Here is a 110,921-nt window from a genome sequence, read left to right as displayed (position 1 = left end):
GGCCGTCTGCCTCGCGGCGCTCGGTGCCTGCGCGGTGGGGGCGCTCGCCTTTGCCCCCGTCGACTGGCAGGCGGTCGCGGACGAGCGCGCCGTGGCGCTGCGGCCCGAGCTGGCCCCCTCGCCGGGCGCGGCGGGGACGGGGACGCCGGTCGTGACGGACGCCGAGGGGGGCGCCGGCGACGAGGGGGACACCGACGAGCCGGCGGGGCCCGTCGCCGAGAAGGTGCCCGACAACCTCCCCTGGGAGTCGTGGAGCTACGACGAGGCGACGGGCTCCTGCGACGCGCGCGTCCTCGTCATCGGCGACTCCGTGACCGCAGGCGCCACGCCCGCCCTCGAGGCCGCGCTGCCCGAGGCGCTCGTCGACGGCGCCGTGAGCCGCCAGCTCTACGAGGGGCAGGACGTCTACGCGGCGGACGTCGCGGGCGGCTTTGACCCCGAGGCCGTAGTCTTTGCGCTGGGCGGCAACAGCCTCATCCGCGACGAGTCGACGGTGCAGGCGCTGATCGACGCCGTGGGCGGCAAGCCCGTGTACTTTGTCACGATCCGAAGCCCCTACCCGCTGCAGGACGCGAACAACGAGGTCCTGCGCCGCTTTGCCGCCGAGAACGACAACGTGGGCATCATCGACTGGTGCGGCGCCAGCGAGGGGCACAGCGAGTACCTGGTCGATGACGGCATCCACCTCACGGACGCGGGCGCGGCGGCCTTTGCGCAGCTCATCCGCCAGGCGCTCTGCGGGCGCTAGACCGCCCCGTCTCGACGTATCATGATGGGGTCCAACCTTCGTCCGACTGGAGGGCCATGTCTCTCACCCGCAGGTCCGCCCTGACCGTCGGCCTCCTCGCGCCGCTCGCCCTGGCCGGCTGCTCGACCGAGGAGGACACCTCCTCGGGCCTTGACGCGCTCGGCGACGCCACGCCCGTCGCGCTGACCCACGCCACGCAGTTCTCGCTCGACGCCTACGACGGCGGCTTCCGGCTCGCGACCCTCGCGAGCGGCGACCGCCTGCTCGTGGTGCCCGAGGACGCGGAGCCCCCAGCGGGCCTGCCCGGGGACGTGGGCGTGATCCGGCAGCCGCTCGCGAACGTCTACCTGGTCTCCACCGGCATGATCTGCCTCGTGGACGCGATCGGCGCGTTGGACGCGGTCTCCGTCTCCTCGGTCAAGGCCGAGGACTCCCCCGTTCCCGCCTTCACCGAGCGCCTGGAGGACGGGTCGATCGCCTACGGCGGCCTCTACCGCGAGCCCGACTACGAGCTCATCACCGCCACCGGCTGCCCGCTCGCCATCGAGAACACCAACATCGACCACGTCCCCGAAGTCCGCGCCAAGCTCGAGGAGCTCGGCGTGACCGTCCTCATGGAGCAGTCCAGCCGCGAGGACGACATGCTCGGCCGCCTGGAGTGGATCAAGCTCATAGGCGCCGTCTTCGGGCGCGAGGACGCGGCGACGGAGGTCTTCGACGACGTGGCCGCCCGCGTGGAGGCCGCCTCGCAGGGCGCGCCGACGGGCAGGACCGTCGCCTTCTTCTACATCAACGAGGACGGCGCCGCCGTGACCCGCCGCGACGGCGACTACTTCTGCCAGATGATCGAGGCTGCGGGCGGCGAGTACGTGAGCTTCTCCGAGGAGGGCGCCACCGACTCCTCTCCCACCACGGTCACCGTGGAGATGGAGCGCTTCTACGAGGGAGCGCGGGACGCGGACGTCATCATCTACAACGGCACAATCGACGACGGCGTGACCAGCCTCGAGGCCCTGTGCGAGAAGAACGCGCTGCTCGCGGACTTCCGCGCCGTCCAGACGGGCGAGGTCTGGACCTGCGACGCCAACCTCTACCAGCAGATTACCAGCATGGCGGACATCATCGAGGACCTGCGCACGGCCTTCACCGGCGCCTCTGAGCCCACGACCTACGTCTGGAAGCTGGGCTAGCGTGCGGGCGGCGGGCGACAAGAGCGGGCGGGCGCGCCGGGCGATCGCCTTCGACCTCGCCGTTCTTCTCGGCCTTGTAGCGCTCTTCGTGGCGAACCTCTGCCTCGGCAGCGTGGAGACCGCGCCGGCGGAGGTGGCGCGCATCCTTGCCGGCGGGCCCGGCGACGCCTCCACCGCCGCGCAGGTCATCTGGCAGATCCGCCTGCCGCGCGCCGTCGAGGCGGTGCTTCTGGGCGGGGCGCTCTCGCTCTCCGGGTTCCTGCTGCAGACGTTCTTTGCCAACCCCATCGCCGACCCCTTCGTGCTGGGCATCTCCTCGGGCGCCAAGCTCGTGGTTGCGGTGGTGATGATCGTGGTGCTGGGCGCGGGGCAGGTCATGAGCCCAGCGGCGTCCGTGGCGTCGGCCTTTGCGGGGTCGCTGCTCACGATGGGCCTCGTGCTGCTCATCTCGCGGCGCGTGCGCTCCCAGAGCATGCTCATCGTGGCCGGCGTGATGGTGGGCTACATCTGCTCCGCCGTGACCAACTTCCTCGTGGCCTTCGCCGATGACCAGTCCATCGTGAACCTGGACAACTGGTCGCGCGGGAGCTTCTCGGGCGCCACGTGGTCTGACGTGGGGATCGTCGCCGTCGTCGTGCTCGTCATGGGGGCGGCGGTCTTCGCGCTCTCCAAGCCGCTCGGTGCCTACCAGCTCGGCGAGCCCTACGCCAGGAGCGTGGGCGTCAACGTGGGCGCGCTGCGGCTGCTCATCGTGGCCGTGTCCAGCCTGCTCTCCGCCTGCGTGGCCGCCTTCGCGGGGCCAGTGTCGTTCGTGGGCATCGCGGCGCCACACCTGGCCAAGCGCGGCGTGGGCTCGTCGAGGCCGCTGCTGGTCACGCCGGCGTGCCTGCTCACGGGCGCGGCCTTCTGCTGCGGGTGCGACCTCATCGCGCGGACGCTCTTCTCGCCCGTCGAGCTCTCCGTGAGCGCCGTCACCGCCGTCTTTGGCGCGCCGATCGTGATCGCCCTCATGCTCCGCCGGAGCTCCCGATGATGTGGAAGGGGGACAGTCCCCTTTCCACGTTCGCGCTGGAGCTGCGGGGGCTCGAGGTGGGGCACGGCGAGCGGGCGCTCGTGCGCGACGTCTGCCTCGCCGTGCGGCCCGGGCAGGTGGTGGCGCTGATCGGCCCCAACGGCTCCGGCAAGACCACGATCCTGCGCACCGTGGCCGGGCAGCTCCGCGCGCTCGGCGGCGTCGTGGAGCTCTTCGGTCGCCCGCTCGCCGACGTCCCCGCGGCGGAGCGCGCCCGCACCCTCTCCGTCATGCTCACCGGCCGGCCGCAGACCGAGCTTCTCACCTGCCGCGACGTGGCGGAGGCGGGGCGCTACCCGTTCACCGGGCGCCTCGGCGTGCTGGGCGAGAAGGACGAGGAGGCCGTCGCCGCCGCGATGGAGGCGACGGGCGTGGCGGGGCTCGCGGAGCGCGACTTTGCCCACGTGAGCGACGGGCAGCGGCAGCGCGTCCTTCTCGCCCGGGCGCTCTGCCAGGAGCCGCGCGTGCTGCTGCTCGACGAGCCCACGTCCTACCTGGACGTCCGCTCGCAGCTCGACGTGCTCCAGCTGCTGCGTCGGGAGGCGCGCGAGCGCGACGTCGCCGTCGTGGCCTCGCTCCATGAGATCGACCTCGCGCAGAAGGCGGCCGACCACGTGATCTGCATCAAGGACGGTTGCGTCATGTGCCAGGGGACGCCCGACGAGGTCTTCACCGCCGAGCGCGTGGCCGAGCTCTACGACCTGGCCCTGGGCGCCTATGACCCCGCCTTCGGCAGCGTGGAGCTCGCGCGACCGGCCGGCGAGCCCGAGGTCTTCGTCATCGCCGGCGGCGGGTCGGGCGCGGCGTGCTTCCGGCGGCTCGCGCGCGCCGGCACGCCATTTGCCACGGGCGTCCTGCACGAGCACGACGCCGACGGCCTACTCGCGCGCAGCCTGGCCACGCGGGCGGTCTTCGAGCGCGACTTCGAGCCCGTGAGCGCCGAGTCCGTCGCCCGCGCCCGTGAGGTCCTTCTCGCCTGCCGCGAGGTCATCTGCTGCGTGAGCGCGTTCGGAACCGGCAACGCCCGCAACGCCGAGCTCCTCGCCGCCGCCCGCGCCGCCGACCTCCCCGTGCGCCGCGAGGGCTCCTGCCGCAATTAACGCGCACAGATTGCCGTGTGCGTTATTTTTAACTGCAGATATACGCTATCGAAGCAAACTGTGCGCGTTATCTGACGCCGCCGGACCGCCCGCCCGTCACAAACGCATCGATGAGGACTCGGTTGCGGGCAAGCAGAGCCTCCAGCGCGGCGCGCGCCTCGTTGGAGAGCCCCAGGTCCAGAAGGTCGCGCGCCATCTCCACGTTGACGCGGGCGTCGCAGACGTCACCGAGCTCGTCCTGGACGCCTTTCATCCGGGCCCCCTCGGCGACCGCCCGCTCGCCCAGGAGCGCGCAGAAGGCCTCCGCGACGTAGCGCACGCGCTTGGCCCGCTTGCGCAGGGTGTGCACGGCGTCGGCGTCCGTGCGGTCAACGGCGGCGTATCCCTCGTCCACGGTGCGCACCAGCTCGTCAAAGACTGCGAGCACGTCAGCGCGCGTCACGCCGCGCCTGCACACGGAGTCCTTCCAGGGGAGCGCCTTCACGCGCCTGCGGACGCGCCTCAGCGCCCGACGGGTGTGACGCCCGTCCATGACGCCCACCACGCGATTGCGCTCGAGCTCGCGGAGCTCGCCGATCCTCGCGACGAGCTCGCCGCTCGGGGAGCCCAGCGCCCGGACGTCGCGTAGCATCACGTCGTACTCGCGCAGGCGCGAGGTCTCTATCACCACCGAGCGCAGGTCGTCCTGCAGCAGCCGATGACGGCGGCGCTTGAGCAGCGGAGAGACAAACGCCAGCAGGCTCCTCAGCGTGCGGATGGAGATGCGCAGCTTGTGAATGGTCTCCACATCGTCCGGCTTGGCGAGAAACGCGCCCAGCCGTCGGTCGACCTCTTCGCAGGCGTCCTCGAGAACCCTCGTGAGCTCCTTGCGAACGTCACCCATCGCAGCCTCCCTTGCCGTGGCGGAGCCGGTCTTGAGGGAAGTCTACCCAAGCGCGTCGAGCGACTGCATCCAGGCGATGTAGACGCTCGGGTAGTGGCCGTAGAGAACCTGCATGGGATTCACGTCGGCGAGAAGGTCCTTCACGACGCTGGCGCCGCCGCCAAGCGTCGCGAGGTCGTCGGCCGTGGGGATCTCGCGCCCCAGGTCTTCGACCAGCTTGTCCACGTGCTCGCGGTCCTCGGGGACGTAGGGGCTCTCCACGCCCGTGTTGGCCTCGAAGACCTCGCACATGGCCTCGTGCGCCTCGTCGAAGCCCTCGTCTCCGTAGCCGGGCAGCCACAGGTCATTTCCGTAGCGCTCGTAGCCCCAGGAGTTGAGCGGCAGGCGCGGCACCATGTCGCTTGGGTTCATGACGTTGAAGATGTTGTCGTAGAGCGCGTCGCCCGCGTTGTCGAAGGTCGTGACCGTGGGCGTGGCGAAGGTGTAGCAGTAGATGCTCGAGAGCGGCGCCAGCACCCGCAGGCCCTGGCTCATCTCGTCGGCGTACGCGGCGGCGATGTTGGCTGTCGCGGCGCCGCGCGAATGCCCGGTGAAGAGCAGGCAGATGTCGTCGGTGCCGTCGAGGCCGGCCTCCTCGGTGATGCGCGCCGCGAGCTCGTCCACGATCTCGCGCGCGGCCTCCGAGAAGCCCTCGTGCGTGATCTCCTCCATGCCGTAGGCGGCGCTGCCCATGTTGAGGTCGCTCAGCCACTCGGACCCGTAGCTGCCGCGAATCGACACCAGAAAGAGGGTCTTCTCGGCCCCATCCGCGCTGGTCACGCGCTTGGTGGCCACCGAGTAGGCAACGACGTCGTCCGTGCCGGTGATGAAGTCCACGACCTCGTCGAAGATTTCGCTCCGGTACTGGTAGGAGGCCGTGGAGATCTCCTCGAAGCCCAGCTCGGCCAGTGCCTGCTCCATGTAGGCCGGCGAGTTCGAGCCCGCCTGGTAGTACGCGGACTCCGAGTTGGCCACGGCGGAGAGCACCGAGCACGTGGTGGCGAGCTCGTGGTTGTAGATGGTGGGGTCCTGGAAGAACCACTCGTCGTCCCAGGCGACCTCGGTGGAGATGGTCTCGGCGCCCGTGGCCATGCTCGTGAAGTCGATGCTCGCGGTGAAGGCGCCGGTGCGCCCGGTCGAGCCCTCGAGCGCCGCGAACTCGCTCGGGGCCTGGACCACGCCCTCGCCGCGGCTGCGCTGGTCGAGGCGGTGCCACACGGCAATCGCCAGCGCGATGCCGGCCACGACCACAACGATCAGCAGGCCGAGAAGAACGCGCAGCCCCCGGCGCGGCCGACGGGGGCGCGTCATGCGGCATCCTCGAACGTGTCCTGCGCGGCGTCCTCGAGATACGTCTCGTCGACCTCCACGGACGCGGCGAGCTTGGAGCCGTCCACGCGCGCCGAGTCGTCAGGAGTGATCGTCATGGACTCGAAGCGGTGCGCCATGTAGGCGTCGTCATAGTGCTCGGCGTAGAACCGCTCGACGGGCGTGGTCTGCGGGATGCCGGAGAGCCGCTCGAACCAGCAGTCCAGCGCCTCGAGCGTCATGACGCCGTTCACCAGCATGAGGACGGCGCAGAGCGCGGTGAACGAGTAGCGGATCTTCCACGGGATCAGGTTGATCAGGCGCAGCATCCACGGCAGGCAGAGCTTGATCCAGACAAAGCCGAGGACGCCCCACATGCACATGAAGAGCGTGGAGGTGCGGCCGCCAAAGATAACCGCGATCGGGTCGGGGAAGAGCCCGAAGATCGTGGAGCCCGAGTAGTCCCAGGCCACGGCGCCAAAGCCGAACTCCATGAAGAGCGACGTCGCCGCCTCGAAGAGCCCACCGATCACGGCGGAGACCACAAAGATGATCGCAGGGTTGGCCTTGTAGAAGCGGTTGAGCGCGACGGTCATGAGCACCGCACCAAAGCCGTAGATCGGCGAGAACGGGCCAAAGAGCAGGCCCGCGCGATCCTGGATCTCCCCGGGGACCACCACCACGAAGTGATAGACGGTCTCGATCACGAGGCCCAGCACGCAGCAGATCACGAAGACCCAGAACAGGTTGAAGAAGTTGAGCTCGATGTAGCCCTTGCCCTCCACGTCGCGACCGAGCAGGCCCTCCTCGGCCGCCTCGCGCTCCACCATGTCGCGCACGTGGCGCCTGAGGGCGCGCTCCTCGCGCAGGGACGGGTCCACGGTAACAGAGACCGCAATCAGCAGGAGGAGCTGGACGGCGTCGGGGACGAGGGTCGTGTCCACGCCCTGCACCATGATTTTGAGCAAGATCTGGACGACGGACGTCGCGATGAGGACGTGCGACCAGCGCGCCGCGTTACGGCGCCGGCTCTTGCGCAGCGAGCGCCCAAAGACGATCAGCGCGACGCCGTCGACGAAGGTGAGCGCGCAGGAGAGGGCGAGAAGGACCACGGGCAGCGTGGGGTCGGTGCCCACGATGATGAGCGACGGGTCGGTCTGGAGCGCCCACAGCATCAGGGCGCCAAAGATGACGACCGCAAAGAGCGTGTACGCGCCGAGAAGGGCGCAGAAGAGGCCGTAGAGGCGATAGGCGAGCGACACGTTCTTCTCGCCCGACGCATCCGTCGGGGTCTCGGCGGACCGGGTCTTCTTCTCGGCTGTCATAGGGGCTCCTCGAAAGATCGAGACATGGTCGGACAGGCAGCACGATTCTACCGGCCGAAGCCTGCGCCCGAGGCCGCACGGCCCCCTGCCCCCCATGCTCAATCTTTGGTTGAAAGTCGCGCCCGGCAGCGGGCATGCGTTTGACGCCTCGCAGGTCACGTGCCTATACTTCCCCGGTTTTGTCCAGAGAACAAGCGGAAGGACCCCACATGTCCAAGGAGTGCGCCATCGTCAAGGGCACCGGCATCTTCCTCGCCGTCATCGGCCTCGCCTCGCTGGCAATGGCCGCCATCGCCTGGTTCTTCGGCCCCACCGTCGATCTTGGCATCGAGGACGAGGCGGCCATGATCGCCGCGTCGGCCGCCATCCTGTGCGCCATCGGCACGCTCGAGCTGGTCTGTGGCATCCTCGGCGTCGCCCTCGCCGGGCGTCCCAAGCGCCTCATGCCCTTCATCGTCGCCGCGACCATCCTCACCCTCGTCAACCTCTTCGAGGTCTACCTCAAGATCGGCGACGGCACCGGCGGGCCGATCTGGGTCAACCTCCTCTACGTCGCCGTGGCCTTCACCGCGATCGTCAGCGCGTCCCGCGCCATGAAGCAGGCGCAGGACGCGTAGGCGCGCCCTTCGGGAACCCGGGAGGACCGCCATGAACATCCGCCAGCTCACGTTCTTCTACCGTTCCGCGAGCATGGGAAGCTTCTCCGCGGCGGCACGCGAGGAGGGCGTGACGGTCCAGGCGGTCTCCAAGTCCATCCACGAGCTCGAGGAGGAGCTCGGCGGGGAGCTCTTCGTGCGCGACGGTCGGGGCATCCATCTCACGCCCCTCGGCGAGCGTCTGCTCGGGCCGGCGAGCGAGACGGTTGCGAGCTTCGAGTCGTTCCGTCTGCTCGCCGCGTCCCCGCAGGAGAAGCCCCCGGCGCGCGACGACCTCAGGGTCGCCCTCGTGGCGCCACCCTTCTCCAAGCACGGATTCATCTGCGGGGTCGTCTCCCGCCTCATGACGCACGCGCTCAAGGTGAACACGCGCCTCTCCCTCGAGCTGGGAGACCGGGCGCTCGCCGACCTCCGGACGGGGCGCATCGACGCCCTGTTCACGATCGGGCGGCTCGACGCGCCCGGCTGCGTCTGCGCCCCGATCGGCACCGTGACCCCGGGCGTCTTCATGGGGCGCCACCATCCCCTGCGCGACAGACGGCGACTCTCCTTCGACGACCTTGCCCCCTACCCCGTGCTCTGGTCCGACGCAATCGACGGCTTCAACGACACGATCCTCGTCACCTGTCGCCGGCGCGGGCTGGCGTCGCCGCTCGCCCGAGTCGAGACGAACGAGGGAGTCGTCGACTTCCTGGAGAATCGGGACGGGTTCATCATGGGCGTCAACCTCAAGGCGCTCAGCATCAAGCCCTTCGCCATGATGCACGACCTCGACCCCGACGACGCCCCGCCGATCCCCGTGTGCCTGGTGATGCCCGAGGGGGCGCGCCGACCGGAGGCGGAGCGGCTCGACCAGTTCTGCCGCAACGAGTTCTCGCGCATGAAGCACATCCTGAGCTCCGAGGACGCCGCCTGAGACGGAGGCGGCACGAGGGCGGACCCGTTTGTCCCGCCGCACGTCACGGGCACGTGCGACAATGGTCCCCGACGGCCGGTCGTGGGGAGGGTGCCGTGGGAGAGAGGGTCGTGCGCTGGGGAATCGTCGGGGCGGGCAGGATCGCGCAGCGCTTCGCGCGCAGTCTCGCGCGCGAGCCGCGCTCCGAGCTCGTGGCGATCAGCTGCCGGAGCGCCGCCAAGGCGGAGGCGTTCGCGGCCGCGCACGGCGTGGAAGAGGACGGCACTCTCTCCGACGAGGCGCTCGGCGGCGTGGCCGGCTCCGCGCACGCCGCGCTTCTCGCCCGGCCGGACGTGGACGCGGTCTACGTGGCGCTGCCGCCGGCCCTGCACCTCGAGTGGTCCGTCGCGGCCCTGCGCGCCGGCAGGGCCGTGCTCTGCGAGAAGCCCCTGTGCACAAACGTGACGGAGACGGAGCGGCTGGTCCGCGTTGCCGCCGAGACGGGGTCGCTCCTCATGGAGGGGACCAAGACGCGCTTTGAGCCGCTTTACCGGCGCGTCCGCGAGCTGGTGGACGCCAGCGCGATCGGGCGTCTGACGCGCGTGGAGACCCGGCTCTGCAGCGACATGGGGGACCGCGTGGCGAGCGGCGTGGACTATATGTCCGACCCCGTGGGCGGCGGCAACCTGCTCGACTCGGGCATCTACGGCGCCGCATGGCTGGACGACTATCTGACGAGCCCCATCGAGGTTGTGGTCGCGCGGGCGCGCTGGTCGCACGGCGTGGACACGTTCGCGGACGCCGAGCTGCGCGCGGGCGACGTGACCGCGCGGCTGCTCACCGCCTGCGACCAGGGCAGCCCGAGGGACACCGTCCTCGTGGGCACGGAGGGCCGCATCGTCGTGGACGAGATGCACCGGCCCCAGCACGCGCGGCTCGAGCGCGCGGGCGAGAAGCCCGTCGAGCTGGACCTCCCCTATCCCGTGGACGACCTCTACGGCGAGCTCGAGCACTTCGTGGGACTCGTGCTCGCGGGCGCGGCCGAGTCCCCCGTCATGCCGCACGCGACCTCGCTGCGCTGCGCGAGGCTCCTCGCCGACATCCGGGCGCGGATGGCCTGACGGGCGCGCGCCCGGGCGTCGCGTCCCGGCTACCTCAGGACGTAGGCGCTCACGATCTCCGCGTAGTAGGCGGTGTGCGGGGCGTCGTCGGCGTAGTAGCGGTCGCACAGGTCGTCCCGCAGCAGGGCCGGTTCCTGCTCCCGCTCGTAGAGCACGCGGCACTCCAGGGTGAGCGGCAGCTCCGCGACGGCAGGCGCACCGACCTTCTCGCCCTCCACGAGCGTGAGGCCGAGCTCGGCCACCTTGTCCAGGTCGCGGCCGCTCTTGGACCCGCACACGGCGAGGATCTGGCGGACACGCTGGTCGTGGTCCTTCTCGCCCGTGAACAGGGGCACGCTGACCGTGAACTCGCCGGAGCGCTCCAGCAGGCCGTAGGTGAAGCGGCTGCTGCGGACGTACGCCACGAAGAGCTGCGTGCCCCACTCGACGCCCAGCGTGCCCCAGCCTATGGTCATCGGGTTGGCACGGCCGTCCGCCCGGGCGGTGAGCAGCACGCCGCGCGGCAGCTCGCGCAGGATGGTGGGCGCGTACTCGGTGACGTCGATCTTCTCGCGCATGATGGCCTCCGGCTCAACGTAGAATCTGGTTGACCCGATTATAGGAGGGGAGCCGCCATGAAGAGCCTCGAGAACGTCCGCGTGTTCACCCAGAGCGCCGTCCGGATCGTCGGCGCGGCGGGCACCGTTGCCTACTTCGACCCGTTTGCGCTCACCGACGCCGAGGCCGCGCACGACGCGGACTACGTGCTGATCACCCACGCCCACTACGACCACCTCTCGCCCGAGGACTACGCGCGCGTGGCGGGCGAGAAGACCGTGGTCGTGGCACCGGCGAGCATGGCGGGCGAGGTCGCGGGGCTGGGCGCCGCCGCGACGCACCTCCTGCGCGCGGGCGAGAAGCTCGAGCTGCCGGGACTTACCGTGGAGGCCGTGCCCGCCTACAACGTGGAGCCCGAGCGCCTGGGCATGCACCCGCAGGCCAACGGCTGGCTGGGCTACGTGGTCACGCTCGACGGCGAGCCCACGCGCTACTACGTCTCCGGCGACACGGACCAGAACGCCGACAACGAGGCCGTGAGCTGCGACGTCGCGCTCGTGCCGATCGGCGGGACGTACACGATGGACGCGCGCCAGGCGGCGGCCTTCGTGAACGCGCTGCGCCCGCGCGCCGTGGTGCCCACCCACTACGGCAGCATCGTCGGCACCTACGCCGACTTCGACGCCTTTGCCGCCGCCGTTGACCCCGCGATCGCGGTCGTCAGGAAGCTCGAGCGCTAGCCTGCGACGGGACGTTCTTCTCGCCCGCCGCCCGGGCCGCCCGGCTCAAGTGGAGCGAACCGACGTTTTTGGCCTGCCGCGGGCCTCAAAACGTCTGTCTGCTCCACCTGAGCGAGCCAGCCAGCCGAGAAGAGCGGTCCTACAGCGCGTAGAACTCCGCAAGGTCGGCGCCCATGGCCTCGAGCGTGGGCACGTCGACGTAGGCCATGTGTCCGCAGCCATAGAGCTTGTAGCTCACGCGCTCCTTGAGGGCGGGCGGCAGGAACAGGCAGGACATGTCGTGCACCACGTTCCAGTAGGTGGTCGCCGCGTCGTAGCGGCCGCCGAGGATGAGCAGGCGCATCGTGGGGTTGCGCTTCATGGCCACGGCGATGTCGTAGGTGACGTTGGGCGCGGTGGCGGGCTCCTCCGTGCCGGGCTCCTCGTGCGTCCAGTTCCAGGCCACACCCACCTTGCCGTAGTTGCTCACGAGGTAGGTGGGCGCACCGGCAAAGCCGATCTCGTCGAGGTGCGCGCGGAAGGCGGCGTGCCAGACACTCTCCACCGCGTCGTCGGCCGGGTCCTCCGCGGCGAAGAAGGCCGTGGAGCCCTGGACCGGCAGCGGCGCGGCCGAGGTGAAGCGCATGTCCAGGCGCCCCGTGACCAGGCCCTCGTCCGCGAGCAGGCTCCGGCGGAAGGTGTCCAGGTCAATGCGCAGGTTGGCGCGCTCGATCTGCTCGGCGGGAAGACCGATCAGCTTGGAGATGCGCCGCGCCACGGAGGCCTTCTCGCGCGCGGGCAGGCGGTCGCCGCGCAGGAGGGCCGGGGCGTAGACGCGCTCGGTGAAGTCCATCGCGTCCTCGAACCACTGGACCTCGGCCGTGCCCGTGCCGGCACGGCCGAAGTAGCGGGCCGTCGCCGCAAAGGTGGGCAGCATGCCCAGGTAGTAGAGGTCCTCGCCGGGGAGGGTCTGCACCCAGTCGAAAATCGCGGAGAGCATGATGACGCCGCGCACGGGCACGCTCTTCTCGCCCAGGACGCGCATGAGAACGGCGTTGCGGATGGTGCCGTAGGACTCGCCAAAGAGGTAGACCGGCGAGCCCCAGCGGTGGTTGGCCGTGAGCCACGCCACGATCGCGCGGGCAAAGGCGTCCGCGTCGCCGTCCACGCCCCAGACGGTCTTGGGGTCCACGCCCTCGGCGATGGCGGAGTAGCCGGTGCCGAGCGCGTCCAGGAAGACGAGGTCGCTCTGGCGCAGGAGCGTGTGGGGGCTGTCCTCCACGTGCGCGGGCAGGCCGAGGTGCGCGGTGCCGTCCGTGGCCACGCGGCGCGGGCCGATTCCACCCAGGTTCACGGGCACGGACGAGCTGCCCGGCCCACCGTTGTAGCAGAAGGTCACGGGGCGGGCGGCGGCTTCGGTGGCGTTCTCGCCCTCGGACTTGGCCACGTAGGAGAGGCTGAACATCTTACCGATGAGCGAGCCGGTGTCCGTGCGGACGTCGAGGTAGGCGGCCGTGGCCGTGTAGTCGATGCGCTGGCCGGCTGCCTTCCAGGTGAGGTCCTTGCTGGCAGACGCCGGGAGGTCCGGGCGCCCCTCGGCCGGGACGGTGATCACCTCGTCCGCCGTCTTGGCTGCCTGCTGCTGGACGTTCTGCTCGTCTGCCATACTGTCTCCTGACGTCGTTTGCCTGGCCACATGGTAGCGCTGCGGGAGGACACTATGTACGGGAAGGTCGAGACGCTGGAGCTGCTGGACCGCGCGGGGATTGCCTACGAGCTCTACGAGCACGAGGCGGTCTTCACCGTGGCGGAGGCCGTGGCCGCGGGCATCCCCCACCGCGAACTGGGCGCCAAGAACCTCTTCCTGCGGGACGACAAGCACCGTGCGTACTACCTCGTGTGCCTTCCGGACGAGAAGAACGTCCCGCTGCGGGAGATCCAGGAGCGGCTGGGTTCGCGGCGGCTCTCGTTTGCGAGCGAGCAGGACCTGCGGGCGATGCTCGGCCTGGTGCCGGGCTCCGTCACGCCACTCGGCGCGCTGAACGACGCCGAGGGGCGCGTGGAGTTCGTGCTGGACCAGGCGCTCGTTGACGCGGGACGACTGACCGTGCACCCCTGCGACAACACCGCGACGGTCCTTCTGGCCACGGCTGACCTAATCGGGCTTCTGCACGGGCACGGCCACGATGTCCGCGTGGTGGACCTGTAGTCCCCCTCACTCCTCTCGCTCCGCGCGGGCCTCCGCGATCGCACGGCGCGTTGGCTCGAGGGCGTCGGTCAGCTCCTCCTCGGTGGGCAGGCACGTGACGTAGCTCGACGCGAAGAGCCCCTTGCCATCCGCAAGCGCGGAGTACTTGGCCACCGTCCGGTCGGAGCTCGAGCAGAGTATGAGACCGATGGTCGGGTTATCGTCAGTACCCGCGTACTTCTCGTTGAACAGCCGGACGTAGAAGTCCATCTGGCCCACGTCCTTGGAATTGAGCGGGCGAGTCTTGAGCTCGATGAGCACGTAGCACTTGAGCTTGATGTTATAGAAGACAAGCTCAACGTAGTAGCTCGCCTGCTCGCCGTCGAGCCGGTACTGGCGGCCAACGAAGGCGAACCCGCGCCCCAACTCAAGCATGAACTCCTGAAGCCGCGTCATGAGCGCCTGCTCAAGCTGATGCTCGTCAAAATCTGTCCGACCGCCCAAATCAAGGAAGTCCAGGACGTATGGGTCCTTGATGAAGTCGTCCGCTGCCGTCACCGGCTCTGTGCGCTGAATCTCGGAGCGGATAAGCTCGCGCTTCTCGCCCTGCGAGGAGAGCAGGCGCTCGCGGTAGAACGTCGCAATCTGATGGTCGAGCTGACGAGAAGTCCAGTGCTCGTCAGCCGCAGCGTTCATGTAGAACTCACGCTGCTCCTGGTTAGGAATGCGCATCAACCTGCGGTAATGCGTCCAGCTCAATCGTGCACGCAGTGCGTGCACTTTTGGAAACGTCAGATAGAACTGCTGCATCTGGTAAAGGTTCCTTTGAGTAAACCCCTTCCCATACTCTGCTGTCAGTCTCTCCGCCAGATACTGCACCAAGTGCTTCCCGTACTCAGCGCGCCCGCCCGTTGCCTCCACGATCTGGCGACCAATCTCCCAGTACGCCTCGACCATAGCGCTGTTGACAGCACGCTCCACCTTCCCGCGCGCAGACTCCAGCGTCTCGCGAACAGATACGTAGACCTGCTCGTCGTTCTTCTCATCAAACTGCTCAATAGACTTCTTGTCCATAGCTGAACCCCCGTCTCACCCACGGCAAATCAACCTGCACAGACTGTGAGCTCCGGACTTTGCGGGTGCCGGAAGACGGGGGCGCGTGCCCGCCCGGGAGCTCCAAGTGTGACCAGTCCCCGTTGCCCCTGGTCACCCGCCGGCACGTACCATCGGGGGCCTCCGTGCCGCTCTTGTCGCCCTCGTACCTTGGTGAGAGTATAGCACAGTTTAGAACGTTTGTTCGCCAGAATCGAATTTATTTTAGTGTGGCAAAACTAACCCATCCAAGTTCGTATAACAGCCATATCCAGCATGAACAGACAGGAACAACCATGAAGACCATCGACAGCGCCGCGCTCGCCAAGATTCTCAACACGTGCATGCCATCGGAGGACATGGCTCGCTTCCTTACAGACAATCCCCCGTCGCCGCAGGCACTCGTCGAGCTTATTCGAGACGCTCCCGTCCCGCTGCGCACCAAAGTCGAAGCCTTCGAGGCACTAGGCCCCTACGATCCAAGCCTGCCAGGAGACGTTCGCTCGGCCGCCCATCAACTAGCGGAGCACCGTCGCGCCCTCGAAGAGGCAACCACAATCGGCGACGACGAGTTCCTCTGCCTGCTCGACTGCGGCGAGCTCACCCCCGACGACGAGTGGGACGAGGACTTCTCGGGCGTGTTCGCCTCGATCAATGACGCCCTCGCCTGGATCTCCGCATACTACAACCAGCCAGACGACCTCGACCCCAGCATCCCCCACTGGTTCGTCCTCGAGAAGTGGCGTCAGGAGCGCAGCAACAACAACGGGCGCAGCTTCTCCAACCCCTACACGTTCTACCTCATAGACGGCGAGGTCTGCTACTTCGAGAAGAACCACTTTGACGACGCCTGCCACTGCTGGCGACGCGAGCACGAGCCATTCGGTGACCTCAACCTTCGCACCCCGTACGCGGCAGGCGACATCGTTGTCTTCCACTGCAGGCCCTTCACCGAGGAGTACGTCGCCGTGGTCGTGGAGCCGGAGCGAGGGGACGTCACAGACTGCTGCTGGCCCCAGGTTCTCTACCGTAACGCCAAGGGTCACTTCGATCTATGCGCCCTCAAGCACCTGGCCAGAGGCGAGGCCGCGCTCCACCGCTACTCCCCGCTATACAACATCAGAAGGCTCGAGGCTCCAGCCAACGAAGCCGAGGCCAAGGTCGATCCCGCGCTTCTCGAGACTGCGGCCCTTCTCAACGGAAGCGCCGAGAGGGGCCGCGAGCTCTGGAACGCACTCAACGACGTGCAGACGCGTGAGGATGGCCGCATCAGTGCCGAGGCACTGCGCCAGACGCTCAGCTTTTGCCGCAGAGCCGAATGAACCCCTGCTAGACAACCCCAATGTACTCCGTCTCCATCTCCGAGCGAAGCCTTGCCGCCCTGACCTCAGCGTCAACCAGGGCTGCGTTGCCAATCGCAAAGTCGAGGTCCATCTCGCCACGTGCCCACCGGGATGCGACCTCAAGCAGGCGCAGCTTGCCCTCGAGCGGCTCACGGTAATACTCAAGATCCAGATAGTTGTGGCAGGCTCCAAAGGGGTCGTAGGCCAGAAGGGCAGGGTCCTCTGCAGCAAGCAGAGAGCCGGGCGCCAGCGACCAGCCCATCGCCGGCATGTACGAATCGTCCTTGGACCCCTCCGCGCGCCAGTTGGCAACGTACCTGTCGATCTTCTCGGCACGCTCTGCGCTGAGCACATGGCCATGCTCAGCAAGCGTCGCAGAGTCCCAGAACTTCAGGTAGTCGAACACAAACGGCCGCGGGTCGCGCGCCGTGCGGTCGATGACGATGTCCCCGCGCTTGAACGGAATGGGAAGCTCGAGAAACGCACAGCATAGATGCATGTCAACGTCATCGTAATCGGAGGGGCCGTGGTTGGCCCACGTGACGTCTAGCACGCGGAACCGCTCGTCAAGGGTGACATATCCCGAATCCCCTCCGTCAATTGCGCGCTTCGCGATGCAATAGCGATCAAACTCTGGCGCCCCCTCGTCATCATGTCGCAGGCTGTCAACGCACTTGTCGAAACTCGAGAACGGGTCAGGCATCTCCTGAATCCAAAGCGAGTGCTCGTCCCTCCCATATCGAATAGCCGTCTCAGGGGTGAACCGGAATTCATGCGGCATGTAGACGCAACCCTCGCCGTCCATGAACTTCCTCAGAATGAGCTTCATGGTGAAGATGTACTCCCTCAGAAACTGATGCTCGCTCTTGTAGTCCCTTTTGAAGTAGGGATCCAATGCGGAGTGGCACACCGGACAGTCGGGCATCGTGTCCACGATCTCCTGCCAGGCCACAAGCTTCTCGTCGAGGGTCGCCGTATCCGAGAGATAGACGATGTACGCCGCCTCGGCAGCGGTAAACTCGTGCTTCTCGCCACGCAGATAATCGGCGACGTCACGCGAGTTGAAGAACGAATAGATATCCATGGGGCTCCTTCCCTCACGCCTTGCTTGCACTCAGCCTATCGCCCGACATGGGTCGAAATTGACGCACATAGCCCTCTATCCTGCAGGCTAAGTGCAGGCATCGAAGGAAAGCGAGAAGGACATGTGCGATGAGAAGCAGACACCGGACCAGCACACGGAAGACAACGAGGACCACGACATCACCCTCAGTGTCCTCGTCCTGATGCCCGGCCGCTACGAAGAAGAGGCGGATAGGCATGGCTGGTGGAACTACTGGCGCTTGATGGTCGACTCCCTGCGCCGCGGCGGCTTTGACTCCTCGCTCTTTGAGGACATGGCCCTCTTTGCCATCGATGAGCTCATCGAACACGCAGAAGAGGAGAGCCTCCCCAAGAGGAGCGCCCATCTCGTGGCCGTGATGAGGGAGTTTGCCGACGCCCCGCTCGACGAGTTCTCCGGAAGGGTCTCCGAGTACATCCGCGCCGCGCAGCTCCTCACGGAGGCAATTTGCATGCAGGCCGTCACGAACTGGGTTCCGGTTGACGGCGAGATCTCCGACAAGAAGATCGTTGTGCTCGACCAGGACAACAACGAGGTCACGATTGACCTCTACGACCCTGACGACATGCTCATGCCACTGCTTCCAGCCGATTGGAGCCTCGACTGAGGCCGCTCAGGAACGGCGCCCCCTCCCCCAATGGCCGCTTCCTATACTTGTGGAAAGCAGGCCTCTCGGAGAGTGGGGACGCCATGAACCCAAAGCAGCCAAAGAAGATGCTCATCATGGACATCCTCGAGATCTTGCGGAAGTACTCTGACGCGGACCACCGGCTTAGCCAGAAGGACATCATCGACCTGCTGGAGAGCAAGTTCGGCATGAAAGCTGACCGCAAGGCCATTGCCCGCAACATCGCCGACCTCATCGACGAGGGCTTCGCGATTGGTTACCGCGAGGTTCCGCGCACGACACGCGACCCCAGGACCGGCGAGGAGCGCTCGGCGAACATCGTCACCGACTACTACCTCGAGCGCGAATTCACGGATGCTGAGCTGCGCCTGCTCATCGACGGTCTGCTGTTCTCCCGTCACATCTCTCCCTCGCAGCGCAAGGCCCTGATTGGCAAGCTCGAGAATCTTTCAAGCGTGTACTTCAAGTCGCACATGACGCACGTGAACGCCATGCCCAAGGACCGCACGGACAACAAGCAGCTCTTCTACACCATCGAGCTGCTCGACGAGGCCATCAGCCGCAAGCGGAAGGTCTCCTTCAAGTACCTCTCCATCGGAACGGACAAGAAGGCTCACCCGCGCTGCCGCCCCGACGGCACCGAGCGCGTCTACGTGTGCACGCCCTACCAGATGGCCGTCAACGAGGGGAAGTACTACCTCATCTGCAACTACGACAAGTACGACGACATCACCAACTACCGAATCGACCGCATCATGGACCTGGAGATCCTTGACGAGCGTGGCAAGCCGTTCAGCTCCCTCGGCAAGGCAGGCGACAAGAACCTCGACCTCGGCAAGTACATGCGCGAGCACATCCACATGTACGCCGGCGGCACCGTGCGCGTGACGTTTAGGATCGTGCGGCGCATGGCCGGCGACATCGTCGACATCTTCGGTGACGGCGTGCGCTTCTTCAACGAGACGGATGACCACGTGGATGTTGAGGCCTACGTGAACGAGAGCGCCATGATTCGCTTTGGCCGCAGCAACGCCCCGGACGTGGTTGTGCTGTCGCCGCAGCACCTGGCGGACGAGATCGGCCGACAGCTGCATGCGGCCACAGAGGCGTACGAATAGGAATGGCTGCCCGCGCGAAAACAATCAATCCAAATGGGAAAGGTCAGCACAATGGGAAAGAACGTGCTCAACGAAATAGATGAGTATCTGAAACGGAATAGCTCTTGGAATGGAAATGACCTTCTGTATCTTTTCTGTAAGAAGAATCCCTTCCCAAACATAGAGGTAATTGAGCGACAGAAAAAGGACCTCAAGGATCCAAAGTATCTGACGTCCGCAGAGTCAATCTTTGCGAATCAGATGTGGCTCATTGGGCGCGCCTATGCAGCGTCTCCCGAACGATACTCGTACACTTTGCACGAAGATAAGCAAAGGGATTATAAGGACCATCATCCCGGCAAGCCAGGGGAGAGCTTCCTTGGAACAGAAGGTTACGAGAGCTTTTTCCAGGACATCGCGCGAATGCTGTTTCGGCCGGAAAGACCTGGGGGCGCAACGACCTATTTAAGGGGTGAAGCCGTAAACCTTGACAATGAGATTAACTTTCTCAGAAAAAAGGATGCGGCGAGCACGAAAGCGTTAATCGAAAACCTCAACGAGCAGATTGAGAACCACAGCAAAAAAGCGAAGAAGAAGGTTGTGCTTAGCGATGTAAACCTTTGTCCCAAAGATTTCGTCAAAGACATCGAACGACTGGAGAAAGAGGTCATAAACTCCGCGCGTAACCAGCTGCGCTTCTTTCATGAGAGCCTTTTCCGTGACGATAGCTGGTTCTTTGCAAAGCTCACAACCCTCTCCGACAGGGCAGATCAGGTCACCTTCGGACAACGATTCGAGGGGGACTCGGATTATATTCGCGATTTGACAGCTTGCGTCATCCACTTCGCCAAAGCGCTTAACGCGGCACGTGTGCTCAGGGACGCCTCGGTCACCGTCCGCACGATACGTCGGCTTCAAGAACAGGCCAGCTCCTCCGAGAAAGCTCTGAAAAAGAGCGAGCTCAAACAATGGGCGGCGTTCTCAAAGGGCGCTAAGCTCCTCATCGAGGGGGCTCCAAGCGTGAACGTTTCCTTCTCAAGCAAGCTCCTCCACTTCTACTATCCGAAGGCCTTCTTCATCTATGACTCCATCTCCGCAAGCAGAACTCCCAAGCTCTCGACCACTTTTGAAGGGTTTTCCGAATCGGCCTATCTAGCAGCAAGCGTCATGACAAAAGCAGGCCTCAAGGACGTTTTATGCACCTACAAGCGGAACACCTACGAGCAGAAAGATGTCTACCCAACCGAAAAGGAAGAAAACGGATTCAAGAACTACTACCAACATGCCGCCCGAGAGCTAGCGTTTAGTCGTTTTATCGTCAAGCGACTGCGAGATGCAAACTGCCAGCAATATGCCAATCTTCTCAGGCAGCTCAATAGCATCGAGCCGCGACCGATGGAATCCAATCCTTTCCCCCACTGCCTGACCATCACACGACTCGTTGACGACCTCATTATGAATGGTGGCACGGCATATCAGAGCAAGGATGACGAACAGGCAGGTTCCCAGTGAGACCGATAAGCGCAGAGGAACAACCTAGAACAACTCGTCATGTGAGCCTGTCCGGGTAAGGACGAGCTGAAGCTCATCCTCGTTGATGCGGTAGACCAAAAGCCAATCGCCCGAGATGTGTAACTCTCGATACCCGCCCCACTCTCCCTTGAGCGCGTGATCGCGATATCGGGTTATCAACACATCCGCATCTTGGGCGACAAGCGTCCTTACCGCCGCCTCAAAGAGGCTCATGTTGTAGTGCTTCTTGACCAGCGCCTTGTAGTCGCGTTTGAAGCGCGGAGTACGGAGGATGGACTTAATCATTGAGATCCGCCATGAGGTCTTCGACACTCTCGAACTTCTCGCCTATCCCATGTTCCGCCTCATAGCGCGCCTCAAGGTTCGCCAGACGCTTCTCCGCCTCGCAGAACTCGCGGTAATCGTGAACGCTGATGATGAAGTACGTCGGCTCACTGTTCTTCAGCACGGTGACGGGAACGCCGTCGGCGACCTTTGCAAACTCGGCGCTGGCACCTCCCCTGCTGAACTTGCTGATGGGAACCATGGTGTCGAGGGGAACGGTGATCTGACTCATTTGATGCCTCCTATACACATGTATATTTTCATGTGTATAGTATCACATCAATTGCCACAGCTCTACCCCGCCTCCGGCCTCCCGACCAGCGTGAATACGTACACCTCGAGGCTCGGGTTGAGCTTGCCAAGCATGCGGAGAATCTCGTTCAGCGTCGAGCCGGATGTGTTGACGTCATCGACCACCAACACGTTGGCCCCATGCGCGTCGCGCAGCCTCTCATACTGTTTGACCTGCTCTTTATTGAACTCGAGGAAGTTCATGATGTACGGTCGGTACCTCATCTTGACCGCCTTTGACAGCGAGAAATACTTCCCCGCACGAATCGACGGGAGAAGCTCGTTCTCAACGTAGGTCCTCATCTGGTGGTACCGGTTGTCATAGCCGCGATTGCTCGTGGGCGCGTAGCGCCGGTCGAACTTCTCCCAGTCAAAGCCAATCTCCGAGGGAGGTCGCTTCACAAGCTCCAGCGAAACGCCCTCGACCTCATGAGAGGTCCACTCGTCAATCTGCTCGATCATCCTGTTGACGAGCGGACTCCGCCCCGAGACGGGGTACACAAAGAAGCCGATCGTTGCCAGGTTTACCTGCTTGTTCAGCAGTACAAGCGGCGCATTGATGAACTTCCTGAGATAGCCCTCCGGAATGACGTTTTGCCCTAGCCCTTTTATGTCCTCGAGAAATGCCCGGCGGTCGAGGGGATGGGAGTCTGGCCTGAACTCATAGCCAAACCAGTAGGCCCTTCCCTTGAACACGTCCTGCACCAGCGTCGGCGCGCAAAGGTCAACGACGCTCATGAGGCTCTCGGTGTCCCAGTGGTACTGTTTGACGCCGTTTTCCACCGTCACGCGAGCAGCGATGCGATAGTTGTTCCCCTGAGCAGCCATGAGCTCACCTTTCACCCGTCTCTTGCTGTACAAAACCGAGGAGCTCCCGATAGCTCTTCGACCCAGCGGCGACGCCCATGATGACGTTGAGAAGGTCGCTCGCAGTGGGCCTGAACACGTAACCCTCCCTGCGGAGAAGCACACCGAGAAGAAGCGCTCCGGCACGCTTGTTTCCGTCAACGAACGGGTGCTGGGTCACGACCTCAAAGCACAGGCGCGCCACCTTCTCCTCTGGGGTCGGATAAAGCTCGACCCCGCCGAAGGTTTGCCAGGGTTGTGCGAGCGCGGCGTCGAGCAGACCCGCATCGCGTACGCCCCGCGCGCCGCCAAACCGCTCGACGGCGCGCCCGTGCAGTGCCAAGGCAACGTCTCTGGAGAGCGGCCCCGTCATCCGGCGAGCTCCTCAAAGACGTCCGCGTACTCGTCCATGAACTCGTCTGCGGCCTCGATGTAATCGAAGTCCTTCTCAGCGTCTGCGTCGCCCATCGCCCGTCCTTCTCACCAGCTCAATGAAGTCCAAAAGAAAGCTACTAAGGGCCATGGGACAGAAACGACTCATATAGCCCCATATCCTGAGCTGTAGATAGCAAGCCTCTGCACAAAGGAGCAGACATGGACTCGTTCAGCCCGGCAGCTTTTGCGGAGAGCGAGCAGCCCCTCGACGTCCTCGACTTTGTCGACTCCCTCGCCGTTCGCGCTCACTGGGAGAAGATTGGCTGGAACCCGCCTCCCATCGAAGCGTCCTTCATCATCTGGAACAGTCACAAGCGCACGATTGCCGAGAAGCACGCCGCATGGCGCAACCTCATCGAGACCACGCCGGACGCCATCTTTCCCAAGCACATGTCGTATCTCGCAGGCAGGAGCCTCCATGCGTTCCTTGAGGCATACATGAGAATCCAGGAGCAGCTCCTGGATGACCTCCGCTCGTCGAAACCCGGAGAGGCCTGTTGCTGGATCGTCCAGAAGCGCGAGGTCAGCTATAGAGGTGACGCGTACGTGCGTCCGTCGTTCGAGCGCGCGGTCCGTAAGCTGCGCGACTGCATCGACGAGGAGGACTGGGGGCTCAAAGATGACCGGTTCATCCTCACCAAGCGCTACTTTGCCGACGACTCCGACGAAGAGGACTACGACAGCGACGTGAGCGTGCTGGTCTCGCCGGGCCTGGAGCCCGTTGCCTTTGTCGATGACCGATCGCCCCGTCTGACCCAAGAGGAGAAGGACGTACTCTGGCCGGGCTTTGAGGATATGTGGTTCAACTTCCCGCTTCCGTTCAAGCGGGGCGACATCCTTGTGCACCATCCTGGCATCTACGGTGACGAGAGCCGCTTTGTCCTCGATCACGATGCGACGCTCGACCCGGCGCGGGATGACGACGCGAGGACCCTCCGGCTCCGGGAGGAGCACGGCGACTACACGGACATGTTGGTCTACGGGCACACGGTTGACGAGGAGAGCGGCGTCGTGTGGTTCCGCAGCGACTTTCACGACCTTCTCTCGCTGGAGCCGTATGACGGGGATCTCAGGGGCTTTGAGCGAAAGCTCAAGCCGCTGAGCCGCTTCTCCCGCGGGGAGATCGGCCTCAGGCGCTGCCTGCGGGAGTGCGAGGTGCTGGACGCTCAGGCGCGCGAGGAGCTCGAAGCCGAGCGCAGGAAGGCCCAGCTCGAGGAGGTTCGATGCATGTACGGGACGTGGTCGCCCGAGCTGCGCGATGCCGTGCTGCCGCCCGAGCTTCTCGACCTTCTCAGGTAATTGCCCAGACGCAGCTGGTCAGGAGGCGGACTGGACCAGCCACGCCTCGTACGCCCGCTGCATGACGCGAGCCTTGTCCGCCTTGGAGCGCTCGCTCTCCTGCTGGGTCAACGCACGCTCGTAGAGCTCGCTTTGCTCGAAGGCACTCGTGTCCCACTGCCCCGCCTGGATACGCGCCCACACGACGTCAGCGAGCCTTTCAAGAGAGCGAACCTCCTCGTCTGATGCCGTAACGGAGAGCGGAGGGTGAAGCTCGCCGCTATCCTTCTCAGGCTCCACGTAGAAGTCGCCCATGGAGACGACCTCGTAGCCCTCGAACTGGGGCGAGGATTCCACGAGCAGCTTGTAGAACCTCAGCTGGCGCTCATAGTCATCGGAGACCTTGTAGCTAAAGCCGGTCTTGTAGTCGACGATGCGCACGGTCCTTGCGGCATCATCAATGAGCAGCAGGTCAAGGTAGCCAAAGAGCGGGGTTCCCGCAGCGGTTGAGGCGGATAGCTTAGCCTCCGTGACCCTTCTGTAGCCCCTTGCGCTCTCAAGGAGCCACGGCACAAAGCTCGTGCAGATTCGCTCGAAGCGCTGCTCGTAGCGAGAGACGTCCGCGACGGGGAAGTCCATCCAGCGGACCCTCTGGCGATGGGCCGCCATGACCTCATCCAGCGAGGCTCCCTCTGGCCCCATGACCCGATTCGCTATGTCCTCCAACATCGCGTGCACAATGCTGCCAAACTCAAGCTGAATCTGGGGAGCCTCGGGCAGTCGCAGAACCTGGCGCTCAGGGAACGAGAGGCTGTTCGTGCAGCCCTCCTTGTAGCAGACAAAGGCATTGAGGGCAGAGGCCGAGAGGTGCCTCACGTCCTTGTTGGCGTCGAGCAGGGCAACGAGCTCAGGTGTGTCCAGCCGGTAGCTGTCGTGCCACTCGGTTGCGACGGCCGCGTCAAGGGCGATCGGGTCTGGGTCGACCTCGCGGGTCTCGACCACGCCCGAGAGCTCGCGCACGGTTGACCCGGCGGCGCGGTAGAGTTCCAGATGGCGCTTTGCGCGCGTCAGGGCAACGAAGAGAAGGCGCCGTGCGTCATCCTCGTCCTTCTCGTCACCAATGAGCAGGTTGGAGGGGTAGAGGCTGCCTCCGTTGGCTCCTTTGTGCCAGGTGGCGTCGTCGGCGTCGACAAGATAGACGCAATCGAACTCAAGACCCTTGGAGCTGTGGGCAGACGTCAGCCGCACGGCCCCGGGGGCACCGAGGCTGACGCTTGCCTCGATGGCCACGCCATACTTTTGAGCCGATTCGAGCAGATCCTCAACGTCGGGCAGGCGAAGCGCTCGGCCGAGACCGCCTGCCTGCGCGAGCTCTCCCTCCACAAAGTTGAGCAGGGCTCGCATGCCGGCGTTGAACTCCGCCGCCGCAAGCGGGTCCTTCTCGCCCTGGTGACGGTAGTGCGTCATCGAACGCGCCGCCATCTTGAAGAGCAGCTCGCGCACCGGCGAGCTTGGCGCCTCCGCGGCCCAGGTCATGAGACTGTCGAGTATGCCACGGATGCGCTCGTTTTGCGTGTGCTCCATGGCGAGCAGCCAGTCTCCATGGAACTCCCTGTGCGCGGCGAGGGCAAAGCGCACTGAGCTTGGATGGTCGCCACCCAGCTCGGGCGCGCACACGATCTGAGGCAGACAGCTCGAGGCAACCTGCGCCCGCCCCTGCGAGAGCGCACAGACGCAGCAAATCAGCGCAAGCATGGTCTGCATGCGCTCGGATGCAAAGAGATCCTGAGTCTGGCGGTACGAGAAGGGAACGCCCTCCGCAACGAGATGCGGGATGAGCGCCTTCAGAACGGTGTGTTTGGGTGAGATAACCGCGATTGCCTCGTCAGGATCCTTGCAGGTATTGAGGTAGCCACCATCGATGCGCTCACGGATGTCACGCGCCAGGGCGGCATACTCCTCCGCCTTGCCCTGAAAGACGGTCTCGGAGAACTCGGTCTGGTCTCCTCGGGGGCAGTTGGCCCGGATCGCCTTGTCGTCGCATGCGGCGAGGCGGCGCTCGACCTGCGCCGACACCCGCTGACCAAGCTCGACGATGCCCGGAGTGGAGCGGTAGTTGGTCATGAGCACGACGCTCTGCGGGTGGTAGCGGTCGACGAACTGGTTGATGCACTCGATGGTCGCGCCCTGGAAGCGCATGATGGCCTGGTCGTCATCGCCCACCGCCATGACGTTGGGGCGCTCGAGTCCCTCGCAGAGGAGCTCGACGATCCTCATCTGAGCGCCGTTGGTGTCCTGGAACTCGTCGACCTGAATGTAGGTGTAGGTGTCCTGGAGCTCCTGGCGCAGTTCGTCGTCCTCCTCGACCGACCTTACGAAGTCGGCGATCATGTCGTCGTAGTCGTAGAGGTGCTGGTTGTCGAGGTTTTCCTGGTAGCGCTGGGCAACCGAGCAGGCGGCAAGAAGCCGCTCGCCTTCCTTTCGGGTTCGGAGGCGCCTGCCCTCCTTGTTGCTTCCCTCGAAGAACGCGTCTCGGATGTTTCTGTAGCCTGCAGTCTTTCCGTTCTCGTCCACGAGCTCGGTGCGTCGGACGGTATCGCGAAGGCTTGTGATAAAGGGTACGTAGATTCCCGGAGTGGAGACCACGGGAAGCTTGAGCTCGTCAGGGGCGTTCGCGCTGGCCCGCTCGACCTCGGTCTCAAAGCGTTCCACGACGCGCGAGCTCGCCGTCATGGCAGCGATGTCGCAAAGCGAGGTGTTTTGCTCAAGCCAGTCCGCGGCATGGATGTTCTGCTCGGCGATCTTTGAAAGCGCCTCGTAGGAGATGCCGCTGCGCTTGACATTTGAGACAAAGGCGAGCATCTCCCGCGAGAAGCGCGCGACGTCTCCCCTGCCAATGCTTGAGAGCGGAGAGCCAAACGGCAGCGTCTTGAGCAGCTCATCCATGATCTTTGCCTGTCGCAGGCTCGTGACAAGCTGGTCGGAGGCAGGACGGGGAAAGCTTTCCGGATGAGCCGCGCGAACGCTACTGGCAAACCCGTGGAAGGTGCTCACCTGGATGCCGTACGCCTCTCTGCCGATGAGCTCGATCAGGCGAGAACGCATGGCCTCGGCACCGGCCTCGGTATACGTGAGGCAGAGGATGTTCTTGGGGGCGGCGTCGCGCTTGATGAGGATGTTGGCTGCCCTCAGGCTCAGAAGCTGAGTCTTGCCCGTGCCGGGGCCGGCAATCACCATCAGCGGGCCGTCCAGGCACTCCACGGCACGGCGCTGCTCGGGGTTGAGCTTCTCCAACGCAGTCTGGAGCTCATCGGTCATCTTCATTCCTTGGACTCCCGTTCGTCGTACGCCTGACAAGTGTTTCTCTCAGTCTACAAGCGAGAAGTACAAAAAGATATGGCGAGAAAACTACCCATCACCATCAATATGATGATTCAAAAGGGGTCTGTCCCCTTTTGAATCACTCGTAGTGGTGGACGTCCTTCTCGAGGTAGCGGCGCTTTTCGATCGTGGGGCCCAGGGCGTTTATCGCGGCGTAGCGCGGGCAGTCGCGACCGTGGTCGTTGATGATGCCGCAGGCTTGGAGGTGTGAATAGACCGTCGTGGGACCCAGGTACTTGAAGCCGCGCTTTCGCAGGTCCGCCGCCACGCGCGCCGAGAGGCCGTTGCTCACGGGGATCCACCCGTCGGCGTGCTTGTTGTAGAGGATCGTCTTGCCGTCCGAGAAGCCCCAGAGGTACGCGTCAAAGCTGCCAGACTCCTCGCGCACCCGCTGGAAGCAGCGCGCGTTGTTGATGATTGCCTCGACCTTGCGGCGGGAGTGGATCATACCCGGAGTCTCCAGAATGCGTTCGACGTCATCCGGGCCAAACGCCGCCACGGCATCGAAGTCGAAGCCCGCGAAGCACGCGCGGAACACCTCACGCCTGTGCAGCATCATGGTCCAGTTGAGCCCGCACTGCATGACCTCGAGCGAGAGGAACTCGAACTGCCCGCGGTTGTCGTGCAGCGGCACGCCCCACTCCTCGTCGTGGTAGCGCAGGCAGAGCTCATCGGTGATATCCCAGTCGCAGTACGACATGCAGGCCTCCGCGCTTCTCGACTTGACGGGTCTATTATCTGACAAAAGGGAGGAGCATCACATGACCGCGAGCTTTGACATCGAGCGCTTCGTCCGAGCGCAGGACGGCAACGTCTACGAACGGGCGCTCGCCGAGATTCGCACGGGGCGCAAGCGGAGCCACTGGATCTGGTTCGTCTTCCCGCAGGCGCACGGGCTCGGCCACAGCCCCATGGCGGAGCGCTACGGCATCGGCAGCCGCGAGGAGCTGGACGCATACGTCAACCATCCCCTGCTCGGGGCGCGACTGATTGAGATTTCGCACGCGCTTCTCGCCCTGCCGGGGAGCGACCCCGTGGCCGTGCTGGGGGACATCGACGCGCTCAAGGTCCGCTCGTCGATGACGCTCTTCGAGCTCACGGGGGCGGACCCCGTCTTCGGCGCCGTGCTGGACAAGTATTACGCCGGCAGCCGCGACGAGCTCACGCTGCGAATCGTGAGCGAGGTCTGGGGTTGTGGCCATAAGTGACGAATCCTTTGCGAGCCGCAGCGCACCGCTGCCAACGCAAGCAATCGCGAGTGACCCGGCTGCGCTCAGCGGCTCCGCGACGCCATCGTCGCCCGCGCGTAACGCAAGAGGTCGGATAGCGGCTGCGCGCGCCCCATGTTCATCGAGTCTGTAGTTTTTCGCGTCTGACACGAATACAGACTCAACGGGCAAACGCTCTACCTGCGAATTCACGAGCGTTCACCGAGTCTGTACTTCCTGGGTATCGAAAAAAGTACAGACTCGGTGAACGCGACGTCATGAGGGGTTACCGCTCCACGTTTCGGATGGCGGGAATCGCCCAGGTCACGCAGGCGAGAATGACCATCGCGACGCCCGCGCCGAAGAACCACGCCGGCGCGCCCACGGCATCCGCGAAGAGCGACGAGAACGCCAGCCCAAGCGGCATCGCCCAAGACATGATTGCCCCGTAGAGGCCGAAGACGCGCCCCAGGTACTCGGGCGGGATCTTCTCCTGCATGAGGGCTGTCTGCGGACCGGAATAGAACGGCGAGCTCAGACCCATGAGGAAGCTCATCACAAAGAAGAGCTGCATGCCGCCGGCGTTCGGCCCTGCGCAACCCGCAACCAGCGTCGCAAAGCCGTAGAGCGCCGTGGCAAAGCAGACGGTGTACGCACGGTTCTTGAAGCCGCCCGTCGCCGTGAGCAGCGCCGAGCCCACGATCATACCCACCGAGAACACGATCTCCGCCGTGGCCGCGTCACCCGTGGTGCCGCTGAAGTGATCGAGCGTCATGAGCGGGAAGAGCGCCGAGATGGGCGAGAAGACCAGCGTAAAGACGAAGCCGCACCACAGGAGCGCAAAGAGGCCCCGATAGCCGCGCAGGACGCGGTAGCCGTCGGCGGTCTCTGCGGCGAGGGCGCGCGCCTGGGCCGCGATGCCGAGGCCCCGCTCGCCCGACGTACCGCGCGAGCCGCCCACGTCGAGCCGCGCCGCCAGCACCGCCACCGAGGCCACAAGCGCCCCGACCACGTCGAGCGCGATCATCGCCGTGAGCCCCCAGAGCGGGTAGATCACCGCCGCGATCGCCGTGCCGAGGATGTAGCCGCCGGACTGGACGGCCTGCGTCACGCCCGCGAGACGCGTGAGGTGCTCGGCCGGCGCCAGGTGCGGCGTGAGCGCCTGGAAGGCGGGCGTGTGCAGGGAGCTGCCGATGGCCCGCACGAAGAGCGCGACCATGACCACCCATACGGGAAGCGCGCCCATGAGCGAGACCGCCGCCACGACGGCGCTCACCGCCGCGATGAAGAGGTCCGCGCCGACGAGCGAGACCTTGAGCGGCAGGCGGTCAACGATGGTTCCCGCGAAGGTGCCAAAGAGCGCCAGCGGCAGGAAGCCAGCGAGCGAGGCCAGCGAGAGCATGCTCGCCGAGTTTGTCGTGAGCGTGATGTGCCAGACAAAGCCCATCTGCAGGATGGAGCTCGTGAGCACGGAGATGAGCTCGCCGCCCCACACGCAGGCGAGCTTGAGCTTCCAGTGGTTCTCGTCGTTCATCTGAGCGCCCTCCAGTAGGCGACGGCGATCTGGGTGCGGTTGCGCAGGCCCAGCTTGGCCAGAATCGAGCTGATGTGGTTGCGGACGGTGCCCTCGCCCATGTAGGCTGCTGCGGCGACCTCGCGGTTGTCGAGGCCCTCGGCGATGAGCGCCACGACCTCGCGCTCGCGGTCCGTGAGCTGCGGGAAGAGCGTCGCGAGGTCCGGCTTCTCGGCCGGGGCCGACGCCCCGCTCGCACCAAGCGCGACCGCACGCTCGAGCACCTCGCCCTCCAGCACGCTCCGCCCCGCCATGACCGCGCGCAGCGCCGGCGCCACGCCCGCCACGTCCTGCTTGATGAGGTAGCCGGCCGCGCCCAGCGCGAGCGCCCGCACGATGTACTCGTCATCGGAGAACGTGGTGAGAAAGACCACGCGCGGCGGCTGCGGCGCGGCAAGGATCCTCTCGGCAGCGGCCAGGCCGTCCATGCCGGGCATCTGAATGTCGAGAAGGACCACGTCGGGCGCAACCTGTCCCGCCAGGCGCACAGCCTCGGCCCCGTCCGTCCCGCAGCCCACGACCTCGATGTCCGGCTGCGCGTCCAGCACGATCCTGAGCGACTCCACCACCACGGCGTCGTCGTCCGCGATGATCACCCTCATGCGCTCCCCTCTCCGCCGGCGCGCGGCACGCTCGCAAAGACCGTCCATCCGCCCTGCTCGCCGGGGCCGGCGCGAAACGTCCCGCCGAGCGCCCGCACGCGCTCCTCCATCGAGGCGAGCCCCATGCCGGAGCCGTCTCCGGGCCCGGCCGCCGTCCCGTCATCAACCACCGTGAGTCGCCAGAGTCCCGGGTGCTCCACCAGTTCCACGCTCACGTGGCGCGCGTCCGAGTGGCGCAGCACGTTGGAGACGGCCTCGCGCACGACCGCCGTGAGGCAGCTCGCCACGGCGGCCGGCGCCTCACCTGCCTCCACGCGCACCGCAGGCGCGAGCTCCGTCCCCTCGCAGGCGCGCTCCACGACGGCGCGCACCTGCACCGAGAGGTCCGCCGCGTCGTCCCGCAGGTCGTGGACGCTCGCGCGCACCTCGTCCAGCGCCTCGCGCACGGTGCCCGCCACGGCGGCGAGGTCCCGGGCGACCGGCTCGCCGTCGTGCGCCACGCGGTACGCCTCCGCCTGCACGACGGCGCGCGTGAGCAGGTGACCCACGTTGTCGTGAATCTCGCGGGCGATGCGCGCTCGCTCGGAGAGTGTGGCCAGACGCACCTCGTAGTCCTGGGCGTCCAGGAGCTCACGGTTCTTCTGGGCCAGGGCGAGGCGCGCGGCCGCGAGGTCGTCCCGTATGCGGAGGGCGTCACGGCGCCGCAGCTCGGATGCCCCGACGCGCAGGCCGAGCCAGCCTCCCACGACGACCCCCATCACGGCGAGAAGAACCGCGAGCCCGTCCGGCACGCCCCGCGCCGCGCCCCAGGCGATCGGCACGAGCACGGCGGCGGGCACGGCTCGCGCGCACCCTCGCTCCCCAACGGCAACGCGGCACAGGTCGTAGGTGGCCACGCCGAGCAGGGCCACTGCCTCGGGCAGGACGCACGCGAGGGCGCAGAGGGCAAGCGGCGGCACGAGGACCGCCCGGTCGCGGGCGAGCTCGCAGAGGGCCGCCAGGGCCACCGCCGCCAACAGCGCCACCACCAGACCGGCGCCGGCCGTCCCGCCCGACGCCGCGACGAGCGCGGGCAGGCAGACGACGAACACCACGAGCTTGTCGGCAAGTCTCTTCATGGGGCGATTCTAGCAGCGCGGCTGGACAACAACGCGCGGAACGTCACTCACGCCGCGCCGGCAGCGCGACGCCGGGCGCGGCCGAGCGCGAGTCCCAGGGCAAAGAGCGTCACCGCGAAGAGCAGGACAATCCCCAGGCAGGTCCCCAGCTCGGCAGCCAAATCGGGCGTGAGCGCCTCGGCGTGCAGCGCCGACGAGACCGCCTGGCTCACCCAATACGAGGGCGAGAGGCGCGCCGCCGCCTGCACGGCGTCGGGCAGCATGGAGAGCGGCACCCACGCCCCGCCGAGAAACGAGAGCACCATGGCGCCGATGTTGCCGCACGCGTTGACCGCGTCCTCGCTGAGGCCCAGCTGCGCGAGCAGGAACGCCAGCGCGAGCGGCACCAGGGCGAAGGGCAGCACGCTCCCGAGCGCGCAGGCCACGAGCGCCGGGTCCGTCCCCGCAAGGGCACCCCCGCAGGCCGCGAGGGCCACGGCGCAGGTCCACGCCCACACCCCCACCACGAGCACGAGGCACGCCGCGACCTGTCCCGCCGAGAGTCGAGCGGGCGAGACGGGCCCCGCCGCCAGGCGGCGTCGGCGCTCCGGCTGCTGGAACGCCGAGAGCGAGACCCCGGCCACCACCACGATGGAGCTCATGACGGAATACGTCGAGAAGTTCAGGTACGTGGCAAGCCGGTCCGCGCCACCGAGCGCGCCCTCGGACGCGCGCACGCTCACCTCGGCCCGCCGCGTCGCGCCGACCTGCACGAGACCCGCGACCTCGGCCGCCGACGCCTGTGGCTCGAGGGCCGCCGCGCTCGCCGCGAGCGAGACCCAGCGCGACGTCGCCTGTGCCGCGAGGGCGCCCGCCTGCACGTCCTGCCCGTAGGCCACCTCGAGCGCCGGCACCTCGTCGCCCGATCGCGCAGCGGCAAGCAGCTCCCGCTCGAAGCCCTCCGGCAGCACCACCAGGCAGTCCACCCGGCCCGTGGCCACCGCGTCCTGCAGCGCGAGCGGCTCGTCCGCAACCTCCACGAGCTCGAAGGCCTCGCCCGCCCATGCCGCAAGCGCGCCCGAGAGCGCCGTGCCGTCCCGATCGACCACGGCGACGCGCGCCTCGTAGGCGGCGTAGCCGTCCTTCTCGCCTGCGGTGGCCACGCCCATGTCGCCCACCACGAGCACGCCCATGAGGGAGAGAAACGCCACGTAGAGCGCGAGGTAGATGGGATGCCCGGCAACCACGCGCAGGGCGGTCCTAAAGGTGCTCATAGCGCTGCCTCCTAAAGATGGCGCCAGCCACGGCGAGAAGGGCGAGCGCGCCCGCCATGCAGGCGGCGATGCGCGCGGCAAACGGCGCGAGCGAGGTGTAGTAGTAGAGCGCATAGAACGTGTCGCACACGAGCTTGGTCGGGTTCACCCAGCTCGTCCACGGCAGCGCGCGGGCGAGGTTGTCCGCGAGCTCCATCGCCGACGAGCCGTAGAGGCCCGCGAAGAGCGAGAGCACGCAGGTCAGCGCCGTGAGGATGCCCGAGCGCGCGGAGATGCCGGCAGAGATCGGCAGCGCGCCCACGCACGCACCGAGCGCCGTGGCGAGCAGCGCGCAGGCGGCGACGGCCACGAGGGCAAGTCCTTCTCGGCCGCCAAAGTCCACGCCCACCACGAGGCGCAGGAACGCAAAGGCCAGCGTCAGCGCCACGGTCGAGACCGCCCACGCGCCGAGCACGCAGCCGGCGAGCTGCCGCAGGCGCGAGGTGCCCGAGACCGCCCGGCGTGCCCCGAGCGCGGAGACGCCGGGCTGGGCCTGTGCCACGGCGAGCATGCCCGCCTGCGTCGCCATGAGCGCGGACATGCCGAGCAGGGCGTAGTAGTAGCGCACGAGCTCCTCCGGCCGGGCGTGCGTGATCTGCGTCTGCTCCACGGCAGTCTGGATGCCCAGGGCGTCCGCGACGGCGGCGGGCTCCGCGAGCGCCGCCGGGTCGCGCCGCGCCACCTCCTCCAAGAGAGCGCGCGACTGCACGTAGGAGCTGGCGACGGTCTCCAGGATCGTGCGGTTGACGGCCGTCGCGCCGTCCGCGCTGGAAAGCGTGTAGGCCGAGCCCACCGTGAGCGCGGGCGTGCCGTCGGGCGCGAGCTCAAAGTAGCCGTCAACCTCGCCGCTGGCGAGAAGGTCCGCGGCCTCGGCGGCGGTCCCGACGCGCCGCAGGTCGAGCAGCTGGTCCTCCCCCGGCTCCGCAAGGGTGGCCGTGACCTGCTCGAAGGAGCCCGCAGGCGCGTCGTTCTTCTCGCCCGCCGGCGCCACGAGCGCAACCGGGACCGGATCAACCGCGCCGTCCGTGCGCATGCCGGAGAACATGAAGAGGAAGACGGCCGACATGATGAGGGGAAACGCCAGCACCCACACGATCACCGAGGGCGTGCGCACGAGGCTCTTGATGCTCACCAGAAACGAGGTTCCCATGTCGTCGCCCCTTAGTCGCGCAGCTCACGGCCGCAGAGCTCGAGGAAGACGTCGTTCAGGGTGGGCGGCTCGGACCACACGCGGCCCAGACGCACGCCGGCGGCGGTGAGGACGGAGAGCGCGTCGGTGAGGTTGTGCGCGCTCGCCTCGCAGGTCAGACGCAGCGTGCCGTCCGCGTAGTCCGCCGAGAGCACGTGCGAGAGGCCGCGCAGGCGCTCGAGCGTGCCCTCGGGCAGCGCGTCCGTCTCGACCGTGATCTTCTCGCCGAGGCTGATCATGCGCTTGAGCTCGTCCGCGGTACCCTGCGCCACGGCGCGGCCGCGGTCGCAGATCATGATGCGACCGCAGATCTGCTCGACCTCCTCCATGTAGTGGCTCGTGTAGACCACCGTGGCGCCCTCGTCGCGCAGGCGGCAGATGCCGTCCAGGATGCTCGCGCGGCTCTGCGGGTCCACGGCGACGGTGGGCTCGTCGAAGAAGATGAGCTCGGGGTGGTGCGCGATGCCGCAGGCGATGTTGAGCCGCCGCGCCAGGCCGCCGGAGAGCTTGGCCGGGCGGAAGCGGACGTAGTCGCCGAGGCCCACGAAGTCGATCGCCTCGTCCACGAGCTGGCGGCGCCGACGACGGTCGCGCACGTAGAGCGCACAGAAGGCGTCCACGTTCTCGCGCACGGTGAGCTCGTCGAAGACGGCCACCTGCTGCGGGACCACGCCCACGCGCGCCTTGAGGTCGTAGCGGCTCGGCGCCATCGGCTCGCCGAAGAGCTCGATGGTGCCGCGGTCGTAGGAGAGCAGCTGGAGGATGCAGTTGATGGCTGTGGTCTTGCCCGACCCGTTGGGGCCCAGCAGGCCGAAAATCTCACCCTTGAGCACGGCGAGGTCCAGGTGGTCGAGCGCGACGAGCTCGTGATAGCGCTTGACGAGCCCGGTGACGCGGACGACGTCTTGTGATGGTGCGGTCTGCGTGTGCGACATGGCGTGCGGCGCGTTTGGTGACATGGCGGCCCCTTTCTCTTGGCGCCATTGTCACAGGCCGCCCGCAGCGGCGGAAGTGAGTTTTGTCACGAGTGCGGGCGGCACGAACGCAGACACGAGTTGGCCCCGTGCTGGGCCACGGGCCTACCCAAACAGCTCCAGGTACTCCGCGCAGGTCATGGCACGGACCTTGGAGCGCTTGAAGACGCCCGCGTCGCGCGTGAGGATGACGTCGACGTCGTTGAGCTCGGCGCAGGCGCGGATGAGCCCGTCCTCGAAGTCCGGCTCCCCGGAGGCCAGCGAGAGCTCGCACTCCTCTGCCCCGAGCGGCGCTATCACGAGCAGCTCGCGCAGCCACTCAATCGCCCTTCTCGCCTGAGCCTCGCCATATTGCCGCTGCAACACGTAACACGCATCCTTGAGCGACCCAACGACAACGAGCCCCAGGTCTCCCCCACCGTTGCACCGGCGAAGCACCTCGCACGCCTCCGCCGACTGCGGTCGCCCTCTGCAAACCGCGTCGAGAAGAACGTTGGTGTCAAAGAGCAGTCTCCTGCTGTTGAAGTCACGCATAGCGGCTCGCAATCATGTCGCGCATCTGCTTCTTGGTGAGGTTCACCAGCCACGGCTCGGCCTCGGGAAGCCTCTCCCTGAACTCCATGAAGCGCTCCCAGGCGTCACGTGGCTCTGCCGCCGGCGCCTCCTCCGGCACCTCGCCCGTGCGCGCGATGTTCTCCCAGACCACCTTGATGACCTCGGCCGGCGTGGACCCCGCCGCGCGGATGTAGGCGTCCGCGCGCTGACGGACCTTCTCGTCCACGCGCCCAGAGACGACCGCCGTTGCCATGCTGCCTCCTTCGTAGACCTGTCTACATACTAACAGAGATGAGATGCCAGACAACAACACGGACGGCGTTCGGAAAGAGTCCGCCGAACTCGATGAGGTGCGGCGAGAGCGGAACATGATGCGACAGCGGAACAGCCGTCTGTACAAAAAGTACGGGCTCAAGGCACGACGAGAGCGGACGGGCTGATGGTATGATGGCAGCCCGGTGAACCCCTTGTTATATCCCGCGAAAGCGGGTACGATACATATCGATGGGCCCGGGAATGACCTCTGATTCAAGTCACCGGGCCTCAATCATGTCTGTAGGAGGTGTTCGATGGCAACAACGCCCGAGCAGTCTCTTCCCCAAAGCGTCAACAACGAACGAAGCGGCTCCGCGAGGGAGTGGGCCGAGCGCTGGCTCTCGCCCGAGCGCCTCGCACCCTACCTCGCCGCGTGCGGCGGCGACATCGAGCGGGCGCTCGAGCTCTACGAGTGGAACATATCGCTCGGCCAGGTGCTCATGCGCGACATATCCCATTTCGAGGTGGCGCTTCGAAACTCCTACGACCGTGCGCTGCGCGAATACTGGGACGGCGGCGCGCACTGGCTCCTAGACGACGCCTCGCCCGTCCGCAAACCGGTCATGAGGAGGGCGGGGCGCGGCGAGCTCGACGTCAACCGCATCAACCGCAGGACGATCGACGCGGTGGTTCGCCAGCTCCCCGAGGGCTCCGCGCCCGGCTCCATCATCGCAAACCTCACGCTGGGCTTCTGGGTCCACCTCTCCGACCGCTCCCGCGAGGCGACGATCTGGCGTACCGCGCTCTACCGGGCGTGGCCGAGGGGCACGAGCCGTCGAGAGTTGCAATCCCAGCTGACGACGATTCTCCGCGTCCGCAACCGAGTGGCGCACGCGGAGCGCCTGTTCGACCCGGGCCAGGCCGACCGCTCTCCGCTCCGGGCCGACGGCGACGCCGTTCGCCTGCTGCGCAACCTGTGTCCCGAGGCCGCCGAGCGGCTTTACGGTGACGGCGAGAGGACGCCTATCGAGCTGTTCTGCGAGGAGTATCCCGCACCGGCGGACGTGAGGCTGTAAGGGATTCGGAGACGGGATGTCTTCGGGCGCCCTTTCCCTGCCTTTTATGATGCGACCGGACAATCCACCGTGATGAGATCTATTGACTATCACGGGGGTGATGCGCATGGCGAGTCTTCCGAAGCTGACGCAGGAAATGGTAGACGAGGCAATCGAGCTCATCGACACTTTGACGATTTTTGCTCTATGCTCGAGCAGTCGACGGTACCAATGAGAAAGAAATCGCCTCACTCACGACTTGCGGCGCACGGGCACCCAAATCTCGCTGTAGGCGGTACCGTTGTCGCGGACGTCACTGAACGACAGCATGCGGAACCCATCAAGCTCGTAGGGCGCCTCGGCAAGCCACTCGGCATAGATGCGGGCAGTCGTCTGCTGCATGGTCTCTGGATGGGGGCCGTCATTGGGGAAGACCGCCCAGGTGAGCGTCGGCACTTCCACGAGTGCGAGGTTCTCCCCCGCCTCATGTGCCATGGTCGGCACGCCGATGAGGTGCGTAAGCTCGCCCGCTTCCTCCTGGAAGTTGGTGTCCGAGTTCCAAGAGGCGTTCACCACGCGACGTGGCTCCGTGTTCATCAGACGGTGCATCTCGGCGCGCTGCGCCTCCGTGATGCTGCGCGCGAGCTCCGCAATCGCGGGGTTCTCGCCCTCGAACTGCATGGGGACACGAGCGATGACGCCGGCAAGGCGGAACTCGCCCTTCTCGACGATTCGATACTCCATGAGATGACCTCCCTTTACGTCAACCGCAATATGTAGAGGTGAGCGCATGTGCGAACCAAGCTGTGCGACGTCCGAAGGAAGTGTGCCGCACCAAGAGCGAAACGCTCGAGAGAAGCCCTCGACCGAATCGTAGCCATAGCGAAACGCGACCTCGGTGACGGAGCCACCGGCCATGAGATCGGACGCCGCCGCGGAGAGGCGCCGCTCGCGGATGTAGCGCGATGGCGTCATGCCGGCAATCAGCAGAAATGCCGCGCGAAGCTGCTCGGCGGTGACACCGGTCGCCCGGGCGACCTCCTCAGTCGTTGGTGTCTCGGCAAGATGGCGCTCAATGTAGTCGAGCGCGTGCTCAAGATACGAACCCGGCATCCCCTCACCCCCTCCTGCGAAATTGTACGTTGCAGCACCCAGCTGCACCCGACGGTTTGTCGGGAACTTTGTCGGCTGCCCTGAGACGGACTACTTTTTTCTCCTGGGTAGACTGACGGTAACGGCACGACCGAGGAGGTACCCCATGGAGAAGCGTCTCACCAGGGCCGTAATCGTCTACGGCGCAGTCTGGCTCGCCTGCCTTGTCCTCTACTGGGGGTGCCTCGCGACGGGCGCCCTCGGCGGGGGCGGCATCATGGGCTACGTGATCCTGGCGCTCGGCATTGCCCTGCCGATCACCGGTATCGTGGCGGCGCTCCTGGTCGGCCGCACGGCTGAACTGGGCCGGTGGCGCCTCGCCGCGCCGGTCGCGATCGCCGCGCTCTACGTGCTCCACACCGTGGCGACGTTCAGCCTCTCAAACGCCCTCGGTCTCACCAACATCGCGGCTGCCGACCTGGTCACCTTCGTGTACGGCCTCGTCCCTGCCGCGATCGGCCTTGCCGTCGGCTGGGCCACGTCGCTACGCAACCGCTGATCCGGAACCCACGCGTTCTTCTCGCCAAAACCGCCGAAACAGAGAAACGGCACAGAATAGCCCCTCCGAGAGGCCGATTCTGTGCCGTTTCTCTGTCTCGGCGAGGTTGGCCGCAGCGGGCGGGCGAGAAGAACACGCTAGAACGTGACGTTGCCAAACTCGGAGAGCCGCAGGTCGGGGTTGCGCTCCGTGGCCCAGTCCAGGTTCCACGGGCTCGTGAACAAAAGCAGGCGCCCACCGCGCATGTCCTCGACGCGCAGCGTGTCGCGCGTGAGGTTGAGCGAGCGAACGTCCAGCTCGTCGGGCGAGTTGTCAATCCAGCGGACCTCGGTGTAGGGCAGGGCCTGGCGGTAGACGTCCACGTGGTACTCGCTCTTGAGGCGCTGCTCCAGCACCTCGAACTGCAGCACACCCACCACGCCCACGATCACGCTCTCCATGCCGGCGCCCAGCTCGCGGAAGATCTGGATGGCGCCCTCCTGGGCGAGCTCCTCCATGCCCTTCACGAACTGCTTGCGCTTGAGCGTGTCAACCTGCGAGACGCGCGCAAAGTGCTCCGGCGCGAAGGTGGGGATGCCGGCGTAGCGGACGCGGCGTCCGGGCACGCACAGCGTGTCGCCGATCGAGAAGATCCCCGGGTCGAAGAGGCCCACGATGTCGCCCGCGCACGCCTCGTCCACCGTGGCGCGGTCGTCCGCCATCATCGCCGTGCCCGTGGCCAGCTTGAGCTTGCGCTCGCCCTGCACGTGCCAGGCGTCCATGCCGCGCTCGAAGCGCCCCGAGCACACGCGCAGAAACGCCACGCGGTCGCGGTGGTTCTTGTCCATGTTGGCCTGGATCTTGAAGACGAAGCCCGAGAAGGACGGGTCGGTCGCAGGGACCTCCTCGCCCGTGAGGGCGTCCGTGTGCGGCCCCGGCGCGGGCGCCAGGCGCAGGAAGTCGCGCAGGAACGGCTCCACGCCAAAGTTGGTGAGCGCCGAGCCAAAGAAGACCGGCGTGAGCTTGCCCGTGCGCACGGCCTCGAGGTCAAACTCGTGGTCCGCGCCGTCCAGGAGCTCGATGTCGTCCATGAGGGTGCGGTGGTTCTCCTCGCCGATGAGCTCGTCGAGGGCGGCGTCGCCGAGCTCCGCCTCCACCTCGGCCACCTTCTTGGTGGCGTTGGCTCGGCCGTCGCCCTCGAAGGCGAGCACGTGGCGGCTCGCGCGGTCAAAGACGCCACGGAACGTGCGCCCGTTGCCGATCGGCCAGTTCATGGGGTAGGTGCCGATGCCCAGGACGCTCTCGATCTCCTCCATGAGATCGAAGGGATCGCGCGTCTCGTGGTCGAGCTTGTTCACGAAGGTGAAGATCGGGATGCCACGCAGCGCGCACACCTTGAAGAGCTTGACGGTCTGGGCCTCCACGCCCTTGGCGCCGTCAATCACCATGACGGCGGAGTCCGCGGCCATGAGCGTGCGGTAGGTGTCCTCGGAGAAGTCCTGGTGGCCGGGGGTGTCAAGGATGTTCACGCAGTGACCCTCGTAGGTGAACTGCAGGACGGAGGAGGTGACGGAGATGCCGCGCGCCTTCTCGATGTCCATCCAGTCAGAGACCGCGTGCTTGGCGCTGGCCTTGCCCTTGACCGAGCCGGCGCTCTGGATGGTGCCGGTGTAGAGCAGCAGCTTCTCCGTGAGCGTGGTCTTGCCCGCGTCCGGGTGCGAGATGATGGCAAAGGTGCGGCGAGAAGAGATCTCCTCTTCGAGGCTTGGCATGGGTCCTCCTGTGCGGCGATGGTGTAGCCCACGTATTGTAGCGGATGCCTCTCTCCGGTGTGCACGCCCCGGGCGCGGGTGCCCTTCCGGGGCGTGGATGCCCCCTCTGGATGTGAGCGCCCCCTCCCCCTCCGGATGTGTACGAAGTTGCAAGTCTGATGTTCTTCTCGGCAAGGCGTCTACCTGCGGATCTTTGATCGCTAGGTACCGTATTAATTTTGCAACTTCGTACACACCCGGAAGGGAGGGGCGGACGCGGGAGCTGGGCACGGGCGAGAAGGACGGCGCGGCCGGACGACGGCGGGGATGCGTCAGGTCTCGTAGAGCCGCCGGTAGAGCTCGGCCGAATCGCCGTGGCCCAGGAGCAGGCGACGGTCCTTGATGAAGATCACCTCGTCGGCCACCTCGTCCACGTTGGCCAGGATGTGCGAGCTCAGCACCGCGCCGCGACCCGCGCGCGCAAGCTCGCGCAGGAGCCGCGTATTGATGCCCACGTTCGTGGGGTCGAGCGCGTTCATGGGCTCGTCCAGCAGCAGGTAGCGCGCGCCCGTGAGATAGGCTACGGCCAGCGTGACCTGCTGCTTCATGCCCTGCGAGAGCGCCCGCACGCGCTTTCCCGCAAAGCCGTCCACGCCGCAGCGGCGCGCCAGGGCGTCCACGTCCATCCCCGAGCCCCAGAGGTCGGCGGCGGCGCGGAGGTGCTCGCGCACCGTGAGCGAGGGATACAGCAGCGAGGCGTCGCCGGGCGCGTAGAAGACCACACGGCGTAGCGCCGGGGTGTCGCGCGGCGCGATGCCGTCCACGCGCACCGTGCCGCGCACGCGGCCCGTACCCAGACCCGCAAGGGCGCGCAGCAGCGTGGTCTTGCCGTACCCGTTGGGCGCAATGAGGCCCGTGATCACGCCAGGGCGCACCTCCAGGGACACGTGGTCGAGTAGAACGCGGCTTCCGTAGCCGAGGGTGAGGCTCTCAGCGCTGAGCATGACGGGGCTCCTTTCCAAGGACGCCGCGGACGCGGGCAGGACGGGTGTCGCGGCAGAGAAATACGGCGAGAAGTGCGCAGACGAGCGAGCAGACCAGGCAGAGGGCGAGGCTCCAGAGCACGTAGGCACAGGCGGCATCGAATGAACTCGTGACCACGAGCGCGCCGCCGCGAACGAAGAGGCAGGGGTAGGCCGGGTCACCCGTGCCGTTGCGGACGAACGCCGCAAGCACGGCGGCAGCCCAGGCGCCGCCGCAGACAGCCGCGCCCGGGAGTGCCACGGCGGCCGCGACCGCGTAGAAGCGGCGGCGCCCGGACGCCGGCACCTGCGCGAGCAGCCCGCGGCAGACGCGCCGGACGAGCACCGCACCCGCGGCGACGGTCGGCGCGGCCATGACGGCGGGAGGCGCCAGGACCGAGACAAATCCCAGGTACGAGAGCGGCGCCAGCTCGGCCGCACTCAGCAGCACGCGCGGGTCGCCCGAGGACGCCAGGGCCGAGAAGTACGCAGCGCGCGCCTCGGCCTCCCCCTCTTCACGGGGGCCACCGTCCCCCAGCTCCCCCGCCCGGACGCGCTCGGCCCGCCATGCCTCGAAGGCGGCCGCCGCCCAGGCGAACGCGGCGTCGTCGGGCGCAAAGGCCACCTCCCGCAGCCACGCGAGCTCTTCCTCCTCGGCGGCGGTGAGGACCGCGCCGTCCGCGCCCAGCGCTCGGCTGCGCTGCTGGTAGCGGGTCCCGTACGCCTCTCGCGTGAAGGAGTCCGTCCCGGTCCTGAAGCCCAGCGCGCCCGGCGCGAGGCACGCCGCCAGCGTCAGCGCCGCAAGGCACGGCAGAAGCGGCCCGCGCCGCAGGACGAGCAGGCAGACGCCGAGAAGCCCGGTGCCCTTGTGCTCCGCCGCGCGGCTGCGGCCACCTGCGAAGTGGGCGCCGCGGGCGCGGGGCCCCGGGTGCGCGTTCTTCTCGCCAGGCGCTCCCCCGCCGTGTGGGCCAGCGCTCCGGTTACGGACGAGAAGGGCCACGGCCAGCACCGTCACGAGCGCCGCCGCGCACGCCCCGAGCACCGCGGCGCCCGTGGCGGGGTTGACGCGTGCGTCCGGGACGGGGCTGTTCAGCATGTTCACCTGGTAGCCCCAACCTCCCACGACGCGCGGGACGTCGAGGTAGGTGCTCGGCAGCCAGGGCAGCAGGTCGCCCAGCGGCGAGAGACTTCCGTAATGGCCCGGCACGAGCGGCACGAGGGCGAGCAGCGCGCACGCGGCCACACCGGGAGCCAGGCGGCGGGTCAGCACGAGGCCGAGCTCCGCCACCAGCGCGAGGAAGAGCGCCACGAGCAGGTAGAACGCCGCCATGGACGCGAGCGCGGCGCCGGCGGTGGTGAGCACCGGTTCCCCCTCGCGAAAGAAGGCCACCGGATAGGACGGGTCGCCCACGCCGTTGCGCACCGCGGCCACGAGGGCGAGCGGCAGCTGCGTCAGCGCCACCGCGAGCCAGCCAGCGACGGTGGACGCGCCCACGCCGAGCGCCGAGGCAAGGCCGCGGGCCACGGGAACGACTCCGAGCAGGCGCTCGCCCGCACGCCAGCGCGCCGCGCACGCAATGGCCGTGATCATGGGGGCGAGGGCGAGCACGTAGGCCTCGCGCCCGGTGTCGCCGCCGGTCGTGGCGCCCGCAGGCGGCGCGAGGGCGGCCAGCGTGTCGCTCAGGAGCGGGACGTACAGGTGGTCCTGCCAGCGGCTGGCCAGCAGCACGAGCGCCGGCATCTCGCCCAGGCTCCCGTAGAGGCGCGGGTCGTCCGTCTCAAGCAGCCGCCGGTAGAACGCGAGCTCGAGCTCCGCCTCGGCGCGCACCTGCCCTACCGGCGGATTGGCGAGCGAGAGCTCCATCAGCCTGATCGCCGCCCCTATGCGACCACGGTCGTCCGCGGCGGCGAGGTAGTCCGCATACGCCGCCGCCCGCAGCCGCGCGTCCTCCTTCGCGCGCTCCTCCGCGGCGCTCTGCGAGGGCGCGTCCAGCCACTCCTGGGACACCTGGCCGGCGACCTCCGCGTTCATCGCCATGGTGTCCGGGTGGTACGTACCGCCCACGAGCGTGGAGAAGCCCGGTGCCTCGAGCGACGCCGCAAGGCACGCCGCAACCGCGGCCACGAGCAGCCCCAGCCACCGCGTGCGCACCGTCCAGCGCGCGATCCGCGCGGCGAACACGAGCTCCGCCGGACGCATCCCTCCCCTGTTTGCCTGCATGTTCGACTCCCTTCACACAGCTGCGTCCCCGTCCTTCTCGGCCTATGCCAAGGCGGGCGGGAGGTCCGCGGATGCGCGAGGGGAGTCGAGCACCTGGGGCGCGTCGGTGGGCGCCGGCGCACGGGGTCGTTGCGGTGATCGGCGGCGGGCCGTGGGCCAGGTGGTCGCCGGCGAGCAGGGCGGGCACGCTGCGGGAGAGCCCTGCGGCAAGGCGGTGCCACACGGCGCGGAGGAGGTCGGGCGGACGCGACGCCAGAGCACGCTGGGCCGCCACGCGCCAGCGGCAGGTCGCGGAGGCGAGAAGGGCGACCAGCTGCGGGGTCGCCGCGACCAGGGCGGCCGAGAGCGCGAGCACGAGCGCGCCGATTGCCGCGTCCGCCCCCGGGACCAGCGAGGCCGGGGTGGAGACCAGGCTCGGGGCTCCCCCACCCGTGGTCCGGAGCGGGTCAAGGTACGTCACGGGGATGAGGCGCGCCGCGTCCAGGAGGGGGTTGCCCCGCAAGAACCACCACGGCTGCGCGGCAAGGGCGACGGCCCCAGCTGCCACGATGCCGCCCGGGGCGGCACGGCCGGACAGCTGCAGCGAGAGATGAGCCAGGGCCGAGAAGAACAGCGCGCTCGCAACGAGCATCAGGGCGCGCTGGGCGAGCAGGACGCCCGCGGCGGAGACGACGTAGCCGCCCGCTCCGTCCAGGTAGGCGAGCGGATAGGCGAGGTCGCCCACTCCATTGCGCAGGATGGCGACGAGCGCAGCGGGCAGGGTGACGGCGGACGCGGCGACACATCCGCACGCGACCCCGACCGCGACGGCGCGGCCCGGGCGGCGGCGCCCCGGAGCAGCGACGCGCGTCAGCTGGTACACGCCCGCAAAGCTCGTCGCGGCGAGCGGCACCGCCCACAGGAGGAACTCGAGCGAGCCGTCGTAGGTCGCGGCGGATGCAAGACCCAGTGCCTCCGACGCAGCAACGACGACGGGCGCGAGGGCGAACTGGTTGGTCGCCAGGTAGACGACGGCGGGCATCTCCCCGGGCGCCTCGATCACGCGGGGCTCGTCGAGCTCCGCGAGGGCGCGGTAGAGGGTAGCCTCGGCGGTGAGATAGGCGCCGTTGTGAGCGGTCTGGCCCCGGTGCGCGAGCCGCTCGTCGTAGGCCGCCACGGTGCGGAGGAGCTCCCGGGCGTCCTTGGCCTCGCAGGTGCGACCGAGCAGGGCGGCGTCCTCCGCGAGCAGGTCGCGCTGGCGCTCGAGCACCGGATCTCCGCCGGAGCGCCCGACCTGAGCATCGAGGAGGGCAAGCGCGGAGCGTTGGCTCTCGTAGACGCGCGCGAGGGCCTCGTACTGGCCGGCAGGCAGGACCGCTGCAAGCACGTCCGCGCGCGGGGCCGCACCGCTGAGTGCGGGGCGCGCATAGAGAAGGGCCGCCGTGAGAACGAGCAGCATAACGAGCGGTCGCGTGAGCACCGTGAGCGCCGTCCTTCTTGCCCGCCCTGCCATGTCATCCTCCCGATCTGAGAGAGCTTTGGATGATGATAGGCCGAGCGCGCCGCGCGCCCGGCCGATACGTCGGCAGACGGCAGCGACGCCCCCTTCCGGGTGTGTACGCCCCACCCCCGAGCGTGCACCCCGTCTCCGGGTGTGTACCCCTCTTTCCGGATGTGTACGAAGTTGCAAAATTAATACGGTACCGAGAAATCAAAGACCCGCAGGTAGAAGGCTTGGCGAGGAGAATATCGATCTAGAAACTACGTACACACCAGGATGGGGTTACGCACCAGGATGGGACGGGTAGGACGGATCGGGCGCCTAGCACCGCCCAGCCGTCGCCTAACCGCCGCAAGCCGAGCACCAATCGATACTTTAGAGAGCACCTGCCTTCAAAACCGACTTGTGAACAGTTTTCTAGTGCATGGGGAGCCAAGGGCTGATTCTCTGGCCATAAAACCCCAGTTGCCGATCGCCGTGAGCCGGCCATTTGGGACGTGAGACGTGCATTTATGTTCACAAGTCGGTTTTGAGGGCAGGTTCCTCGCGAACAAGCCCCTCGAGAACACGTCCGAACCGAACGAAGCCCGTGCAACGACGAGGGTCTTCGGCGGCGGCACAACCTAACCCGTGGAAACGTTCATCGGATGGGCGCACCATCCGCCATCGCAGCACGTTCTCTCCATACGCGAGGAGGCTTGCCTGTAAAGTCGGAAAAGGCATGGCAGAAGGCTGAGGGACTCGGGTATCCAAGAAGGTCGGCAACCTCGGCGACGGTGAGATCGCCGGCCACCAGAAGCCGGCACGCGCGCTCCAGTCGCAACCGCCGCGCGTACGCGCCCACGCTCTGCCCCGTCTCGCGCTTGAAGGCATCGCATAGTCGTGACCGGCTCACATAGAGCTTGCGCGCGAGGTCGTCTACGGAAGGTGGCGCGCCACCCTCCTCTACGGCAGCCGACAAGAGCTTCCTCGCATGGCTCACCAGCGCGCCCTCATCTTTGTCAACGCCCCTCCCGTCCGCCGCCAGAGACGCCATGAGGGAGGTGACGGTCGAGAGAAGCCCGAGTGAACCGCCGGGACCGAGCGGCGGGCCCGCGGGTATGTTGCCGAGCGCATGGCGAATCGCCCCCTTGGCCTCGGGACCCCAGGAGCCGTCAAACGCCGAGAAGAGCCCGCTGAACTCCCCCGGATAGCTACGGTCCAGCTCGTCGAAGAAGTCGGGCAGACAGATGACTGAGCGAGAGCGGTAGACGTGGCCGGCGAGCAGGCGACTTGAGAGCGAGCGGGGGCCGCGCTCGACGAACGTGGCCACTTCGTCATGCGGACGGCGCGCGCCGCCCCCGGCGCCGACGAACCTGATCGGAAGTCCGCAGTCCCGCGAGCACGAAACCGCATCGTCCCCCATCGTGCAGGCGCAGGCATACGGCCCGAGCGACCCCTCGAAGAGCGGCATGTCCTCAAGCGAAGTGACGTCGTGACAGAGCACGAGGCAGTACGGCATAGGCGCACAAAGCCACATCGAGCCTGTCGCCACGGAGCCGCGCGTCTCGCCCACCCAGATGCCGCCCCGACGCTCGAGGCGCACGCCAAGCTGCTCGACCTGCGGCTCGAAGAGCGCAACGAGCTCGCGGGGAATGTCACCCATGCCCGTCATTTTGAGGGTTCGTCCATCTCCCTTGAGGAATCGTCCAAGGTTAGTTAACCATAGCTAACAAGTAACAGTTCCCATGATACGGTGCGGCGGAATGCCAATCAAGACACGAGGGCAAGGAGGCTTCGATGTCTGACTCTCAAGCAAACAAGGCGAGAGGCGCGCGCGTCAAGGGCGCCGTGAGCCGACTGCTCGCCTTCGCCGGTCCGCGCAAGGCGCTCACGTACCTGGGCTGCGTGCTCTCGGCCGTCTCGATGTTCGTGAGCTTTGGTCCGTACGTCTGCGTCTGGCTCGTTGCGCGCGACCTCATCGCCGTGGCGCCCGCCTGGGGTGCCGCCACCGGAATCGCCACGTACGGCTGGTGGGCGTTCGGCCTTGCGGCCACGAGCATCCTGCTCTACTTCGCAGGCCTCATGTGCACGCACCTCGCGGCCTTCCGCTGCGCGTCCAACATGCGTAAGCGCACCACGGACCACCTCATGCACGCGAGCCTGGGCTACTTCGACACGCACGCGAGCGGCGCGCTTCGCCGCGTGGTGGACGGCTGCGCCGCCGAGACCGAGGGGCTTCTCGCCCACAAGCTCCCGGACACCGCAGGCAGCATCGCCATGATCGTTGGCATGCTCGTCCTGTTCTTCGTCTTTGACTGGCGACTCGGGCTCGCGTGTCTTGTCGCGGTGATCATCTCGCTCGGCTGCATGTTCTACATGATGGGCGGGCGTGGCATGGACTTCATGACGCGCTACATGGAGTCGCTCGTCAAGATGAACAAGACCGGCACCGAGTACGTGCGCGGCATTCCCGTGGTCAAGGTGTTCCAGCAGACGGTCTACAGCTTCCGTGCGTTCCACGACGCCATCGAGGAGTTCACACGGCTCGCGCAGGACTACGCCGTCACGTGGTGCCAGACGCCGCAGTCGCTCTCGCTCACCATCATCAACGGCGTCGCGATCTTCCTCGTGCCGGTGGCCATCCTCGTTGCACCCGGCGAGGGCGACTTCGCGCGCTTTCTGGCCAACTTCGCGTTCTACGCGATCTTCTCGGCCGTGATTCCCACCGCCATGACGCGCGTGATGTTCATGTCCGAGGCGTTCCAGTCCGCCGCAGATGCGGTCTCGCGCGTCGAGGAGGTGCTGGCCGCGCCCGTGATCTCCGCCCCCGTCGCGCCCCGCATGCCCGCGGGCAACGCCATCCGCTTCGAGGACGTGACCTTTACCTACGAGGGCGCGGACGCTCCGGCGCTCGACCACGTGAGCTTTGAGGTGCCGGCCGGCGCGACGGTGGCGCTCGTGGGCCCCTCCGGCGGCGGCAAGACCACGGCGGCGAGCCTCGTGCCGCGCTTCTGGGACGTGGACGCCGGGCGCGTGACGCTCGGCGGCGTGGACGTGCGCGAGATGGACCCGCACGACCTCATGGACCGCGTGGCCTTTGTCTTCCAGGCCAACCGGCCCTTCCGCCAGACGATCCTGGAGAACGTGCGCGCCGCGCGCCCCGAGGCCACCCGCGAGGAGGCGCTCGCCGCGCTTGAGGCCGCCCAGTGCGCGGACATCCTGGAGAAGCTCCCCCAGGGTGCCGACACGCTCGTGGGGACGGGCGGCACCCACCTCTCCGGCGGTGAGGTGCAGCGCCTCATGATCGCCCGCGCCATCTTGAAGGATGCCCCGGTGGTGGTGCTCGACGAGGCGACGGCCTTCGCCGACCCCGAGAACGAGGTCAAGATCCAGGCCGCCTTCAAGCGCCTCGCCCGAGGGCGCGACGGCTCGCCGCGCACCGTCCTCATGATCGCGCACCGCCTCTCCACGGTGCGGAGCGCCGACAAGATCGTGGTGCTTGACGCCGGTCGCGTGGCCGAGCAGGGCACGCACGACGAGCTGCTGGGGGCGGGCGGCCTCTACGCCCGCATGTGGGCCGACTACGAGAAGTCCGTGAGCTGGCGCATCACGAGCGCCGCGGAGGTGGAGTAGATGAGCATCCAGGAGAAGTACGCCCTCACCGACGAGGGTCTGAAGAACGTAAAGCTCGGCGCCGTGTGGACGGCTGCGGCAAACCTCGTGGTCTTTGGCGGCGTGGGCGCCCTCTACTTGCTCATGAGCGAGCTCGTGGCGCACCTCACCGAGGGCGCGCCGTTGCCTGACCTCCTCCCGTACGCAGCTGGCCTCGTCGCCTTTGCCGTCGCGCTCTTTGTGGCTGAGTACTGGGCCTACTACTACCAGTACGGCGTCATCTACAAGGAGAGCGGCAGGCAGCGCATCGGTCTCGCCGAGCGCCTGCGCAAGCTGCCCCTGGGCTTCTTCGGCCGTCGCGACCTGGCCGACCTCACCGAGACCCTCATGACCGACGTCAAGACCACCGAGCACGCCTACAGCCACGTGCTGCCCGAGCTCTACGGCGCCTACATCACGCTCGCCGTGGCGGCCGTCTGCCTGTTCTCCTTTGACTGGCGGCTCGCGCTCGCGTCGCTCTGGAGCTGCCCGGTGGGGCTCGCCATCCTCTTCGGCGCGCGGCGTGCGCTCCAGCCCATGATGGAGGCCACGCGCATGCGCGGCCTTGCCACCTCGGAGGACATCCAGGAGGCACTCGAGTGCGTGCGCGAGGTGCGCGCGACCAACCAGGAGGAGCGCTACCTCGAGCACATCCATGCGGACGTCGACGCCGCGGAGCGCCAGGCCGCCCGCTCGGAGATCGCGTGCGGCATCGCCGTGAACGGGGCCCAGATCGTGCTGCGCCTGGGCCTCGCCACCACGGTGCTCGTGGGCGCGGCGCTCATCCTGGAGGGCTCCTGCTCGTTCATGACGCTCTTCGCCTTCCTTGTGGTGGTGAGCCGCATCTACGCGCCCTTCGACCAGTGCCTCATGCTCATCGCCGAGCTCTTCTCGGCCAAGACCGCTGCGGCGCGCATGAAGGGCTTCTACGAGGAGCCGCTCGCGCAGGGCGGCGAGACGTACGAGCCTGCCGGGCACGACGTTACCTTTGAGGACGTGTCCTTCTCCTACGATCGTGGCGAGAAGGTCCTGGACGGCGTGACGTTCACGGCACGCGAGGGCGAAGTCACGGCGCTCGTGGGACCGTCCGGCTCCGGCAAGTCCACCTGCGCCCGCCTGGCTGCGCGCCTGTGGGATGCCGACACGGGCCGCGTAACCGTGGGCGGCGTGGACGTGGCAGCCGTGGACCCCGAGGTCCTTCTCGGTGACTTCTCCGTGGTCTTCCAGGACGTGCTGCTCTTTGACGACACGGTGATGGGCAACATCCGACTGGGTCGGCGCGGCGCCACCGACGAGGAGGTGCTCGCTGCGGCGCAGGCGGCTAACTGCGACGAGTTCGTGAGCCGACTTCCCCAGGGCTACGACACGATGATCGGCGAGAACGGCGCGCGCCTCTCCGGCGGAGAGCGCCAGCGCATCTCCATCGCGCGGGCGCTCCTCAAGGACGCGCCGGTCGTGCTTCTGGACGAGGCAACGGCGTCGCTCGACGTGGAGAACGAGACGCAGGTCCAGGGCGCGCTCTCGCGCCTGCTCGCCGGCAAGACCGTCATCGTGATCGCCCACCGCATGCGCACCGTCCTGAGTGCGGACAAGGTCGTGGTGCTCGAGGACGGCCGCGTGGCCGAGCAGGGCTCGCCGGAGGAGCTGCTCGCAGCGGGCGGCCTCTTCGCCCGCATGGTGCGCCTGCAGGGCGAGAGCGCGGACTGGGCGCTGTAGCCGCCCGGCGCGACGGTTGTGCAGAGGGGCCGCCCGCGGCACCCCGTGGGCGGCCCCTCCTCATGCGCGCGGCCAGCCGGCCGCCTCTACCCCGCCACGCGATAGCCCGCCGCCTCGACCGCCGCGGCCAGCGCCGCAGGGTCGATCGGGTCCTTGGAGAGCACGCGCACGCGGTCGGGCAGGCTCGCGCGCGCCCACACGCCGCCGATGCCGTCAAGCGCAGTCTCCACGGCGGCAAGGCAGTGCTCGCAGTGCATCCCCCCGACGGTGAGCTCGGCCGAGTAGGGATAGTGCGCCTCGTTGGTGTCGGCGACCGTCGGGCGCGCGACGTGGGACTCTCCCCCGCCGGAGCACCCGCAGCCGCAGCCGCCCCGGCGCAGCGTCCGCAGGTAGCGGCGGGCGGCGAGAAGGACGACCGCCACCACGGCCAGAACGATAATGACGTTGATCATGGCAACCTCCTTACGAGCCCACGTTCTTCTCGCCCGTCGCTCACGCCTCGGCGGGGACGCGGCGGGTCTTCACGCCGAAGCAGAAGTACAGGATGTGGAACACCCACACGCACGCGAGGACGATCCGGCCCACGCGCACCGCGTGCATCATGACAAAGCCGATGGACATGAGCACGGTCACCGTGACCATCACGCGGATCTTGGTGGCCCAGTCCATGCCCTGGCCCCTCACGTAGCTCTCGAGGTTCTTCTTGTAGAGCTTGGTGTTCGTGAACCACGTGTGCAGCCGCTCCGAGCTCTTGGCAAAGCAGAACGCCGCGAGCATGAGAAACGGAAACGCCGGCAGCAGCGGAACCACCGCTCCGATGGCCCCCAGCGCAAGTCCCACACAGCCCAGCGCAACAAGCAACACCTTCTTCACCTTCATGCGTCCTCCTTACGATGTGGAAAAGGGACTGTCCCTTTTCCACAGTCGCCTCTTCTCGGCCTTGGTCTCGATGACGTGACGTACGGCCGCCACGGGGTGGTGGAAGATCATGCGCGGCCCCGAGAAGCGCATGACCTCGCGGATCTTCTCGCGCATCTCCGCCTTGTAGCAGTGCACGCGGCAGTTTGAGCAGAAGGTCTTGGTCTCCATGAAGGGGCAGCGGTCGCTGCGCTGCCGCGCGTACTCCGCGAGCTCGGCGCACTCCGGGCAGAGCTCGCCGCCGCGCGTGCCGTGGCGCTTGCGGCAGTAGAGCGCAATCATCTCGGACACCATGCGCTTCTCGCGCTTGGCCGCCACGCGCGCGGTGTCGGGCGTGCGCGCCATCAGCTGACCCTCCCGTTCTCAACGCAGACCACGGTGTCGGCGATGCGCATCGTGGACGGCCGGTGGGAAACGAGAAGGACCGTCCGCCCGGCGCGCTCCTCGGCAATGGAGCGCAGGATGACGGCCTCGTTCAGGCTGTCGAGGTTGCTCGTGGGCTCGTCGAGCAGCATGAACGGGGCATCGTGCAGGAAGGCGCGCGCAAGCCCCAGGCGCTGCCGCTCGCCGCCGGAGAGCGTGTCGCCGAGCTCGCCGACCGGCATGTCGTAGCCCGCCGGCAGGCTCATCACGAAGTCATGGACCGATGCCTTGCGGCAGGCCGCCTCGATCTCTTCGTCCGTGGCGTCGAGGCGCGCGATGCGCAGGTTGTTGCGGATGCTGTCGTGGAAGAGGTGCGTCTCCTGCGTGACGAGGGACTCCAGCTCGCGCAGGTTGGCCGTGTCCACGTGTCGCACGTCGCGCCCGGAGACGGATACGCTCCCCTCATCTACGTCCCAGAACCGCATGAAGAGGCGCAGCAGCGTGGACTTGCCGGAGCCGGAGCGCCCGGTGATGCCCACGATTCTGCCGGCCGGCGCCTCGAGCGAGACGTCCGTGAGCACGCGCTCGTCTCCGTAGGAGAAGCCCACATGGCTCGCGGCGGCGCCGTCAAAGCCCACCTGCTCCTGGCCCATGACCTCCGGCGTGACCGGCTCCTCGTCCAGGATGGCGAGCACGCGCTCCCCCGCCGCGAGGGTAGGCTGCAGCGTGGAGCCCAGGTTCGCGAGCGCCACCACCGGGCCGAACGAGCTCATGAGCGCGAGCACGGGGATGAGCACCCCGTCAAAGCTCACGACACCGGCGCGGTGAAGCGCCGCCGCAACGAGCAGCATGACCAGATCGCAGGCGAGAATGACCGTGTTGGTGAGCGCCGTCGCGCGACCGGTGGCGCGCTTCATGCGCTCCTCGTCCGCGGCGAGCGCGCAGGACCGCTCGTCCATCTGAGCCAGGCGCTCCGCGCCCGCGCCGTACTGCAGAATCTCGTCCAGGCCGCGCAGGCTCTCCAGCACGAAGCTCGAGAGCTCGCCCGCACCAGCGCGGAAGCGCGCACCGGCGTCCCCGGCCAGGCGCGCCGCGACGAAGGGGCACGCCACGCCCACGGCGAGGTACGACGCCGCGGCCACGACGGCGAGCAGCGGGTGGAAGCTCCCGATGAAGGCACAGGCGCCCGCACAGAAGAGAAGCGCAATCGCGGCGGGCGAGATGGTGTGTGCGTAGAAGACCTCGAGGAGCTCGATGTCCGAGGTGATGAGCGAGATGAGGTCGCCGCGGTCGCGCCCCTCGAGCTTGGCCGGGGTCAGGCGACGAAGCGCCCGGAACACCCGGTCGCGGACAAGCGCGAGCAGCTTGAACGCGATGAAGTGGTTGCACGCCTGCTCGCCGTAGCGGAGCAGGCCGCGCGCCACGGCGCAGACCACCATCGCCACGATGAGGCCCGCGAGCGGGGCCGCCGCGCCCGCGTCCAGCACCGCGAGCACGCCGTAGCCACCGAGCACCGTGATCGCCGCCGCGCAGACGTGGCCGAGAAGCCCCATGAGGACGGCCAGCGCCATGAATCCCATGAGCGGCCGCACCAGCCCCACGAGCCGCAGCATCACCCTCATGCGACCATCCCCCTCGTCTCGCCGTATTCCTCGAGCTCGCGCTGGGCGCGCCAGAGCGTCGCGTAGCGGCCATCCGCGGCAACGAGCTCGTCGTGACGCCCATACTCCACCACGCGACCGCCGTCGAGCACGAAGATCTCGTCCGCCCCCACCACGTTGGCCAGGCGGTGCGAGATGAGGACCACCGTCGCACGCCCGGCCAGCCCGCGGACAGCCGCCATGATGGCATCCTCGCTCTCCGCATCCACGTTGGAGGTGGCCTCGTCAAAGACGTAGACCGGTGTCTCGTGCAAGAGCGCGCGGGCGATGGCCAAGCGCTGGCGCTGACCGCCGGAGAGGTTGGAGCCGCGTTCGGCAAGCACCGTGTCCAGCCCGGCCTCGCCGCGCAGGAAGGACGCCAGCCGCGTGTCCTCAAGCGCGGCCCAGAGCGCGTCATCGTTCGCCCCCGGCGCCGCGACCAGCAGGTTCTCTCGCACCGTCCCCTTGAAGAGGTAGCTCTCGTGCCCCACGTACGTCACGTGGGCAAGCAGATCGGCCGCGTCGAGCGCGCCCACCTCCACGCCGCCCACCGTAAGCGAGCCGCGATACCCGCGCAGCCGCCCCAGCAGGAGCGTCGCGAGCGTGGACTTGCCACAGCCGGACTCGCCCACCACGGCCACGAAGCCGCCCGCCGGCACGTCGAGGCTCACGCCGGAGAGCACCTCGCGTTCGCCGTCGTAGGAGAAGCGCAGGTCACGGACACGCACGTCGCACCGCGCAGGAAACGCCTCCCCACCCGCCGGCGGCTCCAGCAGACCCAGCAGCCGAAAGATCTTCTCGCTCGCTGCCATGCCGTTCATGGCCACGTGGAAGAACGACCCCAGCTGGCGCATGGGAATGAAGTAGTCCGCCGCCAGCAGGATGATGGCGAGGCACCCGCCCAGGTCAACGGCACCCGCCGTCATCTGCGTGAGCGCCACCGCCACGCCGGCGGCCGCCCCGCCGTATGCCACGAGGTCCATGATCGTGATGGAGTTGAGCTGCATCGTGAGCACGCGCATGGTAATGCGCCGGAACTTCTCGGCCTGCTCGTTCATCTCGGCCTGTTTGAACTCGTCAGCCTGATAGACCTTGAGGGTGGTGAGGCCCTGGAGGTTCTCCAGGAACGTGTCGCCGAGCTCGGTGTACTGGCCCCAGTAGCGGCCGAGCAGCTTCTTTGCCCAGGTCTGCACCACGGCGATGGCCACCGGGATGAGCGGCACGCACACGAGCAGCACCACGGCCGCCGGCACGTTCACAAAGGCCAGGGCCACAAAGAGCGTGAGCGGCGCGAGCAAGGCGTAGAAGAACTGCGGCAGGTATGCGCCGAAGTAGGTCTCCAGCTGGTCGCAGCCCTCCACCGCCACCTGCACGACCTCGGAGGTACGCACGCTCTCGCGGTAGCTTGGCCCCAGGCGCAGGAGCTTCTCGTAGATGCGGTGGCGCAGCGTGCGCTTGACCTCACGGCTGGCGAGAAACCCCATGCGCACGGAGCCTGCGGCGGCGAGGCCGCGCACGACGGCCGTCACAATCACGCTGGCGGCGAGAAGTACGAGGTCCTTCTCGCCCGCCACGCCCGCCCAGAGCAGGGACAGCGTCCGGCAGATAACGAGCACCATGCCCATGTTGGCCACGAGCGACGCCCACTGGAGGACCACGCTCGCACACACGTACTTCATGCTCCCCGGCACGACGCCGACAAGCCTCCGGTCAATCATCACGCGCTGCTCCCTCTCCTGCTGCGGTCCACTCTGTTAGACAGCGTAAACTATTCTGAAGAGGTTGTTAACCGAGAATAACTTTTGGCGCGGAGCGGGGCGGCCGCGCGCGACAGAGGGGCACATCAGGGCAGTGGCCGACGCCATTCGGGAGCTGGCCCGCTAGCCCCCTACCCTGCCCAGCAGCGCGCCGGGCCGCCTGTCAAACGTCACGATTTCGCGACCACTCTCGTCGGCGACCCGGCGGGTCACGGGCTTCCCGGCACATTTCCATGCTGCCGACCGGGCGTATAAAACGGCCGACCATACATACCTGTCAGTTTTGGCCTTATTTGAGGGTAAAAGTGACAGGTATGTATGGTCGGCGAAAGATCAACGCGTCTGAACCGCCTCACTCGGTCACCGCTGACGGCGCCAATGGAGCCTCCGGCGCCTCGGGAGCCGCGATGTCAATCTGGCCCAGATCGAAGATTCGGTCGAGGTTGTACATGCCAATGGGGCCTTCCACCTCAACTCCTCCGAGAACGATCTCCCCGCTGCGGGCGTCAAGCTGCGTCGTGAATACGGCCGGGTTGCAGCCCGAGGCAACATATCCGATGCCCGCGAGGACAAGGCCCGCAGCCACAAGACCGCCCGCCACAGCAAGATAGATCCTCTTTGCACTGGTCATAATGCTCGCCCCTTCCTACGCCATGAGGTGCGCAGCGGACGCACCGTTCTTCTCGCCCCGGCTCTTCCAGAAGGGCGAGACGGCCTTTTTCGCCCAGAGCGCCGAGAGGCGCGCGATCTGCTTGGAGACCGCCCAGGCGCCCGCGCCAACGAGAAGCGCCACGCCGAGAAGCGCGATGCCGCATCCCAGCGTCACGAGTGCGTACGGAATGAGGCCGACCTTAACGCCCACGGTCATGAGCGCGAGGTTTGTGACCCCCACGGCACCGAAGCACGCGGCGATGATCCATACGCAGAGCGCCAGCACCCAGATGCAGACGTAGATCGTGACGGCCACGGCGGCAAAGGCCAGCAACAGCGGCACCCACACGGGCGGCCCCACGATGGTGAGCACCCACAGCAGCGCGGTGCTGCGCCGGCGCGTCCGGGCAATCGCGCGCGGCACGGCGGGCAGGTCGTCGAGCGTGGCCTCCGCCACCTCGCCGGGCGCGCCCATGGCGGCCACGGCCTCCTCCTCGGACATCCCGTCCTCCATGCGGTCGGCGATGGCCTCCGCGTAGAACTGCTTGGTCTCCTCCACCTGATCCGCCGGCAGGCAGGCGAGCAGCTCGCCCAGCCGGCCCAGGAACTCATCGCGCGTCATGGTGCGCCCCCTCCACGTAACGATAGATCTCCTGCACGGACGGCCATTCGGCCAGGAACTCCTCGATGCGCTCGCGGCCGGCGTCCGTGATGCGGTAGTACCGGCGTAGCCGCCCGTTGTGCTCGGCGGAGCGCGCCGTGATGCAGCCGGCCTTCTCCAGGCGCTTGAGCAGCGGGTAAAGCGTGGACTCCGTGAGCCCCATGCTGGCGGGCACGTCCTTGACGATCTGGTAGCCGTAGGACTCCTCGCCGCATAAGGCCGCGAGCACGCAGGCCTCCAGGAAACCGCGCTTCATCTGAGCCTCCATCCGCACACCTCCTCTCGTCATATACTGTGTGAAACACACTATATGACGCATAGTATCCAGTGTCAACACTCATTCAGCAGATTACTGTAGGTCCCTGCCCTATACTGGATACTGGACGCAGTCCGTTCCAACGGAGGCGCAGATGGACATCCCGCACTGGCCCTACTGGAAGAAGAACTCCCTCGGCGGCACGCAAATCTGGTACACGGACCTGCCCGACTGCCCCTTTGACGTGCCCAGCATGGGCGAGAAGGACGAGCGGGCCGTAGACGAGCTCAAGCAGCTGGCCGAGAAGTACGGCGCGAACGCCAAGACGGGTCGAAGCGGCAAGCGGGACGGCGGCGCTCGCCGGCCGCGCTACTGAGGCCGTCGCATCTCCAGCACCGAGGGCAGGAAGCCGTGGCGCTCGTAGAGGCGTCGCGCGCCCTCGTTGCCCACGATGACCCTGAGCTCGACCTGGCGCACGTCGCGCGCCCGAAAGACGCCGTCCGCCCAGTCCATGAGCCGCGAGCCAAGGCCCTGCCCGCGATGTCCGGGCATGACGACCAGCTCGTCGAGATAGCCGCGGTTGCCGACAACGTCTACCTTGCAGAGGGCGATCAGCTCGCCGCACTTCTCGATAACCGCCACCTCCGCCTTGCCCGCAGCGAGGTCTTCGGCGCACTCGCGCAGCTGGCCCTCGATCGGCACGCTGGGATAGCTGCCGCCAAAGTGCGCGGAGACCTCGTTATGGTGCCGCGCGAGCTCGCGATAGAGCGGCTCGAGCCGCGCCACCTCGGGCGTCTTGATGGTTCTGAGCTGGTATCCCATGGCACCTCCTCGCGGCGCATAAAGCATAGCCTAGGTCGCCCCCTCTTCCTCCCGTCCTTCCGGCTATGTACGGAGTTGCAGAGTTGATGTTCTTCTCGTTACGTCGTTTACCTGCGGAAATGTTGCTGCTAGGTACCGTATTAATTCTGCAACTTCGTACACACCCGGAAAGGGACGGGCTGATGGCGAGAAGGACGCCCGGCTCTCAGCGTCAGGACGTGACAGACCCGTTGTAGCGTCTGATGGCGAGCAAGATGATCAGGGCAGGAAGCGCTATGCCCACAATCCCGATGAGCGTCTGCGCACCACTGGCCGCATCCCCCACGAAGAGGGCAAGATACGCCGACACGGCAAACGAGGCCCCGACGACCAGGAGCGCCGGTCCGCACACGAGGGAGAGCCGCCGCTCGCCCTCCGGCGTGAGATTGCTCCGGTGGACGGCCTTGAGCGGAGAGCACGTTCTTCTCGCAACCATCTTGATACCCGCTAGAAGCGATATAACGCTTGCGACGGCAAGCACGACCCCGGAAATCACGGCCTTTCCTTTCCCTTGGAAGGCATATCGTTTGCGGCGCCCCCGCCCGCAAGTCGCCTCAGATCGGCAATGGCTTTGCCCATGTCGACGTCCAGCGTGTCAAAGCCGCCCTCGCTCTCCGGGCTGTTCGTGAACCACACCTCGGAGCCACCGTAGCTGTGCCGCCGCAGGCACGGGCGGTGCGGCTCGCTCCTGCTGTATCCCATGGCACCTCCCCGGGCGACGACGTATGAGCAGTATAGTCTCGGCTCGCCGGAAATGCCGCCGCTCAGCCCAACATTTCGACGAACATCGAACTATACGGCATCCATCGAACCAACGAGGGTATACTCCACCGCAGGAGGTCCGCAGCGAGAGGAGGCGAGATGGTCGGCGACGGGTTCAAGGCGCTCTCTGACCCCACGCGCCGCATCCTCGAGCTTCTCGGCGAGCGGGACATGACGGCGGGAGAGATCGGCGAGCACTTCCCCCAGAACAAGGCGACGCTCTCGCACCACCTCGAGGTCCTGCGCGAGGCGGGCCTTGTGGAGGCGGAGCGCCGGGGCAGGAACGTCCTCTACCGGCTGGACACCACCGTCCTGCAGGGCCTCATCTCATGGTTCCTCGGGCTCACGGAAACGGAGGCTTCGGATGAAGGTTGAGCTTGGGCGCGGCGAGCGCGTCTTCTGGGTCGTCCTGTTCGCGGCGGTGGTCGTCCATCTGGCGGCGTATGCGCTGCTGGCCTACCCCGCCATGCCCCAGACGGTGCCCACGCACTGGGGCGCCGACGGCGCGGTCGACGGCTGGGGCGACAAGGCGGGCACGCTCGCCATGGCGGCCATGCCGCTCGTCGTCGCGCTCGTCATGCTCGCCGTCCCGCGCCTCGACCCCAAGGGGCGCAACTTCGAGCGCTTCCGCGGCGTCTACCTGGGCATGAGCGCCGCGATCACCCTCTTCATGGTTGCCGTCTCGTGGATGACGCCGCTCACCGCCTCTGGCCTCGTGCCCGAGGGAGGCTCGCTCGTCTCGACGGTAATCCTCCTCGCGCTCGGCGCCCTCATGGTCGCGCTCGGCAACTACCTGCCGCGCGTCAAGCCCAACTACACCTTCGGCATCCGCACGCCCTGGACGCTCGCGAGCGAGGACAACTGGCACCGCACGCACCGCTTCGCCGGCCCCGTCTTCGTGGTCGCGGGCGTGGCGATGCTCGTCGCCGCCCTGCTCTCGTCCGTGGCGCCCGAGGCGTCGTTCTGGGTCGGCATGGTGGCGGTCCTGCTCGCGACCCTCGTCGTGGGCGTCTACAGCTTCCTTGTCTGGCGGCGCGAGGGCCGCTAGGGAGGGCGTCGGGAGGGAGGCTGCGATGAGCGAGAAGAACGAGCGGCCGGAGCGGGTGCTCCCCGGCAGGACCGACCCGTGGTTCGTGGCGGTCATGGCAATCGTCGCGGGCGGACTCTCCCTCGGGTGCGTGGCGTGCTTCGCGGGCGCGGGCCCCTCGTCCCCGTGGGGCTGGCTCGCGCTCCTGCCCGTCTCCGCCTTCGCGGCCCTGGCCGCCCTGCCCGTCCGCAGCAACCGCGTCGAGCTCTACGGCGACCGCCTCGTCGTCGTGTACGCCGGGACGCGCACGGCGATCCCCTACGCCCACGTGAGGAGCGTCCGGCGCACCAGGACGCTCTGGGCGGGGACGGCCAACTCGCTCGACCGCGTCTACATCGAGGCGCCCCAAGACGGCGACGCCATCGTCTCGGTGAAGGACAACGACGCCCTCGTGGCGGAGCTCGAGCGCAGGTGCGGCCTGCGGTCCAGCGCGTAACTCACGCCAGGAAAAGAGCGACAAGAGGGGCGAGCCGCTCGGACGGCTCGCCCCTCCCGCAGCACGCTGTTGTTGTGGATCTACGCGGCGTTCACGGGAATCTCCACGTCGCCCACCGTCACGCTCACGATGTCGTGCGCGTCCACAATGCGGTCGTAGGTCGTCGCCTTGGAGACGGTGCTCCTGCCGTCGCCCTGCTTCGTGGAGCCACCGTTGGCGTCCGTGGCGTCGAACGTCGTGCCGTCCGCAAAGGTCACGACGACGGGGAGGCCTATCACGGCCGCCTGCTCAGCCAGGGCCTCGTCGCTCATCTTGCCCGAGGGGCCGAGGTCGCCCATCTGCCGGTCAATCGTGTAGTCCACCGTGACGCCGAGGGAGGACACCGCCACGGCGTCGATCGTGACGGCCGACCCCTGCCACGTCGTTGTCTGGCCCGCCGGCAGGTCGACGGTCGTGTCCACGTAGTTCATCTCGAACTTGAGGTTCCAGTCGCCGGCCGCCAGGGTCTCAATCTCCCCCTCGTCGGTGAAGATCTCGAGCTTGCTCATCGAGAAGCGCGCCGTGCGGCCCACAATGCCCGCGTCGTTCCACGTCTGCACCCCCATGACCTGCACGAGCTGCAGCGTGTTGTCACCGGGGTCGGCGTCGTAGAGTCGGACGAAGCCGCCGCCACTCATCGCGCCGTCCACGCGCAGGAACGCATTCCCCACGTAGGTCAGGGTGCCGCCCTCGTGACGCTCGACCCCCTCGAGCACGGAGGGGTCCTCAAACTCGATGGAGTACGCGACGGCGTAATTGAACCGGTCGCCCACCACGGCCTCGGCCGTCACGGTGACGCCGTTCGAGGTCGCGCTCGCGCCGATCGGACGACCCACGTCGTTCAGGAGCTCGGTCTGGGCCGGCGCGCCGCCGAAGACGTCCGAGAGCACGTCAGCCGGGTTGGGCAGCACGCCCGCCGCCACGGCGACGGTGGCGCCCCCGCCCAGCGTGAGCGCCAGCACGAGCCCGGCGGCGACGCGCGCCCAGCGACGCGGGTGCCGAGCAGGGCGGCGCGCTGGCATGGTCAGGATCTCGGCAGGGGCTTCGAGCTGAGCGTTCTTCTCGGCGTCTCCTGCGGCCGCAGCCGCGCGCAGACTCTCGACCATTCGGGCCTTGGCCTCGTCGGAGAAGCGCAGCCCGTCCAACGAGGCGGTGTAGCTATCAAGCGGGGAAGTCATCGTAGTCTCCCTTCAGGTCGTCTCTCAGCCGGGCGCGGGCGCGGCTCAGGCGCTGGCGCACGGCGGCGTCCGTGGCGCCCACGATCCGCGCGACCTCGCGCGTGGGGTAGCCTTCGTAGTAGTGCAGGTAGACCGCCTCGCGCTGCGGGAGCGGGAGCGCCATCACCGCCGCGAGCACGCGGTCGTCGCGCTGCCGGAGCGCGTCCTCCCCCGGCACCGGCGGTGCTGCCGGCTCCGGCACTGCGTCGAGGTCCGCCTCGGGATGGGCGCCGCGATCGCGCAGCAGGTTCTTGCAGGCGTTCACCGCCACGCGGACGACCCACGCGCGCTCGTGGCCGGGGTCACGGAACGGCTCCTCACGCAGGAGCAGCTTCACGAGGGTGTCCTGGCAGACGTCCTCGGCATCGGCCGTCGAGCGCAGGTAGGTGTAGCACACGCGCAGGACCAGGTCGGCGTAGGCGCGCACGAGCCGCTCGGGGTCCCGGTCCAGCGCGCTCCGGGGGACTTGCGTCTGCATCGAACCCGCCTCCTCTCACGTCCGTCATAGTGCCGCCGGGGCGCGGCCGCCACCCCGTCATCTAATACACACGGGCGCACGCCAGATGTGACGGTGTTTTTGGCCCCCCTCTCCGGTTGTGTACGAAGTTTAGTTTCTGATTCACGGTCCTTCTCGGCGTTTCCGCAGCTCAGCACGCTGGCGAGAAGAACATCAACTCCGCAACTTCGTACACACCCGAAGGGGTAACACGCGTGCCGCGCCGTCATCTCCGATACCGGCACGTTATCCGTCGAAGAAGCAGGCTTGGAGCGAACTTGGTCTGCCGCAAGATTTCTCTAAGACGCCACAGGGTACATCTACCGCACTTGGAAAGGAGATGCAGTGAGCGGAACAAATGTGACGTATTGGGTACAATTCATAACAAATCTAAACAAAATGTTGGAGGCTGTTACGAGTTCACAACTTGCCACCCGTGTAGAAGATGCCGAGGCAGCTCGCTTCCGCGAGACAACCCGCCTGCTGGGCATCACGCCGGCGAATGCGATGCGCATCTTCGTCTCCGCGTTCAATGCCCATCGCGGCTTCCCGTTTGAGGTGCGCCTCCCTGAGCCCAAAATCGAGGCCTTCGCCTCCGAGCAGGAGGCGGCGGAGTTTTCCGATCGACTCGCGCTAAGGATGATGGACGATGCGCGGTGAAATCTGGACGATGAAGGACGACCTCTACGCGAGCAAAGCACGACCGGTTGTCATCGTGCAGAGCGACAAGATAAGAGGCTTCGATTCCGTCGTGCTCTGCTTGATGACAACGTTCGAGAGCTCTGGCATACCAACCCGCGTTCGAGTCGAGCCTTCCACGGATAGCGGGCTCGATCGAACGAGCTTCGTGATGACGGACGCACAGGGGCGCATGGACTTCGCGGAGCTCGCGGCGAGGCTGAGACCGTCGGCGTAAGCGCCCTGGCGGAGCGGGGCCATGCCTCGGCTCACACCTTGAGCGACTGCAGGTACGCCTTCTGCTCCGGCGTGACGCGACGGCTCTCGCGCGCCTTCTGGAGCGCCTTGTTGTGCGTCCAGGCGTCGAGGGCACAGGGCCGCCGCTCAAAGAGAGGCAGCGTTGCCGCAGGCTGCTTGATCAGGGCAAACGAGAAGTACCAGGCACGTGCCATGTTGACGTAGTACTCCGGACGGTCGATGGCGGCCACGAGGTCAAGGTGCCCGGGCTCGAAGGCGTCATCCAGGAAGAGCGTCATGAGCTGGACCACGCCAAAGCGCACCACGTACTCCGGCTCCGCGGCGACCCAGCCGCAGATGCGCCCGAACACTGCCGGCAGGTCGCGCTTGAAGGCGGGGACGCGGATGAGGTCGCAGGTCGCCCAGTTGTCGACGTGCGGGAGAAAGGCGTCGAGAAGGCCAAACGCCTCCGCTGGCGTCTTCGCGAGCAGCCCGATGAGCTCGCCGTGCAGGTTGTTCTCGTCGTAGGTCTCGTGCGGGAGCGCGGCGAGAAAGGCACGCGCGTCGGACGCTCGCTCGCGGGCAAGCTGCTTGGCGTAGCTGCGCAGCGCCGGCGTGCGCACGCCGAGGATGCGCGCGGGGTCGACGGTCGGCACGAGCCCCGCCTGGAAGTCCCGGTACTCAGGGTCGACAAGCGCCTCGAGCTCACGCCGGATGCGCGCGATCGCGTTGTCCATAGCTGCCCCTTCCCGCGCTGTCCATCTCGCCTGGCGCATCTAGTCTGTACACCACGTTATACCGCAGCTCAACCATCGAACGCCGGTTGACGGCACGCGCAAAACGTCAACCAGCACTCCTTTGATTCAACCTCTACTCGACCGCATACTGGAGACGGCAGCCGGCCGCCGCCCATCCACCGCATCGAGGGAGTGCATCATGAACGCAACCGTCAACATCGGCCGCACAATCGCGCGGGAGCGCCGTCACAAAGGCATAACGCAGGAGGAGCTGGCCGCCCACCTGGGCGTCTCCAAGGCGGCCGTGTCCAAGTGGGAACTCGCACAGAGTCTGCCGGACGTGAGCCTGCTGCCGCGCATCGCCGCATACTTCTCGCTCACCCTGGACGAGCTCTTCGACTGGCACGACGAGCTCACGGAGGCGGAGTCCGCCGCGCTCTACGCCGAGGTCTACGCGCTGGGCGAGAAGGACCTCCACGCCGCGCACGACCGACTGCACGCACTCGCCGCCGAGCACTACTCGGACGCGAACTTGCTGCTCATGCTGGCCTCGCTCCTCACGGTGTGGGCAGTCGGCATGGCGACGCCGTTTGCGCCGGCGGGCGAGAAGGACGACGCGCCCGACGCCGTCACACTCATCGACGAGGCGCTCGCCCTGATCGACCGCGTGCTCGAGGTGGCCACGGATCCGGCGACCCTCTACCTCGCGCAGCAGCAAAAGGCCACGACGCTCTTCCAGGCCGGACGCTACGACGAAGCGGCGACGCTGCTGGAGCCGCTCGTGCGCCGGCAGGACGCGGGTGCCCCGACGACGCTCCTCGCCTCAGCCTACCGCAGGCTCGACCGCAACGACGAGGCGCTCGACCTGCTGCAGGCCGAGCGCCTGCGCGCGGCGAGCTTCGTGCTCTCGTCGCTCATGCAGGAGGTTGGGATGCGGGGCGAGGCCGCATTCGCGCGGACGGCCGGCGATGCCGCGGAGGCGGTCTACGCCGCACTCGACATGCGCGCAGTGAACCCGTTCTTCTCGGCAACGATGTCCCTCGAGGTGGCGGAGGTGCTGCGCAAGGCTGGCGAGAAGGACGCTGCGCTCGAGGCGCTTGCGCGAGCAATCGACGCTGCGACCCTGGGGCATCAGGACGCGGCAGACTCTCCGCTCTGGGACCGCATGGACGACCGTTTCGAACCTGCCCGTGCCGGCGAGGCATGGGCAGCTCACAAGTCTCGCCAAGCGGACGAGGCAGGATTGCTCATTCGACAGGGTCTTGCCGAGCGCACGTCGTCTCCTGAGTGGCAGAGGATTGTGAGCGACGATCCTCGTTACCGCGACATTCTTGCGAAGACTCCGCGCTGATGCTCCGCGTGACGATCTCATCCTCGTCGCGCCCGGTCGCCATGCAGTAGACGAGGAAGACGAGACGTACGCCGAGGTTCAGGAACAGCAGGGCGAAGATGAATCCGAGGCCGCCCAGGACAACCTGCCGGATGATCGACGTTGGCCCGACGATGAGAACGAATTTCACAGTGTCGAGCACCCTGAGCGCGAAGGCTGCCACCGCGACCGCAACGATGACGCGCGCGGGCAGCCAGACGCGGCAGACCGCCTGGAGCGACCTGATGGAGCTCATGATGAGTATCGCGAAGACGAAGAACGCCACGCCAAAGCCCGCGGCGCAGCCGAGCGTGAAGCCAAGGTCGACGGGCTGATCGTTCGCCCGTGTCCCCGCGAAGCCGACCGCCGCGCCGAACGCCGCGCCCAGCAGCGCGAATATGACGTACACCACGACGTCGAGACGCCTCTTGCCGTGGATGACGTCACCTGCGTACTGCATCTCGTCGGACGTGGGCAGCCTTACGAACACAGCCATGCGGAGCATCCTTTCCTAAGGGTGCGCCTAGGGTAGTCGCGCGCCACGTGCCGTGCGTAACGAGCCGGTAAGCGCTCTGACAGGGTTTGTGGCGCGGTCCCGTGGGGAAAGGACGGTATCGTAGCCATAGGACAGGCTGCTTTGAATCGGGGAGGCGTTTGCGCGTGCTGTCCGGTCGAACAGGACGAAGCGTTGCCTTCGCGCTCGCCGCGGCGGCGCTCTATGCGCTGAGCACGCCGTTTTCCAAGGTGTTGCTTGCCGATGTCGCGCCAAACATGATGGCGGCGCTGCTGTATCTCGGCGCGGGCGCCGGCATGACGGCGCTTTCGCTCGCGAGCGGCGCACGCGGAGATGCGGGCGAGGTTCGCGGACGGCCCCTCGAGCGCGCGGACGCCCCCTACGTGGCCTCGATGGTCGTGCTCGATGTGGCGGCGCCCCTGCTGCTCATGGCAGGGCTCTTCCTCTCGTCGGCAGAGAGCGTGTCGCTGCTGAACAACTTTGAGATCGTGGCGACCGCCCTTATCGCCCGCCTCGCGTTTGGGGAGCGGGTGGGGGCGCGTACGGCGACGGGCATCGGCGTTATCTCTCTGGCGTGCGTTCTCCTGTCTTGGGACGCGGGCGTGCGTGGGTTCTCCGCTGGTTCGCTTCTCACGCTTGCAGCATGCCTGTGCTGGGGCATCGAGAACAACTGCACGAACAGGCTGTCGGACTGCGATCCGGTTCACGTTGTCGTCATCAAGGGGTGGGGCTCGGGCACCGGCGCGCTTGTCGTGGCGCTCTGCGCGGGCGACGCCCTGCCGACGCTCGTTGACGCGGGGCTTGCGCTCCTGCTCGGGTTCGTCTCATACGGGCTGTCTATCGCCTGCTATGTGCGCGCCCAGCGCGACCTGGGGGCGGCACGAACGAGCGCGTTCTACGCGGTGAACCCCTTCATTGGCAGTGCGCTGGCGTTCGCTCTGTTCCGCACGCCGCTTGCGCCGACGTTTGTCCTCGCGCTCGTCCTTATGGTTGTTGGCACATGGCTTGTGGCGCCGCGTGATCCTAGTGCGCCTCGCCCACCAGCTTGAGGCCGACGACGCATGCCACGAGGCCCGCTATGAGCAGGGCCTTTGCCCACGAGAACGACTCCGCGCCGGAGACGACGCCCCACGCCACCGTGAGCGCGGCGCCGATGCCCACCCAGACGGCGTAGGCGGTGCCCAGCGGAATCGTGCGGACGGCGTGGCTCAGTCCGAGCATGCTCGCGGCAAGCGCGACGACAAACACGATAGAGGGGACGGGCTGCGTGAAGCCCTGGGAGCGGTCGAGGGCCTGGGCCCACACGGCCTCCATCGCGCCCGACACGACCAAAATGACCCAATCCATGACAACCTCCCAGATTATGCGCCGTCTTTGCGATTCTGGTACGGCTGCCCTCGTCAGAGACCCGTTGGGTCGAGGGAATCGTAGCACAGGCGCGCGAGGTTATGTGGTGTGCGTCCCTTGACTGATGGTTCTTCTCGCGTTCTCGCAGTTCAGAGTTGTGGGCGAGAAGAACGGGCCGCTCGGAAAGAGACGCGGACTTCTGCAAGTTCTGCTACGACCACGGTGACTTCACCGCCAAGGGCATGACGATGGACGAGTTCATCGAGGCGACGGCTCCCATGGAGGCCAAGGCGCTTGGCGTCTCCCTCGACGAGGCGGTCTCGCTCATGGCCACGCTGCTGCCGCACCTCAAGCGCTGGCGCGAGGTCGCCGAGAACGAGGAGGCCTACGGCGAGGAGGTCCGTGCCGCCTACGGCGACGAGGTGATGGATGCCGCTAACGAGAAGTACGTGGCGATGGGCGAGGCGGCGCACCTGCAGGCCGAGGAGCTGGCGCTCGCCATCAACGAGCAGCTGCGCCGCGCGATGGAGGCGGGAGACCCTGCCGGCCCGGAGGCGCGCAAGCTCGTCGCGATGCACGGTCACTGGCTGCGCATGTACTGGCCGGACGGGCTCTACACGCCCGAGGCCCACAAGAGCCTGGCCGACGGTTACGTCTCCGACGAGCGGTTCCGCGCCTATTACGAAAAGGTGGCCCCGGGTGCTGCGCAGTTCCTGCGCGACGCGATTCACGCGTGCGTGTGATCTGCCTGAGGGTCGCGTTCTGGTCCTAATAGGACGTGTTCCCTTCCTATCCGGTTATCGGCCCTTGTTCGCCTTAAGCTAGCAAATTGCAAACCATTTACTTTTGCTAGGATATCCTAGCAAAACGAGCTATATGAGAAAATGCTAGGATATTTACCGCGTCATGAGTTACGAAGCGTGACCGGATAAGGGGGCCTTATGTACGAACGAGCTTGTGTGGGCCTGCTGGCGGAGCGCCTCAGCGAGCCACGGCGCTTCATTCAGATCGTGGTCGGCTCGCGACAGACGGGCAAGAGCACCGCTGTGAGCCAGGCGCTCTCTCATGTGGAGACTCCCCGCGTCGAGTTTGCCTTCGACCGCCCGCGGGATCGGCGCGCTCGCAAGCTGGAGGAGGTCTGGGAGTCCGCACGCGAGGCCGCCGTGGACGGGAATGATGTCATTCTCTCCCTCGATGAGGTGCAGAAGGTCCCCGACTGGGCTTCGACGGTGAAGTACCTCTGGGACGAGGACACGAGGTCCGGACGCGGCGTCAAGGTCGTCCTTACGGGATCCTCCACACTCACCCTGCAGCGAGGCATGTCCGAGTCCCTCAAGGGGCGCTACGAGCTCATTCCCTCGACCCAGTGGACCTACGGCGAGTGTCGAGAGGCCTTTGGGTGCACGCTGGATGAGTATCTCTACTTTGGTGGATACCCCGGCGCGGTTCAGCTCCGCGACGACGAGCCCCGATGGGGCGCGTATGTGCGCGATGCCATCATCGAGCCCACGCTGACGCAGGACATCCTCGAGATGGAGACGGTTCGCAAGCCGGCGCTGCTCCGCGCGCTGTTTGAGGTGGGCGCCGCTTATTCTGCCCAGGAGATTTCCTACCGCAAGCTCCTTGGCCAGCTCGACGACCGAGGCAATACGGACACCATCGCCCACTACCTGGAGCTGCTCTCGCATGCGGGGCTCATGAGCGGCCTCAGGAAGTACGACGAGAAGATCATCAAGGAGCGCGGCAGCTCGCCGAGGCTGCTCGTACACGACACCTCGCTCATGGTGGTCGCCTCCGGTGAGAGCAGAGCAAGGCTGCTCGAGGACAGCGATCGCCGCGGTCACCTTGTGGAGACGGCGGTTGGCACCTACCTCCTCGCACGATCGAAGATGGGGCACTTCTCGGTCAACTGGTGGAGGGACGGCTCGGCAGAGGTGGACTTCGTGGTGACGCAAGGCAGGAAGAGGACGGCAATCGAGGTCAAGAGCGGCCGCGTCAAGAGCCTCAAGGGGCTTGGCGAGTTCGTCCAGAGGTTCCCGGGGACCTATGCCCTTGTTATCGGCTCGGACGAGTTCCCCGTGGAGGACTTCCTTCTGGGAAGGGTCCCGCTCTTCCAGTAGCGGTTCTTCTCGCCGTGCTTTGTTGCACCTTGGCCTTGCCCTTCCCTTCTCGGGTGTGTACGAAGTTGCAAAACTAATACGGTACCTTGCGATTACGTTTCCGCAGGTAGACGAGTTGGCGAGAAGAACATCAACGTTGCAACTTCGTACACACCCGGAGGGGGCTAGCGGGGCTCACGCACGACGGCGGCGAAAGCCGAGCGCGGCGATGCCGGCGGCGAGCGCGGCGAGGACCGGCCACGCACCGGCCAGCGCGAACGCACCCACGACCGGGCCGCTCACCGCCGTCGCCGCCATGCCGCCAGCGCGCAGCGCGATCGACTGCACGGAGGCCATCCCGGAGCGCTCCTCGGAGGGCACCGCGTTGTGGAGCACGGTCTGCTCGACCACGCTGCGCGCCCCCAGCGCAACATAGAGCGCCGCGTAGACGACCACGAACGCGACCGCGCTCCCCGCCGCCGAGAAGAGCGCCAGGCAGACGATCGCCGCCCCCTGCAGCGCCAGGTACAGCGCGCGCCGCCCGCCCGCGCCGAGCCGCGCGGACGCCTCGCTCCCCCACCGCATGGCCGCCGCGCTGCCGACCGCCGCCGCAACCATGCCCGCGCAGTTCACAAAGCCGAGCAGCCACGCGCCCTCCGGCCCCACGAAGCCCTCGAAGGCCAGCTGCCAGTACGTCTCCACCATCAGCATGACCACGCCCGCCGAGGCGGACGCCACGAGCACCGTCCGCACGTCGCCCGGCCGCGCAATCGCCGAGCGCATCTCCGCGAGCACGCCCCGCAGCCGCCCGCGCGCCGAGCCCTCCCCGCGAGCGTCTGCCGGGAAGAGCGCCAGGCCGCCGACCAGCGCCGCCGCACCCACGCCCATCACGCACAGAATGAGCAGCGTGTAGCTGGGGTCGAACGCCGCCAGCGCCCCGCCGGCGAGTGCGCCCGCCCCCACGCCCGCGGACTCCAGCAGCGCGAACCGTCCGTTGAGCGCGTCGAGCGCGGCCAGGCGCTCTGCCGCATCCGGGTGCTCCGCCACCACACGGTCCAGCTCGATCGCCTCGAGCGTCCCCGTACGCGCCGCGAGGGCGAGCCCCCGCAGGACGCCGGAGACCGCCACCGCAACGGGGCTCGGGCCCGCCAGCAGCACCGCGTACGTCGCCACCTGCAGCGCCATGGAACACACGAAGACCCGGCGCCGCCCCAGGACGTCCGCCGCGATGCCGCTCGGCACCTCGCAGGCCACCGTGATGACAAGCGTCACGCCGATCGCGAGCGGCAGCGTCTCCAGCGTGGCCCCGCGAGCCAGAAGCAGCAGCGAGAGCACCGGGTTGGCCAGGCCGACCCCCAGGTTGACCAGCAGGAACACGAGCGCGTGCGAGACGGGCAGAACACGGTTCTTCTCCATGACGGACCCTCCCCCTGTCAGGCGGACAACATGCAGATTGGGTTGTGACCAGAGGCGGCAGAGCCGCGGGCGCCTACGCCGTGAGGTCCCTGTGCGGGTAGCAGGCCACGCTGACCTCCCACGGCACCGTGTCCGCGCGCGGCTCGTCGTGCTTCTCGACAAACTCGCTCACCAGGCGCTGGAACTCCCGTGCCTCGTCCTCCGTGAGGTACATCACGCCGCTGCGCAGGTCGCCGTGGGCGAGGCCCAGCTTCTTCTCGCGCTCCACCGCGCCGGAAGCGGTGTAGGCGTGCAGCCCCGCCATGACCTGCTGGCTGAGGTAGTCCACCAGGAGCATCTTCTCCTCCTGGAGGTCGCCCTGCTCGGAGGCGCGCAGGGCCACATCCGTGGGCACCGCCCGCCAGTAGCGCGCGGTGATGCCGCGCACGACCTCCGTGTGGTCCACCTCCACCAGGCCCAGGGTCTCCAGCTTCTTCATGTGGTGCGTGACCGACGAGGCGGAGATCCCCATGACGTCCGCCAGCTGCTTGCACGTGGCCGGCCGCGCGAGGACCTGCATCTCGTGCAGCAGGCGCTGGCGCTGCGGGTTCATGTAGATGTCCAGCTGCTTGCGCGTGGTGATGTCCAGGGTCCGCTTGGGCATGGTGCCTCCTCCGTTGACGTTGCATGTCATGGTACGTTACACGCTTTGTAATGTCAACAGGTGCCGAACAAACTCCCCGATTCTTAGACGTCTATCTACCTGCGTAAACACGAGAAATACCAGGTAGATGGCCCAGTTTCGGCGTCCGAAAAATCGGGAGGTTGCCCGCCCGTCAACGCGCCGCCCCGAGTGAGCCGAACCAAAAACCCCAGCTCAACACCACTGTCAAGCACATTTGACAGCCCTGGACTGCCGCCCGCGCCGCGATGTCCCCCACCTTTGATGGTAGGATTTCGCCGGAAGCGTCACGTTCTTCTCGACAGGGTCGCGCCGTAGCCGGAGGGAGGCAGGCATGGAGCTGGGAAGCCGCATCAGGGAGCACCGCGCACAGCTCGGCATCTCGCAGGACGAGCTGGCGGGCCGCATCTACGTGAGCCGCCAGACGATCAGTTCCTGGGAGAACGACAAGACGTACCCGGACGTCCAGAGCCTGCTGCTCCTCGCCAACGTCTTTGGCACGACCATCGACGAGCTCGTGAGAGGAGACGTGGACGTCATGAAGGAAACCGTCGAGAGGGACATGCGGCTGCTCAAGAGGTTGAGCTGCGCGATGATCGGGTTCATCGCGCTGATGGTGCTCGTCATGGTCTGGTGGGTGGTCCAGATGACCGCCTGGGACCTCTCGCTGCTGCAGACGCTGCCCACCCTGACGCTGGCGCTCGTGCTGTGGGGGATCGCCCTGTTTGCCGCCGCGTGGGCCGGGCGCATCAAGAAGGAGCACGACCTCGTCACCTACCGGGAGGTCCTCTCCTTCTGGAACGGCGAGCCCGTGGACCGCGACACCGAGCGCGGCCGGCGCGAGCGGATCATGCCCCTCTGGATGAAGGGGGTCCGCAACGTGGGCTGGGTGCTCATCGGGTGCGCCGTGGGATGGCTCCTCGGCTACGCTGGCAGCTGGCTCATCGACACGCTGCTCGGGTAGGGCGGACGAGAAGAACGTCGCGCTCAGCGAGCGTGACGGGACTAGAGGCCGAGGCCGCCCTCCCCCCACAGGTACCAGGAGCCGTCGATGTTGATGGCGTACAGGCCGGACTCCTCCATGTCCTGAGAGTCCGACTGCCCGAGGGCGCTGATCTCCATCGAGTAGGAGATGTGGTTGCCGTCGGTCACGTTGGCGCTCATGCCGGCCTCGGCCAGCTCCTCGTTGACGTCCGCGAGCTCGTCGGCGTCGAGCGGCGCGCCGACGGTGGCGGAGAACTCGATGTCGGCCAGGCTCGCGACGGAGCTCAGCTCGTCGGGGTCTCCAAGCGCCGACGACATCTCGTCTCTGAGGTCATCGCGCGTCATGCCCTGCTCGGCGAGCTCATGGTCGACGGCCTCCTGCGGCATGAGGTCGACGAGGTCATCCATTCCCCTCTGCGTGGCATCGGCGGAGAAGTCCCCGTCGATGATGGTGTCCATGGCGGAGTCGACGCCGTCGGCGACCTTCTGCGCGGAGCTGTGCGGGCCGTCGGGGACCATCTGCGCAGAACCGAGCGAGCCCTCTGCGACCGTCTGGCTGGAGTTTTGAGTGCCAACTAGGCTCACGATGCCCCAGACAGCGAGCCCAACGACAACAACTACCGCCACCGCAACGATCGCAACGATGAGACCGGTCTTGCTCTTGGGCTTCTGCGGGGGCACGGCGGGGGTGACCGGCGCGGCGCCGTAGCTGGGCGGGGTCTGCGGCGGCGTCTGGGGCACCTGCGGCTGCACCGGGGCGGAGCCGAGCTGGGCGCCGCACTTCCAGCAGAACCTGCTGCCGTCCGGCAGCTGGGTGCCACAGTTGGAACAGAACATAACGGGCCTCCCCTCGCCGGCGTCCCACGTCACGGGGCGCACAAGTCTTCTGCGACATCATAGCCAATCTCGAAACGCCAATAACGCCTGTCACCGAGACAGAGCTGCGGCACAAAGCAGGCCTCCCGGAGGTCCGATTTTGTGCCGCAGCTCTGTCTCGGTGGCCATGTGTGCCGTTTCTCTGTTTCGGCGAGAAGGGCCGGCGAGAAGAACGGCCGCCCCGGAATCACCGGGACGGCCGTCTGATCGGGTGACGCGCGGAGCTCTGGCGTCAGCGGTACTAGAAGAGGCTGCCGCCCCACAGGTACCAGGAGCCGTCGATGTTGATGGCGTACAGGCCGGACTCGTCCATGTCCTGGGACTGCGTCTGCCCGAGCGCGGAGGCCTCGATCGAGAAGGAGATGTGGTTGCCCTCGGTCACGTTGGCGCTCATGCCGGCCTCGGCCAGGTCCTCGTTGACGCTCGCGAGCTCGTCGGAATCGAGCGGCGCGCCGACCGAGGTGGAGAACTTGATGTCGGCCAGGCTCGCGACGGCGCTCAGCTGATCGGCGCTTCCGAGCATCGTCGACATCTCGTCGTCAAGGTCCTCGCGCGTCATGCCCTGCTGGGCGAGCGAGTTCTCAACGGCCTCCTGCGGCATGAGGTCGATGAGGCCGTTCATGCCCTTCTGGATGGCATCGGCGGAGAAGTCTCCGTCGATGACGGTGTTCACGGCGGAGTTGACGCCGTCGGCGACCGCCTGCGCGGAACCGTGCCCGCCGCCACCGACGCAGCTCACGATGCCCCAGATGGCGAGCGCGACGACTGCCACCGCCGCGACGAGCGCGACGATGAGGCCGGTCTTGCCCTTGGACTTCTGGGGGGGCACGCCGGGGGTGACCGGCGCGCCGCCGTAGCTGGGCGGGGTCTGCGGCGGCGTCTGGGGCGCCGGGGCGGAGCCGAGCTGGGCGCCGCACTTCCCGCAGAATTTGCTGCCGTCCGGCAGCTGGTTACCACAGTTGGGACAGAACATAACGAGCCTCCCCTCGTCGGCGCCCCGCGCACGGGGCGCACAAACCTTCTGCGACATAATAGCCAAACCTCAAAGCACTCTGAAAGCCTCAGCCCCCAACGGCAGGCTGAGACGCGTTAGAGGTGCCGCCGAGTGGGTACGATGCCGCTACCGACCCCGAACCGAGGAGCCCCATGAGCACAGCAGCCGCCCCCGTCCCCTCCGAGAGCCGCAAGATCTCGGTCCTTCTCAAGGTCTACGGCGTCTACTGCCTCGTGACCGCCGCCGCGGTCCTCGCGCTGATCGCGCTCATCGCGGTCCCGCTCGCGCAGTACGGCGCCCAGCTCTTCCGCGAGCGCCATGACGTCACGCTCACGACAACGCTCTACCTCGTGCAGATCGTGACGCTGGCGCTCGGCGCGGCCGGCTACGTCGCCTTTGGCGTGCTCGTGCTCAAGAACCGCCGCCGGCACGTGGCGCAGATCGCCTACGCGCTCATCGGCGTGGGCATCGCCAACCTCGTGCTGGAGATCATGCTCAACGGCTTTGGCGACAACCTCGTCTACGACGGGGTGCGGCTGCTCATCCTCGTCGTGATCTCAGCCACCATCGACCCCACGCTCATCTCCGAGCGCCAGCTCCAGCGCAAGCTGCGCGACATGGAGACCGAGGAGGCCGCCGAGGCCGGCACGCTCGGGCGCGCCAAGGGCGACCGCGGCTTCATCGAGCTGGACTTCTTCAACCTGTTCTGGGTCTTCGTGGTCTGCAGCGTGCTGGGGCTCGTGCTGGAGGTCGTCTGGCACATGGTCGTGGTGGACCCGGGCGTCTACCAGGACCGCGCGGGGCTGCTCTACGGGCCCTTCTCGCCCATCTACGGCGTGGGCGCGGTGCTCATGACCGTGGCGCTTAACCGCTTCTGGCGCGCCAACCCGGTGGTGATCTTTGTGGTGTCCGCCGTGATCGGCGGGCTCTTCGAGGCGGCGGTCTCCTGGTTCATGCAGGTCGGCTTTGGCGCCGTGGCCTGGGACTACTCGGGCTCCACGATCTTTGGCCTCTTCCCGGACCCGGTGGCCGCGCTCATGGGCGGGCGCACCTCCACGCTCTTCATGTGCATGTGGGGCGCGCTGGGCTTTGTCTGGATCAAGTTCTGCCTGCCGTGGCTGCTCAAGCTGATCAACCTCATCCCCTGGCAGGCGCGCTACTCCGTGACCGCCGTCTGCGCCGCGCTCATGCTCGTGAACGCCGTCATGACGCTGCAGTCCCTCGAATGCTGGTACCAGCGCGAGTGCGGCCTGGCGCCGACGTCGCCGGTGGAGGAGTTCTACGCGGAGCACTATGATGACGCCTACATGGCCAACCGCTTCCAGTCCATGACGATCACGCCGGAGGACGCCGCCCGCGCATAGGGCCCGGGCGACACGTTCTTCTGCCCGGCGCGGCGCCCTTCTCGTCCTATCCCGCACTCACGCGCCGAGACGGAGCAACTACGGAAAAGGGACCCGATTTCTAGACGCATTTCCGCGGATGCTCCGCCTCGGCGAAAGCGGGCAGGAGTGGCGGCGAGGTATGGGCAACGAGAAGAGTCGCCCGCTCGTCAGACGGCGGTGAGGACGCGCTCCCGGGCGCGGGCGAGAAGGGCCGTCACGTCGCGCGGGGTCTCGCCCAGCACCTCGGCGACGCGCGCCACGAGCCAGAGGTGCCGCTCGTGCATGAACGCGATCGACGCGCGCCGCTTGGCCTCGGTGGAGGCGCTCGAGCGCGCGAGCATGCCCACCGTGCCGCCCACCGCATACTCCAGCTGCGCCTCCACCGCGTCCGGCAGCGCGCCGCCGTCCGGGCAGAGCGCCGCCGTCCAGAGGGCCAGCATCGCCTCGAGCGCCACGTCAAAGACCGCGCTCATGCCGCCCCGGTCCAGAAGCAGGCACACGCGGCAGAGGCTCCGCGACACCACCGGCGTCTCGGCGGGCGGCTCCTCGCACGCCGCGATCGCCGCGAACGAGTGCCCCTCGCGGTCCGAGTTCAGCAGTTCCTGGGAGATCGCCCACGCCACCAGGTGGTCCAGGTCGGAGAAGTGGTAGTAGAACGACCCCCTGCTCACGCCCGCCGCCTCGATGACGTCGCCCACGACGATCTCCGTGAGCCGCCGCGTCTCCAAAAGCTCCCAGAGCGCGTCCGCGAGGCGCCCCCGCATCCGGTCCGCCGCGCGCGTGCTCATCGCTCCCCCTCCGGCGCCACGTCCGGCCGCGCGTCCATGACGAGCATCTGCAGGCGGTTCTCGATGTTGGCCTGGCTCACGTCCGGGTCGTAATCCAGCGGCAGCACCTGCGCGTCCGGGTAGAGTTCCTTCACGCGCTTGATGATGCCGCGGCCCACCACGTGGTTGGGAAGGCACCCAAACGGCTGCAGGATCACGAAGTTGCGCACGCCGCGCTCGGCCTGCTCCAGGATCTCCGCCGGGATGAGGATGCCCTCGCCCGCGTCAAAGGTGTGCGGGATGATCGGGTCGCTCTTCTCGGCCAGCTGGGCCATGCTCGCGGGGCGCTCGTATAGCGGAAAGTCGCGCGCCACGCGGTCGACCAGGGCAAGGGCGGTCGAGAAGAGCCCGTCGGCCAGGGCGTTCCACGCGCGCTCGCGCGCCGGGATGCTCGCGTGGTACTCGCGGGCCTGCGCGTGCTTGTAGGAGTAGCTCTTGCGGATGACGTCGGCCATGCGCGCCTCCACGATCTCGAGGCCGTTGGCCTCCAGGTAGCGCTCGATCTCGTGGTTGGCGCCGGGGTGGAAGTTGAGGAGGTACTCGCCGACGATAAGGACGCGCGGCCGCAGGTGGGAGCGGTCGTACGGCACCGCCGAGAGCTCCTCGAGGCCGCGCGCGAACGCGTCGAGCGCGCCCCGAGCCCCGCGTGCGACGACGCCGTCGATCAGGCCGTCCATCGCGCGCTCGAAGGCGGCGTCGGCCGCGCCCGCCTCCGTCTCGTACGGGCGCACCTTGCGCAGCAGCGCCTCGTAGACGTCCACCATCGCGATGCCCAGCACGAAGTCCGCCGAGGCCGGCACGCCCAGGCGGAAGCCCGGGTGCAGGTCGTGGGAGTCCGCGCCGTCGTTGGTGATGATGGGGACCTGCGCGTAGCCCGCGTCGTCGAGCGCCTTGCGCAGGAGGGCGCCGTAGTGCGTGAGGCGGCAGTCGCCCACGTACTTGGCCATCATGACGGCCGTGCGGTCGGGGTCGTGCCCGCCGCGCTCGAGCTCGGCGAGGATCTCTCCGATCACGATCTGCGCCGGGAAGCAGATGTCGTTGTGGACGTAGCGCTTGCCGAGGCGGATGGCCTCCTCTCGGCCAACCTCCAGCGGCACCGCGCGCAGGCCCTGGCGGCTCACCACGGCCGCCATGAGGCGCGAGAACGCGTGGCTGGTGTTGGGGACGATCACCTCGTAGACCTTCTCGTCCCCGCGCTCGAACTTCACGGGGTACGGGTCCGTGAGCTCTCGGGGCGCCCCCGCGCCGCCGGCGGCCCGCTCCGCCGCGCGCCGCTCGCGCACGGTCTCCACGAACGAGCGCACGCGGATGCCGAGCGGGCCCGTGGCGTCGGACTCGTCCAGCTTGAGGACCAGCGGGGCCTTGCTCCCGATCTCGTGCATGAGGCGGACGATCTCGTCGGAGAGGTAGGCGTCGTGCCCGCAGCCAAAGCTCACGAGCTGGACGTACTCCAGGCGCGGGTCGCGCGCGGCGATCACGGCCGAGCCGAGCATGCGCTCGTGGAAGTTGTTCACCACGTCGATGCGGCTGGCCGAGAGGTCCACGTCGTGGACGCCGGGCACCGCGTCCGCCGTGAGCACGGGCACGCCCATCCGCACGAAGGCGTCCGGCAGCTCATGGTTCACGAGCGCGTCGTTCTGGTACGGCCGGGAGGCGAGCACCACCGCGTAGCCGCCGTCGCGCTCCACCTGCTCGAGGACCTCGCGCCCGCGGCGCTCCAGCTCCTCGCGGAAGGCGCGCTGGGCCGCCGTGGCCTGCCGGATCGCCGAGCGGGCCTGGACGCGGGTGACGCCCGCCCAGTCGCGCAGCCAGTCCATGAGCTGCGCCTCGCGGTCCTTCTCGCTGTACCAGTGGAAGAGCGGCGCGTCAAAGGGGATGCCCCAGCGGCGCTCGGGGTTGTCGGAGTTCCTCACCACGAGCGGGTAGCCCTTGACCACGGCGCACATGGACTGGCTCGTGGGCGAGGCGTTGTCCGAGGGGACCGTGGTGATCGACGGCATGAGGATGCGGTCCACGCCGGCGTCGCGCAGGTCGCGCAGGTGGCCGTGAACGAGCTTGGCCGGGAAGCACACGGTGTCCGAGGTCACGGCCGGAAGGCCCCGCTCATACATCGCGCGCGTGCTCCTGCGCGAGAGGTGGACGCGGTAGCCCACGGCGCGCAGCAGCGTGGTCCAGAACGGCGCCCACTCCCAGAGCGCCAGCACGCGCGGCAGGCCGATCACGGGCGCGTCGTCGCCGAGGTCGCGCGCGGGCTCCACGGGGTACTCGCGGAAGAGCAGCCGCTCGCGCTCCGCGAAGAGGTTGGGCACGCGGGCGGTGCGCTCGCGGACCTTGCGCTCCTGGGCGCGGACGCCCTCGTCATGCGGGTCGCCCACGACCTCGCCGCGTGGGCAGCGGTTGCCGGTGACCCACGAGGCGCCGCTCGAGAACGTGATGCGCGTGCGGCTGCAGTGGTTCTGGCAGAACGGGCAGCGCAGGCCCGTCTCGGTCTTATAGGAGAAGCCCGCGAGCGCGTCAAAGCCCACGAAGGACGTGCGCGGCAGGTGGCCGGTCGCGCGCAGGCCCTCCTCGGCGCGCTCGCGCACGAGCTGGGCCGCGCCGATGGCCCCCATGAGGCCGGCGTGCGGCGCGCGCGTGACGGGGCGGCCCACGCGCTGCTCGAAGGCGCGCAGCACCGCGTCGTTCAGGAACGTGCCGCCCTGCACCACGATCTTCTCGCCCAGCGCGTCCATGCTCGGCACGCGGATGACCTTGGTGAACACGTTCTCGATGATCGAGCGGCAGAGGCCGGCCATGATGTCGTCCGGGGTGGCGCCGTTGCGCTGCTCGGTCACGATGGAGCTCGTCATGAAGACGGTGCAGCGGCTGCCCAGCCGGGCCGGCACCGGCGCGCGGAAGGCCGCCTCGGCGATGCCCTCCACCAGGATGCCGAGCGTGCCCGCAAAGGTCTCCAGGAAGGAGCCGCAGCCCGAGGAGCACGCCTCGTTGACCACGACGTTGGTGATGACGCCGTGGTCGAGCCAGATGGCCTTCATGTCCTGGCCGCCGATGTCCAGCACGAAGGTGGCGTCGGGCACGAGGTCGCGGACCGCGCGGGCGTGCGCCACGGTCTCCACCACGTGGTGGTCCGCGCCGAAGGCCTTGGCAAACATGAGCTCGCCGTAGCCCGTGGTGCCCACGCCCAGGACCTCGAGCGTGTGGCCGGCGGCGCGGTGGCGAGCGTCCAGCTCGCGCAGGGCGCGGGCGGCCACGTCGAGCGGGGCGCCCTCGTTGGAGGCGTAGAAGGAGTCCACGAGCGCGCCCGCCTCGTCGATCAGGGCAAACTTGGTGGTGGTGCTGCCGGAGTCGATGCCCAGATAGCAGCGCAGGACGCCGTCTTTCGGCGCGGCCGGGGCGGGGTCAGGCGGCGCGGCGTGGCGGCGCTCGAAGTCCGCGCGCTCCTCGTCGGACGAGAAGAACGGGCGGGCCGGTTCCTCGTGCGCCACGACGGGGTGCCGGTCGAGCTCCTCAAGCGCCGTTGTGGCCGCCGCGACGTCGAGCGCGGCGGGCCGGTCGGCGAAGAGCTGGTCGCACGCGAGCGCGGCGCCGAGCGCCATGATCGTCTCGGCGTGCTCGGGGACGAGCGCCTCGTCCGCGGCGAGCCCCAGGCGCTCGGTGAAGACGCGCACGAGCGTGGGGTCAAAGGTGAGCGGGCCGCCCTCAAAGACGACGGGCGCCACGATGTCGAGCCCCTGCGCGAGGCCGCCGATCGTCTGCTTGGCGATGGCGTGCAGCGCCGAGAGCGCGATGTCGGCCTTGGAGACGCCCTGGTTGATCAGGGGCTGGATGTCCGTCTTGGCGTAGACGCCGCAACGGCCGGAGATGTCGTAGACCGTGGTGCCGGCGGCGGCGAGGGCATCGTAGTCCTCGGGCGCCACCTTGAGCAGCGACGCGATCTCGTCCAGGAAGGCGCCGGTGCCGCCCGCGCACGAGCCGTTCATGCGCATGTTGGAGACCGTGAGCTCGCCCGTGCGCGGGTCGGGCTCGAAGAAGACGATCTTGGCGTCCTGGCCACCCAGCTCGATGGCCGTACGCGCCCGTGGGTAGAGCGCGCGCACGGCGATGGAGTTGGCGACGACCTCCTGCACGTAGGGCAGGCGGAGGGCGTCGGCGAGCGTGGGCGCGCCGGAGCCGGTGAGCGCGGCGCGGATCCGGGCGTCCGGGAACGAGGCGGCAAGCTCGGTCAGGACGGCGGCCGCCGTGCGCGCCTGCCGCGCGCCGTGACGCACGTAGCGCGAGAAGACCGTACTCCCGTCCGGCACGAGCGCCACGACCTTGACCGTCGTGGAGCCCACGTCGATACCGACCCGGAGCTCTTCTCGCCGCCCGTTCTTCTCGCCCATGCGTCCCCCTTCGTTTCCACGTAGGGACTGTACCAATCGCGGGCGATTTTTAGACAGGTTGTACAAAAATCACAGGCACCTTGTTGGGCGTGTCCACCGGGCATGAGAATAACGCGCTCGATCGTACAAGCGCGTTATTCTTGCCTGCGAATATAGAAAGTTGTGCTTAATCGAGCGCGTTATTCGGAGCCGTCGACGTCCAGGTACCCCCGCTGCGGGCGGTTCAGCCGGTGCGCCGCCACCAGGATCGCGACGCCGAGAAGCACGAGCGGCAGGCTCAGCAGCTGGCCCATCGTGATGGGGCCGAGGAGGTAGCCGAGCTGGGCGTCCGGCACGCGCACGAACTCAATCAGGAAGCGGAAGACCCCGTAGAGCGTGAGGAACCATCCCATGAACGTGCCCTGCGGGCGCGGCGGCACACGGCGCGAGAGCGCGTAGAGCACCGCGAAGATCACGAGGCCCTCGAGGACCGCCTCATAGAGCTGCGAGGGATGGCGGTAGACCGCGCCGCCCGTCTCGAACATGACGCCCCAGGGCAGGTCCGTCTCCTTGCCCCAGAGCTCGCCGTTCACGAAGTTGGCGCAGCGACCGAAGAAGAGGCCGATCGGCGCGCCGATGACGCCCAGGTCGCAGACTGATGCGATGGAGATGCCGTAGCGGCGGCACACCAGGCTGCCGCCCACGACGGCGCCCACGAGGCCCCCGTGGAAGCTCATGCCGCCGTGGTTGAGCATCACGATCTCGAGCGGGTGCTCGAGGTAGTAGCCGGCGCCGTAGAAGACCACGTAGAAGAGGCGCGCGCCGATGATGATGCCAAAGACGATGCCGATCACGATCGTGAGCACGTCATCGACCGTGAGGCCGAGGCCCCAGCGCCGCTGCGTGCGCCACATCACCACGCCCGCGCAGACAAAGCCGGCGAGGTAGGCCAGGGCGTACCAGCGCACCGAGAGCGGCCCCACCGAGAAGGCCACGGGGTCGAGGGCGTGGTAGATGTCGTTCAGGAACACGGTCTTCTCGCCCGCGCTAGAAGGCGGCCGGCTGGACGCGCGTCACGCCGGGGACGTGCTCCATGAGGATGCGCTCGATGCCCTCGGACATGTCGAGCGTGGAGAGGGGGCAGCCGGCGCAGGCGCCCTGCATCTCCAGGGTGACGACGCCGTCATCGGTGACGTCGATGAGGGCGACGTCGCCGCCGTCGGCCTGGAGGCTCTGGCGGATGACGTCGAGGGTGGCGTCGAGGAGTGCGCGGTCAACAGCCATGGTGTTCCTTTCTGTGGGCGCGCGGCGCGGCGGCCGGGCGCGGTTGTTGTCCGAGAGACATCTTACCCAATGGGCGAGAAGAGATGACCCGACGTGGCGCCCTTGAGGCGCGGCTCGGGGCGTCGGCCGGCGCGGGCGGCCGCGAGCGCCGCCACGGTGCGCGCGACGGCGGCGCGGGTCTCCTCGGCGCTCATGAGCTGCGCGTCCACGAGCAGGCGCGAGACGCCGGCCGCGACGAGCTCCGGGACCTGCGGCGTGGCGTCGAGCGGGCGCGCGGACCAGATGCGCGAGCGGCCGTTCAGGTCCGTGCGCACGGGCAGGAGGTTGCCGTCGATGTCGCGCAGGGAGAGGGCGCGGGCGCGCTCCGGGCAGCGAGCGCAGTCGTGCCGGCAGCGACCGAGCGCCTGCAGGACGCAGTGCTCGCTCGTCATCACGCGCTCGCGGCCAAAAACGGAGAGGCCCACCGGTATCGGCGCGGTGCGGGCGAGGTCACAGACCTGCTCGAGCGTGAGCTCCGGGGAGAGCCAGACGCCGGCCGCGCCCGCCTCGGCCAGCGCCGCGAGGGCGGGCGCGTTGTGGACCGGGATGCAGGAGCGGACCTCGGGGGCCGCGCCGCGCTCGGCGGCGAGGGCGAGCTCAGAGACGTTGCCCACGGCCACGGGCTCACCAGCGCACACCCAGGGGTCCAGGCGCGTGTGGTCGGCCTCGCGGCAGACCTCGTCCAGCCAGGGGATCGCGCCGGTCGGCCACGCACCGCGCGCGAGGTCGTCTGCGGGGGCGTAGACGCGCGTCGCCCCGGCCGCAAGCGCCGCCTCGGCGGCCTCCGGCGTCGTCACCAGCGCGCACACGCACGGCTCCTCGCCGCGACCGGACACGTCTGTCAATTGGGGACTGTCCCCAATTGACAGAGAGCGGGCGGCGTAGGGGGCCAGGATGGCCTCCTCCAGGCGGCGGCACGCCTCGGCGCGGACCTTGTGCACGGCCGAGAAGGACATCCCGCAGCCGGCGTCGAGCGCGACGTCCCAGCTCACGGGCTCAAAGGCGCTCTGGCCCATGCGACCTACGTGCTCCACGAGGTCCTCCTCGGTGACCGGGCGCGTGCGCGCGGCCTCCACGACGAAGCCCTCCGCGCGCGCCGACGCGACGCCGTCGAGCGTGGCGAGCTCCACCGCAAACGGCTCCCCCAGCCGCGCGGTCACGCGCACGCGCACCGGGCGGCGGCGCGGCGCGTCCTTCTCGGCCACACGCGCCGCCTCGTCGAGCGCCGCCTGCGAGCGGATCACGCGCACGAGCGAGCCGACCTCCATCGGGCGCGCGGCGCGGCAGGTGATGGTCTCCCCCGCCTCGGCGTCCTTCTCGGCGTGCGCGGTCAGGAACTGCGACGGGTCGGAGACCGGGCGGATCTCCAGCAGGTCGCCGGCGCCCACCGGCTGGTCGAGAAGGACCTCCACGTCCGCGCGCGTGACGCGGCGCATCCGCTCGCGCCCGCCGTTGCCGCCGCCACGCCGCACGAGCGCGTCCTCGAGCGCACGCGACCCCACGACGCGCCCCACGAGCTCGCCGCGGTTGTTGGAGCGCTCGTAGCTCATCATGTCGTTGTCCGAGCCGCCCCAGAGGTAGCTCTCGGTGAAGTCCCGGTTGAAGGCGCGGCGCAGGCGCCGGTCGCGAGCGGCGCGCGAGCCCGCGTCGTCCTTCTCGCCCCGCGCGAGCTCGTCCAGCGCGTCGCGGTAGGCCGCCACCACGGAGAACACATAGTCGGGCGCCTTCATGCGCCCCTCGATCTTGAGCGAGCCCACGCCCGCGTCGCGCAGCTCGCGCACGCGGTCCACCGTGCGGTAGTCCTTGGGGCAGAGCAGGCGCGTCCCGCCCACGCCGCGGCTCGTCTCGGGGACGCCCTGCGTGGCGACGCCGGGAATCTCCATCACGGCGCCGGCCTCGTCAACGAGGTCGTACGGCAGGCGGCACGGCTGCGCGCAGAGGCCGCGGTTGGCCGAGCGCCCGCCGCGCAGCGAGCTCATCAGGCATACGCCCGAGTAGCAGAAGCAGAGCGCCCCGTGGCCAAAGCACTCCAGCTCAACGCCCTCCTCGGCGATGCGGGAGATCTCCGCGAGGGAGAGCTCGCGCGAGAGCGTCACGCGGTCGACCCCCCAGACGTCCCTGCACCAGGCCACGCCGCGCGCGTCGTGAACGTTGGCCTGCGTGGAGACGTGCGTCTCCACCTGCGGCCACCGGCGGCGGACCTCGGCCATGAGGCCCCAGTCCTGGATGATGAAGGCGTCCGCGCCCAGGTTCCACGCGCGGCGCACCAGCCCCAGCACGCGCGGCAGCTCCTCGGTGGAGACGGCCACGTTGACCGTCACGTAAACCCGCGCGCCGGCCAGGTGCGCGCGGCGGCACGCAGCCGAGAAGGACGCGTCGTCGAAGTTGTCCGCGCCGCGCCGGGCGTTGAAGTCGTTGCCCAGGCCGCAGTAGATGGCGTCGGCCCCGGCCGCGAGCGCGGCGTTGAACGGGGCGGGGCCGCCGGCGGGCGCCAGCAGCTCCGGAACGCCGTGCTCCTGCAGAAACGTGGTCCTTCTCGCCATGTTGTTACCCATCTCTTACAGCGCGACCGGTCAATAGCATACACTGGCTCCCTGAAAAATCGCACCCAACTGGGAAAACGCAACGCCGTAGAGGCGCCAGTGTATGCTAATCCGCCACGCCCAACAAAAAGGGCGACGCCACGGCAGCGGCGTCGCCCGTCACGTTGGGTCGCGAGCCTACACCAGGCGCGCCCAGCGCTTCTTGCCGGACTGGACCGTCGTGCCGGCCGAGAAGAGCGACGGCTCGACGTTGTAGCACTTGGGCGCCACGGCCTCGCCGTTGATCTTGACGCCGCCGCCGTCCACGAGGCGGCGCGCCTCGCCGGCGGACTTGGCGATGCCGACCTCCACGAGCAGCTTGCCCAGGTAGACCTTGCCCTCGTCGTTGACCTCGACGACGCTCACGGGGAACTCCGGCATGTCCGAAGGCGCCTCGGCGCGCTTGAACTGCGCGTCGAAGGCGGCGCTCGCCGCGGCGCCGGCGCCCTCGCCGTGGTAGAGGTCCACGATGTTGGCGGCCAGCTCGCGCTTGAGCGCATACGGGTCGGCGGATCCGTCCGCGAAGGCGGCGTCGATCGCGTCGAGCTTGTCCATGTCCGCGGTGGAGCAGAGGCGCCAGTAGAGCGGCACCAACTCGTCGGTGATGGACATGACTTTGCCGTACATGTCCGCCGGCTCGTCGGTCAGGCCCACGTAGTTGCCGTAGCTCTTGGACATCTTCTTGTGGCCGTCGGTGCCCACCAGCAGCGGCATCGTGAGGGCCACCTGCGGCTCCATGCCCATCGCGCGCATGAGGTCGCGGCCGGCGAGCAGGTTGAAGATCTGGTCGTTGCCGCCCATCTCGAGGTCGGCCTTGATGACCACCGAGTCGTAGGCCTGCAGCACCGGGTAGATGAACTCGTGCAGGCCGATGGACTTGCCCTCGGTGTAGCGGTTGTGGAAGTCCTCGCGCTCGAGGATGCGCGCCACGTTGAACTGGCTCATGATCTTGAGCATCTCGGCGAGGTTCAGGCCCTTGAGCCACTCGCCGTTGTGCAGGACCGTGGTCTTCTCGGGGTCGAGCACCTTCATGGCCTGCTCGACGTAGGTCTTGGCGTTGGCCTCCACCTGCTCCTCGGTGAGCGGCGGGCGGGTGGAGTCACGGCCGGACGGGTCGCCGATCAGCGCGGTGCCGTTGCCGATGATGAGCGTCACGTTGTGGCCGAGGTCCTGGAACTGGCGCATCTTGCGCAGCGGCACGGCGTGGCCGAGGTGCAGGTCGGGCGAGGTGGGGTCGACGCCCAGCTTGATGTTGAGCGGCGTGCCCTTCTCGAGCTTCTTCTTGAGCTCGTCCAGCGGCACGATCTGCATCGTGCCGGAAGTGATCACCTTGAGTTGCTCGTCAACTGGGAGCATCGCGCTGTCCTCCATAGGGTCTACGTCTCTCTGAACCGCCTGCAGGCGGCGGCATAGCCAACTAGCATAGTATAATGACGAGCAACTGTGGACGGACGTCCCGGACAAGGAGTGATAGATGGGAATCAGAACGCGCCGGGCTCGAGCGCACTCGAAGACCCACTTCGTGGGCTTTGGCCTCGCGGGGCTGCTGGGCTTCATCGCGCTTCTCTGCGTGACGCTCGCGCTCTCGCTGGGCGCCGTGGTGTCCAGCTGGCTCGAGGACCTGCCCGACTACACCTCGGCCGACGCCTTCCTCGTCGCCGAGCCCACCCGCGTCTACGACGCCGACGGCAACGAGATCGTGGCCTACTACCTGCAGAACCGTCGCTCGGTCACCCTCGACCAGGTCTCCGACTACGTCAAGCGCGGCACGATCGACACCGAGGACAAGCGCTTCTACCAGCACAACGGCGTGGACCCCGAGGGCATCCTGCGCGCGGCCGTGGGCCAGGTCTTCGGCGGCGGCGAGCAGGGCGGCGGCTCCACGATCACCCAGCAGCTCGTGCGCTGGACGGTCCTCTCCGACGAGCAGTTCGAGAACACACTGCGCCGCAAGGTCCGCGAGGCCTACATCGCCATCCAGATGGAGAAGACGTACACGAAGGACCAGATCCTCAACATGTACCTCAACACCATCTTCTACGGCAACGGCGCCTACGGCATCGAGGCGGCGGCCATCACCTACTTCAACAAGAGCGCCGCCGACCTCACGCTCAACGAGGCCGCCACGCTCGTGGGCATCCCCAACTCGCCCACCGCCTTTGACCCCTTCACCAACTACGACAACTGCAAGAGCCGCCGCAACCTGGTCCTCTCGCGCATGCTCGAGGCGGGCGACATCACGCAGGAGGAGTACGACGCCACCGTCGCGGAGGAGATCCCGCTCAACCCCGGCCAGCTCACCGACTCCGACAGCACCTACCCCTACTTCACCGACTACGTGCGCAACCTGCTGCTGCAGGACTTCTCGTCCGACACGATCGCCCAGGGCGGCCTCAAGGTCTACACCACGATCGAGCCCGACAAGCAGGCGGCCGCCGAACAGGCGTGCAGCGACCGCATCGCGGCGGGCGGCAACCCCGACATCGCGGCGGCGCTCGTCTCGATCGACAACTCCAACGGGCACATCGTGGCGATGGTGGGCGGCCAAAACTACGGCAACGACACCGAGGCGGGCCAGAGCACGGTCAACCTCGCCACGAGCAAGTGCCAGACCGGCTCCAGCTTCAAGGCCATCGTGCTGATGGCGGCGCTCGAGCAGGGCATGAGCCCGGACGTCCGCATCAACTGCCAGGCCACGCTCCAGGTCACGCCCACGTGGGCGCCGAGCAACATCCAGCACATCAACTACGGCGTCATCACCCTGGCGCGCGCGACGGCCGTCTCCTCCAACACCGGCTACGTCCAGGTGGCCGAGGCCATCGGCATGGACAAGGTCGCGGACATGGCGGCGCGCCTCGGCATCGACAACCCGATCGACTCCGGCCTCGCGGCGAGCCTCGGCACCTCGGAGCTCACGCCGCTCGAGATGTGCGAGGCCTTCTCGACGATCGCCAACGGCGGCGTCCACCGCAACCCCGTGGCGATCACCAAGATCGAGGACCGCAACGGCAACGTGGTCTACGAGCACGAGGACGACCCCGAGCAGGTCGTCGACTCGGCGATCGCCGTGGAGGCCACCAACATCCTCGAGACCGTCGTCACCCAGGGCAGCGCCACCAGCCTGCGCAACTACTTCCGCCAGAACCAGCCCGTCGCCGGCAAGACCGGCACGGCCGACAACTACTCCAACCTCTGGTTCTGCGGCTTCACGCCCCAGCTCACCACCGCCGTCTGGGTGGGCAACCCCGACAGCGGCACCGCGCGCGTCTACTTTGGCGGCACGAGCGGCTCCACCGCCACCACCGCGATCCCCATCTGGGGCACCTACATGAACGCGGCGCTCGCGGGCGTGGAGCGCGGCGAGTTCCCCACCTCCGACCACGAGCCCGAGTACAAGCCCAACGACTCCTGGACGTTCATCGGCACGAGCACTGCGGTGAACACCACCGGCTGGAGCGAGGAGCCCGTCGAGCAGCCGGACGAGGAGCCCGAGGAGACGGACGAGCCCGAAACCGACGCCCCGGACGACACCGGCGAGCCCACGGAACCGACCGAGCCCACGCCGACGCCTCCCACCGAAGGCGGCGACACGACGGGCGGCGGCGGCACGACGCCCACCGAGCCCGTGGAGCCGCAGCCGCAGCAGTGACCCCGGTGACGCCAACACGCCTCACCGACGCGCGCGGGCGCCGCTCCCCGATTGGGGGCGGCGCCCGCGCCCTCATATGCGGGCGCTGCCGTATCATGCGACAAGAGGCTTTCTGCAGCTGGATCGTCGGGGAGGACGTATGACGTACAACGACCATGGTGGGCGATCTCGCCAGGGCTCGGCCCCGCGCTCAAGCTCCTCTCGTCCCTACACGCAGGGCTCGCGCGAGCGCATCCCCATGCAGGGCAGCTACCACGGCCCGCGCGGCACCCGGCAGCGCCCCTCCTCCCCGCGCCGGTCCTCGGGGCCCGGCTACCCCCTGCGCACGCGTAACATCAACTTCCAGAGCGGCCGCGCGCGCCGGCTGAGCACCAACCGCCGCCTGCTCTTCCTCGCCGCCCTGGTCGTCGTTCTTCTCGTCCTGCTGGTCGTGGGCATCTCCAGCTGCGTCCGGAGCTGCAGCGCCGACCAAGCGAGCGCCGAGGCCAACCCCATCGACGCACGCGTGGCGGCGGGCGTGAGCGAGGACCTCACGCGCGAGTTTTCCGCCGAGCTCGACCAGGGCGAGAAGCTCGCGCAGATCGCGGAGAACGCGGACAGGTACGAGAACACCGCGCTGTTGGAGCTCGCCCTCGCGCAGCCGGCGGCGATTGACTTCGTCGCCGCCTATCCCGATGCGGAGAAGACCGCCCAGCCCTACGACGGCGAGACGAGCGTCGGCACTGTGCCCGAGCTCTACTGCTGGGACGCCCGCTGGGGCAACGTCGACTACGCCGGCGCGCCGCTCGCGCTGACCGGCTCCGGCCCCACCGCGCTCTCGATGGCCTACATGGCGATCACCGGCAAGGGGGACCGCACCCCGGCCGACTTTGCCCAGGCAGCGAGCGACGCGGGGATGGCGAGCGGCGACTCCTGCCTCTCCGGCAGCTACCTCGAGGACGCCGATGCCCTCGGCGCGTTTGGCCTCACCTGCTCGACCTACACGTCCAACGCGGACAACCTCACGCAGGTGCTCGACACGGGGACCTACCTCCTGCTCGAGGCGCAGGCGGGCACCCTCACCGACGCCGCCCACTGGGTGATCGTCGTGACCGAGAACTCCGACGGCTCGGTGCAGGTCTTCGACCCCACGTCGCCCGAGGTGAGCGCGCGGCCATGGGACCCCGCCACGATCGCCGGCTCGTGCGAGACGCTCTACGCGCTCAGTGCCGCCGACTCGAACGGCGGGGACGCGGCGACGGAGTAGCCGGGGCCTGCCCCGGTACCCGCTAGGCGCGGCGCGCGAGCTTGACCGCCGTGCCGGAGCAGCAGGTCATGATCATGCCCTCGAAGGTCTCGTAGCCGATGGAGGCGCCCACGACGGCGTCCGCGCCGAGCGCCTGGGCGCGCTGCTGCATCTCGGCGAGGACCTCCTCGCGCGCCTGCTGGAGCTCCTCCTCGTAGCCGGCCGAGCGGCCGCCGAAGATGTTGCGCACGCTCGCGCCGATGTCGCGGAACATGTTGATGCCGCTCACGGCCTCGCCGGTGACGATGCCGAGGTAGCCGCGGATCTCGCAGCCCTCGACGGAGTTGGTGGTCGTGACGATCATGCGCGTCTCCTCTCTGTGAATTGGGGACAGTCCCCAATTTACATAAACGATTTGTGTGAATTGGGGACTGTCCCCAATTCACAGTCAAGGGTGATGGTGAGGGCGGGGCCGTCCAGGCGGGCGGAGAGCGTCATGCCCTGGGCGGCGGCGAGCTCGGCGGCGACGGCGAGCCCGAGGCCGGAGCCGTCGGTCGCGCGCGAGGCGTCGGCCTGGTAGAAGCGCTCGAAGAGGCGGTCGGCCTCGATCGCGGCGGGGTCCGCCACGGGGTTGGAGAACTCCACGGCCACGCGGTTCTTCTCGGCTGACGGACGGACCGTCACCGAGAGCGGGCCGCATCCGTGGCGCAGCGCGTTAGCCACGAGGTTCTCCGCGATGCGCGCGAGGGCCTCGGCGTCCGCCGTCACCGTGACGTCCCCGCAGGTCAGCTCCGGCTCCCAGCCGCGCGCCTCGAACTCCGGGTAATGGCCGAGAAGAACCTGCTCCAGCAAGGGGCGCAGCGCCACGGGCGCCAGCTCGAGCGGGGTGTCCGGATCGGCGGCGCGCGCGTAGGAGAAGAGCTCGTCGAGCAGGCCCGTCATGGCCGCGAGGCGTGCGTCGGCCGCCGCGAGCTGGGCGTCCCTGCGCGTCGGGTCCGTCTCCTCGCGCGCCAGCTGCAGGTAGCCGCGCGCGCCGGTGAGCGGCGTCCGGACGTCGTGGGAGAGCGCCGAGAGCCCGCGCGAGAACTCGTCGGCGGCGCGCAGGGCCTCCACGCGCTCCGCGTCCGCCGCATCGAGCTCGGCGTTCACGGCGTCCACGAGGCCCACGACGCCCGGCAGGCGGCTGCCGCTCGTGAGCCGCGCGTTGCTCGCGCGGTCGCGGACGCCCAGGAAGCGCGCCTGGCGGCCGAGCTCGCTCACGTAGCAGGCGACGACGAGGACGGCGCCGAGCCCGACGCCGACCAGCAGCATCACCGCGAGCATGATCGCATCAGCCATGTGAAGCCCCTCCATGACGCCGGCCCACCATTCCATCCTAGAGCTTGCGAGCAGCCAGTCCACGAACGGCTCCAGCCAGCGGTAGAGCTGCTCGAGAAGCGCGTCACGCATCACGCGAGGTCACGTCTCGTGCCCACGAGGGTGCCGAGCCCAGCGCAGGCGAGGCAGAGCGGCACGCAGACGATGAGCGCGCGGGCGGCCGGGGCAAAGCCGGTGGCATCCACGGCAAGCATGTCCGCAGCGCCGTTGCCCACGGCGGCGGTGGTGACGTAGGGCGCCCAAGCCCAGGCCGCCTCCAGGGCGGGGAGCCATCCCAGGTCAAACACGTTGCTCACGAGCAGCAGAAACGAGAAGAACCCCTGCTCGACGGCCGCCGTGAGCAGCAGAAACGTCACGATGAACGCGATCGCGCGACTGCGCGTGAGCTGACCCACGAGCAGCACCAGCAGCGCGTAGGCGCACGCCGCGAGCCAGCCCTCGCCCGCCCACGCCGCGACCTGCCAGAGCGGCTCGACGTTTGTCACGGACCGCATGGTCACGAGGGCGCCGAAGCCACTGAACATGAGGTAGGCGAGCAGAATGGCACCCGAGATGATGACCGTGAGCAGGTACTTCTCGGCAAAGTACGTGACGCGGCCACGCAGGGACGCAAGGAGCGTGCGGTCAAAGCCGGCGTCGGTATCCACGCAGGAGAGGTACGCCGCCACGAACGGCGCGATCGTTGAGACGAGCGCAATGGAGGCGCCGCGCCCAGCAAGGCGAAAGGCGCCGTAACGGCTGGTGAGCCCGTCGTAGACAAGGCCGGGCTCGAGCGGCCACCAGATCGTGAGGATGGCCGAGCCCAGCGTGACGAGCGCCACGAGGCCGAGCACCACCCATGGCCAGCGCGCACGCAGCGTGCGGTAGAGGTCGGACTTGAGCAGCGCGATCATGCGACATCCCTCCTTGAGACGAGCAGCGCATCGACGGCCGTGGCCGCAACGGCAAGCGGCAGACAGACGATGAGCGCGCGGACGGCGGGCGCCAGGCCCGTGACGGTGTCGGGCGCGAGGAGCGCGCCGGCACTCTCCCCGATGGCGCTCACGACCTGCGCGGGCAGCCACGGGGCGACAGCCGAGGAGAAGTCCAAGAAGCGGCCGCCGGCGAGGTAGCACAGGGCGTCGATGCCGATGACGATGCCGCCCTCGAGGATGCCTGTGGACGCCAGGACCGCAAAGCCCACGGTCACGGTCTCGTTGCGCGTGAGGTGCGCCACGAGCACGGTGAGCACGGCGTAGGTCGAGCCCACAAGCCAGTTGCACCCAAACCAAGCGGCGACCTGCCAGGCAGGCTCGGGCGCAAGGATCGGAACGCCGGCGATCGGCAGGGCGAGAAGACCAAGCGCAAGAGCAAAGAGCGCCGTGGCCGCAGTAAGGAGCACCGAGAAGACGCACTTCTCGGCAAACCAGGCCCTGCGGGCGCGCGGGCTGAGCGACGAGAGGACCGAGCGACCAAAGCCGAGGTCCGTCTTATCGCAGCACACGATCGCGGCCATGACGGCGACGAGGATCTCGACGCCGCCGAGGCTGAGGGCGGAGCCGGTGATGCTGTCAAAGGCGACGGGCCCCATCCCGGTCCAGCGCATGAGCAGCGCCGGCGCGAACGTCAGGAAGGTCACGATGGCGACGGCCACCCAGATCCAGCGGGAGTGCAGGACGCGGTAGGCATCAGAGCGGAGCAGGGCGGTCATCGGGCGCCACCGTCCTTCTCGCCCGCCTCCATGAGCTCGACGAAGTACTCCTCGATGTCGCGCTCCTGCTGGGCGAGCTCGCGGACCTCCACGCCGGCGGAGAAGCATACGGCGCTGACCTCCTCGAGCGCGACGCCCGTGACCACGAGAGCGCCGTCGGGCTCCGCGCGGAAGATCGCCTGCGGGAGCGCCTGCTCGAGGAGGGCCAGCCCGCGCTCCGGCTGCGCGAGACGCAGGCGCACCGAGCTGCCGCAGCGCTCGTGAAGCTCCGCGTCGGTGAACTCGGCCGTGAGACGACCGTTTGCGATGATGCCAAAGCGCGTGGCCACGCGGTCGAGCTGGTCCAGCACGTGGCTGGAGATCATGATCGTGACGCCGTGCTCGTGGTTGAGGCGCACGAGCGCGAGGCGCATGGCGCGCGTGGCCTCCGGGTCCAGGCCGTTGAAGGGCTCGTCCAGAAGCAGCAGGTCGGGCGCACCCACGAGCGCGAGCGCGAGGCCCAGGCGCTGCTTCATGCCGAGCGAGTAGGCCTTCACGCGGCGATGGTCGCGCGGGTCCAGCCCCACGAGCTCGAGCAGGTCGTCCGCCACCTGGCCGGCATGCGTCATGCCGAGCGCGAGCGCCTTGGCGACGAGGTTGTCCCGCGCCGTGAGGCTGGCGAGCACGCCCGGGCTCTCGATGAGGGCGCCGACGCGGGAGAAGCCCTGCGGCGTGGCGCCTCCGTTCTCAGGGTCGCCGAAAAGAACAACCTCGCCCGCCGTGGGGCGCGCGAGCCCGCAGACCATCTTCATCGTGGTCGACTTGCCCGAGCCGTTCTTGCCCACAAAGCCGTAGATGTCGCCGGCAGCGACGGTCATGTCCAGGTTGTCCACGGCCAGCTTGCGGCGGTAGCGCTTGGTGAGGCCGTGCGTCTCAATGACGTTCACGCGAGCTCCTTTCTAGAGGCTGACCCCCATGATGGCAGGCGGGCCTTTAGAAACCGTGAGCCAAATCTAAAGAAAGCTTGAGGGTCCACTGCGGGTCGCACGTGTCCGTGTCATGCAAAACGGCCTCTCGTGTGATAAATCGATGCCGCACGCTGCAAAACGGCCTCTCGTGTGATGCCGATTCTCCCTTTTTTCGGGAATTCGATTTCATTGTTGATTTTACCAACTGGCCTTTTCCTACTGAGAAAGCCTCTCGACACGTCACAGGGGCAAAAATCTCATCACACGAGCGGCCGTTTTGCAGTCAGAACGGGAAAATCATCACACGAGAGGCCGTTTTGCAGTCAGTGAGACAAAGGGGACGGGTTCATTTGTCTCACGCGAGCTTGAAGCCCATGCCCCAGACGGTCTTGACGTAGTCGTCGGTGCCGGTGGCGCGCAGCTTGGCGCGGATGTTGGAGACGTGGACGGCCACCGTCGACTCGTCCCCGGCGAACGGCTCTCCCCACGCCGCCTCAAAGAGCTCGGACTTGGAGAACACCTTGTTCGGCCGGCGGACCAGCGCCTCGAGGATGTTGAACTCGATCCTGGTGAGGGGAACGTCCGTGTCGGCATCCACGGTGAGCGTGCGCGCCTCGGTGTCCAACGCCCAGCGCCGGTAGTGCAGCACGGCGCCCGCCGCCGAGCCGGCCGCTCCACGATGGCGCAGCTGCACCTCCACGCGCGCCGCCAGCTCGTCTAGGTCGAAGGGCTTGGCCAGGTAGTCGTCGGCGCCCAGGGCCAGAAGGCCGATCTTGTCGGCCGGCGTCGTGCGGGCGGAAATCACGACGATCGGGACCGCGACGTCGCGCCCGCGAATGAGCCCGACGAGCTCCTCGCCCGTGACGCCCGGCAGCATGAGGTCGCAAACGACCACGTCAAAGGCGACGTTCTTCTCGCCCAGGAGCAGCCGCGCCTCGGAGCCGGAGAACGCCTGCGCGACCGTGTGCCCGTCGCGCGCGAGGCGCGTGGCCACCACGTCATTGATCGCCGCATCATCCTCCACGACCAGCACCCGCGCCATCCCAGTCCCCTTTCGACCCATGACGCCCATTCTGCCACAGTCCCCTCGGCTGAGGAGCCAATCGACACGCGAGGAGCCCCGCCGTTTCCTAAGAGGAAGTTCCGCAAAGCGCACTTCCTCGTGGAAACGGCGGGGCTCCAGCTCACGCGTGAGGGTGACCTACGACAGGATCTCCTTGCTGGCGGCCTCGAGCTTGGCGCGCACGGCCTCGGACTCCTCGCGCGTGGCGCCCTTGGAGAAGAGATACGCCTTCACCTTGGGCTCGGTGCCGGACGGACGGAAGATGACCTTGTTGTCGTCCTCGAGGCGGAACTCGATGACGTTGGCCGACGGCAGCTCCTGAGCGGCCTCCTTCTGGAGTCCCGAGACGCGCGGCATCTCGGGGCCGGTGGCGTAGTCGGTCATGCCGACGACCTTGTAGCCGGCGATCTCGGCGGGCGGGTTCTCGCGCAGGCCGGTCATGATAGCGGCCATCTTGTCCGCGCCGGCGGCACCCGGGAAGCTCGCGTTGACGGTGCCGTTGAGGTAGTAGCCGTACTTCTGGTAGAGGGCGTCCATGGCCTCGTAGAGGTCCATGCCCTTCTCGGCGTAGTAGCTGGCCATCTCGACGCAGAGCATCGTGGCGACGATGGCGTCCTTGTCGCGCGCGTGCGTGCCCACGAGGTAGCCGTAGGACTCCTCGAAGCCCATGAGGAAGCGGTCCTCCTCGCCCTCGTCCTTGAGCTGGTCGATCTGGTCGCCGATGTACTTGAAGCCGGTGAGCACGCGCCGCATCTCAAAGCCCCAGTCGCGAGCGAGCGCGTCCGGCATCGAGGACGAGACGATTGTGGACACGGCCACCTTGCGGCTCACGTCCTCGCCGCGGTCGCGGGCCATCGTGGCGAGCCAGTCCATCAGCAGGACGCCCATCTCGTTGCCGGAGAGCAGGACGTAGTCGCCGTCGTGCGGGATGGCGGTGCCCATGCGGTCGGCGTCCGGGTCAGTGGCCACGACGAGGTTGGGCTTGACCTCCTCGGCGAGCTTGAGCGCCAGGTCGAGCGCCTCGCGGAACTCGGGGTTGGGGTAGGTGCACGTGGGGAAGTTGCCGTCCGGGTTGGCCTGCTCGGGCACCACGGAGACCTTCTCGACGCCGATCTCCTTGAGGATGCGGGTCACGAGCTCCATGCCCGTGCCGTTGAGCGGGGTGTAGACCACGGAGTAGTCGTCGGAGGCCTTGAAGCCGGGGACGGAGACCTTCTTGATGTTCTCGATGAAGGCGTCGAGGACCTCCTCGGGCGTCCACTCGATCAGGCCCTTCTCGATGCCCTCCTCGAAGTCCATGACCTCCACGGCGAACGGGTCCACCTTGGCGATGTTCGCGGAGATCTCCGCCGCGGCCTCGTCGGTGATCTGGCCGCCGTTGTCGTTGTAGACCTTGTAGCCGTTGTAGGGTGCCGGGTTGTGGGAGGCCGTGAGCACGATGCCGGCGGAGGTGCCGAGGTGGCGCACCGCGAAGGACAGCGTGGGGACGGGCTCGATGCGCGGGTACACGTAGACGTGGATGCCGTTGGCGGCCAGGACGCCCGCCGCCACGCGCTGGAAGTCCTCGCCCTTGTTACGCGAGTCGCGCGCGAGCGCGAGCGTGGGGTTCTCGTAGTGGGCGTTCAGGTAGTCCGCCACGCCCTGGGTGGCCTGCGCGACCACGTAGACGTTCATGCGGTTGGTGCCCACGCCGAGCGTGCCGCGCAGGCCCGCCGTGCCAAAGGCGAGGTCGCGGTAGAAGGCGTCAAAGAGCTTGTCCTCGTTGCCCTCGCCGCAGAGCTCGTTGAGCTCGACCACCAGGTCAGGCTCGGTGACGTTGGCCTGCCAGGTCTTGACCGTGGCCTCGATGCTTGCATCCATAGTGTGTTCCCCCATTTGCTCGGGGCGCGGACCTGCCGCGCCGAATCCACACGTATGAAGCAATAGTAGTCGCGTCCGGACGCACCGTATGCCTCGGCTTGTCCGATGGATGCCCCGCGTCGGCGGACGGAGCCCGCAAACTTGCCTAAAGGGGTCTGACCCCTTTTAGGCAACTCGCTCGACAAGGTAGGCGTGGTGGATCTTGCGGTTGCGCGCGAAGTCCTCGGGGATGGTCTCGTCCGTGATGTCGGTGAGGCGGACGCCCGCGCGCTCGAGCTTCTCCACGTCCGGCTTGAACGTCCGCAGGTTGCACGAGAAGATCGCCCGCCCGCCGCGCACGAGCAGGCGCGACACGCCAATGACCAGCTCCGTGTGGTCGCGCTGCACGTCGAAGGACGCCTTGCGCATCCGGGCCGAGTTGGAGAACGTGGGCACGTCGCAGAAAATCAGGTCCCAGCGGTTGCGCGTGTGGCGCTGCTCGGAGACCCACGCGAGCACGTCCGCCTGCACGAACTCGTGCTCCGGACCCACAAAGCCGTTGCGCGCCATGTTGCGCCGCGCCCACTCGAGCGAGGGCCGCGAGAGGTCCACCGTCGTGGTGTGGCGCGCCCCGCCGTCGGCCGCGTAGACCGTGGCCGTCCCGGTGTACGCAAAGAGGTTGAGGAAGCGCTTGGACCCCTTGGTCCGCTTCATCATCTCGCGGATGCGCGCGCGGGTCTCGCGGTGGTCCAGGAAGATGCCGCAGTCGTGGCGCGCGTCAAAGTTGACCTCAAAGGTGAGGCCGCCCTCGTCCACGAGGTGCGAGCCCGCCGGCAGCTCCACGCGCGTTCCCGGGCGAGAAGAACGGTCCCGCTGCGGCCCGCGTCGCGACGCGCGACCCTCGTCGGCGTACTGCGAGCCGCCGCGCGAGCGCGTCCGCACGCGCACGCTCACGTCCGCCGGGTCGACCCCGAGGACGCGCGGCGCGATCGTGAGCACATCGAGCAGGCGACGACGGGCGAGCTCGGGGTCCACCCCGCGCGGCGCAGCGTACTCGGAGACCGTGAGCCACCGGCCCGGCGTCTCCGAGCCCTCGTAGAGCTCGATCGCGACGGCGTAGTCCGGCAGGTCGGCGTCGTAGACGCGGTAGCAGGTCACGTCCTCGCGCCGCGCCCACTTGGCCCGCAGCTTCGCCACCTTGGCGAGCCGGCGCGCGAACTGGTCCGACGCCGCCACGAGCACGCCCGTGCGCGCGCCGCCGGGAAGCTCCACCACGGGCGCCGGCGCCACGTCGGCCGCCTCGTAGCGGCGGATGGTCCCCGGGTCGCGACCCACGATGACCTCGGTGACGGAGGCGGGCTCGCGGCGCAGGGCCGCGTCCGGGGCCGCGTCGCGCGCGAGCAGCGCGAGGCGCCTGCCGGCGACGAGGACCAGGTCGGAGAGCGCGCCGGCCTCGACCGCGAGGTCGTCCTCGCCGACCCAGGAGAGGTCGCCGACGATGAGGGCAGCCTCGTCCGGGACCTCGCCGACGGCGCGCCCCTCAACCTCAAGTGCAATCCCGGCGGCCCGCAGCGCCTGGCGGCAGGCCGAGAGCGCACCGGGCCGGGGGTCCACGACGGCCAGCGAGCAGGGGTTCTTCTCGCCCGCCGCCGCGCGCTCGTCCGCCTCGTCGAGCAGCGCCCGCCAGGCCGCGTCGTCGTGCCCGGCCCAGCCCGTGAGGCCCCAGCGCGTGCGCAGCAGGCCCGGGGCGCGGTCGAGTGCCGCACCGGCCGCCTCCACGAGCACGCTCCCCTGCCCCGGCCAGAGCGCGGCGAGGCTCGCCCGGCCCGCAGCCACGAGCTCGCCCCACCCGCCGCAGGCGAGAAGCGCGGCGGCGTAGTCCGGCCGCAGCGAGCTCAGGCGGGCGTCCCCGCGCAACGCGTAGCCGCGCCGGAAGAGCGGCTCGCCCGCGAGGTCGACCGAGACCGTCGCCCGCTGCCCGGAGAGGCGCACGGAGACGGTGAGGTCGGCGCGGGCCGTGTCCACCACGGGGCGCGTCCCGCGCACGGCGAGCACGCGGTCCATGACGGCGTCCTTGGTGCGCAACGCCACGAACTGCGTGTTTCTGAGCTGCGCGTTCGTGCCGTGGGCGTCCACGACGAAGGTGGCGCCGGGCGCGAGCTGGTCCTCCCAGGCAATCCCGGAGACGCCCTCGTAGAGCGCGTTCGCGTCCGCCGCGTCCACGCGCGCGAGCACCAGCAGCACGCGCGACGCCAGCCGCGACCACAGGCACGCCCGGTACGCGTCCGCGACCTCCCCGCCAAACGCCACCTGCCCGGCCAGCGGCCTGACCTGCGGAACGCCCAGCGCGGAAAGCTCGTCGGCCAGCAGTCGCTCAAAGCCCTTGGGACACGTCGCCACAAACTCCATCGGGTCACCTCTCGCCCGTCGCTACCTACCCCGTCATTCTCGCACGAACGCCGACCCCGCGTCCTTCTCGCCCGGCGAGAAACGCTACACTATGCGCGTCTCTGTAACCTCGAGTTTGGAGTTCCATGACAACGAAGGCTGCGGTGCCCGCGCGCAGAAGCCGCTACACGGGCATCCCTCTCTCGGCCGGCATGATCTTGGTCACCCTGGGCGTCGTCTACGGCGACATCGGCACGAGCCCGATGTACACCCTGAAGGCCATCATCTCCGGCAACGGCGGCCTGCCCACCATGTCGCGCGACGTGGTGCTCGGCGCCCTCTCCCTCATCATCTGGACGCTCACCCTCATCACCACGGTCAAGTACGTCCTCGTGGCCATGAAGGCCGACAACCACAACGAGGGCGGCATCTTCGCGCTCTACAGCCTGGTCAAGCGCTGCGGGCGCTGGCTCATCATCCCGGCCATGATCGGCGGCGCGGCGCTTCTGGCGGACGGCATCCTCACGCCGGCCGTGACCGTGACCACCGCCATCGAGGGCCTGCGGACCGTGGACTTCATCTACTCCGTCATCGGCGACAACCAGGGCATCGTCGTGGCCATCGTGATCTGCATCCTGTGCGTGCTGTTCTTCATGCAGAAGGCGGGCACCTCCGCCATCGGCAAGCTCTTTGGCCCGGTCATGACGCTGTGGTTCCTGTTCCTGGCCGTCGCCGGCCTCATGAACGTCGGGCTGGACCTCAACGTCCTGCGCGCCTTCAACCCGCTGCGCGGCATCACGTTCCTCTTTGACGGCAACCTCAACGCCGCCGGCCTCATGGTCCTGGGCAACGTGTTCCTGTGCACCACCGGCGCCGAGGCCCTCTACTCCGACATGGGCCACGTGGGCAAGCCCAACATCTACGCCACCTGGCCGTTCGTGAAGGTGTGCCTGATCCTCAACTACCTGGGCCAGGGCGCCTGGATCATCGCCAACGCCGGCAGCGCCGACCTCGCCGCCGTCCCCGACCTCAACCCGTTCTTCCAGATGCTGCCCGAGCAGATCCGCGTCTTTGCCGTCCTGCTCTCCACCTTTGCCGCAATCATCGCCTCCCAGGCGCTCATCACCGGCTCCTACTCCATCGTCTCCGAGGCGGTGCGCCTGGACCTCATGCCCCACATGCGCATCAACTACCCCTCCGAGACCAAGGGCCAGATCTACATCCCGCTGGTCAACAGCATCATGTGGGTCGGCTGCATCTGCGTGGTGCTGCTGTTCCAGACCTCCGCGCACATGGAGGCCGCCTACGGCCTGGCCATCACGGTCACGATGCTCATGACCACGATCCTGCTCACGTCCTACCTCTCGAAGGTGCGGCACCTGACCGCGCTGGCCGTGCCCTTCGCGGTCTTCTTCGGCGCCATCGAGTTCATGTTCTTCTTCTCGAGCCTCACGAAGTTCTTCCACGGCGGCTACGTCACCGTGATCATGAGCGCGCTCATCTTCGTGGTCATGTACGTGTGGCGCCGCGGCACCGCCGTGGAGCGCACGCAGACCGTCTACCTGCCGGTGCGCGAGTACCTGGACCAGATCTTCGACCTCTCCCACGACGAGGACTACCCGCTGCTCGCGGACAACCTGGTCTTTCTCACCAACGACTCGTCCTTTGACAAGCTCGACCGCGACATCCTCTACTCGATCCTGGACAAGCGCCCCAAGCGCGCCAAGGCCTACTACTTCCTCAACGTCCAGGTGACCGACGAGCCGCACACCCACGAGTTCATCGTCAACGACTTTGACACGGACTTCCTCTTCAAGGTGCAGCTGCGCCTGGGCTTCAAGGTCAACCAGCGCATCAACACCTACCTCTACCAGATCGTGGCCGACCTCATGGAGCGCGGCCAGCTCGCCCCGCAGAACCACAAGTACTCGATCTACCGCGAGCACAGCACCGTGGGCGACTTCCGCTTCTGCCTCATCCGCAAGATGATCTCCCCCGAGACGGATATCTCCGGCTTCGACCAGCGCCTCATCGAGCTCAAGTACCTCATCCGCGGCGTCTGCGGCTCTCCGGCGCGCTGGTACGGCCTGGAGAACTCGAGCGTGATCTTTGAGTACGTGCTGCTCTTCTCCAAGACCAAGCGCCAGCACAAGCTGACCCGCCGGCCGCTCGCCGAGGTGGCGCCGCAGGTGGCCGCCAAGCAGGCCGAGATCCGCGCGGGCGCGGAGGACGACGAGGACATCTTCTCCGTCCACATGCGCGACGAGCGCGAGGCGCAGGCCGAGGAGGCCGTGCGCGGGCTCGTCGGCGGCGACACCGCCGTGTTCCGCCCGCTCGTCATCGACGAGGACGAGGGGGACGAGGAGTCGGCCGAGAAGGACGACGAGTAGCCCCTCGCCCGCATATGCCACGAGAAAGCCCGGTCCGCCACGTGCGGGCCGGGCTTTTGCCTAAAAGGGGTCTGACCCCTTTTCAGCAAGTTTTAGGGGCGCTCGTCGATCGGGACGTAGTCGCCGCCGTGGGGCATGACGGAGTTGTAGGCGGGGCGAATGATGCGCCCGGCGCCGTAGAGCTCTTCCATGCGGTGCGCGGTCCAGCCGGCGAGGCGCGCCATCGCGAAGATTGCCGTGTAGAGGTCCGGCTCGATCCCCAGCATCGAGTAGATGAAGCCGGTGTAGAGGTCGATGTTGGCGCAGATCGCCTTGCCGGAGCCCTTGACGTCGCGCATGACCTGCGGGCCCAGGCGCTCGATGCTCTCGATGAGGTCGAAGCGCTCGGAGAGGCCCTTGTCGGCGGCCACGCGGCGCGCGTACGTCTTCACGATCTGCGCACGCGGGTCGGAGAGCGTGTAGACGGCGTGGCCCAGGCCGTAGATGAGGCCGCTCTTGTCGAAAGCCTCCTTGCGGACGATCTTGGCCAGGTAGCTCGCGACCTCGTCCTCAGAGTCCCAGTGGCGCACGTGGGCGGCCACGTCGTCGATCATGCCGCTCACCTTGAAGTTGGCGCCGCCGTGCTTGGGCCCCTTGAGCGAGCCGATCGCCGCCGCGTAGGCCGAGTAGGCGTCGGTCCCGGACGACGACAGGACGCGCGTGGTGAACGTGGAGTTGTTGCCGCCGCCGTGCTCCGCGTGCAGGATAAGCATGACGTCCAGCAGCATCGCCTCCTCGTGCGAGAAGCCCTCGTCGCTGCGCAGGACGTCGAGGACGGTCTCGGCCATCGAGTAGCCTTCGCGCACGGGCGGCACCATGAGCTTCTCGTCCGCAAGCGCCGCCTTGTGGGCGGCGTGGGCCACGGCCGCCGTGCGCGGCCAGCGGCCGAGCAGCGACAGCGCCACGTCGATCTCGTGCGTGGGCGAGGTGTCGTCCGGGTTGGGGTCGAAGGCGTAGAGGAGCAGCGTCGCGCGCTGCAGCACGTTCATGATGTTGTGGCTGTAGGTGGCGCGGGGGAAGATGCCGAAGTAGCCCTCGGGCAGCTGCTTGCGCGCGTCGATGCGGGCACGGAAGTCGTCGAGCTCCTCGCGCGTGGGCAGCTTGCCGGCGATGAGCAGGTACGCGACCTCCTCGTAGCCAAAGCGGTCCTCGGCCTGCGAGTGACCGATGAGGTCGGCCACGCGGTACCCGCGATAGATCAGATCGCCCTCGTCGGGCTCCACGCCGTGGTCGGTCTTGTTGTAGCCGTGCACGTTGGAGATCGTCGTGAGGCCCACGAGCACGCCCGAGCCGTCCGCGTTGCGCAGGCCCCGCTTGACGTCGTACTTGGCGTAGAGCTCGGAGGGCACCACGTCCACGTCCTCGTAGCCGTGGTAGAGGCCGTCGGAGACGGGGGGCAGGCCCAGGCCCACCGACGGCATCGGGTAGGCGTCCGCCACGTGGTCGAAGGCGGGGGTGTCGCGCGGGGTGAGGATGGGCCTCCCGCCGCCCTTGGGCAGATGAATCATCGGAACCTCCTCCCGGGGCCGGGGACGGCCGGCCCGCTCGATGGGCGCCTAGAGGCGATACATGTAGCGAAAGACCTCCTCGCGCTGCATCATAATCTGCACTCCGAGGGTCTCGGAGAGCTGGTCGAGACGGGCCTTGAGCTCGGAAAAGTCCGCCTGGGCGAGGTCGACCAGCATGGTCATCGTGAAGATGCCCTGCAGGATGGTCTGCGAGATGTCCAGGATGTTGGCCTCTCGCTCGGAGAGCGCGCCGGCGACCGCCGCGACGATGCCCGGGCGGTCGCTTCCCAGAACGGTGATGACGGCCCGGTTGTCACAGGCTCCCTGATTGGACGACATGGTGATCCTCCCTGATACGAGTCGTTAGCGTGCCCACCATTGTACGAGCTGGGGGCGCGGCCGCACAGCTCCCACATGAGGTGGAGCACAAACGGTAACGGGAGACGCCTGCGGCCCTAGTTCTCCTCGGGGACCACGCCCGTGCTGCGCTGGAGCAGCTCGACCACGTCCTCCGGCGTGCAGTCGAGCGCGACCGCCAGCTCGACCGTCGAGCGCTCGCGAGCCTCCTTGAGGATGCGCTCGTAGGCCACCGGCGGCTTCTTGTTGCGCGCGGAGAGCTCGTCGATGCGGGCCCGGAAGGTCTTCACGATGCGCACGGAGTCGCGGCAGGAGCCCTGGCGCATCTCGGTGCGGTAGTGCTCCTCCTCGAGGGAGTTGTTGCGCGCCTGGAAGCGCTCGACCTCGATCGTGGGGTAGTCATCGATGATCCGCTCGGCCTCGTCGCGCGAGAGCACCGGGCGGAGGCGACCCTCGTTGGCGACCGGGAAGCTGATGTGCACCGGATGGCGCTTGCCGATGGGAAGCAGCTGGTAGACCGCCTGCGGACCGCTCGTCACGTCCCTCACCTGACAGACGCCCTGGCCGGGATGGACGAGATAGTCTCCCACGGAATACATAGGCCGCTCCTTTCACGTGGTTCGAGTATACCACGGAAAGGGGTGTTTTCACGCCGTTTGCGGAAAGGGTATTGTCAACGGGCGGTCAGATGGGTAAGTTTTAGCGTTTACCCTTTGGGCGCCTGCCGAGCCGGATGTCAGTCGAGGACCTCGATCGAGGAGATGACCGGCTGGTCCTCGGGCGCCACCAGGCCGCTCGCCTCGTCGGCCACCGGGACGTCCTCGCAGATCGCGTCCACGACCTCCATGCCCGAGGTCACGGTGCCAAAGGCCGCGTACTGCCCGTCGAGCGAGGGCGTGGTCTCCTGCATGATGAAGAACTGCGAGCTCGCCGAGTCCGGGTCGCTCGCGCGCGCCATGGAGATCGTGCCGCGCACGTGCGGGATGCTGTTGGGGACCCCGTTGGCGGAGAACTCGCCGGTGATGGTCCGCCCCGAGCCGCCCGTGCCGTCGCCCGCCGGGTCGCCGCCCTGGATCATGAAGCCCGGGACCACGCGGTGGAACGTGAGGCCGTCGTAGAAGCCCTCCTCGGCCAGGTGGCAGAAGTTGGACACGGTGATCGGCGCGACGTTGGCGTTGAGGGTCACCTCGATGGTGCCGTAGCCCTCAACCTCGATGCGCGCGTGGTGGACGCCCGTGGCGTACGGGTCGTCCGGGTCTGCGGCCTCCTGCGCGGGAGCCTCCGAGGGGGCGTCCTTCTCGGCCGGGGCGTCCCCCGTCGGCAGCGAGCTCACCACCAGCAGGACCAGGACGGCCGCGACGGCGAGAAGGACGAGCGGGAGCAGCCGCTTTCCCCTGTTCGAGACGGTCATGCGAAATCCTTTCGGTCGGTGGTCGGCAGGGCGCGGGCGAGAAGGACGGCCGCCCGGACGCCCCGCATGCCGGGAGCCGGGGCCGCCGCGCCGCCTACGAGGCGCAGCAGGAGACGACCCACGCGACCAGGTTGGACGTCGCGGAGCCGGAGCGCTCGGCGAGCACGTGGCCCTGGCCCCAGACCGGCGTGTGCGCCACGTCCGTCACGCCGTCATACTTGCGCAGCGCGAAGACGATGTTGGCGGCGGTGCACAGCGAGGTGTCGGTGTCGAAGAGGCCCTCGTTGACGCGCCAGTGCGGCGCCACCGTGGCCTGCCCGTAGCCGTCGTAGTGGCCGCTCAGCCACGTGAGGGGGTTCATCATGGCCACGCGGTCGGCGATCGAGGTCCCGAGCGCGTCGGCTGTCTCGAGGTCGTCCTCCCACGCGGTCTCGTAGGTGGGGTTCCAGCCCTCGCACTCCACGTAGCGGTCGACGCCCGCCGCGACGATCTCGGCCTCGCAGGCCGAGAAGTGCAGCGTGGACTCTTCCCCCACGCCAAAGAGCTGGTTCGCGCGGGAGCTGCGGTCGGGCCGGTCGAAGGGGGCCGCGGCGAGCCGCGCCGGGCGCAGGTGCATGACGTAGTCGCGCAGGCTCGAGACCGAGACGCTCGCGGAGCGGTGGTTGTAGTTGATCCACCACGCCCCCGCGTTGAGCGACGAGAAGTAGCTCTGCGGGGAGTCGTAGATCGTGGACTGGACCTGGGCCACGCCCGTGGTCGCGTCGGAGACGTCCGCGCGGCCCGCCTCGCTCTCGCCGGTCCCGTCGGCCGTCGCCTCGCCCGAGGAGCCCTGCGAGAGAGCGTCCGCCTCGCGCGTGGCGACGAGGTTGGGGTCTCCCGGGAAGACCGGCTCGTCCAGGCGCTGGGGGGTGTAGGTGTAGGGGAAGGCGGTGTTCTGGACGAAGTAGGTCGCCGCGTCGTCCACCTCGGCGAGAAGGGCCTGGGCGTAGGAGCCCATCGCGTAGATCCCGGTCTCGGTCTCGTCGAGCGTGAGCTGGGCGTCGTCGGCGTCGCGCAGGTCCATCTCGTTCACCCAGGCCCCGTAGGCGCCGGCGAGGTCGCGCGAGAGCAGCTGGGTCCAGGTGCCGTCCGCGCGCGTGTCGCTGGTCGCGTACTGGCCCTGGCACCACTCGTAGGCGGCGTCGGCCATGTCGTAGGAGGTGACGGGGCACCAGGACGCGCTGCCCGCGATGGCGTCGGACACGGCGGCGCCGGTGGCGTCGTGGGTGATCGCGCCGATCTCGGCGAGATAGGGGTCGAAGAGGGCCGAGTCGCCGGAAGCGCCCAGGACGGCGGAGAGGCCGCCGCCCGCGCCGAAGCCAAAGACGAAGGTGCGGCTGACGTCGCAGGGCAGGGCCGCCGCGTTGTAGCGCAGGTAGCGGATTGCGGCCTTGAGGTCCACCACGGGCCAGGGCGACCCGCCGGGGATGAGCTCGTCGGAGCCGGTCGCTGTGTCCACGGCGGCCGAGCGCCCGCGGAAGCCGGCGTAGACGTAGACGCAACCCTCCCCGAGGTAGGGGGAGAGGCCGTCCCCGTCATAGGCCGTCGGGCTCGCCTGCGCGGCGAGGGTGCCGGTGTTGACGGGCATGAGGACGGGGGCCGTCGCGGGGGTGAAGCTCCCGACCACGGCCTTCTCGTTCACCGTGCAGGTGTAGGTGTCACCGTTCTTCTCGGCGTTGAAGTAGGCGCCGGGCACGAAGATCGCCAGCGACTCGTAGGTCTCGGTCGCGGGGTTGAGGCAGTAGGTGAGGCCGAGCTGGTAGTAGACGTTGCTCTCGCTGTCAAAGCGCCACGCCGAGGAATCGAGCGCGAGCTTCTCAAACTTGGAGGCGTCAACGGGGGTCTCTGCCTGCGGATCCTCCGTCGGCGTCTCCGGCGAGCGCTGGGCGGGGGAGCAGCCGGCCATCCCGGCGATCGTCCCCGCAGACGCGAGAGCGAGAAACTCTCTTCGTGTACAGCCCATGGTCCCTCCCCGTGTCGGCACGAAAGCGCGCATACTATTGTAGCAACGGGCCGCAGGCGCGCCGCGCGGGCCATGCGACCACCACATTCTTGATGCCGCGTCGGAGGGAGCCGCCATGGCCGCGTTCTGGAGGAGGGAGCCGCGCGAGGAGACGCCCACGCCCGAGAACGCGCGGCGCCTGCACGTCCGCTTCGTCGGGCGGGTGCAGGGCGTGGGGTTCCGCTGGACCGCGTCGATGGTCGCGCGCGGGCTCTCCCTGACCGGCTGGGTGAGAAACGAGCCCGACGGGTCCGTCACGGCGGAGGTCCAGGGCGAGCCGGACCACGTGGGCGCGTTCTTCTCGCGCATGCTGGAGGAGTTCTCGGGGCGCGGGCAGCGCGCGAGCTACACGATCGACCAGCGCGACGAGATTCCCGTGGTCCGGGGCGAGCGGGGCTTTGAGGTGCGCTACTAGGACGGGGCCGCGCGGCGGGGGCCTATGAGAAAACCCCTGGCCGCGCGGGCGACCAGGGGCCTCAAGTTCTGGTGGCGGGGAAGGGAGTCGAACCCCTGACACGGGGATTTTCAGTCCCCTGCTCTACCAACTGAGCTACCCAGCCATTTGGTGCAGCGCTTACTATACCAAACTCGCCGCACGTGTCAAAGACATTTTTTCGGACGCCGCGCCGGGGCCGGTCATGGTGAGGACGCAGCCGCAGACGTCGATCGTGTCCCCGTAGGGGACGACGAGCGTGCCGCGCAGGTCCCTCCCCTGGTAGCGGGCCGGGTTCGTGGCACCGAGGTCGCGGACCTCCATGCCGTCGGGCGTGGGCACGAGGCGCAGGTGGCCGCGCGAGACGGCGCGGGAGTGGAGCACGACGTCGTTTCCCGGTCCCCGCCCGACCGACACGCCCTGCGGGGGCACGCCCACCCACACGTCCACCGAGGGCGTCCTCACGAGCATGCCCACCTCGCCCCCGGCGTCGCCTGCGGAGCCCGCCCCGAGGTCGAGCGTCTCGTCGGCGTCCTCCCCGATCCGCCCGAGGGGCAGCGCGGGCCCCTCGAGGCCCGACGCGTCCCGCGTGAAGTCGTACAGGCACCCGTAGCAGATGTCCATGTCGGCGTAGAGCCGCGCGCCGCAGCGCGGGCAGACCTTCGTCTGGTAGCCCGTGACGCCGCCCCTGCCTGAGTCTCCCATCCCTCTTCTCCTTTCATCCGCCCATCGTCTCCGGGGCGACCGCCGTCACCCAGAGGTGCTCCCCCTCCTCGAGCCACTCCCCCGCCGCGGCCGGGCGCTCTATGGCGCAGCACGCCTCCGGGTGGGAGACGAGCTCGCGCGGCGGGACGGAGCGGCGCACCGCGAGCACCTCGCCCCGCTCGCCCACGAGCGCCACGTCGATCGGGTAGCGCATCCCGAAGGTATGGACCGACGGGCAGCGGGCGAGCATGACCGGGTCCGCGTCGGGGCCGGTCCCCAGCAGCCCGCGCAGCCTGGCCGCCCACGTGGTCAGGACCCTGAGCTCGAGCGTGAGGCCCGGGCGCTCGTCCGAGGCGAGCCGCGCGAACCCCATCTCAGACCACCACGCCCGGCCGGTAGCGGTCCACGACGAGCTCGCACTCGTGCTGCAGCGCGAGCGGCGCCTCGTACGTGACGCCCGGGAGGCGCAGCTCCCTCGGCCACGGGCGGTACGTCAGCGTACACACGTAGCGCGTCAGCAGCGGGGAGACCGCGAACGTCCCCCGGCTCCCGGACGCAGAGGCGGCCGCCTCCGCCCTCACCTCGACCTCGCAGCTCCCCGGCCTGTCGAGCAGCTCCTCGATCATGGCTCTGACCTCCTCCGTCGCATGTCCCTCGCTCTGCTCCCCCGACGGCGCCACCCCCTGCGCGAGCACCGCGTCCTGCGCGGCCTGGTCGAAGGCCGCACACGCCTCGACGAACCCCATGAGGTTCAAGATCACGAGCGCGATCACGATGACCACGGGCGTGACCACCGCCAGCTCGACCGTCATCTGGCCGCTCCGTGCCCGCAGGCGCTGCGCGCACGCCCCGCTCATGGCACGCCCGCCAGGGTCCGCAGGTCCACGGTGAGCGGGATGGATGCCCCCGTGCCCGGAAGGGGCAGCTCCGCCACCGTGATCGAGTCGCCTCCCGCCCAGCTCCCCAGGTCGATCCCCACCGATCGGGCCAGGTCCGCCGCCGAGGTGGCGTCCGGAAGCCGTGCCACGAGCTCCCGGATCGTGGAGGTATCGAGGCCGGCCTGGTCGAGCACGTCCTGGGTGTTGGTCAACACCGGCTTTCTCAGGCGCATGTCGACGGGCTCCAGGCCGGCGTCGCGCATGACCCCCTTGAGCTGATCCTTCAGCCACGCCCCCACGGTCCCTCCCATGACCCCGTCGAGGCCGTCGAGGAAGTCGCCGCCCACCTCGGCCAGGCTGCCGTAGGCGGACCCGTAGCCGACCAGCAGCGATCCCCAGAGCTCCATCACGCCGTCGAGCGAGCCGCCGAGCGCCGAGTCCCCGCCCGAGAGCGCGTCGAAGAAGCTCGCCAGGACGTTGTTCTCGGCGGTCGACTCGTCCGGGGCGAGCGTGGCGGCGGAGACGGCCGCCCCCGCAGGGAGCTCGGCCGACGACAGGAAGGAGGCCGTGAGCTCGGTCGGAACGACCGTCCCCTCGGAGCGCGCGACCACGGCGACGCACCCCCACGCCCCGGGCGGGCAGAGGACGGGGCGCTCGCCGCCGAGCTGGTCGAGCGCGGTCGAGAACGCCTCCTCCCCCTCCTCCGCGAGCTCGCGCGTCCTCGCCTCGGCGGCTGCCCAGTCGTCGCGTGCGGCCTCGTAGTCCTCGGACGCGTCCACGATGATGCTCCAGTGGTGCTCGAAGCCGTTGTCGATGGAGGTGGACGCGGCGGCGACGCGGCCCAGCTCGCCGACGTCCATCTGGCACGAGGGACAGAGCGCGACGAGGCCGGAGTCGAGCTGGGCGAGCGACGCGCTGCCCGAGGAGGGCCCCTGCGCGCCCGGGCAGCCGGGTGCCGCATGGAGCGTCCGGGTGCCGTCCTCGTCGGTGCAGGGCCAGCGCACCTCCGTGTAGAGCGAGCACGCGCGCGTGTCGTCGGCGTTTCTCGGCAGGCTCGGGAGGTTGGCGTCCACCGTCCCGTCCTCATGCTCGACCCAGGAGCCGGACCGGACCTCGGAGAGCGCGTACTCGTAGAACGCCTTCCGGCACGCGGCGTCCGTGAGCTCCTCCGCCGTGGCGCCCTCCACGCGCTCGGCGGCGAGGCGGGCGGCGTAGTAGGCGCGCGCCCGCTCGAGCGGGACGCCAAAGCCCCACGTCTCCGGCGAGGCGTAGAAGGGGTTCTCCGCGCCCGAGAGACCGGCCAGGGAGGCCGCCCGCTCGTAGAGCGAGTAGGGCGAGGACCCGCAGTCCGCCGTCCACCCCCGCTCGAGCGCCTCCATCGCGCGGTCCCGCGCCTCCTCCGCCTCCTCGGAGGCCTCCCGCATCTCGGCGGAGAGGTCGTCCATGCCGGCGTCTCCCACCTCAGTCTCGATCGCCGAGAAGTCCGAGGCGGACGTCAGCGGCAGCGGGAGGGCGCACCCCACGTATCCCAGCCCCTCCTCGGAGTTGGCCGCGACGCACGACGCCGAGTTCGCCACCACGAGCAGCGGCAGGGCGGCCTCCAGCCGCTCCAGGCCGCGCGCCGCCGACTGCGCGAAGCGGCCGCGCGCGTCGAGGATGCGCCCTCCCACGGAGCACATCTCCACCCCGACGCCCGTGAGGCCGGGAACGCACGAGGTGACGAGCCCGGCCCCGTACACGATGATGCCCGCGAGCCCGAGGCTCAGCGTACAGGCGTCCAGGACCTGGGAGACCGTCGTGAAGGCGGCCACGGCGTTGGAGCCCGCGAGCGCCGAGGCGTCCGCCACGCGCTGCACCTCGGAGGAGCGCGAGCTGACCCATCCGGCCGACGCGGCGGCAAAGACGAGCGTCAGGCTCAGCAGCAGCGCGACGGCCACGGTGACCGTCGTGAACCCGCCCTCGTCGTCACGAAAGACGGAGAGGACGCTCACGGGGCGCTCCCCGCTATCCCCACATGCCGATCCAGTCCTCATAGCCTCCCCCAATCCAGTCCGCCCGCATGTCCCCGCTCGTTTCCACCCGCACGACCACCGTCCCGTCCACCGCCGTGCCCAGCGCCGAGACGAGCGCGCCGAACAGGGGCAGGGGCCGCACGCGTCCCTCGAGCGCCACCGTGACCCTGCCGCCGTCGTCCGGCCCCGTGACCTCGATCTCCCAGTCCGCAGGCCCGCCCTCGTGAAAGATCGACAGGTCGGGCACGGCCGCGAGACGACGCAGCGCAAAGGAGCGGAGGTCCCCCTCGGTGCCCCGGGACGTCGCGGCAAGACGGGCGAGCTCCCCCGCCGTCGCCGCCATGACGGTGCGCGTGTACAGCACGCAAGCCGGCTGGGCGAGAAGCGCGACGAGCGTCAGGGCGACCGGCAGCAGCAGCGCGGCCTCGACGCTCATCTGGCCCGAGCGCCCGCGTCCCCCGCCCATCTCAGTACCCCAGGACGTCCTTGAGCAGGGACACGTTTCCCTGCTCCACGCCGTGCGAGGCGCTGCGCGTGGCCAGCCCCACGAGCACCCCGTCCCGGCCCGCGTGCCACAGCAGCCCGAGCGCCCCAACGAGCGAGACGAAGGCGACGAGGACGAGCAGGTACTCGACAGTCGACTGTCCCCTCTCGTCCCTCACGGGCCCGCGACGCGCGCGGCGTCGGCGGCGTCCATGCGCCAGGTGACGACGTCGCACCCCTCGCCCCCGTCCCCCTCGGAGACGAGGCAGACCTCCACCCAGCCGTTCCCCTGCAGCACGCATCCCCACGTCCCTCCCAACAGGTCCAGGTACCCGCTTCGCACGAGCACGCAGTCGCCGCGCGACCGGCGCTCCTCCAGAAGGTCGGCCGCCGCCTCCGCGACGTCCCCCTCGGCCGTGCGACCGTCCTCCCCGCCGGAGCCGCCGGGCGTCCCGCACGCCGCGCCAGCATCGGGGTCCTCCCCGCCCCCGACCGGCGCGACAGCCCCCGCCGAGGCGTCCCCGTC

The 110,921-nt window shown here is 68.1% G+C and carries 106 protein-coding genes, 1 tRNA gene and 1 pseudogene (1 of these 108 running past the window's edge); 35 read left to right on the top strand and 73 right to left on the bottom strand.

Annotated elements, in window-relative coordinates:
* The 4 genes in view from H6A07_RS03580 to H6A07_RS03565 are tightly spaced (at most 56 nt apart) and all read left to right on the top strand, a layout consistent with a single transcriptional unit that may run on beyond the window.
* Nucleotides 1–748 carry the 3' end of an acyltransferase family protein gene (locus H6A07_RS03580; protein ID WP_204813561.1) on the top strand. 1,193 nt of this gene lie to the left of the window's left edge, so 748 of the gene's 1,941 nt are visible here — the last part of the coding sequence; its start codon lies beyond the left edge, outside the window; its stop codon occupies nt 746–748.
* 56 nt (nt 749–804) lie between these two features.
* On the top strand, nt 805–1,938 hold the full coding sequence (locus tag H6A07_RS03575) for an ABC transporter substrate-binding protein (RefSeq protein ID WP_204813560.1): 1,134 nt from the start codon (nt 805–807) through the stop codon (nt 1,936–1,938).
* A gap of 1 nt (nt 1,939) precedes the next feature.
* Entirely contained in the window at nt 1,940–2,971 is a 1,032-nt protein-coding gene (locus H6A07_RS03570; RefSeq protein WP_204813559.1) for an iron chelate uptake ABC transporter family permease subunit, read from the top strand.
* The gene (locus H6A07_RS03565) at nt 2,968–4,110 is read left to right on the top strand and encodes an ABC transporter ATP-binding protein (RefSeq protein WP_204813558.1); all 1,143 of its coding nucleotides are present in this window, start codon (nt 2,968–2,970) and stop codon (nt 4,108–4,110) included. Before H6A07_RS03570 ends, H6A07_RS03565 begins: the two co-directional genes overlap by 4 nt.
* A 67-nt stretch (nt 4,111–4,177) precedes the next feature.
* Here the strand turns inward: H6A07_RS03565 and H6A07_RS03560 are convergent, their stop codons facing one another.
* From H6A07_RS03560 to H6A07_RS03550, 3 genes are read right to left on the bottom strand one after another with little or no spacing between them, the layout of a single operon-like run.
* Nucleotides 4,178–4,993 carry a CHAD domain-containing protein gene (locus H6A07_RS03560; protein WP_204813557.1) on the bottom strand — a complete coding sequence of 272 codons (816 nt, stop codon included), beginning with the start codon at nt 4,991–4,993 and terminating at the stop codon, nt 4,178–4,180.
* 42 nt (nt 4,994–5,035) lie between these two features.
* The gene (locus H6A07_RS03555) at nt 5,036–6,343 is read right to left on the bottom strand and encodes a lipase family protein (RefSeq protein WP_204813556.1); all 1,308 of its coding nucleotides are present in this window, start codon (nt 6,341–6,343) and stop codon (nt 5,036–5,038) included.
* Nucleotides 6,340–7,665, bottom strand: a complete 1,326-nt coding sequence (locus H6A07_RS03550; protein ID WP_204813555.1) for a putative ABC transporter permease — start codon at nt 7,663–7,665, stop codon at nt 6,340–6,342. The genes H6A07_RS03555 and H6A07_RS03550 overlap by 4 nt, the downstream gene beginning before the upstream one ends.
* A gap of 209 nt (nt 7,666–7,874) precedes the next feature.
* Between H6A07_RS03550 and H6A07_RS03545 the strand changes: the two genes are divergently transcribed.
* From H6A07_RS03545 to H6A07_RS03535, 3 genes are all read left to right on the top strand, one after another.
* Nucleotides 7,875–8,282 (top strand): hypothetical protein, encoded by a 408-nt coding sequence (locus H6A07_RS03545; RefSeq protein WP_204813554.1) that lies wholly within the window; start codon nt 7,875–7,877, stop codon nt 8,280–8,282.
* Between the two features lie 31 nt (nt 8,283–8,313).
* A complete protein-coding gene (locus H6A07_RS03540) occupies nt 8,314–9,237 on the top strand; it encodes a LysR family transcriptional regulator (RefSeq protein ID WP_204813553.1) in 924 nt (307 codons plus the stop codon).
* 95 nt (nt 9,238–9,332) lie between these two features.
* On the top strand, nt 9,333–10,337 hold the full coding sequence (locus H6A07_RS03535; RefSeq protein ID WP_204813552.1) for a Gfo/Idh/MocA family oxidoreductase: 1,005 nt from the start codon (nt 9,333–9,335) through the stop codon (nt 10,335–10,337).
* A 29-nt stretch (nt 10,338–10,366) separates the two neighbouring features.
* Here H6A07_RS03535 and H6A07_RS03530 read toward each other — a convergent pair whose 3' ends face one another.
* A complete protein-coding gene (locus H6A07_RS03530; RefSeq protein ID WP_204813551.1) occupies nt 10,367–10,894 on the bottom strand; it encodes a flavin reductase family protein in 528 nt (175 codons plus the stop codon).
* A 57-nt stretch (nt 10,895–10,951) separates the two neighbouring features.
* Here H6A07_RS03530 and H6A07_RS03525 point away from each other — a divergent pair, with 57 nt between their 5' ends.
* Complete coding sequence (locus tag H6A07_RS03525) at nt 10,952–11,614, top strand: MBL fold metallo-hydrolase (protein WP_204813550.1); 663 nt, start codon at nt 10,952–10,954, stop codon at nt 11,612–11,614.
* Between the two features lie 139 nt (nt 11,615–11,753).
* Here H6A07_RS03525 and H6A07_RS03520 read toward each other — a convergent pair whose 3' ends face one another.
* A complete protein-coding gene (locus H6A07_RS03520; protein ID WP_204813549.1) occupies nt 11,754–13,259 on the bottom strand; it encodes a S10 family peptidase in 1,506 nt (501 codons plus the stop codon).
* A gap of 54 nt (nt 13,260–13,313) precedes the next feature.
* Between H6A07_RS03520 and H6A07_RS03515 the strand changes: the two genes are divergently transcribed.
* Entirely contained in the window at nt 13,314–13,802 is a 489-nt protein-coding gene (locus tag H6A07_RS03515; protein WP_204813548.1) for a prolyl-tRNA synthetase associated domain-containing protein, read from the top strand.
* Between the two features lie 6 nt (nt 13,803–13,808).
* Here the strand turns inward: H6A07_RS03515 and H6A07_RS03510 are convergent, their stop codons facing one another.
* Nucleotides 13,809–14,855, bottom strand: coding sequence for a PDDEXK nuclease domain-containing protein (locus H6A07_RS03510; RefSeq protein WP_204813547.1), 1,047 nt, complete (start codon nt 14,853–14,855; stop codon nt 13,809–13,811).
* A 314-nt stretch (nt 14,856–15,169) separates the two neighbouring features.
* On the opposite strand from H6A07_RS03510, the gene H6A07_RS03505 reads away from it, so the two are divergent.
* On the top strand, nt 15,170–16,195 hold the full coding sequence (locus H6A07_RS03505; RefSeq protein WP_204813546.1) for a hypothetical protein: 1,026 nt from the start codon (nt 15,170–15,172) through the stop codon (nt 16,193–16,195).
* Nucleotides 16,196–16,202: 7 nt separating this feature from the next.
* Here H6A07_RS03505 and H6A07_RS03500 read toward each other — a convergent pair whose 3' ends face one another.
* Nucleotides 16,203–17,300, bottom strand: a complete 1,098-nt coding sequence (locus tag H6A07_RS03500; RefSeq protein ID WP_204813545.1) for a hypothetical protein — start codon at nt 17,298–17,300, stop codon at nt 16,203–16,205.
* A 121-nt stretch (nt 17,301–17,421) separates the two neighbouring features.
* Here H6A07_RS03500 and H6A07_RS03495 point away from each other — a divergent pair, with 121 nt between their 5' ends.
* The 3 genes from H6A07_RS03495 to H6A07_RS03485 all read left to right on the top strand — a co-directional run bounded on the left by H6A07_RS03495 (nt 17,422) and on the right by H6A07_RS03485 (nt 20,576).
* Nucleotides 17,422–17,946: a hypothetical protein gene (locus H6A07_RS03495; RefSeq protein ID WP_204813544.1), complete on the top strand. Its 525-nt coding sequence runs from the start codon at nt 17,422–17,424 to the stop codon at nt 17,944–17,946.
* 83 nt (nt 17,947–18,029) lie between these two features.
* Nucleotides 18,030–19,085 carry a helix-turn-helix transcriptional regulator gene (locus H6A07_RS03490; protein WP_204813543.1) on the top strand — a complete coding sequence of 352 codons (1,056 nt, stop codon included), beginning with the start codon at nt 18,030–18,032 and terminating at the stop codon, nt 19,083–19,085.
* Between the two features lie 51 nt (nt 19,086–19,136).
* Nucleotides 19,137–20,576, top strand: a complete 1,440-nt coding sequence (locus H6A07_RS03485) for a hypothetical protein (RefSeq protein ID WP_204813542.1) — start codon at nt 19,137–19,139, stop codon at nt 20,574–20,576.
* A gap of 24 nt (nt 20,577–20,600) precedes the next feature.
* On the opposite strand, the gene H6A07_RS03480 is transcribed toward H6A07_RS03485, so the two are convergent.
* The 4 genes from H6A07_RS03480 to H6A07_RS03465 form a co-directional block, all read right to left on the bottom strand.
* Nucleotides 20,601–20,882 carry a type II toxin-antitoxin system RelE/ParE family toxin gene (locus H6A07_RS03480; protein WP_204813541.1) on the bottom strand — a complete coding sequence of 94 codons (282 nt, stop codon included), beginning with the start codon at nt 20,880–20,882 and terminating at the stop codon, nt 20,601–20,603.
* Nucleotides 20,875–21,153 carry a hypothetical protein gene (locus H6A07_RS03475; protein ID WP_204813539.1) on the bottom strand — a complete coding sequence of 93 codons (279 nt, stop codon included), beginning with the start codon at nt 21,151–21,153 and terminating at the stop codon, nt 20,875–20,877. The genes H6A07_RS03480 and H6A07_RS03475 overlap by 8 nt, the downstream gene beginning before the upstream one ends.
* A 62-nt stretch (nt 21,154–21,215) precedes the next feature.
* A complete protein-coding gene (locus H6A07_RS03470; protein ID WP_204813537.1) occupies nt 21,216–22,040 on the bottom strand; it encodes a phosphoribosyltransferase in 825 nt (274 codons plus the stop codon).
* A gap of 4 nt (nt 22,041–22,044) precedes the next feature.
* Nucleotides 22,045–22,431 (bottom strand): type II toxin-antitoxin system death-on-curing family toxin, encoded by a 387-nt coding sequence (locus H6A07_RS03465; protein ID WP_204813535.1) that lies wholly within the window; start codon nt 22,429–22,431, stop codon nt 22,045–22,047.
* A gap of 221 nt (nt 22,432–22,652) precedes the next feature.
* On the opposite strand from H6A07_RS03465, the gene H6A07_RS03460 reads away from it, so the two are divergent.
* On the top strand, nt 22,653–23,792 hold the full coding sequence (locus tag H6A07_RS03460) for a hypothetical protein (protein WP_204813533.1): 1,140 nt from the start codon (nt 22,653–22,655) through the stop codon (nt 23,790–23,792).
* A gap of 18 nt (nt 23,793–23,810) precedes the next feature.
* Here H6A07_RS03460 and H6A07_RS03455 read toward each other — a convergent pair whose 3' ends face one another.
* Nucleotides 23,811–27,089, bottom strand: a complete 3,279-nt coding sequence (locus H6A07_RS03455; RefSeq protein WP_204813531.1) for an ATP-dependent helicase — start codon at nt 27,087–27,089, stop codon at nt 23,811–23,813.
* A 142-nt stretch (nt 27,090–27,231) separates the two neighbouring features.
* Nucleotides 27,232–27,852 (bottom strand): DNA-3-methyladenine glycosylase I, encoded by a 621-nt coding sequence (locus H6A07_RS03450; protein WP_204813529.1) that lies wholly within the window; start codon nt 27,850–27,852, stop codon nt 27,232–27,234.
* Nucleotides 27,853–27,913: 61 nt separating this feature from the next.
* On the opposite strand from H6A07_RS03450, the gene H6A07_RS03445 reads away from it, so the two are divergent.
* Nucleotides 27,914–28,360, top strand: a complete 447-nt coding sequence (locus tag H6A07_RS03445; RefSeq protein ID WP_204813527.1) for a DUF1810 domain-containing protein — start codon at nt 27,914–27,916, stop codon at nt 28,358–28,360.
* 286 nt (nt 28,361–28,646) lie between these two features.
* Here the strand turns inward: H6A07_RS03445 and H6A07_RS03440 are convergent, their stop codons facing one another.
* From H6A07_RS03440 to H6A07_RS03405, 8 genes are all read right to left on the bottom strand, one after another.
* Nucleotides 28,647–29,894 carry an MFS transporter gene (locus tag H6A07_RS03440; protein ID WP_204813525.1) on the bottom strand — a complete coding sequence of 416 codons (1,248 nt, stop codon included), beginning with the start codon at nt 29,892–29,894 and terminating at the stop codon, nt 28,647–28,649.
* The gene (locus H6A07_RS03435) at nt 29,891–30,535 is read right to left on the bottom strand and encodes a response regulator transcription factor (protein WP_204813523.1); all 645 of its coding nucleotides are present in this window, start codon (nt 30,533–30,535) and stop codon (nt 29,891–29,893) included. The genes H6A07_RS03440 and H6A07_RS03435 overlap by 4 nt, the downstream gene beginning before the upstream one ends.
* Nucleotides 30,532–31,653 carry a sensor histidine kinase gene (locus tag H6A07_RS03430; protein WP_204813521.1) on the bottom strand — a complete coding sequence of 374 codons (1,122 nt, stop codon included), beginning with the start codon at nt 31,651–31,653 and terminating at the stop codon, nt 30,532–30,534. The genes H6A07_RS03435 and H6A07_RS03430 overlap by 4 nt, the downstream gene beginning before the upstream one ends.
* A gap of 47 nt (nt 31,654–31,700) precedes the next feature.
* The gene (locus tag H6A07_RS03425; RefSeq protein WP_204813519.1) at nt 31,701–32,906 is read right to left on the bottom strand and encodes an ABC transporter permease; all 1,206 of its coding nucleotides are present in this window, start codon (nt 32,904–32,906) and stop codon (nt 31,701–31,703) included.
* A complete protein-coding gene (locus H6A07_RS03420; RefSeq protein ID WP_204813517.1) occupies nt 32,893–34,095 on the bottom strand; it encodes an ABC transporter permease in 1,203 nt (400 codons plus the stop codon). The genes H6A07_RS03425 and H6A07_RS03420 overlap by 14 nt, the downstream gene beginning before the upstream one ends.
* A gap of 11 nt (nt 34,096–34,106) precedes the next feature.
* The gene (locus tag H6A07_RS03415; protein ID WP_239471040.1) at nt 34,107–35,093 is read right to left on the bottom strand and encodes an ABC transporter ATP-binding protein; all 987 of its coding nucleotides are present in this window, start codon (nt 35,091–35,093) and stop codon (nt 34,107–34,109) included.
* Nucleotides 35,094–35,213: 120 nt separating this feature from the next.
* A complete protein-coding gene (locus tag H6A07_RS03410; RefSeq protein ID WP_204813515.1) occupies nt 35,214–35,642 on the bottom strand; it encodes a type II toxin-antitoxin system VapC family toxin in 429 nt (142 codons plus the stop codon).
* Nucleotides 35,635–35,916: a type II toxin-antitoxin system RelB/DinJ family antitoxin gene (locus H6A07_RS03405; protein WP_204813513.1), complete on the bottom strand. Its 282-nt coding sequence runs from the start codon at nt 35,914–35,916 to the stop codon at nt 35,635–35,637. Before H6A07_RS03405 ends, H6A07_RS03410 begins: the two co-directional genes overlap by 8 nt.
* A 316-nt stretch (nt 35,917–36,232) precedes the next feature.
* On the opposite strand from H6A07_RS03405, the gene H6A07_RS03400 reads away from it, so the two are divergent.
* Nucleotides 36,233–36,994, top strand: a complete 762-nt coding sequence (locus H6A07_RS03400) for an Abi family protein (RefSeq protein WP_204813511.1) — start codon at nt 36,233–36,235, stop codon at nt 36,992–36,994.
* Nucleotides 36,995–37,225: 231 nt separating this feature from the next.
* On the opposite strand, the gene H6A07_RS03395 is transcribed toward H6A07_RS03400, so the two are convergent.
* Nucleotides 37,226–38,086, bottom strand: a complete 861-nt coding sequence (locus H6A07_RS03395) for an AraC family transcriptional regulator (protein WP_204813509.1) — start codon at nt 38,084–38,086, stop codon at nt 37,226–37,228.
* Nucleotides 38,087–38,231: 145 nt separating this feature from the next.
* Here H6A07_RS03395 and H6A07_RS03390 point away from each other — a divergent pair, with 145 nt between their 5' ends.
* Nucleotides 38,232–38,624, top strand: a complete 393-nt coding sequence (locus tag H6A07_RS03390) for a hypothetical protein (protein ID WP_204813507.1) — start codon at nt 38,232–38,234, stop codon at nt 38,622–38,624.
* A gap of 137 nt (nt 38,625–38,761) precedes the next feature.
* On the opposite strand, the gene H6A07_RS03385 is transcribed toward H6A07_RS03390, so the two are convergent.
* From H6A07_RS03385 to H6A07_RS03370, 4 genes are all read right to left on the bottom strand, one after another.
* The gene (locus H6A07_RS03385) at nt 38,762–40,375 is read right to left on the bottom strand and encodes a peptide chain release factor 3 (protein WP_204813505.1); all 1,614 of its coding nucleotides are present in this window, start codon (nt 40,373–40,375) and stop codon (nt 38,762–38,764) included.
* A gap of 311 nt (nt 40,376–40,686) precedes the next feature.
* Nucleotides 40,687–41,358 carry an ABC transporter ATP-binding protein gene (locus tag H6A07_RS03380; protein ID WP_204813503.1) on the bottom strand — a complete coding sequence of 224 codons (672 nt, stop codon included), beginning with the start codon at nt 41,356–41,358 and terminating at the stop codon, nt 40,687–40,689.
* A complete protein-coding gene (locus H6A07_RS03375) occupies nt 41,345–43,597 on the bottom strand; it encodes a hypothetical protein (RefSeq protein ID WP_204813501.1) in 2,253 nt (750 codons plus the stop codon). The genes H6A07_RS03380 and H6A07_RS03375 overlap by 14 nt, the downstream gene beginning before the upstream one ends.
* A 2,120-nt stretch (nt 43,598–45,717) precedes the next feature.
* Complete coding sequence (locus tag H6A07_RS03370) at nt 45,718–46,722, bottom strand: helix-turn-helix domain-containing protein (RefSeq protein WP_204813499.1); 1,005 nt, start codon at nt 46,720–46,722, stop codon at nt 45,718–45,720.
* A 134-nt stretch (nt 46,723–46,856) separates the two neighbouring features.
* Here H6A07_RS03370 and H6A07_RS03365 point away from each other — a divergent pair, with 134 nt between their 5' ends.
* The gene (locus H6A07_RS03365; RefSeq protein ID WP_204813497.1) at nt 46,857–48,692 is read left to right on the top strand and encodes an ABC transporter ATP-binding protein; all 1,836 of its coding nucleotides are present in this window, start codon (nt 46,857–46,859) and stop codon (nt 48,690–48,692) included.
* On the top strand, nt 48,693–50,426 hold the full coding sequence (locus H6A07_RS03360) for an ABC transporter ATP-binding protein (protein ID WP_204813495.1): 1,734 nt from the start codon (nt 48,693–48,695) through the stop codon (nt 50,424–50,426).
* 86 nt (nt 50,427–50,512) lie between these two features.
* On the opposite strand, the gene H6A07_RS03355 is transcribed toward H6A07_RS03360, so the two are convergent.
* The 8 genes from H6A07_RS03355 to H6A07_RS03320 all read right to left on the bottom strand — a co-directional run bounded on the left by H6A07_RS03355 (nt 50,513) and on the right by H6A07_RS03320 (nt 56,672).
* Nucleotides 50,513–50,878 (bottom strand): heavy-metal-associated domain-containing protein, encoded by a 366-nt coding sequence (locus H6A07_RS03355; RefSeq protein WP_204813492.1) that lies wholly within the window; start codon nt 50,876–50,878, stop codon nt 50,513–50,515.
* 40 nt (nt 50,879–50,918) lie between these two features.
* Complete coding sequence (locus H6A07_RS03350; RefSeq protein WP_204813490.1) at nt 50,919–51,305, bottom strand: YbaN family protein; 387 nt, start codon at nt 51,303–51,305, stop codon at nt 50,919–50,921.
* Between the two features lie 9 nt (nt 51,306–51,314).
* Nucleotides 51,315–51,689, bottom strand: a complete 375-nt coding sequence (locus H6A07_RS03345; RefSeq protein WP_204813488.1) for a nitrous oxide-stimulated promoter family protein — start codon at nt 51,687–51,689, stop codon at nt 51,315–51,317.
* Nucleotides 51,689–53,329: a thiol reductant ABC exporter subunit CydC gene (cydC, locus tag H6A07_RS03340; RefSeq protein WP_342636550.1), complete on the bottom strand. Its 1,641-nt coding sequence runs from the start codon at nt 53,327–53,329 to the stop codon at nt 51,689–51,691. The genes H6A07_RS03345 and cydC overlap by 1 nt, the downstream gene beginning before the upstream one ends.
* On the bottom strand, nt 53,326–55,065 hold the full coding sequence (locus H6A07_RS03335) for an ABC transporter ATP-binding protein/permease (protein ID WP_204813486.1): 1,740 nt from the start codon (nt 55,063–55,065) through the stop codon (nt 53,326–53,328). Before H6A07_RS03335 ends, cydC begins: the two co-directional genes overlap by 4 nt.
* A 391-nt stretch (nt 55,066–55,456) precedes the next feature.
* Entirely contained in the window at nt 55,457–55,735 is a 279-nt protein-coding gene (locus tag H6A07_RS03330; RefSeq protein ID WP_204813484.1) for a hypothetical protein, read from the bottom strand.
* A gap of 15 nt (nt 55,736–55,750) precedes the next feature.
* Complete coding sequence (locus H6A07_RS03325; protein WP_204813482.1) at nt 55,751–56,377, bottom strand: DUF1700 domain-containing protein; 627 nt, start codon at nt 56,375–56,377, stop codon at nt 55,751–55,753.
* Nucleotides 56,364–56,672 (bottom strand): PadR family transcriptional regulator, encoded by a 309-nt coding sequence (locus tag H6A07_RS03320; protein WP_239471039.1) that lies wholly within the window; start codon nt 56,670–56,672, stop codon nt 56,364–56,366. The genes H6A07_RS03325 and H6A07_RS03320 overlap by 14 nt, the downstream gene beginning before the upstream one ends.
* A gap of 154 nt (nt 56,673–56,826) precedes the next feature.
* Between H6A07_RS03320 and H6A07_RS03315 the strand changes: the two genes are divergently transcribed.
* Complete coding sequence (locus H6A07_RS03315) at nt 56,827–57,048, top strand: hypothetical protein (protein ID WP_204813478.1); 222 nt, start codon at nt 56,827–56,829, stop codon at nt 57,046–57,048.
* On the opposite strand, the gene H6A07_RS03310 is transcribed toward H6A07_RS03315, so the two are convergent.
* From H6A07_RS03310 to H6A07_RS03300, 3 genes are all read right to left on the bottom strand, one after another.
* On the bottom strand, nt 57,042–57,494 hold the full coding sequence (locus tag H6A07_RS03310) for a GNAT family N-acetyltransferase (RefSeq protein WP_204813476.1): 453 nt from the start codon (nt 57,492–57,494) through the stop codon (nt 57,042–57,044). The genes H6A07_RS03315 and H6A07_RS03310 overlap by 7 nt on opposite strands.
* A 211-nt stretch (nt 57,495–57,705) precedes the next feature.
* Nucleotides 57,706–58,029 carry a hypothetical protein gene (locus tag H6A07_RS03305; RefSeq protein ID WP_204813474.1) on the bottom strand — a complete coding sequence of 108 codons (324 nt, stop codon included), beginning with the start codon at nt 58,027–58,029 and terminating at the stop codon, nt 57,706–57,708.
* Nucleotides 58,026–58,235: a hypothetical protein gene (locus H6A07_RS03300; protein WP_204813472.1), complete on the bottom strand. Its 210-nt coding sequence runs from the start codon at nt 58,233–58,235 to the stop codon at nt 58,026–58,028. Before H6A07_RS03300 ends, H6A07_RS03305 begins: the two co-directional genes overlap by 4 nt.
* Nucleotides 58,236–58,394: 159 nt before the next feature.
* On the opposite strand from H6A07_RS03300, the gene H6A07_RS03295 reads away from it, so the two are divergent.
* From H6A07_RS03295 to H6A07_RS03285, 3 genes are read left to right on the top strand one after another with little or no spacing between them, the layout of a single operon-like run.
* The gene (locus H6A07_RS03295; RefSeq protein WP_204813470.1) at nt 58,395–58,670 is read left to right on the top strand and encodes an autorepressor SdpR family transcription factor; all 276 of its coding nucleotides are present in this window, start codon (nt 58,395–58,397) and stop codon (nt 58,668–58,670) included.
* Nucleotides 58,660–59,343: an SdpI family protein gene (locus H6A07_RS03290; RefSeq protein WP_204813468.1), complete on the top strand. Its 684-nt coding sequence runs from the start codon at nt 58,660–58,662 to the stop codon at nt 59,341–59,343. The genes H6A07_RS03295 and H6A07_RS03290 overlap by 11 nt, the downstream gene beginning before the upstream one ends.
* A 25-nt stretch (nt 59,344–59,368) precedes the next feature.
* The gene (locus H6A07_RS03285) at nt 59,369–59,818 is read left to right on the top strand and encodes a PH domain-containing protein (RefSeq protein WP_204813465.1); all 450 of its coding nucleotides are present in this window, start codon (nt 59,369–59,371) and stop codon (nt 59,816–59,818) included.
* A gap of 80 nt (nt 59,819–59,898) precedes the next feature.
* Here the strand turns inward: H6A07_RS03285 and H6A07_RS03280 are convergent, their stop codons facing one another.
* A complete protein-coding gene (locus tag H6A07_RS03280) occupies nt 59,899–61,035 on the bottom strand; it encodes a DUF4179 domain-containing protein (RefSeq protein ID WP_204813463.1) in 1,137 nt (378 codons plus the stop codon).
* Nucleotides 61,019–61,552: an RNA polymerase sigma factor gene (locus tag H6A07_RS03275; RefSeq protein ID WP_204813461.1), complete on the bottom strand. Its 534-nt coding sequence runs from the start codon at nt 61,550–61,552 to the stop codon at nt 61,019–61,021. The genes H6A07_RS03280 and H6A07_RS03275 overlap by 17 nt, the downstream gene beginning before the upstream one ends.
* A 363-nt stretch (nt 61,553–61,915) precedes the next feature.
* Between H6A07_RS03275 and H6A07_RS03270 the strand changes: the two genes are divergently transcribed.
* Both H6A07_RS03270 and H6A07_RS03265 read left to right on the top strand, forming a co-directional pair.
* Nucleotides 61,916–62,230, top strand: a complete 315-nt coding sequence (locus H6A07_RS03270) for a type II toxin-antitoxin system RelB/DinJ family antitoxin (protein WP_342636549.1) — start codon at nt 61,916–61,918, stop codon at nt 62,228–62,230.
* Complete coding sequence (locus H6A07_RS03265; protein WP_204813459.1) at nt 62,220–62,486, top strand: type II toxin-antitoxin system PemK/MazF family toxin; 267 nt, start codon at nt 62,220–62,222, stop codon at nt 62,484–62,486. Before H6A07_RS03270 ends, H6A07_RS03265 begins: the two co-directional genes overlap by 11 nt.
* Before the next feature lie 31 nt (nt 62,487–62,517).
* Here the strand turns inward: H6A07_RS03265 and H6A07_RS03260 are convergent, their stop codons facing one another.
* Nucleotides 62,518–63,222 carry a DNA alkylation repair protein gene (locus H6A07_RS03260; protein ID WP_204813457.1) on the bottom strand — a complete coding sequence of 235 codons (705 nt, stop codon included), beginning with the start codon at nt 63,220–63,222 and terminating at the stop codon, nt 62,518–62,520.
* Between the two features lie 199 nt (nt 63,223–63,421).
* On the opposite strand from H6A07_RS03260, the gene H6A07_RS03255 reads away from it, so the two are divergent.
* Nucleotides 63,422–64,573, top strand: coding sequence for a helix-turn-helix domain-containing protein (locus H6A07_RS03255; RefSeq protein WP_204813455.1), 1,152 nt, complete (start codon nt 63,422–63,424; stop codon nt 64,571–64,573).
* On the opposite strand, the gene H6A07_RS03250 is transcribed toward H6A07_RS03255, so the two are convergent.
* Nucleotides 64,470–65,087 (bottom strand): hypothetical protein, encoded by a 618-nt coding sequence (locus H6A07_RS03250; protein ID WP_204813453.1) that lies wholly within the window; start codon nt 65,085–65,087, stop codon nt 64,470–64,472. The two genes, H6A07_RS03255 and H6A07_RS03250, sit on opposite strands and share 104 nt — an antisense overlap.
* 164 nt (nt 65,088–65,251) lie before the next feature.
* Between H6A07_RS03250 and H6A07_RS03245 the strand changes: the two genes are divergently transcribed.
* The gene (locus H6A07_RS03245; RefSeq protein WP_204813451.1) at nt 65,252–66,154 is read left to right on the top strand and encodes an EamA family transporter; all 903 of its coding nucleotides are present in this window, start codon (nt 65,252–65,254) and stop codon (nt 66,152–66,154) included.
* Here the strand turns inward: H6A07_RS03245 and H6A07_RS03240 are convergent.
* Nucleotides 66,129–66,452: a DMT family transporter gene (locus H6A07_RS03240; RefSeq protein WP_204813449.1), complete on the bottom strand. Its 324-nt coding sequence runs from the start codon at nt 66,450–66,452 to the stop codon at nt 66,129–66,131. The genes H6A07_RS03245 and H6A07_RS03240 overlap by 26 nt on opposite strands.
* A gap of 155 nt (nt 66,453–66,607) precedes the next feature.
* Between H6A07_RS03240 and H6A07_RS03235 the strand changes: the two genes are divergently transcribed.
* Both H6A07_RS03235 and H6A07_RS03230 read left to right on the top strand, forming a co-directional pair.
* A complete protein-coding gene (locus H6A07_RS03235; protein WP_204813447.1) occupies nt 66,608–67,195 on the top strand; it encodes a TipAS antibiotic-recognition domain-containing protein in 588 nt (195 codons plus the stop codon).
* 198 nt (nt 67,196–67,393) lie between these two features.
* A complete protein-coding gene (locus tag H6A07_RS03230; RefSeq protein ID WP_204813446.1) occupies nt 67,394–68,572 on the top strand; it encodes an ATP-binding protein in 1,179 nt (392 codons plus the stop codon).
* 174 nt (nt 68,573–68,746) lie between these two features.
* Here H6A07_RS03230 and H6A07_RS03225 read toward each other — a convergent pair whose 3' ends face one another.
* Entirely contained in the window at nt 68,747–69,967 is a 1,221-nt protein-coding gene (locus H6A07_RS03225) for an MFS transporter (RefSeq protein ID WP_204813444.1), read from the bottom strand.
* Nucleotides 69,968–70,040: 73 nt separating this feature from the next.
* Nucleotides 70,041–70,610, bottom strand: a complete 570-nt coding sequence (locus H6A07_RS03220; RefSeq protein WP_204813442.1) for an ArsR/SmtB family transcription factor — start codon at nt 70,608–70,610, stop codon at nt 70,041–70,043.
* A 352-nt stretch (nt 70,611–70,962) separates the two neighbouring features.
* Here H6A07_RS03220 and H6A07_RS03215 point away from each other — a divergent pair, with 352 nt between their 5' ends.
* On the top strand, nt 70,963–71,592 hold the full coding sequence (locus H6A07_RS03215) for a helix-turn-helix transcriptional regulator (protein ID WP_204813440.1): 630 nt from the start codon (nt 70,963–70,965) through the stop codon (nt 71,590–71,592).
* Between the two features lie 41 nt (nt 71,593–71,633).
* Here H6A07_RS03215 and H6A07_RS03210 read toward each other — a convergent pair whose 3' ends face one another.
* On the bottom strand, nt 71,634–72,449 hold the full coding sequence (locus H6A07_RS03210; RefSeq protein WP_204813438.1) for a zinc ribbon domain-containing protein: 816 nt from the start codon (nt 72,447–72,449) through the stop codon (nt 71,634–71,636).
* 280 nt (nt 72,450–72,729) lie between these two features.
* Nucleotides 72,730–73,461: a zinc ribbon domain-containing protein gene (locus H6A07_RS03205; protein ID WP_204813436.1), complete on the bottom strand. Its 732-nt coding sequence runs from the start codon at nt 73,459–73,461 to the stop codon at nt 72,730–72,732.
* Nucleotides 73,462–73,634: 173 nt separating this feature from the next.
* On the opposite strand from H6A07_RS03205, the gene H6A07_RS03200 reads away from it, so the two are divergent.
* Nucleotides 73,635–74,846 (top strand): putative ABC transporter permease, encoded by a 1,212-nt coding sequence (locus H6A07_RS03200; RefSeq protein WP_204813434.1) that lies wholly within the window; start codon nt 73,635–73,637, stop codon nt 74,844–74,846.
* A 188-nt stretch (nt 74,847–75,034) separates the two neighbouring features.
* On the opposite strand, the gene H6A07_RS03195 is transcribed toward H6A07_RS03200, so the two are convergent.
* From H6A07_RS03195 to tyrS, 6 genes are all read right to left on the bottom strand, one after another.
* Entirely contained in the window at nt 75,035–75,655 is a 621-nt protein-coding gene (locus tag H6A07_RS03195; protein WP_204813432.1) for a TetR/AcrR family transcriptional regulator, read from the bottom strand.
* Complete coding sequence (locus H6A07_RS03190) at nt 75,652–80,076, bottom strand: acyl-CoA dehydratase activase (protein ID WP_204813430.1); 4,425 nt, start codon at nt 80,074–80,076, stop codon at nt 75,652–75,654. The genes H6A07_RS03195 and H6A07_RS03190 overlap by 4 nt, the downstream gene beginning before the upstream one ends.
* 179 nt (nt 80,077–80,255) lie before the next feature.
* Complete coding sequence (gene lgt / locus H6A07_RS03185) at nt 80,256–81,086, bottom strand: prolipoprotein diacylglyceryl transferase (protein ID WP_204813428.1); 831 nt, start codon at nt 81,084–81,086, stop codon at nt 80,256–80,258.
* A 16-nt stretch (nt 81,087–81,102) separates the two neighbouring features.
* The gene (locus H6A07_RS03180; RefSeq protein ID WP_204813426.1) at nt 81,103–81,339 is read right to left on the bottom strand and encodes a NifU family protein; all 237 of its coding nucleotides are present in this window, start codon (nt 81,337–81,339) and stop codon (nt 81,103–81,105) included.
* Between the two features lie 62 nt (nt 81,340–81,401).
* A complete protein-coding gene (locus H6A07_RS03175; protein WP_239471038.1) occupies nt 81,402–83,933 on the bottom strand; it encodes a U32 family peptidase in 2,532 nt (843 codons plus the stop codon).
* Between the two features lie 165 nt (nt 83,934–84,098).
* A complete protein-coding gene (gene tyrS / locus H6A07_RS03170) occupies nt 84,099–85,316 on the bottom strand; it encodes a tyrosine--tRNA ligase (RefSeq protein WP_204813424.1) in 1,218 nt (405 codons plus the stop codon).
* A gap of 118 nt (nt 85,317–85,434) precedes the next feature.
* On the opposite strand from tyrS, the gene H6A07_RS03165 reads away from it, so the two are divergent.
* Both H6A07_RS03165 and H6A07_RS03160 read left to right on the top strand, forming a co-directional pair.
* On the top strand, nt 85,435–87,609 hold the full coding sequence (locus H6A07_RS03165) for a transglycosylase domain-containing protein (protein WP_204813422.1): 2,175 nt from the start codon (nt 85,435–85,437) through the stop codon (nt 87,607–87,609).
* A 139-nt stretch (nt 87,610–87,748) separates the two neighbouring features.
* A complete protein-coding gene (locus H6A07_RS03160) occupies nt 87,749–88,855 on the top strand; it encodes a hypothetical protein (RefSeq protein WP_239471037.1) in 1,107 nt (368 codons plus the stop codon).
* A gap of 22 nt (nt 88,856–88,877) precedes the next feature.
* Here H6A07_RS03160 and H6A07_RS03155 read toward each other — a convergent pair whose 3' ends face one another.
* From H6A07_RS03155 to H6A07_RS03120, 8 genes are all read right to left on the bottom strand, one after another.
* On the bottom strand, nt 88,878–89,198 hold the full coding sequence (locus H6A07_RS03155) for a YbjQ family protein (protein ID WP_204813420.1): 321 nt from the start codon (nt 89,196–89,198) through the stop codon (nt 88,878–88,880).
* A 38-nt stretch (nt 89,199–89,236) separates the two neighbouring features.
* Nucleotides 89,237–90,283 carry a sensor histidine kinase gene (locus tag H6A07_RS03150; RefSeq protein WP_239471036.1) on the bottom strand — a complete coding sequence of 349 codons (1,047 nt, stop codon included), beginning with the start codon at nt 90,281–90,283 and terminating at the stop codon, nt 89,237–89,239.
* On the bottom strand, nt 90,283–91,104 hold the full coding sequence (locus H6A07_RS03145; RefSeq protein WP_204813418.1) for a hypothetical protein: 822 nt from the start codon (nt 91,102–91,104) through the stop codon (nt 90,283–90,285). The genes H6A07_RS03150 and H6A07_RS03145 overlap by 1 nt, the downstream gene beginning before the upstream one ends.
* The gene (locus H6A07_RS03140; RefSeq protein WP_204813416.1) at nt 91,101–91,901 is read right to left on the bottom strand and encodes a hypothetical protein; all 801 of its coding nucleotides are present in this window, start codon (nt 91,899–91,901) and stop codon (nt 91,101–91,103) included. Before H6A07_RS03140 ends, H6A07_RS03145 begins: the two co-directional genes overlap by 4 nt.
* Nucleotides 91,898–92,827: an ATP-binding cassette domain-containing protein gene (locus tag H6A07_RS03135; RefSeq protein ID WP_204813414.1), complete on the bottom strand. Its 930-nt coding sequence runs from the start codon at nt 92,825–92,827 to the stop codon at nt 91,898–91,900. The genes H6A07_RS03140 and H6A07_RS03135 overlap by 4 nt, the downstream gene beginning before the upstream one ends.
* Nucleotides 92,828–93,203: 376 nt before the next feature.
* Nucleotides 93,204–93,890 (bottom strand): response regulator transcription factor, encoded by a 687-nt coding sequence (locus H6A07_RS03130; RefSeq protein WP_239471035.1) that lies wholly within the window; start codon nt 93,888–93,890, stop codon nt 93,204–93,206.
* A 159-nt stretch (nt 93,891–94,049) separates the two neighbouring features.
* Nucleotides 94,050–95,771: a phospho-sugar mutase gene (locus tag H6A07_RS03125; protein ID WP_204813410.1), complete on the bottom strand. Its 1,722-nt coding sequence runs from the start codon at nt 95,769–95,771 to the stop codon at nt 94,050–94,052.
* A gap of 165 nt (nt 95,772–95,936) precedes the next feature.
* Nucleotides 95,937–98,159 (bottom strand): class I SAM-dependent methyltransferase, encoded by a 2,223-nt coding sequence (locus tag H6A07_RS03120; protein WP_204813408.1) that lies wholly within the window; start codon nt 98,157–98,159, stop codon nt 95,937–95,939.
* A 125-nt stretch (nt 98,160–98,284) separates the two neighbouring features.
* On the opposite strand from H6A07_RS03120, the gene H6A07_RS03115 reads away from it, so the two are divergent.
* A complete protein-coding gene (locus H6A07_RS03115; RefSeq protein ID WP_204813405.1) occupies nt 98,285–100,528 on the top strand; it encodes a KUP/HAK/KT family potassium transporter in 2,244 nt (747 codons plus the stop codon).
* Nucleotides 100,529–100,620: 92 nt separating this feature from the next.
* Here the strand turns inward: H6A07_RS03115 and H6A07_RS03110 are convergent, their stop codons facing one another.
* The 5 genes from H6A07_RS03110 to H6A07_RS03090 all read right to left on the bottom strand — a co-directional run bounded on the left by H6A07_RS03110 (nt 100,621) and on the right by H6A07_RS03090 (nt 105,845).
* Nucleotides 100,621–102,075: a citrate synthase gene (locus H6A07_RS03110; RefSeq protein WP_239471034.1), complete on the bottom strand. Its 1,455-nt coding sequence runs from the start codon at nt 102,073–102,075 to the stop codon at nt 100,621–100,623.
* A 48-nt stretch (nt 102,076–102,123) separates the two neighbouring features.
* On the bottom strand, nt 102,124–102,414 hold the full coding sequence (locus H6A07_RS03105) for an ACT domain-containing protein (protein WP_204813403.1): 291 nt from the start codon (nt 102,412–102,414) through the stop codon (nt 102,124–102,126).
* Between the two features lie 116 nt (nt 102,415–102,530).
* Nucleotides 102,531–103,031 (bottom strand): CarD family transcriptional regulator, encoded by a 501-nt coding sequence (locus tag H6A07_RS03100; RefSeq protein WP_204813401.1) that lies wholly within the window; start codon nt 103,029–103,031, stop codon nt 102,531–102,533.
* Between the two features lie 137 nt (nt 103,032–103,168).
* On the bottom strand, nt 103,169–103,843 hold the full coding sequence (locus H6A07_RS03095) for a peptidylprolyl isomerase (protein ID WP_204813399.1): 675 nt from the start codon (nt 103,841–103,843) through the stop codon (nt 103,169–103,171).
* A 94-nt stretch (nt 103,844–103,937) separates the two neighbouring features.
* Nucleotides 103,938–105,845, bottom strand: a complete 1,908-nt coding sequence (locus H6A07_RS03090; RefSeq protein WP_204813397.1) for a subtype A tannase — start codon at nt 105,843–105,845, stop codon at nt 103,938–103,940.
* A 115-nt stretch (nt 105,846–105,960) separates the two neighbouring features.
* Between H6A07_RS03090 and H6A07_RS03085 the strand changes: the two genes are divergently transcribed.
* Nucleotides 105,961–106,299, top strand: coding sequence for an acylphosphatase (locus H6A07_RS03085; RefSeq protein ID WP_204813395.1), 339 nt, complete (start codon nt 105,961–105,963; stop codon nt 106,297–106,299).
* Nucleotides 106,300–106,368: 69 nt separating this feature from the next.
* Here H6A07_RS03085 and H6A07_RS03080 read toward each other — a convergent pair.
* The 8 genes and pseudogenes from H6A07_RS03080 to H6A07_RS03045 form a co-directional block, all read right to left on the bottom strand.
* Nucleotides 106,369–106,444, bottom strand: a tRNA-Phe gene (locus tag H6A07_RS03080).
* Nucleotides 106,445–106,461: 17 nt separating this feature from the next.
* A complete protein-coding gene (locus H6A07_RS03075; protein ID WP_204813393.1) occupies nt 106,462–107,022 on the bottom strand; it encodes an FHA domain-containing protein in 561 nt (186 codons plus the stop codon).
* A 13-nt stretch (nt 107,023–107,035) separates the two neighbouring features.
* On the bottom strand, nt 107,036–107,395 hold the full coding sequence (locus tag H6A07_RS03070; protein ID WP_204813391.1) for a DUF192 domain-containing protein: 360 nt from the start codon (nt 107,393–107,395) through the stop codon (nt 107,036–107,038).
* A 1-nt stretch (nt 107,396) separates the two neighbouring features.
* Complete coding sequence (locus H6A07_RS03065; protein WP_239471033.1) at nt 107,397–107,879, bottom strand: hypothetical protein; 483 nt, start codon at nt 107,877–107,879, stop codon at nt 107,397–107,399.
* The gene (locus tag H6A07_RS03060; RefSeq protein ID WP_204813389.1) at nt 107,876–109,891 is read right to left on the bottom strand and encodes a TadE/TadG family type IV pilus assembly protein; all 2,016 of its coding nucleotides are present in this window, start codon (nt 109,889–109,891) and stop codon (nt 107,876–107,878) included. Before H6A07_RS03060 ends, H6A07_RS03065 begins: the two co-directional genes overlap by 4 nt.
* A gap of 13 nt (nt 109,892–109,904) precedes the next feature.
* Nucleotides 109,905–110,378 carry a TadE/TadG family type IV pilus assembly protein gene (locus H6A07_RS03055; RefSeq protein WP_204813387.1) on the bottom strand — a complete coding sequence of 158 codons (474 nt, stop codon included), beginning with the start codon at nt 110,376–110,378 and terminating at the stop codon, nt 109,905–109,907.
* 1 nt (nt 110,379) lies between these two features.
* On the bottom strand, nt 110,380–110,574 hold the full coding sequence (locus H6A07_RS03050; protein WP_239471068.1) for a hypothetical protein: 195 nt from the start codon (nt 110,572–110,574) through the stop codon (nt 110,380–110,382).
* Nucleotides 110,571–110,921, bottom strand: a pseudogene (locus H6A07_RS03045) (hypothetical protein); the annotation flags it as partial. The pseudogene H6A07_RS03045 and the gene H6A07_RS03050, both read right to left, overlap by 4 nt.

The sequence above is a fragment of the Olsenella uli genome (genome assembly GCF_016899935.1).
GTDB lineage: Bacteria > Actinomycetota > Coriobacteriia > Coriobacteriales > Atopobiaceae > Thermophilibacter > Thermophilibacter uli_B.
The sequence above is the reverse complement of the archived record's forward strand: the minus strand, read 5'-3'. Positions and strand labels throughout refer to the sequence as shown.

Bases quoted from the DNA above. Each gene is read 5' to 3' on its own strand.
- H6A07_RS03160 (WP_239471037.1), top strand. From the start codon at position 87,749: ATGACGTACAACGACCATGGTGGGCGATCTCGCCAGGGCTCGGCCCCG.
- H6A07_RS03550 (WP_204813555.1), bottom strand. From the start codon at position 7,665: ATGACAGCCGAGAAGAAGACCCGGTCCGCCGAGACCCCGACGGATGCG.
- H6A07_RS03525 (WP_204813550.1), top strand. From the start codon at position 10,952: ATGAAGAGCCTCGAGAACGTCCGCGTGTTCACCCAGAGCGCCGTCCGG.
- H6A07_RS03425 (WP_204813519.1), bottom strand. From the start codon at position 32,906: ATGAGCACCTTTAGGACCGCCCTGCGCGTGGTTGCCGGGCATCCCATC.
- tyrS (WP_204813424.1), bottom strand. From the start codon at position 85,316: ATGCTCCCAGTTGACGAGCAACTCAAGGTGATCACTTCCGGCACGATG.
- H6A07_RS03285 (WP_204813465.1), top strand. From the start codon at position 59,369: ATGAGCGAGAAGAACGAGCGGCCGGAGCGGGTGCTCCCCGGCAGGACC.
- H6A07_RS03320 (WP_239471039.1), bottom strand. From the start codon at position 56,672: ATGAAGCGCGGTTTCCTGGAGGCCTGCGTGCTCGCGGCCTTATGCGGC.
- H6A07_RS03470 (WP_204813537.1), bottom strand. From the start codon at position 22,040: ATGGCTGCTCAGGGGAACAACTATCGCATCGCTGCTCGCGTGACGGTG.
- H6A07_RS03250 (WP_204813453.1), bottom strand. From the start codon at position 65,087: ATGGCTGTGTTCGTAAGGCTGCCCACGTCCGACGAGATGCAGTACGCA.
- H6A07_RS03410 (WP_204813515.1), bottom strand. From the start codon at position 35,642: ATGCGTGACTTCAACAGCAGGAGACTGCTCTTTGACACCAACGTTCTT.
- H6A07_RS03515 (WP_204813548.1), top strand. From the start codon at position 13,314: ATGTACGGGAAGGTCGAGACGCTGGAGCTGCTGGACCGCGCGGGGATT.
- H6A07_RS03260 (WP_204813457.1), bottom strand. From the start codon at position 63,222: ATGGACAACGCGATCGCGCGCATCCGGCGTGAGCTCGAGGCGCTTGTC.
- H6A07_RS03510 (WP_204813547.1), bottom strand. From the start codon at position 14,855: ATGGACAAGAAGTCTATTGAGCAGTTTGATGAGAAGAACGACGAGCAG.
- H6A07_RS03465 (WP_204813535.1), bottom strand. From the start codon at position 22,431: ATGACGGGGCCGCTCTCCAGAGACGTTGCCTTGGCACTGCACGGGCGC.
- H6A07_RS03205 (WP_204813436.1), bottom strand. From the start codon at position 73,461: ATGTTCTGTCCCAACTGTGGTAACCAGCTGCCGGACGGCAGCAAATTC.
- H6A07_RS03105 (WP_204813403.1), bottom strand. From the start codon at position 102,414: ATGTCGTCCAATCAGGGAGCCTGTGACAACCGGGCCGTCATCACCGTT.
- H6A07_RS03350 (WP_204813490.1), bottom strand. From the start codon at position 51,305: ATGAAGGTGAAGAAGGTGTTGCTTGTTGCGCTGGGCTGTGTGGGACTT.
- H6A07_RS03315 (WP_204813478.1), top strand. From the start codon at position 56,827: ATGGACATCCCGCACTGGCCCTACTGGAAGAAGAACTCCCTCGGCGGC.
- H6A07_RS03475 (WP_204813539.1), bottom strand. From the start codon at position 21,153: ATGAGTCAGATCACCGTTCCCCTCGACACCATGGTTCCCATCAGCAAG.
- H6A07_RS03355 (WP_204813492.1), bottom strand. From the start codon at position 50,878: ATGATCAACGTCATTATCGTTCTGGCCGTGGTGGCGGTCGTCCTTCTC.
- H6A07_RS03445 (WP_204813527.1), top strand. From the start codon at position 27,914: ATGACCGCGAGCTTTGACATCGAGCGCTTCGTCCGAGCGCAGGACGGC.
- H6A07_RS03375 (WP_204813501.1), bottom strand. From the start codon at position 43,597: ATGCAGGCAAACAGGGGAGGGATGCGTCCGGCGGAGCTCGTGTTCGCC.
- H6A07_RS03380 (WP_204813503.1), bottom strand. From the start codon at position 41,358: ATGCTCAGCGCTGAGAGCCTCACCCTCGGCTACGGAAGCCGCGTTCTA.
- H6A07_RS03190 (WP_204813430.1), bottom strand. From the start codon at position 80,076: ATGGGCGAGAAGAACGGGCGGCGAGAAGAGCTCCGGGTCGGTATCGAC.
- H6A07_RS03195 (WP_204813432.1), bottom strand. From the start codon at position 75,655: ATGAGCACGCGCGCGGCGGACCGGATGCGGGGGCGCCTCGCGGACGCG.
- H6A07_RS03125 (WP_204813410.1), bottom strand. From the start codon at position 95,771: ATGGATGCAAGCATCGAGGCCACGGTCAAGACCTGGCAGGCCAACGTC.
- H6A07_RS03325 (WP_204813482.1), bottom strand. From the start codon at position 56,377: ATGACGCGCGATGAGTTCCTGGGCCGGCTGGGCGAGCTGCTCGCCTGC.
- H6A07_RS03120 (WP_204813408.1), bottom strand. From the start codon at position 98,159: ATGGAGTTTGTGGCGACGTGTCCCAAGGGCTTTGAGCGACTGCTGGCC.
- H6A07_RS03520 (WP_204813549.1), bottom strand. From the start codon at position 13,259: ATGGCAGACGAGCAGAACGTCCAGCAGCAGGCAGCCAAGACGGCGGAC.
- H6A07_RS03440 (WP_204813525.1), bottom strand. From the start codon at position 29,894: ATGAACGACGAGAACCACTGGAAGCTCAAGCTCGCCTGCGTGTGGGGC.
- H6A07_RS03575 (WP_204813560.1), top strand. From the start codon at position 805: ATGTCTCTCACCCGCAGGTCCGCCCTGACCGTCGGCCTCCTCGCGCCG.
- H6A07_RS03115 (WP_204813405.1), top strand. From the start codon at position 98,285: ATGACAACGAAGGCTGCGGTGCCCGCGCGCAGAAGCCGCTACACGGGC.
- H6A07_RS03400 (WP_204813511.1), top strand. From the start codon at position 36,233: ATGGCAACAACGCCCGAGCAGTCTCTTCCCCAAAGCGTCAACAACGAA.
- H6A07_RS03495 (WP_204813544.1), top strand. From the start codon at position 17,422: ATGTGCGATGAGAAGCAGACACCGGACCAGCACACGGAAGACAACGAG.
- H6A07_RS03485 (WP_204813542.1), top strand. From the start codon at position 19,137: ATGGGAAAGAACGTGCTCAACGAAATAGATGAGTATCTGAAACGGAAT.
- H6A07_RS03180 (WP_204813426.1), bottom strand. From the start codon at position 81,339: ATGGCTGTTGACCGCGCACTCCTCGACGCCACCCTCGACGTCATCCGC.
- H6A07_RS03430 (WP_204813521.1), bottom strand. From the start codon at position 31,653: ATGAAGAGACTTGCCGACAAGCTCGTGGTGTTCGTCGTCTGCCTGCCC.
- H6A07_RS03505 (WP_204813546.1), top strand. From the start codon at position 15,170: ATGAAGACCATCGACAGCGCCGCGCTCGCCAAGATTCTCAACACGTGC.
- H6A07_RS03540 (WP_204813553.1), top strand. From the start codon at position 8,314: ATGAACATCCGCCAGCTCACGTTCTTCTACCGTTCCGCGAGCATGGGA.
- H6A07_RS03555 (WP_204813556.1), bottom strand. From the start codon at position 6,343: ATGACGCGCCCCCGTCGGCCGCGCCGGGGGCTGCGCGTTCTTCTCGGC.
- H6A07_RS03165 (WP_204813422.1), top strand. From the start codon at position 85,435: ATGGGAATCAGAACGCGCCGGGCTCGAGCGCACTCGAAGACCCACTTC.
- H6A07_RS03385 (WP_204813505.1), bottom strand. From the start codon at position 40,375: ATGCCAAGCCTCGAAGAGGAGATCTCTTCTCGCCGCACCTTTGCCATC.
- H6A07_RS03345 (WP_204813488.1), bottom strand. From the start codon at position 51,689: ATGGCGCGCACGCCCGACACCGCGCGCGTGGCGGCCAAGCGCGAGAAG.
- H6A07_RS03095 (WP_204813399.1), bottom strand. From the start codon at position 103,843: ATGACCGTCTCGAACAGGGGAAAGCGGCTGCTCCCGCTCGTCCTTCTC.
- H6A07_RS03265 (WP_204813459.1), top strand. From the start codon at position 62,220: ATGCGCGGTGAAATCTGGACGATGAAGGACGACCTCTACGCGAGCAAA.
- H6A07_RS03460 (WP_204813533.1), top strand. From the start codon at position 22,653: ATGGACTCGTTCAGCCCGGCAGCTTTTGCGGAGAGCGAGCAGCCCCTC.
- H6A07_RS03365 (WP_204813497.1), top strand. From the start codon at position 46,857: ATGTCTGACTCTCAAGCAAACAAGGCGAGAGGCGCGCGCGTCAAGGGC.
- H6A07_RS03230 (WP_204813446.1), top strand. From the start codon at position 67,394: ATGTACGAACGAGCTTGTGTGGGCCTGCTGGCGGAGCGCCTCAGCGAG.
- H6A07_RS03560 (WP_204813557.1), bottom strand. From the start codon at position 4,993: ATGGGTGACGTTCGCAAGGAGCTCACGAGGGTTCTCGAGGACGCCTGC.
- H6A07_RS03085 (WP_204813395.1), top strand. From the start codon at position 105,961: ATGGCCGCGTTCTGGAGGAGGGAGCCGCGCGAGGAGACGCCCACGCCC.
- H6A07_RS03075 (WP_204813393.1), bottom strand. From the start codon at position 107,022: ATGGGAGACTCAGGCAGGGGCGGCGTCACGGGCTACCAGACGAAGGTC.
- H6A07_RS03405 (WP_204813513.1), bottom strand. From the start codon at position 35,916: ATGGCAACGGCGGTCGTCTCTGGGCGCGTGGACGAGAAGGTCCGTCAG.
- H6A07_RS03150 (WP_239471036.1), bottom strand. From the start codon at position 90,283: ATGCGTGACGCGCTTCTCGAGCAGCTCTACCGCTGGCTGGAGCCGTTC.
- cydC (WP_342636550.1), bottom strand. From the start codon at position 53,329: ATGAGGGTGATGCTGCGGCTCGTGGGGCTGGTGCGGCCGCTCATGGGA.
- H6A07_RS03415 (WP_239471040.1), bottom strand. From the start codon at position 35,093: ATGTCACCAAACGCGCCGCACGCCATGTCGCACACGCAGACCGCACCA.
- H6A07_RS03130 (WP_239471035.1), bottom strand. From the start codon at position 93,890: ATGGCGCGGGTGCTGGTCGTGGAGGATGATGCGGCGATCAATGACGTG.
- H6A07_RS03530 (WP_204813551.1), bottom strand. From the start codon at position 10,894: ATGCGCGAGAAGATCGACGTCACCGAGTACGCGCCCACCATCCTGCGC.
- H6A07_RS03390 (WP_204813507.1), top strand. From the start codon at position 38,232: ATGGAGAAGCGTCTCACCAGGGCCGTAATCGTCTACGGCGCAGTCTGG.
- H6A07_RS03100 (WP_204813401.1), bottom strand. From the start codon at position 103,031: ATGTATTCCGTGGGAGACTATCTCGTCCATCCCGGCCAGGGCGTCTGT.
- H6A07_RS03055 (WP_204813387.1), bottom strand. From the start codon at position 110,378: ATGGGCGGGGGACGCGGGCGCTCGGGCCAGATGAGCGTCGAGGCCGCG.
- H6A07_RS03450 (WP_204813529.1), bottom strand. From the start codon at position 27,852: ATGTCGTACTGCGACTGGGATATCACCGATGAGCTCTGCCTGCGCTAC.
- H6A07_RS03255 (WP_204813455.1), top strand. From the start codon at position 63,422: ATGAACGCAACCGTCAACATCGGCCGCACAATCGCGCGGGAGCGCCGT.
- H6A07_RS03370 (WP_204813499.1), bottom strand. From the start codon at position 46,722: ATGGGTGACATTCCCCGCGAGCTCGTTGCGCTCTTCGAGCCGCAGGTC.
- H6A07_RS03300 (WP_204813472.1), bottom strand. From the start codon at position 58,235: ATGGGATACAGCAGGAGCGAGCCGCACCGCCCGTGCCTGCGGCGGCAC.
- H6A07_RS03275 (WP_204813461.1), bottom strand. From the start codon at position 61,552: ATGCAGACGCAAGTCCCCCGGAGCGCGCTGGACCGGGACCCCGAGCGG.
- H6A07_RS03070 (WP_204813391.1), bottom strand. From the start codon at position 107,395: ATGGGGTTCGCGCGGCTCGCCTCGGACGAGCGCCCGGGCCTCACGCTC.
- H6A07_RS03335 (WP_204813486.1), bottom strand. From the start codon at position 55,065: ATGATTGACCGGAGGCTTGTCGGCGTCGTGCCGGGGAGCATGAAGTAC.
- H6A07_RS03420 (WP_204813517.1), bottom strand. From the start codon at position 34,095: ATGGGAACCTCGTTTCTGGTGAGCATCAAGAGCCTCGTGCGCACGCCC.
- H6A07_RS03330 (WP_204813484.1), bottom strand. From the start codon at position 55,735: ATGACCAGTGCAAAGAGGATCTATCTTGCTGTGGCGGGCGGTCTTGTG.
- H6A07_RS03090 (WP_204813397.1), bottom strand. From the start codon at position 105,845: ATGGGCTGTACACGAAGAGAGTTTCTCGCTCTCGCGTCTGCGGGGACG.
- H6A07_RS03220 (WP_204813442.1), bottom strand. From the start codon at position 70,610: ATGCCCAAGCGGACCCTGGACATCACCACGCGCAAGCAGCTGGACATC.
- H6A07_RS03455 (WP_204813531.1), bottom strand. From the start codon at position 27,089: ATGACCGATGAGCTCCAGACTGCGTTGGAGAAGCTCAACCCCGAGCAG.
- H6A07_RS03210 (WP_204813438.1), bottom strand. From the start codon at position 72,449: ATGTTCTGTTCCAACTGTGGCACCCAGCTGCCGGACGGCAGCAGGTTC.
- H6A07_RS03310 (WP_204813476.1), bottom strand. From the start codon at position 57,494: ATGGGATACCAGCTCAGAACCATCAAGACGCCCGAGGTGGCGCGGCTC.
- H6A07_RS03295 (WP_204813470.1), top strand. From the start codon at position 58,395: ATGGTCGGCGACGGGTTCAAGGCGCTCTCTGACCCCACGCGCCGCATC.
- H6A07_RS03225 (WP_204813444.1), bottom strand. From the start codon at position 69,967: ATGGAGAAGAACCGTGTTCTGCCCGTCTCGCACGCGCTCGTGTTCCTG.
- H6A07_RS03565 (WP_204813558.1), top strand. From the start codon at position 2,968: ATGATGTGGAAGGGGGACAGTCCCCTTTCCACGTTCGCGCTGGAGCTG.
- H6A07_RS03545 (WP_204813554.1), top strand. From the start codon at position 7,875: ATGTCCAAGGAGTGCGCCATCGTCAAGGGCACCGGCATCTTCCTCGCC.
- H6A07_RS03110 (WP_239471034.1), bottom strand. From the start codon at position 102,075: ATGATTCATCTGCCCAAGGGCGGCGGGAGGCCCATCCTCACCCCGCGC.
- H6A07_RS03215 (WP_204813440.1), top strand. From the start codon at position 70,963: ATGGAGCTGGGAAGCCGCATCAGGGAGCACCGCGCACAGCTCGGCATC.
- H6A07_RS03140 (WP_204813416.1), bottom strand. From the start codon at position 91,901: ATGACCGCCCTGCTCCGCTCTGATGCCTACCGCGTCCTGCACTCCCGC.
- H6A07_RS03280 (WP_204813463.1), bottom strand. From the start codon at position 61,035: ATGACTTCCCCGCTTGATAGCTACACCGCCTCGTTGGACGGGCTGCGC.
- H6A07_RS03290 (WP_204813468.1), top strand. From the start codon at position 58,660: ATGAAGGTTGAGCTTGGGCGCGGCGAGCGCGTCTTCTGGGTCGTCCTG.
- H6A07_RS03480 (WP_204813541.1), bottom strand. From the start codon at position 20,882: ATGATTAAGTCCATCCTCCGTACTCCGCGCTTCAAACGCGACTACAAG.
- H6A07_RS03200 (WP_204813434.1), top strand. From the start codon at position 73,635: ATGAGCACAGCAGCCGCCCCCGTCCCCTCCGAGAGCCGCAAGATCTCG.
- H6A07_RS03500 (WP_204813545.1), bottom strand. From the start codon at position 17,300: ATGGATATCTATTCGTTCTTCAACTCGCGTGACGTCGCCGATTATCTG.
- H6A07_RS03490 (WP_204813543.1), top strand. From the start codon at position 18,030: ATGAACCCAAAGCAGCCAAAGAAGATGCTCATCATGGACATCCTCGAG.
- H6A07_RS03145 (WP_204813418.1), bottom strand. From the start codon at position 91,104: ATGATCGCGCTGCTCAAGTCCGACCTCTACCGCACGCTGCGTGCGCGC.
- H6A07_RS03360 (WP_204813495.1), top strand. From the start codon at position 48,693: ATGAGCATCCAGGAGAAGTACGCCCTCACCGACGAGGGTCTGAAGAAC.
- H6A07_RS03065 (WP_239471033.1), bottom strand. From the start codon at position 107,879: ATGAGCGGGGCGTGCGCGCAGCGCCTGCGGGCACGGAGCGGCCAGATG.
- H6A07_RS03240 (WP_204813449.1), bottom strand. From the start codon at position 66,452: ATGGATTGGGTCATTTTGGTCGTGTCGGGCGCGATGGAGGCCGTGTGG.
- H6A07_RS03175 (WP_239471038.1), bottom strand. From the start codon at position 83,933: ATGGGTAACAACATGGCGAGAAGGACCACGTTTCTGCAGGAGCACGGC.
- H6A07_RS03435 (WP_204813523.1), bottom strand. From the start codon at position 30,535: ATGAGGGTGATCATCGCGGACGACGACGCCGTGGTGGTGGAGTCGCTC.
- H6A07_RS03155 (WP_204813420.1), bottom strand. From the start codon at position 89,198: ATGATCGTCACGACCACCAACTCCGTCGAGGGCTGCGAGATCCGCGGC.
- H6A07_RS03395 (WP_204813509.1), bottom strand. From the start codon at position 38,086: ATGCCGGGTTCGTATCTTGAGCACGCGCTCGACTACATTGAGCGCCAT.